General features: G+C 42.8%; 96 protein-coding genes, 3 tRNA genes, 2 rRNA genes and 5 pseudogenes (2 of these 106 running past the window's edge). 47 read left to right on the forward strand and 59 right to left on the reverse strand.

What is annotated here, in order from left to right; translation table 11 throughout:
* From B5D77_RS11105 to B5D77_RS11115, 3 genes are all read right to left on the reverse strand, one after another.
* Positions 1–649, reverse strand: a 23S ribosomal RNA gene (locus B5D77_RS11105); it reaches 2,231 nt to the left of the window's first position.
* 150 nt (positions 650–799) lie between these two features.
* A tRNA-Ile gene (locus B5D77_RS11110) sits at positions 800–873 on the reverse strand.
* A gap of 131 nt (positions 874–1,004) precedes the next feature.
* A 16S ribosomal RNA gene (locus B5D77_RS11115) occupies positions 1,005–2,496 on the reverse strand.
* Together the 16S and 23S rRNA genes with 1 tRNA gene alongside form the textbook arrangement of a ribosomal RNA operon.
* Positions 2,497–2,934: 438 nt before the next feature.
* On the opposite strand from B5D77_RS11115, the gene B5D77_RS11120 reads away from it, so the two are divergent.
* Positions 2,935–3,960, forward strand: a complete 1,026-nt coding sequence (locus B5D77_RS11120) for an ABC transporter permease (RefSeq protein ID WP_008204302.1) — start codon at positions 2,935–2,937, stop codon at positions 3,958–3,960.
* Positions 3,961–4,153: 193 nt separating this feature from the next.
* Here B5D77_RS11120 and B5D77_RS11125 read toward each other — a convergent pair whose 3' ends face one another.
* Entirely contained in the window at positions 4,154–5,119 is a 966-nt protein-coding gene (locus B5D77_RS11125) for an IS4 family transposase (protein WP_159036959.1), read from the reverse strand.
* Between the two features lie 100 nt (positions 5,120–5,219).
* Complete coding sequence (locus B5D77_RS11130; protein ID WP_157221776.1) at positions 5,220–5,558, reverse strand: hypothetical protein; 339 nt, start codon at positions 5,556–5,558, stop codon at positions 5,220–5,222.
* 703 nt (positions 5,559–6,261) lie between these two features.
* On the opposite strand from B5D77_RS11130, the gene B5D77_RS11135 reads away from it, so the two are divergent.
* Positions 6,262–7,278: an IS4 family transposase gene (locus tag B5D77_RS11135; protein WP_106908743.1), complete on the forward strand. Its 1,017-nt coding sequence runs from the start codon at positions 6,262–6,264 to the stop codon at positions 7,276–7,278.
* Positions 7,279–7,353: 75 nt separating this feature from the next.
* Here B5D77_RS11135 and B5D77_RS11140 read toward each other — a convergent pair whose 3' ends face one another.
* Entirely contained in the window at positions 7,354–8,271 is a 918-nt protein-coding gene (locus B5D77_RS11140) for a glycosyltransferase family 2 protein (protein ID WP_008206849.1), read from the reverse strand.
* Positions 8,272–8,531: 260 nt separating this feature from the next.
* Between B5D77_RS11140 and trpA the strand changes: the two genes are divergently transcribed.
* Positions 8,532–9,326 carry a tryptophan synthase subunit alpha gene (gene trpA, locus B5D77_RS11145; RefSeq protein WP_106908834.1) on the forward strand — a complete coding sequence of 265 codons (795 nt, stop codon included), beginning with the start codon at positions 8,532–8,534 and terminating at the stop codon, positions 9,324–9,326.
* A gap of 476 nt (positions 9,327–9,802) precedes the next feature.
* Here the strand turns inward: trpA and B5D77_RS11150 are convergent.
* A pseudogene (locus B5D77_RS11150) lies at positions 9,803–11,016 on the reverse strand (ISL3 family transposase).
* Between the two features lie 190 nt (positions 11,017–11,206).
* On the opposite strand from B5D77_RS11150, the gene B5D77_RS28065 reads away from it, so the two are divergent.
* On the forward strand, positions 11,207–11,389 hold the full coding sequence (locus B5D77_RS28065) for a hypothetical protein (RefSeq protein ID WP_306342943.1): 183 nt from the start codon (positions 11,207–11,209) through the stop codon (positions 11,387–11,389).
* 376 nt (positions 11,390–11,765) lie between these two features.
* On the opposite strand, the gene B5D77_RS11155 is transcribed toward B5D77_RS28065, so the two are convergent.
* A tRNA-Arg gene (locus B5D77_RS11155) sits at positions 11,766–11,838 on the reverse strand.
* A gap of 61 nt (positions 11,839–11,899) precedes the next feature.
* Here B5D77_RS11155 and surE point away from each other — a divergent pair.
* The 4 genes and pseudogenes from surE (at position 11,900) to B5D77_RS11175 (ending at position 14,224) form a co-directional block, all read left to right on the forward strand.
* Positions 11,900–12,712, forward strand: coding sequence for a 5'/3'-nucleotidase SurE (gene surE, locus B5D77_RS11160; protein ID WP_008206857.1), 813 nt, complete (start codon positions 11,900–11,902; stop codon positions 12,710–12,712).
* Positions 12,713–12,759: 47 nt separating this feature from the next.
* Complete coding sequence (locus tag B5D77_RS11165) at positions 12,760–13,344, forward strand: DUF3727 domain-containing protein (protein WP_106908835.1); 585 nt, start codon at positions 12,760–12,762, stop codon at positions 13,342–13,344.
* A 135-nt stretch (positions 13,345–13,479) separates the two neighbouring features.
* Positions 13,480–13,701 (forward strand): annotated as a pseudogene (locus B5D77_RS28070) (hypothetical protein).
* 76 nt (positions 13,702–13,777) lie between these two features.
* Positions 13,778–14,224, forward strand: a complete 447-nt coding sequence (locus tag B5D77_RS11175; protein ID WP_008206860.1) for a hypothetical protein — start codon at positions 13,778–13,780, stop codon at positions 14,222–14,224.
* A gap of 33 nt (positions 14,225–14,257) precedes the next feature.
* Here the strand turns inward: B5D77_RS11175 and B5D77_RS11180 are convergent, their stop codons facing one another.
* Both B5D77_RS11180 and B5D77_RS11185 read right to left on the reverse strand, forming a co-directional pair.
* Positions 14,258–14,569 (reverse strand): DUF4164 family protein, encoded by a 312-nt coding sequence (locus B5D77_RS11180; protein WP_002784899.1) that lies wholly within the window; start codon positions 14,567–14,569, stop codon positions 14,258–14,260.
* 62 nt (positions 14,570–14,631) lie between these two features.
* A complete protein-coding gene (locus tag B5D77_RS11185; protein ID WP_008206863.1) occupies positions 14,632–14,862 on the reverse strand; it encodes a helix-turn-helix domain-containing protein in 231 nt (76 codons plus the stop codon).
* Between the two features lie 378 nt (positions 14,863–15,240).
* On the opposite strand from B5D77_RS11185, the gene ldpA reads away from it, so the two are divergent.
* From ldpA to B5D77_RS11200, 3 genes are all read left to right on the forward strand, one after another.
* Positions 15,241–16,242, forward strand: coding sequence for a circadian clock protein LdpA (gene ldpA / locus B5D77_RS11190; protein ID WP_106908836.1), 1,002 nt, complete (start codon positions 15,241–15,243; stop codon positions 16,240–16,242).
* Positions 16,243–16,364: 122 nt separating this feature from the next.
* A complete protein-coding gene (locus B5D77_RS11195; RefSeq protein WP_008206867.1) occupies positions 16,365–18,110 on the forward strand; it encodes a R3H domain-containing nucleic acid-binding protein in 1,746 nt (581 codons plus the stop codon).
* Between the two features lie 11 nt (positions 18,111–18,121).
* Positions 18,122–19,549 carry a hypothetical protein gene (locus B5D77_RS11200; protein WP_172456673.1) on the forward strand — a complete coding sequence of 476 codons (1,428 nt, stop codon included), beginning with the start codon at positions 18,122–18,124 and terminating at the stop codon, positions 19,547–19,549.
* Positions 19,550–19,793: 244 nt separating this feature from the next.
* Here B5D77_RS11200 and B5D77_RS11205 read toward each other — a convergent pair whose 3' ends face one another.
* Genes B5D77_RS11205 through ndhL form a run of 3 tightly spaced genes read right to left on the reverse strand, consistent with a single transcriptional unit; the run spans position 19,794 to position 20,792 of the window.
* Positions 19,794–20,222, reverse strand: a complete 429-nt coding sequence (locus B5D77_RS11205) for a RimK/LysX family protein (protein ID WP_106908837.1) — start codon at positions 20,220–20,222, stop codon at positions 19,794–19,796.
* A gap of 4 nt (positions 20,223–20,226) precedes the next feature.
* The gene (locus tag B5D77_RS11210) at positions 20,227–20,532 is read right to left on the reverse strand and encodes a DUF3007 family protein (protein WP_002783731.1); all 306 of its coding nucleotides are present in this window, start codon (positions 20,530–20,532) and stop codon (positions 20,227–20,229) included.
* Positions 20,533–20,552: 20 nt separating this feature from the next.
* Complete coding sequence (gene ndhL / locus B5D77_RS11215; RefSeq protein WP_002732218.1) at positions 20,553–20,792, reverse strand: NAD(P)H-quinone oxidoreductase subunit L; 240 nt, start codon at positions 20,790–20,792, stop codon at positions 20,553–20,555.
* 367 nt (positions 20,793–21,159) lie between these two features.
* Between ndhL and B5D77_RS11220 the strand changes: the two genes are divergently transcribed.
* Positions 21,160–21,245 (forward strand) — tRNA-Leu (locus tag B5D77_RS11220).
* Positions 21,246–21,333: 88 nt separating this feature from the next.
* Here the strand turns inward: B5D77_RS11220 and B5D77_RS11225 are convergent.
* Positions 21,334–21,972 (reverse strand): HAD-IA family hydrolase, encoded by a 639-nt coding sequence (locus B5D77_RS11225; RefSeq protein WP_008206874.1) that lies wholly within the window; start codon positions 21,970–21,972, stop codon positions 21,334–21,336.
* On the reverse strand, positions 21,962–22,909 hold the full coding sequence (queG, locus tag B5D77_RS11230; RefSeq protein ID WP_008206875.1) for a tRNA epoxyqueuosine(34) reductase QueG: 948 nt from the start codon (positions 22,907–22,909) through the stop codon (positions 21,962–21,964). The genes B5D77_RS11225 and queG overlap by 11 nt, the downstream gene beginning before the upstream one ends.
* Before the next feature lie 133 nt (positions 22,910–23,042).
* On the opposite strand from queG, the gene B5D77_RS11235 reads away from it, so the two are divergent.
* The 4 genes from B5D77_RS11235 to tatA all read left to right on the forward strand — a co-directional run bounded on the left by B5D77_RS11235 (position 23,043) and on the right by tatA (position 26,725).
* Positions 23,043–23,528: an orange carotenoid protein N-terminal domain-containing protein gene (locus tag B5D77_RS11235; protein WP_008206876.1), complete on the forward strand. Its 486-nt coding sequence runs from the start codon at positions 23,043–23,045 to the stop codon at positions 23,526–23,528.
* Positions 23,529–23,832: 304 nt separating this feature from the next.
* Positions 23,833–24,531, forward strand: a complete 699-nt coding sequence (locus B5D77_RS11240) for a DUF3782 domain-containing protein (protein WP_106908838.1) — start codon at positions 23,833–23,835, stop codon at positions 24,529–24,531.
* 427 nt (positions 24,532–24,958) lie between these two features.
* Positions 24,959–26,389: a dihydrolipoyl dehydrogenase gene (lpdA, locus tag B5D77_RS11245; protein ID WP_008206878.1), complete on the forward strand. Its 1,431-nt coding sequence runs from the start codon at positions 24,959–24,961 to the stop codon at positions 26,387–26,389.
* 159 nt (positions 26,390–26,548) lie between these two features.
* Positions 26,549–26,725: a twin-arginine translocase TatA/TatE family subunit gene (tatA, locus tag B5D77_RS11250; protein WP_002763330.1), complete on the forward strand. Its 177-nt coding sequence runs from the start codon at positions 26,549–26,551 to the stop codon at positions 26,723–26,725.
* Between the two features lie 408 nt (positions 26,726–27,133).
* On the opposite strand, the gene B5D77_RS11255 is transcribed toward tatA, so the two are convergent.
* On the reverse strand, positions 27,134–28,537 hold the full coding sequence (locus tag B5D77_RS11255) for a TldD/PmbA family protein (RefSeq protein ID WP_106908839.1): 1,404 nt from the start codon (positions 28,535–28,537) through the stop codon (positions 27,134–27,136).
* 586 nt (positions 28,538–29,123) lie between these two features.
* Positions 29,124–32,369 carry a carbamoyl-phosphate synthase large subunit gene (carB, locus tag B5D77_RS11265; protein ID WP_008206888.1) on the reverse strand — a complete coding sequence of 1,082 codons (3,246 nt, stop codon included), beginning with the start codon at positions 32,367–32,369 and terminating at the stop codon, positions 29,124–29,126.
* A gap of 287 nt (positions 32,370–32,656) precedes the next feature.
* On the opposite strand from carB, the gene B5D77_RS11270 reads away from it, so the two are divergent.
* Positions 32,657–33,697: an adenosine deaminase gene (locus B5D77_RS11270; protein WP_106908840.1), complete on the forward strand. Its 1,041-nt coding sequence runs from the start codon at positions 32,657–32,659 to the stop codon at positions 33,695–33,697.
* Positions 33,698–33,768: 71 nt separating this feature from the next.
* On the opposite strand, the gene B5D77_RS11275 is transcribed toward B5D77_RS11270, so the two are convergent.
* Together B5D77_RS11275 and B5D77_RS11280 are read right to left on the reverse strand one after the other, a co-directional pair.
* The gene (locus B5D77_RS11275; RefSeq protein WP_008206891.1) at positions 33,769–34,176 is read right to left on the reverse strand and encodes an MAPEG family protein; all 408 of its coding nucleotides are present in this window, start codon (positions 34,174–34,176) and stop codon (positions 33,769–33,771) included.
* 8 nt (positions 34,177–34,184) lie between these two features.
* The gene (locus B5D77_RS11280; protein WP_002741066.1) at positions 34,185–34,691 is read right to left on the reverse strand and encodes a hypothetical protein; all 507 of its coding nucleotides are present in this window, start codon (positions 34,689–34,691) and stop codon (positions 34,185–34,187) included.
* 58 nt (positions 34,692–34,749) lie between these two features.
* Between B5D77_RS11280 and B5D77_RS27715 the strand changes: the two genes are divergently transcribed.
* The 5 genes and pseudogenes from B5D77_RS27715 (at position 34,750) to B5D77_RS11300 (ending at position 38,428) form a co-directional block, all read left to right on the forward strand.
* A complete protein-coding gene (locus B5D77_RS27715; RefSeq protein ID WP_255348766.1) occupies positions 34,750–34,875 on the forward strand; it encodes a hypothetical protein in 126 nt (41 codons plus the stop codon).
* Between the two features lie 28 nt (positions 34,876–34,903).
* Positions 34,904–36,145 (forward strand): GNAT family N-acetyltransferase, encoded by a 1,242-nt coding sequence (locus B5D77_RS11285; RefSeq protein ID WP_106908841.1) that lies wholly within the window; start codon positions 34,904–34,906, stop codon positions 36,143–36,145.
* A complete protein-coding gene (gene ruvX, locus B5D77_RS11290) occupies positions 36,145–36,582 on the forward strand; it encodes a Holliday junction resolvase RuvX (RefSeq protein ID WP_008206898.1) in 438 nt (145 codons plus the stop codon). Before B5D77_RS11285 ends, ruvX begins: the two co-directional genes overlap by 1 nt.
* A gap of 87 nt (positions 36,583–36,669) precedes the next feature.
* Positions 36,670–37,278 (forward strand): annotated as a pseudogene (locus tag B5D77_RS11295) (IS607 family transposase).
* Positions 37,256–38,428: an RNA-guided endonuclease TnpB family protein gene (locus B5D77_RS11300; protein WP_008206903.1), complete on the forward strand. Its 1,173-nt coding sequence runs from the start codon at positions 37,256–37,258 to the stop codon at positions 38,426–38,428. The pseudogene B5D77_RS11295 and the gene B5D77_RS11300 overlap by 23 nt, the downstream one beginning before the upstream one ends.
* An 85-nt stretch (positions 38,429–38,513) precedes the next feature.
* On the opposite strand, the gene B5D77_RS27720 is transcribed toward B5D77_RS11300, so the two are convergent.
* From B5D77_RS27720 to B5D77_RS11355, 10 genes are all read right to left on the reverse strand, one after another.
* Complete coding sequence (locus B5D77_RS27720; protein ID WP_106908842.1) at positions 38,514–39,365, reverse strand: YgcG family protein; 852 nt, start codon at positions 39,363–39,365, stop codon at positions 38,514–38,516.
* Complete coding sequence (locus B5D77_RS11310; protein WP_008206907.1) at positions 39,362–40,624, reverse strand: VWA domain-containing protein; 1,263 nt, start codon at positions 40,622–40,624, stop codon at positions 39,362–39,364. Before B5D77_RS11310 ends, B5D77_RS27720 begins: the two co-directional genes overlap by 4 nt.
* A gap of 311 nt (positions 40,625–40,935) precedes the next feature.
* Positions 40,936–41,751, reverse strand: a complete 816-nt coding sequence (locus B5D77_RS11315; protein ID WP_106908843.1) for a prohibitin family protein — start codon at positions 41,749–41,751, stop codon at positions 40,936–40,938.
* Positions 41,752–41,906: 155 nt separating this feature from the next.
* Positions 41,907–43,130: a methionine gamma-lyase family protein gene (locus B5D77_RS11320; protein ID WP_106908844.1), complete on the reverse strand. Its 1,224-nt coding sequence runs from the start codon at positions 43,128–43,130 to the stop codon at positions 41,907–41,909.
* 102 nt (positions 43,131–43,232) lie between these two features.
* On the reverse strand, positions 43,233–44,792 hold the full coding sequence (locus B5D77_RS11325; RefSeq protein WP_106908845.1) for an HlyD family secretion protein: 1,560 nt from the start codon (positions 44,790–44,792) through the stop codon (positions 43,233–43,235).
* 26 nt (positions 44,793–44,818) lie between these two features.
* A complete protein-coding gene (locus tag B5D77_RS11330) occupies positions 44,819–46,708 on the reverse strand; it encodes an ATP-binding cassette domain-containing protein (RefSeq protein WP_106908846.1) in 1,890 nt (629 codons plus the stop codon).
* A 43-nt stretch (positions 46,709–46,751) separates the two neighbouring features.
* On the reverse strand, positions 46,752–47,939 hold the full coding sequence (locus tag B5D77_RS11335; RefSeq protein ID WP_106908847.1) for a type III polyketide synthase: 1,188 nt from the start codon (positions 47,937–47,939) through the stop codon (positions 46,752–46,754).
* Between the two features lie 153 nt (positions 47,940–48,092).
* Entirely contained in the window at positions 48,093–49,706 is a 1,614-nt protein-coding gene (locus B5D77_RS11340) for a cytochrome b5-like heme/steroid binding domain-containing protein (protein WP_106908848.1), read from the reverse strand.
* 324 nt (positions 49,707–50,030) lie between these two features.
* Complete coding sequence (locus B5D77_RS11345) at positions 50,031–50,360, reverse strand: hypothetical protein (RefSeq protein WP_106908849.1); 330 nt, start codon at positions 50,358–50,360, stop codon at positions 50,031–50,033.
* 617 nt (positions 50,361–50,977) lie between these two features.
* The gene (locus B5D77_RS11355) at positions 50,978–51,697 is read right to left on the reverse strand and encodes a hypothetical protein (RefSeq protein WP_106908850.1); all 720 of its coding nucleotides are present in this window, start codon (positions 51,695–51,697) and stop codon (positions 50,978–50,980) included.
* 418 nt (positions 51,698–52,115) lie between these two features.
* On the opposite strand from B5D77_RS11355, the gene B5D77_RS11365 reads away from it, so the two are divergent.
* Positions 52,116–52,778 (forward strand): ABC transporter ATP-binding protein, encoded by a 663-nt coding sequence (locus B5D77_RS11365; RefSeq protein ID WP_103112132.1) that lies wholly within the window; start codon positions 52,116–52,118, stop codon positions 52,776–52,778.
* Between the two features lie 12 nt (positions 52,779–52,790).
* Here B5D77_RS11365 and B5D77_RS11370 read toward each other — a convergent pair whose 3' ends face one another.
* Positions 52,791–54,077, reverse strand: coding sequence for an ABC transporter permease (locus B5D77_RS11370; RefSeq protein ID WP_106908851.1), 1,287 nt, complete (start codon positions 54,075–54,077; stop codon positions 52,791–52,793).
* A 207-nt stretch (positions 54,078–54,284) separates the two neighbouring features.
* Positions 54,285–54,383 (reverse strand): annotated as a pseudogene (locus tag B5D77_RS11375) (aluminum resistance protein); the annotation flags it as partial.
* 119 nt (positions 54,384–54,502) lie between these two features.
* Here B5D77_RS11375 and B5D77_RS11380 point away from each other — a divergent pair.
* The 4 genes from B5D77_RS11380 (at position 54,503) to B5D77_RS11400 (ending at position 59,476) form a co-directional block, all read left to right on the forward strand.
* Positions 54,503–55,336 (forward strand): acyl-CoA desaturase, encoded by an 834-nt coding sequence (locus B5D77_RS11380; protein ID WP_002748596.1) that lies wholly within the window; start codon positions 54,503–54,505, stop codon positions 55,334–55,336.
* 484 nt (positions 55,337–55,820) lie between these two features.
* The gene (gene dxr, locus B5D77_RS11390; RefSeq protein WP_008206915.1) at positions 55,821–56,993 is read left to right on the forward strand and encodes a 1-deoxy-D-xylulose-5-phosphate reductoisomerase; all 1,173 of its coding nucleotides are present in this window, start codon (positions 55,821–55,823) and stop codon (positions 56,991–56,993) included.
* 500 nt (positions 56,994–57,493) lie between these two features.
* A complete protein-coding gene (gene proA, locus B5D77_RS11395) occupies positions 57,494–58,789 on the forward strand; it encodes a glutamate-5-semialdehyde dehydrogenase (protein WP_008206918.1) in 1,296 nt (431 codons plus the stop codon).
* 15 nt (positions 58,790–58,804) lie between these two features.
* The gene (locus B5D77_RS11400) at positions 58,805–59,476 is read left to right on the forward strand and encodes a riboflavin synthase (protein ID WP_008206920.1); all 672 of its coding nucleotides are present in this window, start codon (positions 58,805–58,807) and stop codon (positions 59,474–59,476) included.
* Positions 59,477–59,538: 62 nt separating this feature from the next.
* Here B5D77_RS11400 and B5D77_RS11405 read toward each other — a convergent pair whose 3' ends face one another.
* Complete coding sequence (locus tag B5D77_RS11405; protein ID WP_008206922.1) at positions 59,539–60,009, reverse strand: PIN domain-containing protein; 471 nt, start codon at positions 60,007–60,009, stop codon at positions 59,539–59,541.
* Positions 60,009–61,184: an ImmA/IrrE family metallo-endopeptidase gene (locus B5D77_RS11410; RefSeq protein ID WP_008206924.1), complete on the reverse strand. Its 1,176-nt coding sequence runs from the start codon at positions 61,182–61,184 to the stop codon at positions 60,009–60,011. Before B5D77_RS11410 ends, B5D77_RS11405 begins: the two co-directional genes overlap by 1 nt.
* Positions 61,185–61,427: 243 nt before the next feature.
* Here B5D77_RS11410 and ahcY point away from each other — a divergent pair, with 243 nt between their 5' ends.
* From ahcY to B5D77_RS11440, 6 genes are all read left to right on the forward strand, one after another.
* Positions 61,428–62,705, forward strand: coding sequence for an adenosylhomocysteinase (ahcY, locus tag B5D77_RS11415; protein ID WP_008206926.1), 1,278 nt, complete (start codon positions 61,428–61,430; stop codon positions 62,703–62,705).
* A gap of 201 nt (positions 62,706–62,906) precedes the next feature.
* Positions 62,907–63,512 carry a DedA family protein gene (locus B5D77_RS11420; protein WP_106908852.1) on the forward strand — a complete coding sequence of 202 codons (606 nt, stop codon included), beginning with the start codon at positions 62,907–62,909 and terminating at the stop codon, positions 63,510–63,512.
* A 132-nt stretch (positions 63,513–63,644) separates the two neighbouring features.
* The gene (locus B5D77_RS11425; protein WP_106909992.1) at positions 63,645–63,944 is read left to right on the forward strand and encodes a hypothetical protein; all 300 of its coding nucleotides are present in this window, start codon (positions 63,645–63,647) and stop codon (positions 63,942–63,944) included.
* On the forward strand, positions 63,941–64,366 hold the full coding sequence (locus B5D77_RS11430; protein WP_106908853.1) for a type II toxin-antitoxin system VapC family toxin: 426 nt from the start codon (positions 63,941–63,943) through the stop codon (positions 64,364–64,366). The genes B5D77_RS11425 and B5D77_RS11430 overlap by 4 nt, the downstream gene beginning before the upstream one ends.
* 128 nt (positions 64,367–64,494) lie before the next feature.
* Positions 64,495–64,692 carry a hypothetical protein gene (locus B5D77_RS11435; protein WP_002789758.1) on the forward strand — a complete coding sequence of 66 codons (198 nt, stop codon included), beginning with the start codon at positions 64,495–64,497 and terminating at the stop codon, positions 64,690–64,692.
* Positions 64,689–65,078, forward strand: coding sequence for a type II toxin-antitoxin system VapC family toxin (locus tag B5D77_RS11440; protein ID WP_039900670.1), 390 nt, complete (start codon positions 64,689–64,691; stop codon positions 65,076–65,078). The genes B5D77_RS11435 and B5D77_RS11440 overlap by 4 nt, the downstream gene beginning before the upstream one ends.
* Positions 65,079–65,242: 164 nt before the next feature.
* Here the strand turns inward: B5D77_RS11440 and B5D77_RS11445 are convergent, their stop codons facing one another.
* On the reverse strand, positions 65,243–65,461 hold the full coding sequence (locus tag B5D77_RS11445; RefSeq protein ID WP_106908854.1) for a hypothetical protein: 219 nt from the start codon (positions 65,459–65,461) through the stop codon (positions 65,243–65,245).
* A gap of 124 nt (positions 65,462–65,585) precedes the next feature.
* Between B5D77_RS11445 and B5D77_RS11450 the strand changes: the two genes are divergently transcribed.
* Positions 65,586–65,783 carry a hypothetical protein gene (locus B5D77_RS11450; RefSeq protein WP_106908855.1) on the forward strand — a complete coding sequence of 66 codons (198 nt, stop codon included), beginning with the start codon at positions 65,586–65,588 and terminating at the stop codon, positions 65,781–65,783.
* 106 nt (positions 65,784–65,889) lie between these two features.
* Here the strand turns inward: B5D77_RS11450 and B5D77_RS11455 are convergent, their stop codons facing one another.
* From B5D77_RS11455 to B5D77_RS11500, 10 genes are all read right to left on the reverse strand, one after another.
* A complete protein-coding gene (locus B5D77_RS11455; protein ID WP_002763363.1) occupies positions 65,890–66,837 on the reverse strand; it encodes a F0F1 ATP synthase subunit gamma in 948 nt (315 codons plus the stop codon).
* A 195-nt stretch (positions 66,838–67,032) separates the two neighbouring features.
* Positions 67,033–68,541 carry a F0F1 ATP synthase subunit alpha gene (gene atpA, locus B5D77_RS11460; protein WP_002750072.1) on the reverse strand — a complete coding sequence of 503 codons (1,509 nt, stop codon included), beginning with the start codon at positions 68,539–68,541 and terminating at the stop codon, positions 67,033–67,035.
* A 68-nt stretch (positions 68,542–68,609) separates the two neighbouring features.
* Positions 68,610–69,158, reverse strand: coding sequence for an ATP synthase F1 subunit delta (atpH, locus tag B5D77_RS11465; protein WP_008206934.1), 549 nt, complete (start codon positions 69,156–69,158; stop codon positions 68,610–68,612).
* Positions 69,159–69,701: a F0F1 ATP synthase subunit B gene (locus tag B5D77_RS11470; RefSeq protein ID WP_106908856.1), complete on the reverse strand. Its 543-nt coding sequence runs from the start codon at positions 69,699–69,701 to the stop codon at positions 69,159–69,161. It lies immediately after the preceding gene.
* Positions 69,702–69,827: 126 nt separating this feature from the next.
* Positions 69,828–70,259 carry a F0F1 ATP synthase subunit B' gene (locus B5D77_RS11475; RefSeq protein WP_002740070.1) on the reverse strand — a complete coding sequence of 144 codons (432 nt, stop codon included), beginning with the start codon at positions 70,257–70,259 and terminating at the stop codon, positions 69,828–69,830.
* 230 nt (positions 70,260–70,489) lie between these two features.
* Positions 70,490–70,735, reverse strand: a complete 246-nt coding sequence (atpE, locus tag B5D77_RS11480) for an ATP synthase F0 subunit C (RefSeq protein WP_002740068.1) — start codon at positions 70,733–70,735, stop codon at positions 70,490–70,492.
* Positions 70,736–70,965: 230 nt separating this feature from the next.
* The gene (atpB, locus tag B5D77_RS11485; protein ID WP_002739857.1) at positions 70,966–71,715 is read right to left on the reverse strand and encodes a F0F1 ATP synthase subunit A; all 750 of its coding nucleotides are present in this window, start codon (positions 71,713–71,715) and stop codon (positions 70,966–70,968) included.
* A 57-nt stretch (positions 71,716–71,772) separates the two neighbouring features.
* On the reverse strand, positions 71,773–72,135 hold the full coding sequence (locus B5D77_RS11490) for an ATP synthase subunit I (RefSeq protein ID WP_002739749.1): 363 nt from the start codon (positions 72,133–72,135) through the stop codon (positions 71,773–71,775).
* A gap of 973 nt (positions 72,136–73,108) precedes the next feature.
* Positions 73,109–73,549, reverse strand: coding sequence for a photosystem II protein PsbQ (gene psbQ, locus B5D77_RS11495; protein WP_008206935.1), 441 nt, complete (start codon positions 73,547–73,549; stop codon positions 73,109–73,111).
* A gap of 238 nt (positions 73,550–73,787) precedes the next feature.
* Positions 73,788–74,918, reverse strand: a complete 1,131-nt coding sequence (locus B5D77_RS11500; protein ID WP_106908857.1) for an FAD-dependent oxidoreductase — start codon at positions 74,916–74,918, stop codon at positions 73,788–73,790.
* A gap of 219 nt (positions 74,919–75,137) precedes the next feature.
* On the opposite strand from B5D77_RS11500, the gene phaA reads away from it, so the two are divergent.
* The 6 genes and pseudogenes from phaA (at position 75,138) to chlP (ending at position 81,287) form a co-directional block, all read left to right on the forward strand.
* Complete coding sequence (gene phaA / locus B5D77_RS11510) at positions 75,138–76,328, forward strand: acetyl-CoA acetyltransferase PhaA (RefSeq protein ID WP_106908858.1); 1,191 nt, start codon at positions 75,138–75,140, stop codon at positions 76,326–76,328.
* Between the two features lie 12 nt (positions 76,329–76,340).
* Positions 76,341–77,057 carry an acetoacetyl-CoA reductase PhaB gene (gene phaB / locus B5D77_RS11515; protein ID WP_008206945.1) on the forward strand — a complete coding sequence of 239 codons (717 nt, stop codon included), beginning with the start codon at positions 76,341–76,343 and terminating at the stop codon, positions 77,055–77,057.
* A 225-nt stretch (positions 77,058–77,282) separates the two neighbouring features.
* Positions 77,283–77,495 (forward strand): annotated as a pseudogene (locus tag B5D77_RS28075) (hypothetical protein).
* A 79-nt stretch (positions 77,496–77,574) separates the two neighbouring features.
* Positions 77,575–78,570, forward strand: coding sequence for a class III poly(R)-hydroxyalkanoic acid synthase subunit PhaE (phaE, locus tag B5D77_RS11525; RefSeq protein WP_008206949.1), 996 nt, complete (start codon positions 77,575–77,577; stop codon positions 78,568–78,570).
* A gap of 179 nt (positions 78,571–78,749) precedes the next feature.
* Positions 78,750–79,844 carry a class III poly(R)-hydroxyalkanoic acid synthase subunit PhaC gene (locus tag B5D77_RS11530; protein ID WP_008206950.1) on the forward strand — a complete coding sequence of 365 codons (1,095 nt, stop codon included), beginning with the start codon at positions 78,750–78,752 and terminating at the stop codon, positions 79,842–79,844.
* Between the two features lie 225 nt (positions 79,845–80,069).
* On the forward strand, positions 80,070–81,287 hold the full coding sequence (gene chlP / locus B5D77_RS11535) for a geranylgeranyl reductase (protein WP_008206952.1): 1,218 nt from the start codon (positions 80,070–80,072) through the stop codon (positions 81,285–81,287).
* 153 nt (positions 81,288–81,440) lie between these two features.
* Here the strand turns inward: chlP and B5D77_RS11540 are convergent, their stop codons facing one another.
* Positions 81,441–82,382 carry a hypothetical protein gene (locus B5D77_RS11540; protein WP_106908859.1) on the reverse strand — a complete coding sequence of 314 codons (942 nt, stop codon included), beginning with the start codon at positions 82,380–82,382 and terminating at the stop codon, positions 81,441–81,443.
* A gap of 90 nt (positions 82,383–82,472) precedes the next feature.
* Between B5D77_RS11540 and B5D77_RS11545 the strand changes: the two genes are divergently transcribed.
* Complete coding sequence (locus B5D77_RS11545; RefSeq protein WP_008206956.1) at positions 82,473–83,294, forward strand: nucleoside triphosphate hydrolase; 822 nt, start codon at positions 82,473–82,475, stop codon at positions 83,292–83,294.
* A 95-nt stretch (positions 83,295–83,389) separates the two neighbouring features.
* On the opposite strand, the gene B5D77_RS11550 is transcribed toward B5D77_RS11545, so the two are convergent.
* From B5D77_RS11550 to B5D77_RS25845, 3 genes are all read right to left on the reverse strand, one after another.
* Positions 83,390–83,590: a hypothetical protein gene (locus B5D77_RS11550; RefSeq protein WP_002735656.1), complete on the reverse strand. Its 201-nt coding sequence runs from the start codon at positions 83,588–83,590 to the stop codon at positions 83,390–83,392.
* Positions 83,591–83,933: 343 nt separating this feature from the next.
* The gene (locus tag B5D77_RS11555) at positions 83,934–84,143 is read right to left on the reverse strand and encodes a hypothetical protein (protein ID WP_039900674.1); all 210 of its coding nucleotides are present in this window, start codon (positions 84,141–84,143) and stop codon (positions 83,934–83,936) included.
* A 136-nt stretch (positions 84,144–84,279) separates the two neighbouring features.
* The gene (locus tag B5D77_RS25845) at positions 84,280–84,435 is read right to left on the reverse strand and encodes a hypothetical protein (RefSeq protein ID WP_157221777.1); all 156 of its coding nucleotides are present in this window, start codon (positions 84,433–84,435) and stop codon (positions 84,280–84,282) included.
* A 12-nt stretch (positions 84,436–84,447) separates the two neighbouring features.
* On the opposite strand from B5D77_RS25845, the gene B5D77_RS11560 reads away from it, so the two are divergent.
* Positions 84,448–85,350: a helix-turn-helix transcriptional regulator gene (locus B5D77_RS11560; protein WP_106908860.1), complete on the forward strand. Its 903-nt coding sequence runs from the start codon at positions 84,448–84,450 to the stop codon at positions 85,348–85,350.
* A 100-nt stretch (positions 85,351–85,450) separates the two neighbouring features.
* Here the strand turns inward: B5D77_RS11560 and B5D77_RS11565 are convergent, their stop codons facing one another.
* The gene (locus tag B5D77_RS11565) at positions 85,451–85,969 is read right to left on the reverse strand and encodes a hypothetical protein (protein WP_008206982.1); all 519 of its coding nucleotides are present in this window, start codon (positions 85,967–85,969) and stop codon (positions 85,451–85,453) included.
* Positions 85,970–86,253: 284 nt separating this feature from the next.
* On the opposite strand from B5D77_RS11565, the gene B5D77_RS11570 reads away from it, so the two are divergent.
* The 5 genes from B5D77_RS11570 to B5D77_RS11590 all read left to right on the forward strand — a co-directional run bounded on the left by B5D77_RS11570 (position 86,254) and on the right by B5D77_RS11590 (position 101,553).
* Positions 86,254–86,517: an acyl carrier protein gene (locus B5D77_RS11570; RefSeq protein ID WP_008206984.1), complete on the forward strand. Its 264-nt coding sequence runs from the start codon at positions 86,254–86,256 to the stop codon at positions 86,515–86,517.
* 62 nt (positions 86,518–86,579) lie between these two features.
* On the forward strand, positions 86,580–88,379 hold the full coding sequence (locus B5D77_RS11575) for an NAD(P)/FAD-dependent oxidoreductase (RefSeq protein ID WP_008206987.1): 1,800 nt from the start codon (positions 86,580–86,582) through the stop codon (positions 88,377–88,379).
* Between the two features lie 113 nt (positions 88,380–88,492).
* The gene (locus tag B5D77_RS11580; RefSeq protein ID WP_106908861.1) at positions 88,493–93,226 is read left to right on the forward strand and encodes a type I polyketide synthase; all 4,734 of its coding nucleotides are present in this window, start codon (positions 88,493–88,495) and stop codon (positions 93,224–93,226) included.
* 77 nt (positions 93,227–93,303) lie between these two features.
* A complete protein-coding gene (locus B5D77_RS11585; protein WP_106908862.1) occupies positions 93,304–98,403 on the forward strand; it encodes a type I polyketide synthase in 5,100 nt (1,699 codons plus the stop codon).
* Positions 98,404–98,619: 216 nt separating this feature from the next.
* On the forward strand, positions 98,620–101,553 hold the full coding sequence (locus B5D77_RS11590) for an amino acid adenylation domain-containing protein (RefSeq protein ID WP_106908863.1): 2,934 nt from the start codon (positions 98,620–98,622) through the stop codon (positions 101,551–101,553).
* A 67-nt stretch (positions 101,554–101,620) separates the two neighbouring features.
* Here B5D77_RS11590 and B5D77_RS25850 read toward each other — a convergent pair.
* The 10 genes from B5D77_RS25850 to B5D77_RS11650 all read right to left on the reverse strand — a co-directional run.
* Positions 101,621–102,759 (reverse strand): IS630-like element ISMae29 family transposase gene (locus tag B5D77_RS25850; protein ID WP_159036960.1). Its coding sequence is split into 2 segments (ribosomal slippage): positions 101,621–102,327 and positions 102,327–102,759, totalling 1,140 coding nucleotides; the frame shifts between segments, so codons are not numbered across the junction.
* A gap of 181 nt (positions 102,760–102,940) precedes the next feature.
* Complete coding sequence (locus tag B5D77_RS11605; protein ID WP_106908864.1) at positions 102,941–106,042, reverse strand: efflux RND transporter permease subunit; 3,102 nt, start codon at positions 106,040–106,042, stop codon at positions 102,941–102,943.
* A gap of 272 nt (positions 106,043–106,314) precedes the next feature.
* Positions 106,315–107,871, reverse strand: coding sequence for an efflux RND transporter periplasmic adaptor subunit (locus B5D77_RS11610; RefSeq protein ID WP_253860502.1), 1,557 nt, complete (start codon positions 107,869–107,871; stop codon positions 106,315–106,317).
* Positions 107,872–107,926: 55 nt separating this feature from the next.
* Positions 107,927–108,892 (reverse strand): hypothetical protein, encoded by a 966-nt coding sequence (locus B5D77_RS11615; RefSeq protein WP_008207005.1) that lies wholly within the window; start codon positions 108,890–108,892, stop codon positions 107,927–107,929.
* A 185-nt stretch (positions 108,893–109,077) separates the two neighbouring features.
* Complete coding sequence (locus B5D77_RS11620; protein WP_254053071.1) at positions 109,078–109,767, reverse strand: PEP-CTERM sorting domain-containing protein; 690 nt, start codon at positions 109,765–109,767, stop codon at positions 109,078–109,080.
* A gap of 125 nt (positions 109,768–109,892) precedes the next feature.
* Complete coding sequence (locus tag B5D77_RS11625) at positions 109,893–110,699, reverse strand: IS1 family transposase (protein WP_254052957.1); 807 nt, start codon at positions 110,697–110,699, stop codon at positions 109,893–109,895.
* Between the two features lie 445 nt (positions 110,700–111,144).
* Complete coding sequence (locus tag B5D77_RS11635) at positions 111,145–111,894, reverse strand: PEP-CTERM sorting domain-containing protein (protein ID WP_106908866.1); 750 nt, start codon at positions 111,892–111,894, stop codon at positions 111,145–111,147.
* A gap of 200 nt (positions 111,895–112,094) precedes the next feature.
* A complete protein-coding gene (locus B5D77_RS11640; RefSeq protein ID WP_106908867.1) occupies positions 112,095–113,372 on the reverse strand; it encodes an NAD(P)/FAD-dependent oxidoreductase in 1,278 nt (425 codons plus the stop codon).
* 65 nt (positions 113,373–113,437) lie between these two features.
* Entirely contained in the window at positions 113,438–114,610 is a 1,173-nt protein-coding gene (locus B5D77_RS11645; protein ID WP_008207011.1) for an MFS transporter, read from the reverse strand.
* Between the two features lie 35 nt (positions 114,611–114,645).
* Positions 114,646–115,343, reverse strand: partial view of a PfaD family polyunsaturated fatty acid/polyketide biosynthesis protein gene (locus B5D77_RS11650; protein WP_008207013.1) — the 3' portion only. The gene runs 877 nt beyond the window's last position; 698 of the gene's 1,575 nt are visible here — the last part of the coding sequence; its start codon lies beyond the right edge, outside the window; it ends in the stop codon at positions 114,646–114,648.

Below are 115,343 nucleotides of genomic sequence, written 5' to 3' on the forward strand. Positions count from 1 at the left end.
GGGGCTGTGGGGTCTTCCCCCTTCACCTGCCATAACCTGTAAGTCGCCGGCTCATTCTTCAACAGGCACACGGTCAGACGTTCAATCGTCCTCCCATTGCTTGTAGGCTAACGGTTTCATGTTCTATTTCACTCCCCTTCCGGGGTTCTTTTCACCTTTCCCTCGCGGTACTGTTTCTCTATCGGTCACACGGGAATATTTAGCCTTACCTCGTGGTCGAGGCAGATTCACACGGGATTTCACGTGCCCCATGCTACTCGGGATGCAGTTAAGCTGGTTCCTTTTTCGACTACAGGACTTTCACCTTCTCTGGTGCGGTTTTCAGCCGCTTCGTCTAAATTTCCCAGTCTTTTGTCACTGTCCCACGACCCCAAGTTCCGCAGAACTTGGTTTAGGCTGTTCCCTTTTCGCTCGCCGCTACTGGGGGAATCGCTGTTGCTTTCTTTTCCTCTGGCTACTAAGATGTTTCAGTTCACCAGGTTTGCTCGCTCCACCCTATGTATTCAGGTGGTCGTGTTTAGGGTTGCCCCATTCGGATATCTTCGGATCAATGCTTGCTTCCCGCTCCCCGAAGCGTTTCGTCGGTAACTACGTCCTTCTTCGCTTCCGTGTGCCTAGGTATCCACCGTTAGCCCTTATTAGCTTGACCTTGCGGTCTTCTTTTTTGGCTTTTTCACCTAGCTCTATGCAGTTTTCAAGGTTCCTCTGGACTCTTTACTCAGAGCCAGCATTCTCTCCTATATATAAATTAGGATAAGGTGCTGATTCCTCGCTTCTTTTTTTTTGCCACCTGTGTAGGTGGGCCATCCTGGACTCGAACCAGGGACCTCACCCTTATCAGGGGTGCGCTCTAACCACCTGAGCTAATAGCCCTTGTTCCTGATTCAGGTCTTTTATGAACCCAGAACCTAGTTTGAAAGCCTCATGCCTCGCTCCGACCTTTTGGGATTGATTCTTGGTAGCGACTACTTTTTTTCGTCCCATACCTGAATTAGGTCTCCCTTTAAGGAGGTGATCCAGCCACACCTTCCGGTACGGCTACCTTGTTACGACTTCACCCCAGTCACTAGCCCTGCCTTAGGCATCCCCCTCCTTGCGGTTGAGGTAATGACTTCGGGCGTGACCAGCTTCCATGGTGTGACGGGCGGTGTGTACAAGGCCCGGGAACGTATTCACCGCCGTATGCTGACCGGCGATTACTAGCGATTCCTCCTTCATGCAGGCGAGTTGCAGACTGCAATCTGAACTGAGGCCGGGTTTGCTGGGATTCGCTGGCTCTCGCGAGTATCGCTGCCCATTGTCACCGACCATTGTAGTCACGTGTGTAGCCCTGGACGTAAGGGCCATGAGGACTTGACGTCATCCCCACCTTCCTCCGGCTTGTCACCGGCAGTCTCCTTAGAGTGCCCAACTTAATGCTGGCAACTAAGAACGAGGGTTGCGCTCGTTGCGGGACTTAACCCAACATCTCACGACACGAGCTGACGACAGCCATGCAGCACCTGTGTTCGCGCTCCCGAAGGCACCCCCAGCTTTCACCAGGGTTCGCGACATGTCAAGTCTTGGTAAGGTTCTTCGCGTTGCATCGAATTAAACCACATGCTCCACCGCTTGTGCGGGCCCCCGTCAATTCCTTTGAGTTTCACACTTGCGTGCGTACTCCCCAGGCGGGATACTTAACGCGTTAGCTTCGGCACGGCTCGGGTCGATACAAGCCACGCCTAGTATCCATCGTTTACGGCTAGGACTACAGGGGTATCTAATCCCTTTCGCTCCCCTAGCTTTCGTCCCTGAGTGTCAGATACAGCCCAGTAGCACGCTTTCGCCACCGATGTTCTTCCCAATCTCTACGCATTTCACCGCTACACTGGGAATTCCTGCTACCCCTACTGCTCTCTAGTCTGCCAGTTTCCACCGCCTTTAGGTCGTTAAGCAACCTGATTTGACGGCAGACTTGGCTGACCACCTGCGGACGCTTTACGCCCAATAATTCCGGATAACGCTTGCCTCCCCCGTATTACCGCGGCTGCTGGCACGGAGTTAGCCGAGGCTGATTCCTCAAGTACCGTCAGAACTTCTTCCTTGAGAAAAGAGGTTTACAATCCAAAGACCTTCCTCCCTCACGCGGCGTTGCTGCGTCAGGCTTTCGCCCATTGCGGAATATTCCCCACTGCTGCCTCCCGTAGGAGTCTGGGCCGTGTCTCAGTCCCAGTGTGGCTGATCATCCTCTCAGACCAGCTACTGATCGTCGCCTTGGTAGGCCTTTACCCCACCAACTAGCTAATCAGACGCAAGCTCTTCTTCAGGCCAATTAGGTTTCACCTTGCGGCATATCGGGTATTAGCAGTCGTTTCCAACTGTTGTCCCCGTCCTGAAGTTAGATTCTTACGCGTTACTCACCCGTCCGCCACTAGAATCCGAAGATTCCCGTTCGACTTGCATGTGTTAGGCACGCCGCCAGCGTTCATCCTGAGCCAGGATCAAACTCTCCATGATGAATCGTTTGATTCTTTGACTTTTTTTGGTTTCCCCCTTGCGGGTTTCACCGTTTTGTTATAGAATTGCTTCTAAACGAGGCTGTTTTACTTGGCTTTCAAACTATTGTTTTGTCTAGGTTCCAGCGTCGTTTGTTTCGCTTCGCTTTCGCTTCGCTTCAACCGCGCATTTACCAATGTATCTAACTTCCCCAGGTTTGTCAACCCCTTTTGGCAAAATTTTTTGATCTTTTTTCTATCCCTTGCTACGTAAGCCTTTCAGCTTTTAAGCTTTTTGGGTAGTCCCTTGAACAGAACTGGCGGTGCGGATATTTTAGTTTATTTGTACTAAATATTTTTCCCTATTTAATTTTTAATTTTTTATTCACTACTTCTCGATCGCTGGGTCGATTTTGGGGTATGGTTCCTTGAGAATCTATTTTCTGATCGGAAAGCCCTCATGTCTCGCCGCGCTGCTTTACAATCCTATTTACTGGTGCGTTTACTCCTAGCTCCCTTGATGTTATGGACGATCGTGACGGTGGTTTTTCTGCTGATGCGTGTTGCTCCTGGTGATCCCACGGATGCGATTTTAGGCAACCGCGCCCCTGAAAGTGCCAAAAATGCCCTAAGAGAACAGTTAGGACTGAATAAACCCCTATTTTTCCAGTACCTAGACTATATTTTCAATCTAATGCGCCTCAATTTAGGAGACTCTTTAACCAGTAAGGGGGTGACGGTATGGGAGATTATCGCTAAACATTTTCCAGCGACGGTGGAACTAACTTTTTATGGAATGCTGATTGCAGTGATAGTGGGAGTCGGATTGGGAATTATCACCGCTTCCCGTCCGAATACACCCTTAGATGCGGGGGGACGTTTATTTGGACTGATAACCTATTCCTTGCCGATTTTTTGGGTGGGAATGCTCTTACAGCTAATTTTTGCGGTACAGTTGCGCTGGTTTCCCTTGGGGACTCGTTTTCCTTTGAGTGAAACTCCCCCCCAGACAATTACGGGTTTATACACCCTTGATAGTCTGATGACTCTACAACTAGATAAGTTGCCTATAGCTTTGTATTATCTAGTCTTACCTAGTTTTACTCTCGGCATTCTTTTGAGTGGAATTTTTGAACGAATGGTGCGAGTTAATCTGAAACAAACTTTGCAAGCGGACTATGTAGATGCGGCAAAAGCGAGAGGAATACCAGAAAAAACGATTATGATCGCCCATGCGCTAAAAAATGCCCTAATTCCCGTAATTACTGTCTTAGGATTAACTTTTGCGGCTCTTTTAGGTGGTGCAGTCTTGACAGAAGTTACTTTTTCTTGGCCGGGTTTGGGAAATCAGTTATATCGGGCGATTTCTCTGCGTGATTACCCAACAGTGCAGGGATTAATGGCTTTTTTTGCGACAATAGTGGTTTTTGCCAGTATTTTGATCGATTTAATCAATGCTTACATTGATCCTCGCATCCGTTATTAATCAGGGAGAGGGAATTATGAATTATCAATTATGAAGTGGGGAGAGGGGAGAGGGTAATTCGAGCATTTGTACTAATACGATTTTTCTTTCATTCGTAGCAGCCATAACTGGGTGCATCTTATATTTGTGATTTTCTCTCACATATTGGTGAGCAGCAGAAGTTGTTCAAAGAGGGCGAATGCAATCATTGGTGTCAACTTAAGGGAAGAGGTTCCCATATTTGTCGATGGAGAGCCTCTTTCTCTCGATGTCGCTGACGTTCAGCTTTAATCAGTCCAAAAAGTTGAGCGCGTTCGGCTAAATAGCTGATTACATCTGGGTTTTCGCCCCTCCAGAAAGCCTTCGCTACATAGTAAAGGCTTCTAAAAACCATCTCGACAGAAATTTTTTCTTGCGGCTGATGGAGAGCTACAGCCACATCTTGAACTATCTGAATGAGAACAGTATAGAAAATCAAGGTAGTGAGAATTTGGATTTGTACGCCGTTAGTGTGTCCAACCCATAAATAGGCCAGTCCTAAGAGTCGCTTGGTTAAGAGAAAAGCTTCTTCTATCTGCCATCTTCTTCTAGACAAATCACAAACTTCTTCAGCGGATAGTTGTTCAGAATCAAGCACGTTTGTCAAATAATCATACCAAGTATTTCCCCAAAGAACTGAGACTAATCTGACGGTCGAATGGCAAGGATTAGAGCGATACTGACCGAGGGTAATAATCTCATCTCGGTAAAGTTTTCCTGCGGACAAAACTTGCTTTATTTGGTAAGATGTTTTTCCCCTCATGCGGGTAAGAAAATATTTTCCTTCCTCAGTAAATTGGTCAAACCACGGAAAACTAAAAAAGCCTAGGTCAACGACTAGCAGGCCTGATGTAGGTAGCTCATTTATTAATTGTTCTGCCCATACTTTATCGTTACATTTCTCATTTTTCTGATACCATACTGTCACAGGTACTTGCGTAAATGCCTCAACAATCATCATTATTCTTCCAGCCAATTTCCCAGATTCCTTCTCGGAAGCTTTCAGCCTTTTCCTCAGCTGCTCTAGGGTTGAGCCATCGGCTATCCAAATAACACTGAATTTTTCTCTCACCTTTTGCCATTTTGAAGCTATGCTAATTTTACCTGACAGGGGGACAAGACCTCTCAAAGCATTGTCCACAAAGGTTTTGAGGCTCCTCAGTTACAAACAGATACATCGCTTTCAGCCAAAAAGCTAACGAGAGAATCAGGGATTTGGGCGAGCTTACTAGAAATCTTTATCAACAACGGGGGGTGAGCTGCATCGAACTTTTTCGCTCGAACACCCCAAAAAGCTTGTGCTGTAAGGAGTTCAGCCAGCTTGTCCCCCTGTCAGTAATTTTACCTGACATTTCTTTTCTTTTTTCTAAAATATTTCTCAGCAGCAATACAAAGATTTCCGTAGGTAAGCTCATCAATCTTTTGGATACAGCTTGCTTACTTACTTTTAGAGGTTCTACCCAGAGTAATCCTTCCTCTTTTAAGACTCTTACAGCTTCACTTAATCCCGCTATCTGACGATAGACTAAGCTTACCAATAAGGCGACCACCACGGGTAAGGTTAATAATCTATCTCTCATGATTTTTTCATGATTTCCTCGCATATATTTTAGCGGCGTAAATAATCTTGGCTCTAGATATTTTTTAAGTTCTTCTATTACTTGTGGGATTTCTGGGCTTGGGCATTGATGTGGTCGCCGCAAATCTGGATTCCCCTGTTTTCTCGGTCGTTGCTTAGAGCGCTTTTTCACTGACCCACCTCTGACTTCTCCGCCTTATTTTACCATTTTTTACTTCCTTCCTCTTGGATAATCAGCTACTTTTTATAATTAAGCTTCTTGCTTAAGTTGACACGAATGGAATGCAATTCGCCCCTACAATAATATTATTGCGCCAATGGTAGGGGCGCACCGTGGTCAGCCAGTTGATCGAAAATTGAGATGTACTGGGCATAACCATCTCTGTCATTAGACCTCTTGCAAAAGTCTTAAGTCGATCCTTGTACAGCAACATTTTTGAAGATTATCAACTACTAATAAATAATTAACTGAAAGTCCCTCCCATTATTGTTTCTATCGTTGGTTTTCGGATTTTTGCAAGAGGTCTATTACTTTTGAAAAATGGATCGGGATTGTTTTTTGTTTCTAGGTTATTTTTAGGTCATTACTGACTGATTAATAATGATTGAATGCAGAAGTGTTGAACGTGGAAAAAAGTGGTACAAAATTTGATATTATAGATAAGAAAACAAAGTAAATGTACACCAATAAATGTGAATAAGCCATGCTAACAATTTTCCCAAAACTAATGAAAGAGCTTCTCAAGCCACTCCCCAAAAATGACTATCCCGCATTAAGTACATTTACTTTTGTGTCCTGTTGGATAGGTTTTGCGCTGGATAAAAGTATCGTCAGCATGAGAGACTTAAGCGCACGCCTGAAAATGCAAGGAATTAATGTCAATACGTCAACGTTTTCTAAGGCGAGTAAAATCCGAGAGACAGAACCATTTGAGAAAATCATCAATAAATTAAATAAAAGTTTAGTAAACAAAAAAGGAAAAGAAGCAGCTCAAGCTTTATTTCCAATTGACTCGACAATAATCTCACTGACAAGTAAACTGTTATGGACAAAAGGATGGCATCAAGTAAAATTATTTTGTGGAATAAATAGTATCACCACAGAAGTGGGGGGAATTGTGATCAATTTTGGTCAAGGACATGACTCTAAAGAAGGGGAAAAAACTATAGAAGAAATTCCTGTAAATGGAGTTGGGGTAATGGACAGAGGCTTTTCTTCTAATGAAAGAATCAGAAAATTATTAGAGAAAAAAGACAAGCACTTTGTTTTAAGGGTAAAAAATGATATGAAGCTAGAAATGCTGGAAAATGGTCAGAGCAAGCTAGGAGCAGAAAAAAGAAAAGTAGAGGTAAGAATCGTTGAGTTTTGTGATCTAGAAAGTAAAAGTGAATTTCGGATAGCGACAGACTTACCGTTAGAAGGAGAAGGGGGGGTAAGTAATGAGGAAATTGCCGAAATGTATCGACAAAGATGGCAAATAGAACTTCTTTGGAAGTTCTTAAAAATGCACCTAAAGCTTGACCGCTTAATCACAAAAAACGAGAAAGGAATTCGGATACAAATTTATAGCTGTATCATCGCTTATTTAATTTTGCAGCTAATAGATATTGAAGAAGTATTTGGCAAAAGCTTATTAGATAAATTGCGCTATTTACAGAGTTTTATGTGTCAACATATCAGCTATGTACACTGGTTTAGGAAAATTGTCTATTCAATCTGAAAAATGGCGTTCTGGGGTTGTCATGTTCTTAAATGTAAAGTTTTGTTACGAGATTCAACATTTCTGGATTGAATGCTAATCGACTTTTCCTTTCAGGGAGACAAAATCAGACCTTTGGGAATTACTATTGTTACCATTTTGCTGGGGATGAAAAGTATTTCTTGCTTCGGTAGGAGTGGGTAAACCCTGTTTCATTTCCGCTACTTTTAAGAGGATCAAATACTCATAAAAAGCTTGCAGAGTACACCAAGCAAAACCAGCTTTACCATCGAGAATTCCCGCCAAGATAAAATACATATAAAACCAACGAAGTAGGGGACGGAAAGGCAATCTTAGAGATAAATCTTTTAAAGCTCTCCGTCTATCTACTTCGGTTTGACCAAAAAATAAATTTTTCCAACTAACATCACCGTTAGCCAACTGATGTAGAGTTTCTGCCGCTTCATCGCTAGAATAACGATTATGTTTTTCAATCCAACGACTTAAACCTTTACTACAGGTATAGTGGGGATAGGTTTCTTGTAAAAAAGAAGTTTTTCCCTGACATTCTTCCCTTTCCGTGTGACCATAATCGCTAAACCAGACTTGATCTTTTCTAAATAGACGCATTTGATAACGAGGATACTGGGTGCTGCGACGGATCCACGTCCCCATAAACATAACTCTTTCGGCCACATAAAAACCAGTAAATTCTTTCTGTTGAGTGGCGCGCAGACATTCTGCGTAGAGTGGAGGTGTCATCCGTTCATCTGCTTCGAGAATATAAACCCAATCGTATTTAGTCTCGATATTTTCTAGCATCCAAGTTCTTTGTTTACCGTGGCTCTCGAATTGATGCTGAATCACGCGGACTGGATAACGAGAAGCGATCTCAACAGTGCGATCGCTACTGTAGGAGTCAACCACAATCACATCATCGGATAGAAGTGCCGATTCTACGCAGGCGGCAATATCAATTTCTTCGTTATGGGTGAGAATGTAAATGGAAAACATAGATATATGGTGTTTGATTATACGAAACCCGATCAGGCGGTAGTCCTATTGTCTACCAGAAAAAGCGGAATGAAAACCAGTTTATAGAAGAGATTTTCTCAAAACTATCAGACTGCGCTTATTCTACCCTTGATCGCCCTTTTGTCAATATTCCTTAAGTATTACTTGAAAAATTCCTTACCTGAGCTTGCGGCGACCAGCAAGGAGCTATTCCCCGCCATGAGATAATAGACGGTGCTTTATGTCTCCAGTAATTTTCGATGACTGCTGTTTCCGAGTGTTTTCGTTCTCTCCGTTCCCAGGGGAATTGTGCCTTGATTCCCTTTATTACTGCCGGTGATCCCGATTTATCTACTACTGCCCAAGCTTTACGCATTTTAGACCGGGCAGGGGCCGATCTGATCGAATTGGGGGTTCCCTATTCCGATCCTCTTGCGGATGGTCCGGTTATTCAAGCGGCGGCCACCCGCGCTTTAAATCGGGGTGTCAAGTTGGAGGATGTGCTAGAAATCGTCAAAAATGCGCAGGGAGAGGTGAAAGCTCCCATTATTCTCTTTACTTACTATAATCCCATCTATCATCGCGGGATAGATGTCTTTTTAGACCAAATTAAAGCAGCAGGGGTGAGTGGTTTGGTGGTTCCCGATTTACCACTAGAGGAAGCGGAAAGTTTGCTACAACCGGCTGCCGCTAAGGGAATTGAAGTGATTTTATTGGTAGCACCTACCAGTCCCCCGGAACGAATACAAGCGATCGCCCTGCAATCTCAAGGTTTTATTTATCTGGTTAGTGTCACGGGAGTGACGGGAATGCGGAACCAAGTGGCCACCAGAGTGGAGGAATTGCTCGATTCTATCCGTTCTGTCACCGATAAACCCGTGGGGGTAGGATTTGGCATTTCCGACCCGACACAGGCGCTACAGGTGAAAAACTGGGGTGCTGATGCGGTAATTGTCGGCAGTGCCATGGTTAAACGTCTGGCCGATAATTCCCCTGGCGATGGTTTAAAATCCCTTGAAGAATTCTGCCGCAGTTTAAAACAGGCGATTCAGTGAGGGGTTAGAGGTTCTTCTAAGGGAATTCTGGCTGCGGGGCGATCAAGGTATCATACTAAATCCAGTTATTAAAGACTGATTATTTATTTCCCCTTTTGCCTTTTCCCTGCTGTTTTTTGCCTGTCCTGATATGTAGCCTATACTAGACCTCTTGCATAGATCCGAAAACAAACGATAGAAACAATAATGGGAGGGACTTTCAGTTAATTATTTATTAGTAGTTGATAATCTTCAAAAATGTTGCTGTACAAGGATCGACTTAAGACTTTTGCAAGAGGTCTACTCAACGGATTTAGTATAATCTCTCTCGGACTGCCTTTTCCGCTGGGTTTAACGCTTGGTGGTGACAGTAGCGATTGTTCCCCTAAAAGAGCATTGTATCTTCTTCTACGGGTGGCGCTCACGAATAAAATTGGTGCGTTACGACCGATTGTTGATTTTAGTTTTTTGGGTTCTTCGTTACTCTTTATGCTAAATCAAAAGACAAGATGCCAAGACAACATACTTCTAACCCAAAAATTCCGAAAGTTTCTCAAGCCATAGCCTCTCCGTTTTATTAGTTTAAGTTTATTGTTGATTCCCTCGACCACCCCATTCGTTGTCCTTCGCTCGAAATAACTAATTATTTCTCCAAACCAGTTTCGGATTGTTTGACAACTCTTGGTAAAAACACTGGAAGATTTTGCCAACTATTCCGTGATGGATAGCAGTCCTTCTGTCGGATTCTTTGAGGTTTCGTAAATCTTTCTAAATTCTTCTTTTAATTGCTGCATTTTTTCAAATTTGGGAAAGTTTCTTTGATAGCTTCTAGTTTAATTTTTTGGATTTCCGTTAAATCTTTTTCATTTTTTAACAAGCTATATTTACTTCGCTTTAAAACTTCTAGCTTCGCTTCTTTTTCCGCTTTCTGTTTTTTATTTTTCTGCGCTTCTACCGCTCTTTTTTCTGCTCTTCTCTGTTCGTCTAACTCTTGATTAATTTGTTTCATTACATGGAATCTATCAGCGACTACCTCGGCCGATGGCATCAATTCTTTCACCAGATTTTTATAGGGCAACCAAAGGTCTATGCTCACTTCTTCAATTTGCTCTAACACCTCTTTTCCCCACCCCGTAAGCGTTTCCCTCAACTCTTCTTGTGTTCGCTTCTCTAGAATAGCTATTAGTTTTCCCGTATCTAAATTTACTAAAACTGCACAGTAATTTTTTTGCCCTTTGACTAGAGCGATTTCATCAATTCCTAGTCTTTTTAATTCCGATAGGTCTGGCTCTGTAATTTGTTCGGCGATGTCCTCTAGCATTCTTTGAATCTCTTCTTCTGTTACGTCATTTCTTCGGCTAACATTTAAAATATCTCCTTCTTTTAATTGTTCGAGTATATTCTCGGCTAGTCTTTTCGTATAGGTTCGTTTCTTGGCGACAAAATCTAACTCTTCGCTAAAGGGTTTCTGACAGTTATTGCACTTAAATTGACGACGATTAACTTGTAGGTACACTGGTTGGCCTGAGAGCGGTAAATCTTTGACTAAATGTCGATGATTTTGGTGGAGCTTATCGCTCTCTAACCCACAACAAGGACAGGACGCTTTTTTATTTTTCGATTCGATTCGGAAAACTATACCGATATTTTCTAGGTGTCGATAGCCTTGAATACAGGTTCCTTCTAGGTTCAAAAATTTGTCAAGTATCATAAGTAAAATAATCTCGTTTTTGGCAATTATATTAAATCTTAACTCGATTGTCTATCTTTTGGTATTAACCTATTTGTGCCTTAAGTCTTTCCCTGTATGGATTTCAGCTACTTTTGAGCGTAGGTGCTCTCATCGAATTTTATTTTAAGTTAATTAGGGTTTGCTGAAAAAACTTTTCGGTGGTGGCAGGGTGTGGGGGGCAGGGTGTGGGGTGTGGGGTTTTATCGATTTTCAGGTGGTCAACTACCTAATTTTCAGGGAAAAAGTACCTGAATTTTCCCCCCGATCCCCGCAATGGCTGGCACTTTTTGAGGGGAAAAAAGTCCAAAAGTCTTATCCAACAAGGTTTTTAGATTTATTCAGCAGACCCTAATTATTTGCATAACAATTTCTGAAGAGCCCAAAAACCTTGCATTATCCTTCTTTTAGTACACACATTGGTACAAAAAAAGAGGACAACAAAGCCTGAAACGACCGGCTCCTGACTCCTTACTCCTAACCCCACCAACAAACTTTTTCAGCAAACCCTACTTATCAGTTATCAGCTTCTGAAAGCAAGGAACAGCAAAAAGAATCTGGCCATTCTCCTACCTAAAAAGAAGGTTAGAAACTAAGTAGATCAAAGCTTGTAGCTTAAGCAATGAAAGTTTTCCCCCACAGGGGAGTTGCAATGATACTAAATCCCCTTAAAATGTAGGGGCGAGCGGGGAGCAGCAGAACTGGGGGAATACCGACCCCTGATTTCTGAACGAGTACGGAGGGAGTCGAACCCCCGACACCCAGGACCGGAACCTGGTGCTCTATCCTCTGAGCTACGTACCCACAATCAAATAAAATACTATCATATTATACCACTAGCCGACGCAGTAGATCAGAAATTCCTATGACTAGCGATCGCCCCTTAAAACTACTGATTAGTAATGATGACGGCATTTCCGCCCTAGGAGTCCGCACCCTTGCCAACACCCTCGCTGCCGTCGGTCATCAAATCACCGTAGTTTGTCCCGACGGCGAGCGTTCTGCTACTGGTCATGGCTTAACCCTACACCATCCCATCCGGGCCGAACAGGTGGAAGGAATTTTTCATCCCGATGTGATTGCTTGGTCCTGCTCGGGAACTCCCGCCGATTCGGTGAAATTTGCCCTTAGTGCCGTCCTGAAAGAGCGTCCCGATTTAGTTTTAGCCGGCATTAACCATGGATCTAATCTCGGCACCGATATCCTCTATTCTGGCACGGTTTCCGCAGCCATGGAGGGCTTAATCGAAGGTATTCCCAGTATTGCTTTTAGTCTGGCTAGTTTTCAAGCCTGTGATTTCCAACCGGCCGCCGATTTTGCCCTCACTTTAGTCAGAAAAGTTGCCCTTAACCCTTTTCCTGTTCCCACTTTACTCAATGTCAATGTCCCTCCGGTCAGTAGTGCCGAAATCAAGGGGGTGAAAATCACTAGGCAAGGATTGCGACGCTACGAAGAAACCTTCGAGAAAAGACTGGATCCTAGGGGTAAAAGTTATTACTGGTTAATTGGGGAAGTGGTGGAAGATATCGAACAACCGGACTACAGCCATTTACCCCCAGAAGTGCCTACAGATGTGCGCGCTATCAGCGAGAATTTTATCACCATCACGCCCCTACAATACAATTTAACTGATGTGCAAGGCTTCCAACATTTGCACCGAAATTCTTGGTTTGATTGAGGATCATCTCATGATATTCTGATTCAATCAGTAGCGTTTGAGAGCCTATGTCCCCATCTCAATTTAATTTTCAAGAAAACGAACTCGAAGAAGCGGATATCATAACCCTCTGGGATGAGCAAGGTCGATCGCTGGACTGTTATATTGAGAATGCCTATGAAACCGATGATCTCACCTATATGCTTCTTATCCCCGTCGATACCCCGGTGATGATTCTTGCTTGGGATGAGGAATCGGAGGAAGAAGAATCCGATGCCTTCTTAATCGAAGATAGCGAGGAAATCGAGCGGGTTTTTGCCGATGCTAAAGCGGTTTTAGCAGAATTAGACCTATTGCTCAAGTCCACTGCTCACACCTTAACTGTTAGTGGTGAATTACCGCCCCTGGAAGAAGATAATGTTCTCAGTTTAGAAATTGATGGCGATGAACCCTCCTCGTCATCAGAGCCGGAAGAATTGCAATTTCTCGCCAGTTTCTTTTCGGAAGACCAAAAATACTCGATTTACACTCCCCTAGCTCCTTTGTTATTCTTAGCCGTCGGTGACGGGGAAGGGAAAGTGGAATTAGTTTCCCCCGATGATGACGGTATGGGACCTATTCTAGAGGAACTTTTGTTTGATGAACTCGAATAATTACACGATCTTACCAAATCCGCCTGGCAAAATTTTTGATCAATCTAGTCACAGTATATCTTTCGGGATTTTATAAGTAAAGAGAGGGGCAAGCGGAACCCATCAGCTAAATCTTCGCTGCCATCCCCATATTTTATGGATAAAGATACTCGATTCGCCATTTTACTCATTGGCATCCCCTTTCTAGGACTAGCTTACTGTGGCTTGATTTTTGCCGTGATGATTTATTGGGTCTAGGCCTGGGAACATCCCGTAACCATGGCCACTTTTTTTGTCCTTGCTCCTTCTTTGATTTCTGCCTCTATTTGGCTGTTAGCTTCCTATAAAGCCCGTCAAAAGCGGCGTTTGGGTTTATAGTTGAATGTAGAGGCCGATGGCATTCGTTCAAGAAGAATCAATAGGATAAAAAATGACCGCTTACATTTAAAAACGTATGATTAAATTTTTATCATCGACTGTCCTGATTGCCGCACAACTAACAGCGATCGCGCCTAGTGCTGTCTCCCAACCTTACACATTAACAGGATCGATCGAGGTTTGGGAAGGGTTGCGAGTGCTTACTTCTGTGCCTTCTGGTCAACGCTGGCAATACGGTAATCTTTGTGCAACTGATCGAGCTTTTAAAGATATCTATGATGGGCAGTCAGTCGTGATTAGAAATGCTAACGATACCATCGTGGCGATCGGTAAACTAGGAGAAGGGAGATTTAATCAAAGTCAAGATTCTTCGTTGTGGACTTGCACATTTAAATTTTCCGTACCTAATGTACCAGAATCACCTTTTTACACTATATCGGTCGGGGGAAGAAAACCGATCGCCTTAACCCTTGAAGACCTAAAAGCAAGGAACTGGATTTTAGAATTTACATTAAGTCTTTAGTGTCAACCGCGGCCTAAACGACAGCGATCGCTGTCAGGGATTGGGTAAAAAACCAAAAAGTTTAGCAGCCCCTCCTAAAATGGCGACAACTAGGGCGATAAAAATTCCCCGGTTGGTAAATTCCTGATAAGCAACCCGTGTCGTTAGTCCTTTAATTTCTGTAGTTAGTCGCTCATCTAAAGCTTTAATGTCCCCTCTGATCTCCGATTGTCCTATTTCTACTTTGGTTAACCGTTCATCGATTTTGTCGAATTTTTGATTGACATCTCTTTGTAGGGAGTCTATTTTCCCCTCGATCCTTGTCAGAACAGCTTCTAGGGAATAAGTAACGGTTTCGTTAGCCATTTTCTGTCTCCTATATTTTCTTTAATTGCGATCGCTGGTGAGATTGGGGATACCTAGATATGTCAGTTGTCTCGATATGGTGCGATCGCTCCAGCTAGTTGTGCAAGTGAGCAGTTAAGGGATTGACATAGCTTTAATGTTTGAGATGGGTTCATTCTCGGTTCCCTGTAGCCTGTTTCCCAATTGCTTACGGTTTGCACTGTCACACCTAACCGTTCCGCTAGTTTTCTTTGAGTTAACCCAGCGTTCTCCCGTAATTTCTGCATACGCTGTCCTAGTTCCCTATCCGTCACTATATCTCAAAAATCATCTAAAAATACTGTTGACATTATATAACTATCATTATACATCAAGAATATAAAGAAAGACGACCGCCCTTCGGTGACTTACTGGTAAAAAGACAATGAAGTTGTTGAGTAAATCGGTTTTACTTACCGTTTGTGGCTTAGTATGTCCAAAAAGAATCAATAATCAGTCTTTAGTCAGAATCAGAGCAGCACAGGGCTGACATTTAGCAGCAAAAATAAATTCAGAACGATTTTGCGCCGTTTCAGCGATCACTAAAATTGTTAAGAATTGTACAACCCTCTTGTTATAAGGCTTTTTATGTCATGAAACCTTAAAATGAGAATTGCTGGACATTTAGGGGCTGGGCGCGATAGGATGAAAAAGTGCTAGATAAAAACTCCCCTCCCTTACAGTCCTTAGTGGCGGGTCACTGGTTCAAGCTCATCTGTGGAGCTAGTTACCAAGATTTGCCCACGATTCGCAACCTCGCCCTGGCCTATACTATCGCCGGGGCCGATTGTATTGATGTGGCTGCCGATCGAGCCGTGATCCTTGCGGCCCGCGAAGGCATGGAAACCGCTGCCAAAATCGCCGGATTCCCCCCCAATCAACGACCTTGGTTAATGGTCAGTCTCAATGACGGGGAAGATCCCCACTTTCGCAAAGCTGTCTTTAACCCGCAAATCTGTCCGGTCGATTGTCCCCGTCCCTGCGAAAAAATCTGTCCCGCTTATGCTATTGATCGGGGGGGAGTGATTGAACAGCGCTGTTATGGTTGCGGTCGCTGCTTACCCGTTTGTCCAGAGCAGATAATCGAGACAAGATCCCGTGTCTGTCAACCCGCAGAAATTATCCCCTTAATTATCGAAATGGGAGTAGATGCGATCGAAATTCATACCCAAGTCGGACACGGAGAGGAATTTGCTCGACTCTGGCAAGCGATCGCACCTTTAACGAAAAACCTAAAAATCCTGGCCATAAGTTGCCAAGATCACGAATATATCATTAATTACCTCCACTATCTGCAAGAAACTATTTCACCCCTAAGCTGTCCTCTGATTTGGCAGACGGACGGCCGACCGATGAGCGGCGATATCGGCAAAGGAACCACCCACCCGGCCATTAATATGGCCAAAAAAGTTCTTTCCAGCAATCTAGCTGGATTTGTGCAGTTAGCTGGGGGAACCAATGACCACACCGTGACCAAATTAGAGCAACTGGGACTGAGAGAAAAAATCGCTGGTATTGCCTATGGAAGTTACGCCCGTTCATTGATTTTGCCAATTTTAGAGCATTTAGACCAGCCTAACCTTGAAAATGACCCCCAAGCTTACCAAGAAGCCCTTAAAGCCGCTTCTATGGGGGTTGCTCAATTAAAAGCCTAGCCTTGGTCAACAAACTATAATATTTTTTTAATTGACAACTAACCGGTAAATGTGTTAGACCCCAAGAAAATCTTGGAAATCAAAACAGCCAATTATCGCCAAAACCTTTTACTATTAATTTAATGCCAGAAACCCTACCCTCCTCTCGGATGCCAGTGACCGACGACTTAAACAAACTCTTGGCAATTCTACCTGCTCGAATTCGCGGCAAGATCGAGGAACACCCGCGGCAGCATCAACTGATCGAAGTAGTTATGGATTTGGGACGCATACCAGAAGCGCGTTTTCCCGATGGGGCGATCGATCTGGGGGACGAACCGATCTCAAAAGAAGAAATCCAGTATTCGATCGCCCGGGTGGGCAGTTTTAGCGGCGATAATCGCGCCGGGATTGAACGCACCCTGCACCGCATCAGTGCCATTCGCAATCGAGACGGGGAAATTATCGGTTTAACCTGTCGTATTGGTCGGGCTGTTTTCGGTACGATCACCCTAATTAACGACCTAGTGGAAACTGGTAAATCCCTGCTGCTGCTCGGTCGTCCGGGGGTGGGGAAAACCACGGCCTTGCGGGAAATAGCTCGAGTTTTAGCCGATGACCTCAATAAACGGGTAGTGATTATCGACACCTCCAACGAAATCGCTGGAGATGGAGATATTCCCCATCCGGCCATCGGTCGCGCTCGTCGGATGCAGGTGGCCCGTCCGGAATTGCAGCATCAAGTCATGATCGAAGCGGTGGAAAACCATATGCCGGAGGTAATCGTGATTGATGAGATCGGTACGGAATTAGAAGCTCTGGCCGCTCGCACGATCGCCGAACGCGGGGTGCAGTTAGTGGGAACCGCCCACGGCAATCAACTGGAAAATTTAATTAAAAACCCGACTTTATCGGATTTAGTCGGGGGAATTCAAGCAGTAACTCTCGGAGACGAAGAAGCGCGCCGCCGGGGTTCTCAGAAAACCGTTTTAGAACGCAAAGCACCCCCCACCTTTGACATTGCCATCGAAATGTTGGAACGTCAGCGCTGGGTCATTCACGAGGACGTATCCACCACTATCGACCAACTGCTGCGGGGACGGGAAGCAATTGCCCAAATCCGTTGGGTGGACGAGGAGGGAAAAGTACAGGTCGCTCAGGAAGAGCCAAAACCGGAAAAGTTGACCCCTTTGCGCGGCAATTATCTGCCAGAAATGGATAAACCCAAGGGATGGCGGGCCGATGGCCGGATGACTCCCGTGGCCCGTTTCCCTGCCGGACCGCTCAACCGGGAAAACGATTTCGATCGCCTCCTCGAACAATCCTGGCTACAGGAGGAACTAGAAACGGAAAAAGTCCGCATCCCCGGTCCCAATGGGGAAGATTGGCCAGTTTATGTCTATCCCTACGGAGTCAGTCGCGCCCCGATCGAACAGGTAGTACAGGCCCTAGATTTGCCGATCATGTTGACCAAAGATTTACAGGGGGCCGACGCGGTGCTAGCCCTGCGTTCCCACGTTAAAAATCAGTCAAAATTGCGTCAAATTGCCAAAGTAAGACAAATTCCCATCCACGGCATCAAATCCAATACCCTGCCCCAAATCTCTCGCGGTTTAAAGCGGATTTTGGGCATTGATGACCCGATGAATCAGGAGGGCGCGGATCTGCGTTTATTTGCCCGCAGCGGTAGCGATGACGAGATCGAAGCTCTGGAGGAGGCCCGGTTAGCGGTGGAACAAATCGTTATTCCTACTGGTCAACCGGTGGAGTTACTGCCGCGATCGGCGAAAGTGCGGAAAATGCAGCACGAATTGGTGGAACATTACCGTCTCCAATCCGATAGCTTCGGAGAGGAACCGAATCGCCGTATTCGCATCTATCCAGCTTAGGAGTCGGGAATTTGAAGCGACGAACGCTAATTATTATGGGTACGGGGGCGGCGATCGGTGGGGTGGCCTCCCTGATTATCCATCGTCCCCGATCGGCGGCGGAATTACGGGACAAAATGCCCCTGGCTGCAAGAATTAAGCTCTGTCTCGATCTGGCTAGGACGAAACTAACCACGACGATCGACTATCTCGATAGTTATGCCTATCTTGGCATTGTTTATCCCTATTTTACCCATCCAGAGCCATCGGGTTTGAATTTCTTCAATTGGCGACGGAGGCTCAATAGTCCCACGCCAGGCACTTGGAAGCTAGAAAACGCCGATTTTTGGGCGGCTGGGGCTTTTCCTGCTTTGTTATGGAAAATGGCTGATTTAGAATCAGACCCTATGTATGGCGGCTTTTGGGCAGCTGCTGCGAAAAAATGGGGCGATCCCTTAAAAGAAGCCAGTTTGAAGAACAAAGACGTCGGTCTTAATAATTTACTGGTGTTTGCTCCTTGGTTTGAGTCAGGGCAGGGCAAGGAAAAACAGCAAGCTTTAGAGATAACTTTACGAGGGGCCAGACAACTAGCCCAACCTTTTCAGGATGGCAAGGGGAGTTATCACAGCGATATCGGGACTTTTGGCTGGTTACGCAAGGCCGATCGCACCGATCAGCAAGAACATTGGCAGGTTTTTATCGACCATACGATCAATATAGAACAACTGCTCTGGGCAAGTCTCCACAATCCTGACCCCAAGGAAGCAAAGGATTGGCAAGAAAAGGCCCTTTCCCACATCCGCACCCTTAGCCGCACCTTTGGGGCTAACCGTCGCCCGGGTAAAACGGGAACTTGGCAAAGAGGGTATTTTGATCAAAATGTCAACTCTCCCACCTATAGAAATTTCTTATTTAATGAGGGGAAACAGGGCTGGCGCGATGATAGCACTTGGTCTCGGGGTCAAGCTTGGTTTATTTATAGTGCCACGACGGCCTATATTTACACCAGCGATGCGGAAATGTTAACCATTGCCAAGGATGCCATTAATTATTATCTGGACAATTTGCCCGATCGCTGGCCCGGTGGACAAAGACGCGCTGGAGATTTTATCCCCCCTTGGGATTTTGATTATGCCTTGCAAAAAAATGCCGCTACGGAAAGGGATTCTTCGGCAGCGGCCATCGCAGTGTCGGGGATGATTCGCTTATTAAAGGCTTTACCCAGCAATGATCCTAGTTATGGAACCTATCGAGAGGCGATCGATAATACTCTCTTGAATTTGACTTCTTTTGCCTATTTTCCCGACGAAACCGCCCCAGAGATGAGTCTATTGCGTCATGGTTGTTATCATCATCCCGCCGCAATTCAACCCGGCCAAATCTATGATACCGGTTTAATTTGGGGAGACCTCTTTTTTATAAATGCTTTGGCTGAATACCAAGATTTACCCGCTACTTAGGGTTGGCTGAATAAATCTAAAAACCTTGTTGGATTATATCTTTAGATTTTTTTGAAATCCAAAAGTGCCTGGCCTGGGAGTGATCAGGGGGAAAATTCAGGTACTTTTTCCCTGAAAATTAGGTAGTTGACCACCTGAAAATCGGTAAAACCCTACACCCACCCTGCCCCCCCGATGTCGGGGGGGTTGGGGGCCACACCCTGCCACCACCGAAAAACTTTTTGCCGCAAACCCTAAATATAACTTAACTCAGTAAAAAAGACTGATTCGGATGGACAAGAAAGCCTTTTTTCAAGGCCTCTCGTCCTAATAACATCCGAAAACCCATGACATCGCGATTAGTCAAGGTTAATTCGATCGCCCATTGATGACCGCCTAGTAATACACTTGTTCTAATTACTGGACGTAGTTGACTTTGACCCCCGGAATTTTTTACCCGTCGCCATTCGAGGATTTCTGCGGTGGTGGTGACAGTGTGGCGACTATCTTTTTGGTAGGGATGCACTTGAAAGCGCAGCAAACTGCGATCGCCATCGGGAAAACGATGTAGATGAAAAGCGTGTAGGGACGAGGAGCGAGCGCCTGTATCAATCTTGGCTTTAATTTTGGTAATGCCTAAATCAGGTAAATCTAGCCATTCTCGCCAACCAATGATGATTTTATCGGGTTTCATCTATCTATTTAGTTTTTTCCTCTTCGATTTCCCGCTGCATTTGGGCGATTTCTTCAGGAGTCATCGCTTCCAGGCGTTTTTTAAAGACGGCATCTTCGTAATCCTTGCGCTGTTTGCCGTAGGTCATATTATCGGTGGCGACTCGAAACAGATAGGTAAAAATCCAACCGATGACACCACCCACCAACACCGCTTGACTCCAAATTCCCGCCGAAGCACTATCTAAACCGGTTTTTTGCAGGACAATGTAGAGGATGCCGCCCATAGCAAACATCCCTATACCGATCCCGATGACATCTATGCGTCTCATGGGTTTTTTTGGTTGATAACTTAAGCTTTGAGGGTACGACGTTGGGGACGGAAGTTAAGGAAAGGACTTAACAACAACATACCGGGGAAGAAAAAGCTCATCAGAAAGTACATAAACCCTCTTTCCCAAGAAGATGCCACATACCAGCGCGTATTGAGGTAGTAGTAGATAACGGCGGGAATGACGAGCAAATACAAGACACTGAGAGATAGGTAGATCAGGGCGATGATAATGGTTTCTTGCGTCAGAATTGATTGCATAAGGATATATTTTTCTCAATAGCTGTCGGCGAACGGCAATTCACCTGCTAATTATTTTACCCTGTCTTTCCCCTTTTGTGGCGATCGAATTGGCAGGCTAAAATAATGGCTCTTCGTTACTTGTTATGGTTCGATAGGGGGGCATAAATCGACTAAATCCTTATCTGGCAAACGATTTAACTGATTAGCTCGCTCTAGATCAAAAACAATTGACAAAAATCGTCCAATGTCTTTCTCTATAAGGGTTCCATCTCTTATAACCCCCGTCCATTACATAACACAAACCGAAGAACCAAAATAATTTACTGAAAATACTCTTGCTAATTAAATCATTTATGATATGATAAAAAATTGTCGGTCAAATAACGGGGGCGTGGCGGAATGGTAGACGCTACGGACTTAAAATCCGTTGAGCCTTATAAGCTCGTGAGAGTTCGAGTCTCTCTGCCCCCATCCATCGAAAGTCTATATTTAAACTGAGTATTGGGTATTTTAGTACAAATGCCCAGACTTCCTCTCCCTGCCCCCAGAAAAAACTTTTTCAGCCAGCCCTATCTAAAATATCCAATAATTCTAGGGGATGATGAATAAGATGATCGGGGTTAAATTGAGTGAGAATTTGAGGGGAATTAAAGCCCCAAGCGACTGCCACCACTTGCACTTGACTTTTTTGGGCAGCAGTAATATCCCTAGTTTCATCGCCGACATAAATCATTTCATCGGGACAGAATTTATTTTGTCGGAGCAGGCGATTGAGAATTTTGTGTTTGCCGAATAAAGGCGTTCCCGAACAGATAAAATCAAATAAATTTAAGAGTTGATTATTACCTAAAAATATGGTGACATTTTCTTTGGTATTAGAAGTTATGATTCCTAATCTATAGCCTCTTGCTTTAAGAGTGGCGAGGCAGTGATGCCAGCCATGGAAGGGTTTCAGACATTCAATTTGTTTATTTAATTCTCGTTTAACTCGATGGAGTAAAAAAGGGATTTTAACGAGGGAAACTTGGGATTGTTTAACAATTTCTTGGGAACTAAGGTTTTTTAGTCTGGCCAAATCTTCCTCGTTGATGGGTTGATAACCAAAATTTTTAGCCAAACGATTGACAATCTCCACGAAGGTATCGTGGGTATCGGCGATAGTACCATCAAAATCGAACAGGACTACTTTAATTGTCATCTTGTGCGGGGTTAAGGGAATGAGCTAAATTAGCTTGGGCATTACGTCGCCACTGCTGGGGTTTAATCCGACGTAGGGCTGACGAGATGAAACGACGATCCCACTCCTCTATAGTTAGATTAGCTAATTCATCCAACCTTGGCGAGAGGTTTTCGGGACGAGGTTGAAAATCCTCCACGTCGGTAACTTGGGCAAAACGTTGATTCCAAGGACAGACATCTTGACAGATATCGCAGCCGGCTACCCAACCTTGTAAATTCTTGGCAATTTCTGTAGGCAAAGTGACAGCACGATTTTCGATAGTATGATAAGCAATACAGCGATTAGCATCCACCACATAGGGACTAACTATTGCTTGGGTGGGACAAGCGCTTAAACAACGGCTACAGGTGCCACAATGGGCGCTATGGGGTCGATCGGGTTCTAAAGGTAAATTAGTTAATATTTCGGACAAAAACACCCAACTGCCGTAATTGCGGGTAATTAAGTTGCCATTCTTGGCAATCCAGCCGATCCCTGCTCTTTGCGCCCAAACTTTATCCTGTACAGGTCCCGTATCCACATAGTAACGGGTTTGAATTTGCTCCCCCTGACTTTCTAACCATTGACTGAGGGCTTTTAATTTTTTACTTAATACTTTGTGATAATCCCTTCCCCAAGCATAACGAGAAATTTTGCCGTGGTTTTGTTCTTGACTCTGTTGCTGGGGGGTGTAGTAGTTAATGGCAAGACAAATTAGCGATCGCACTTCTGGCCAAAGAGTTTTGATATCCTGTCGTTTCGGGTTAGTCATCCAATCCATATCAGCGTGATAACCCCGCTCTAACCAGCTTTTTAGATGGGATACCGCCGAGTCTTGGCTGTCCACAGAGGCAATACCGACCCCATGGAAGCCCAACTCTAGCGCTTTTTCTTTGATTTGTGTTTCTGTCACCATAGAAATATCTTAAGTCAAGTATTTGTAACAATTATTTGCAATCCTAAATTTTTTGTTACATAATAGGCAGGTAAAGAGATAAGGCAGTAAGCAGGTCTCTAAATTAAATGAACAATCACCTCTGAGGCTTATTATGGTTTACACTGCATCTGCATTCAACACTTTGGCGCTCGATGTTCCTAGCACCACCGCTCAATACAAAAGTTTGAACACCGATGATAAACTAGCCGTTCTCTGGTTCGCCTATACGGAAATGGGTCGCTCTATTACCCCCGCCGCACCGGGAGCCGCTCGTTTACAATTTGCCGAGGGACTACTGAGCCAAATTAAAGCCATGTCCCACTCTGAACAATTAGAAACCATGCGCGATTTGGTTAAAAAAGTCAGCAATCCGATTACCCGCTCCTACGGTGTTCTCAGTGTTAACACCAAACTAGCTTTCTGGTATCAATTAGCGGAAATGATGAAGGAAGGAACTGTGGTTCCCGTCCCCGCTAACTACAAAATGACTCGCGAGGCAAATATCGTCCTCACCGCTCTGCAAAGACTGGACTTTAGCCAACAAATCACCGTTTTACGCAATGCTGTAGTGGACATGGGTGTAGATCCTCTTGCCTAGTTTTTCAACTCATCTTTATCTTTAATTTTGACCAAACAACTACCTTGATCCATAACTCCTAGCCGAGAGGTTAGGGGTTGTTTTTTATCGAGAGCAGTTATCTTCATGGTGAGGTAGGAAGTCTCCGATTTTAGGGAACGCCGGAACTGCGGAACAGTAGCTGGTCGATGCCCAATACCGTCATACTTGATCTTGAGGAGAACCGCTGTAACTATTGACTTGCTGAATTAACACCCGTCCCCAAAATGACTTGTACTTTGGTAGTACAATTATATTAAACTAAGAAAGATTAAAACAAATAACCATGTCTCAACCGATTACCATCGAAGATATCTATAAACTTTTCGAGAAAACTAACGAAAAGTTTGAACAATCACGCCAAGAATACGATCGCCGGGCTGCTGAAGCTAAGGCCGAAGCCGATCGCCGGGCTGCTGAAGCCAAGGCCGAAGCCGATCGCCGGGTCGCCGAAGCCAAGGCCGAAGCCGATCGCTGGGCCGCCGAAGCCGATCGCCGGGCTGCTGAAGCCGATCGCCGTTTAGCCAAGCTAGAGAAAACAGTGGCTAATACCAGTCGTGCTGTGGATAGTTTAACCACTCGCTGGGGAAGATTTGTCGAGGAATTAGTCGAACCTGCTGTTATTAGCCTATTTCGTGCCAAAGGTATCGATGTCAAAGAAACCTACAGTCGTGCCAGGGTAAAACGGCAAGGAATAGCCATGGAGATTGACATTTTAGCCGTCGATGAAACCGAGGTAGTTTTAGTAGAATGTAAGTCTCGTTTATCGAAAGATGATGTCAACGAGTTTTTAGAAAAATTAAGTCGATTTAAACAAGCATTTCCCCATTATAAAAACTATCAAGCTTATGGTGCAGTGGCGGGAATAGAAATAGATGAAGGAGTAGATCGTTATGCCTATAAACAAGGTTTATTTGTAATTAAACCATCGGGAGAAACGGTAGAAATCATTAATGATTCTGGTTTCGAGCCTAAATTATGGTAGGAGAAAGATGGTTCCTTCATCTAGCAAAGTATTGGCGGGAGGTCTAATTTTTACAACCTAGCACTAGACTAACTTATGGATAGGATGCACGATTAGTATTCATATTTTGATTCAGCAAAGCATAATTAATTTTTGAGGATTCAAAAACGGCAAAAATAAGGATTAAATTGCATAAAATCTGTGAATAGACCATTATTATTCATTCTCAATTCTCCCGACTACTGATGACCGACTCCTAACCCTAACAACAATTTTTGATTTTTACCAGAGGTCTAGTAACGACTTGTCCTAAAATTGCCAATACCCAGTTTCAATGCACAAGAGCCTGATGGCTAAAAACTGGCTCCAGTTTTTGACCGGGATAGCACCGCTTGATCGCAGTGGATCGTAAAATGGGATAATGCTAACTTTGAGAGTCAGAGAGACTATGAGTGAATTCGACTACGATTTAATTATTATCGGTGCTGGAGTTGGTGGCCACGGGGCAGCCCTACACGCAGTCAAATGTGGGCTAAAAACAGCTATTATTGAAGCCAAAGATATGGGAGGAACCTGTGTTAATCGCGGTTGTATTCCTTCTAAAGCTTTGCTGGCAGCCTCGGGACGAGTGCGCGAATTGGCCGATAGTGACCATCTGAAAAGTCTAGGTATTGCCATCGGTGGCGTTAATTTTGACCGTCCGACAATTGCTAATCATGCTAACAACCTTGTTAGTAAAATTAGAGGCGATCTCACTAATAGTCTTAAACGTCTCAAGGTTGATACTATCCACGGTTGGGGAAAAATCGCCGGCCCGCAAAAAGTCAGCGTCATCGGGGATAGTGGCGAAAAAATCTACACCGCTAAGGATATTATGCTCTGTCCGGGGTCGGTTCCCTTTGTCCCACCGGGGATCGAGATCGATCATAAAACGGTTTTTACCAGTGATGAGGCCGTTAGATTAGAAACTTTACCCAAGTGGATTGCAATTATCGGCAGTGGTTATATCGGTCTGGAATTTTCGGATATATACACCGCTTTGGGTTGTGAAGTGACGATGATCGAAGCTTTAGATAGTCTCATGCCTGGATTTGACCCAGAAATCTCGAAAATCGCGGAAAGAGTTCTGATTAAACCTAGAGACATCGAGACTTATGTGGGAGTTTTGGCAAAAAGTATTAAACCGGGGAATCCCGTGGCCATTGAACTGGTGGACGCAAAAAGCAAAGAAGCGATCGAAATTTTAGAAGTAGATGCTTGTTTAGTCGCTACAGGAAGAATCCCCGCAACCAAGAATCTCGGATTGGAATTTGTGGGGGTAGAACTGGATAAACGCGGTTTTATTGCCGTTAATGACAAAATGCAGGTAATTCAGGACGGTGAACCGATTCCCCATCTCTGGGCCGTGGGTGATGCTACGGGTAAAATGATGTTAGCTCACGCTGCTTCGGGTCAAGGGGTAATAGCCATTGAAAATATCTGTAATCGCCCAAAAACCATCGATTATCGCAGTATTCCCGCTGCTGCTTTTACCCACCCCGAGATTAGTTATGTGGGTTTAACGGAACCGCAAGCAGAAGTTTTGGCACAGCAAGAAGGGTATAAAGTCGCTGCTGTCAAGACCTATTTTAAGGGAAATTCTAAAGCTTTAGCGGAAGGAGAAACGGAAGGCATCGCTAAAGTCGTTTATCGTCAGGATACGGGGGAATTACTCGGTGTTCATATTATCGGTATCCACGCATCGGATTTAATTCAAGAAGCGGCCAATGCGATCGCTGAACGTAAATCCGTCCATGAACTCGCTTTCCGCATCCACACCCATCCGACTCTCTCAGAAGTCCTCGACGAAGCTTATAAACGCGCTGAAGTGGCAGCATAGAGTCAGTTATCAGTTATTAGTTATCAGTGATCAGTGATCAGCTTCTGAAGGCAAGAGGCAACAGGCACTCGTGCAAAAGACAGAATCTGGCAATTCTCCAAGTTTCCGACTCCTGAATTCTGACTCCTTTCTCTTTTTTTACTTTTTACTTTAAAGATTATGTTTGGATTAGGTTGGCCAGAAATAGTAATTATTGCTGTAGTTGTTCTCCTGATATTTGGACCGAAAAAAATACCCGAATTTGGGGCAGCTTTGGGGAAAACTTTACGGGGATTTAAAGAAGAAATCAATCAAGATGATCAAGAAATTGAAGACAGTGATGAGAAGATGAGATAGATTTCGGCGGGTGCATCTCATTTTTGTAAATCTACTAATTTGGGGTTTTTAAGGGGAAACTTTCTCCTAAAATTGGGCGTTACTTTCGGTTTTATCACTCAATCCAAGCTTTTGGGGGGTTCTACCCCCCAAACCCCCCGTTGGGGGCGTGGCGCCGCCCCCAAACCCCCCGCGCATTAGGTTAACTGTCAGATGCTTACACGCGATTGTTCATATTTTTGTACTAATTTAAGAGTCACTGATAATTGCTGATTGTCGGTATTTTTGCAAATGTGGGATACACCCGATTTCGGCTGTATGAAACTGCGCTATAGCAGTTATCAGTTATCAGTTATTAGTTATCAGTTATCAGTATTAAATAGTAGTTTCCCACTTTCTTTTCACTGATTACTGTTTACTGATCACTGATTACTGAATATCGGCTTCTCCCCCCACCACCACATCGCGGATACGGAGACTGGGGCCACCGCAGCCGACGGGTAAACCACTTTGACCCCCTTTTCCGCAGCCTCCCGACTCATCCCAGTAGAAATCATCCCCAATTGCCTCAATATTGGCTAGGGTTTTAAAGACATTACCGGAGAGAGTAACATCTTTAACGGGTTCAGCAATTTCTCCATCGCGAATCATCCAAGCTTCCCCGGCGCTAAAAGTGAACATTTCGCCGTTAGTCATGCCTCCCTGCCAATTTTGGGCATAAACTCCCGTTTTTATGCCCGAAAATAACTCTTTAACCGCAGTGGTTCCCCGTTCAATCCAAGTGTTGGTCATGCGGACAATGGGCGGATAATGATAATTGAGACAACGGGCGTTACCGGTCGGTTTTTCGCCTAATTTGCCCGCCGTTTCCCGCGAATGCAGTCTTCCCACCAAAACCCCATCTTTAATTAACTGAGTCGTCGTCGCCGGGGTTCCCTCATCGTCATAAAAATAACTGCCCCGATGACCTTCTGGATAGGCCCCGTCAAAGATTTGCAGGTTATCTGGTCCAAAACGTTTGCCCATACTCATCACTTCCAAAAGGTCAGGATTTTCGTATAACATATCTGCCTCGGAAAGGTGGCCAAAAGCCTCATGGACGAACAGACCGGTTAAAATGGGATCGATGACGACGGTGTAGGTATCGCCCTTGACAGGGGGCAAAACTAGGGCTTGTACGGCCCGTTTAGCCGACCCCTGCACCTGTTCTTCTAAATTGACCAGATCCTCGAAAGCTTTTCGGGATCCTGTGGTTTCCCGGCCCGTTTGTACGCTGTCCCCATCCCTAGCGGTGGCCGAAAAACGCATCTCTAAGTCTGACCATTTTTGTTCGATTAAAGTCCCGTCAGAAGTACCTAAAAGAATATGTTGACTACTATCGCTATAACGGACGGAAGTGGTGGCAATACTGGGATGGTGTTGACGCAATACATTATTATAGCGATCGCAGAGGGCTTTTTTATCGGCTAATGGTACTAAACGGGGATCTGTTCCTGTTAAAGGCAATTCACAGGAGATAATTACAGGTTCTACCGGAGCAATCAGGGTTTCTTCTTCCCCAATTAAACGGGCGGCAGCGATCGCATCTTCTAATCGTTCCTGTAAACTGGATAATTGATTAAAGCTGGCAAATCCCCAACCTCCTTTATAACAGGCGCGTACCTGACCACCGATAGCAATACCTTCGCTGAGGGTTTCCACTCGTTCGGAACGCAGTAGAATATTAGTCCCCCGCGCTTCTTCTAGACGAATTGTCAGGAAATCGACGCGGTTTTTATAACGGTTAATCAGTTCACTAATTAGGTTTTTATAGTCGGTGATAGTATCGGTCATAGGAATTATGAATTATGAATTATGAATTATGAATTGGGAAGTGGGGAGATGGGGTAGTGGGGAGATGGGGTGTCGGGTGTGATGGGGAAGTGGGGAGATGGGGTAGTGGGGTAGTGGGGAGATGGGGTGTCGGGTGTGATGGGGAAGTGGGGCATTTGGCTGAAATTTCCCTAAATCCCTATATCCCCTTTCTAACTGATAACTGATAACTGATAACTGATAACTGATAACTGATAACTGATAACTGATAACTGATAACTGATAACTGATAACTGATAACTGATAACTGATAACTGATAACTGATAACTGATAACTGATAACTGATAACTGATAACTGATAACTGATAACTGATAACTGATAACTGATAACTGATAACTGATAACTGATAACTGATAACTGATAACTGATAACTGATAACTGATAACTGATAACTGATAACTGATAACTGATAACTGATAACTGATAACTGATAACTGATAACTGATAACTGATAACTGATAACTGATAACTGATAACTGATAACTGATAACTGATAACTGATAACTGATAACTGATAACTGATAACTGATAACTGATAACTGAAATTAGGCGAGATAATCCTGTAAAGCTTTCACCTCTAAAGGTTGGGATTGCAGGGATTTTAAGGCCGCTACCGTCGCTTTTGCCCCGGCGATAGTGGTGATAATTGGTAACTTATAATCGAGGGCAGTACGGCGAATTTGTCGGCCATCGTTTTGGGATTCTTCACCACTGGGAGTATTGACAATAAACTGAATCCAGTCATTTTTGATCCAATCGATAACGTGGGGGCGGCCTTCGTGAATCTTTAGCACTAAATCGATATTTTCGCAACCGTTTTCTAACAAAACTTCACGAGTTCCCGAAGTGGCGACGACGCGAAAACCGAGGGATTGCAGATCCTTAACCACGGGAACCATGGGGGTTTTATCGCGATCGTTCATCGAGACAAAAACCGTCCCACTGGTGGCTAAAATCACGCCGGCGGCCATTTCCGCTTTAGCGAAAGCTTTGCCAAAATCGCTGTCAATCCCCATTACTTCCCCTGTAGAACGCATTTCTGGCCCTAGGAGAGTATCAGCACCGGGGAACTTCTGGAAGGGTAAAACCGCTTCTTTTACGGCAATATGACGGGGAATTGCTTCGCTGATGATACCCAATTCTGCTAGGGTTTTGCCCGACATGACGAGGGAGGCAACTTTTGCTAAAGGAACTCCCGTTGCTTTGGAAACGTAGGGAACAGTACGACTAGCGCGGGGATTCGCTTCTAAGATATAAACTGTCTCTCCCTGCACCGCATACTGGATATTCATCAAACCGATTACTTTTAAAGCTTTCGCTAGTTCCACCGTCCATTGTCGAATTGTGGTTAAAACCGAGGCGCTCAGGGACGTATGGGGGATAGAACAGGCAGAATCGCCCGAATGTACGCCCGCTTGTTCGATATGTTCCATTAATCCCCCGATAACTACCGTTCCCGTGGCATCTGACAGGGCATCCACATCCACTTCGATGGCATTTTCGAGGAATTTATCGATTAAAATCGGGTGATCCGGTTCTATCTGTACCGCATACTTCATATAGCGTTCCAATTCGCTATCGGAATAGACGATTTCCATTGCCCGACCGCCCAAAACGTAGGACGGACGTACTACTACAGGATAACCGATGCGTTTAGCCACTGCTTGGGATTCTTGGAAACTGCGGGCAATACCGTTGGGGGGTTGCCGTATATCTAATTGTCGGAGGATTTTTTCAAACCGTTCCCGGTCTTCGGCAGCATCGATCGAATCCGGTGAAGTTCCCCAAATTTTGGTATTTACGGGACAATTAGGCGATTCTAAATATTTTTGCAGGGGAACCGCCAGTTTTAAGGGAGTTTGCCCACCGAATTGAATAATTAAACCCTCTGGTTGTTCCGCTTCGATGATATTTAAGACATCTTCTTTGGTCAGGGGTTCAAAGTAAAGGCGATCGCTGGTATCGTAATCGGTGGAGACAGTTTCCGGGTTAGAGTTAACCATAATCGTCTCAAAACCGGCTTGACTGAGGGAAAAAGCGGCATGACAACAACAGTAGTCAAATTCTATCCCCTGGCCGATGCGATTGGGACCACCACCAAGGATCATCACTTTGCGTTTATCGGAGGGTAAAACTTCCGATTCCACCTGTTCGTAGGTGGAATAATAGTAGGGTGTTAGGGCTTCAAATTCCGCCGCGCAGGTGTCCACCATTTTATAAACGGGAACAATACCTAAACCCTTGCGATAACTTCTCACTTCGTCCTCGCTGCTGTTGGTGGCGAAGGCGATTTGGCGATCGCTAAAACCCTGTTGTTTAATGACGAATAGGTCCTCTTGGCGGAGACTTTTCAGGGGAGTTCGTTTGAGAAACTTCTCAGTTTCCATCAAATCGGCCAATTTATCGAGGAACCAGGGATCGATCCCGGTTAGTTCGTGGATTTCCTCCCCATTCATGCCCAATTTAAAAGCATGATAGATACTATAAACTCGTTCGGGGTTAGGTGTCCGCAAACTAGCCCGGACTTCCGAGAGGGGGGGGAGAGTTTCGACTTTATCGCAACCAAAGCCAAAACGGCCTGTTTCTAGGGAACGCAGGGCTTTTTGAAAGGATTCTTGGAAAGTTCGACCGATAGCCATGGCTTCCCCGACGGATTTCATCTGGGTAGTTAGAATCGGTTGGGAGCCGGGGAATTTCTCGAAGGCAAAGCGAGGAATTTTGGTGACGACGTAATCGATAGTCGGTTCAAAGGAAGCTGGGGTTTTTTTGGTGATATCGTTGGGAATTTCGTCTAAAGTGTAGCCTACGGCTAGTTTAGCGGCAAATTTAGCGATCGGGAATCCCGTGGCTTTCGATGCCAGGGCCGAAGAACGGGATACCCGGGGATTCATCTCGATCACGATTACGTCGCCGTTAGTGGGATTAACGGAGAATTGGATGTTCGATCCGCCGGTTTCTACGCCAATTTCCCGAATAATTGCCTTAGAATAGTCCCGGAGGCGTTGGTATTCTTTATCGGTTAGGGTTTGGGCGGGCGCAACCGTAATCGAGTCGCCGGTATGGACCCCCATGGGGTCAAAGTTTTCGATCGAACAGATGATCACCACGTTATCGGCTAGATCGCGCATTACCTCTAATTCGTATTCTTTCCAGCCAATTAGAGATTTTTCGACGAGAATTTGCGATGTGGGCGAACAATCTAGACCATACTGGGCCATCGGTTCAAATTCTTCTTGGTTATAGGCAATACCGCCCCCCGTTCCCCCCAAAGTGAAGGCCGGCCGGATAATGAGGGGATAGGAACCGATCTGATGGGCGATAGCTTTTGCCTCTTCTAAATTGTTGGCAATCCCCGAAGGACAGACGGGAACACCGATTTTTTCCATTGCTTTTTTGAATAGTTCCCTATCTTCGGCTTTTTCAATAGCGGGAAGTTTTGCCCCGATCAATTCGACGTTATATTTTTCTAAAACGCCGCTTTTGGCCAAAGCGACGGCGGTATTTAGGGCCGTTTGACCCCCCATAGTCGGTAGAATCGCATCAGGACGTTCTTTGGCGATAATTTTTTCGACAATTTCCGGCAGAATTGGTTCAATGTAGGTGCGATCGGCCATTTCTGGGTCGGTCATGATCGAGGCGGGGTTAGAATTGACTAAAATTACCTCATAACCTTCTTCTCGTAGGGCTTTACAGGCTTGAGTTCCGGAATAGTCGAATTCACAGGCTTGTCCGATGACAATCGGGCCAGCACCCAAGATTAGGATTTTCTGTAAGTCATCACGGCGTGGCATAGGCTTAGGTTTGCTTGAGGATAAACCCCAATCATTGTATATGTTGTCACTCTCTATTCCCTAAAGCTTTATTTAGGTTTAATGACCTTATTCTAGCCTTCAGCCTTGAATCAGTGATCGGTGATCAGATCTGAGCCTTGCACTAGCGACTGTTCACTATCTCCCCGCTCCCCAACACCCAACCGATCACTGGATAGGTACTAATAATATTTGGCAACAATTGTCAAACAATTGTAAAACTTCGTTATATTTAAGGAACATTTGAGAGACTAAGGAGCAGCGGAGTTGTGGCTTTATACGCAGATTTGCATCGGCATTTAGGGGGATCGGTAGTACCGAGAATTCTCTGGCGCTACTTTCACAGACATGAGCGGGATTTAGCGGCTAAATTCCCAGAATATCGCGCTTTTGAGGAATTTTACACCCGCGAACGCAATAGTTTAGATGAGTATTTGGAATTACATACCCTAGTCGAAAGTGTTCAAACCGCCCAAACTTTGCCCTATTTTATCTATCGTCTGATTCGCGGCGCTTACATCTTCGAGAATCTTGCCTATTTAGAATTGCGCTATACTCCCTACTATCGCACCGACGAACATTTGAACCAAACAGAGCGAATCGAGCAAATGCGATCGATTGTCGATATCGTCGGTCAAGCCTCGAAAATGAGCGAATATCCGATTATTACCAGTCAAATTCTCTGTATGCACTCGCGACTTCCCTACGAAGTCAACAAAGCGATCGTTGATCTGGCCCTAGGGATGAGAGAATACGTCTGTGCGATCGATATTGCTGGGGGTGATTCCCACTACCAAACTCGACTAGAGGAATTTGCCGGTTTATACAGTTATGCCAGGGAACAGGGTTTAAATACCACCGGCCATCTTTACGAAACAAAGGACGGTTGTTATCCCCAATTACTGCCCTATCTGCAAAGAATTGGTCACGGTATTCAAATTCCCCTACAATATCCGGAATTGCTGCCGGAAGTTGCCCGTCGTCATCAGTGTTTAGAAGTCTGTCCCACCACCTATTTAAAAACTGGCACCCTTGAAAGTTTATCGCAATTAAAGATAGTTTTTGATCGCTGTTTTGAAGCGGGGGTTGATATTGCTATCTGTACCGATAATGCTGGTTTACACAATGTCCGGCTGCCCTTCGAGTACGAAAATTTACTCACCCTAGACGTGATCGATTTTCGACAATTACAAGCTTGTCAAGATGCGGCTTTTCGCCATGCTTTTGCCTGGCCCTATAGTCAAAAACCCGCCTCACTTTTAACTGGTTTGTTATCAGTAGATAATCCCAAATTACCGGTTTATCACTGACAAAATTAACCTTAGTTCGGGTTAGGCAACTTTTAACCCGATTTCCTATCGGGGTTTTTGCCCCTCCCGAACTACTGAATCTTGATTAAACTCAACCCAAAGAGAGTATAGGTACACAGAGAACCAAGACCGAACATCAGGGAACGAGCGATCGGGACATTAGTGATATAAAAAAGGGAAAATAAAAGCCGGAGGATCACGAAAGCGATCGCACAGGTAGCGGCCAGGGATGAGGAGACTCCTGTAACGTAGGCCATGAGAGCGGCGGCACTATAGATCATAAAGGTTTCAAAACCATTTTGATGGGACCAAGTTGCTCGTTTAGCGTAGTCTGGGAGTTGGTCGAACATGGCCCGGGGGGCGGAGGTATCGTAACCCACCTTAGCCCTAGCGTAAGCGACCAGCAGAAAAGGTAGATAGACAGAGATAGCGGCAGCCACTATCGAATAGAGAAGAATGGCACTGACGGAGAGATTCATCGCTGAATTTAGTCAAAATAAAATAGGGTAACTAGCTTGCGTTGATCTTCCGCTTCCGCGCAGGTTTGCAAAAGGGTTTGACTGTCGTGGAAAGCAAAACAGATTAACTGTTGACAACGATTAATAATCTCCCGATTACAGAGGCTGCTGGCTTCCCCTAGGGATAGATGGTCATTTTCGGGACATTCCACCAGATGGATAACCTGCTGGAGTTGTTCTTGGGATTCCAGGGGCTGGCGATCGAGACTTTGGGGTAAGATCACGGTTAACAGATTAGGATCTGCCCGCATTGCCCCCTTAATGACGGCGGAATTGGTTCCCGTCGCCCCGGAGGTCATAATCCGATTGCCCGCCAGCACGAGGGCATAGGCCATCATTTCGATCAATTGCTGGTGTGTGATGGGAACGTGACGGGAACCCAATAAAGCGACGCGCTTAGAACCGGTCTGCTGAATGGCGGCTAGTTCTTGAGCTAGAGTGTCTAGGGTGTTAGTGGTATCTACAGATTGACTCAAAGACTTTTACTGCAAATTCGGACTGATTAACCGTCCGTTATTGTAGCATCGAATGGTCATGATCGGAAATTTGGCCCAAAAAACCCCAGCTACCGATCGAGGTGTTCTTTCTGTGGTGGTCCCCTATGATCCCTCAGAAATTGTTATTGGTGGGGAAGTGCCTCTAGATTCTACGGTAAGATAGGTGCATAGACAATACTTACCCCAGAGCCATGAACACTTCTCCTGTTCCCCAAGGGGACGATTTCAGCGATCGCCCAATCCGTCCCGTACAATATCGGGATTTGGAAGACATTGAAGCTTTAACCCTAGATGACTTCGATGAGGAGATCGATCGTCGCGCCCAAAATTTCCGCACGCGGGTGCAACAGGTGCGGCCTTGGTTTGGGTTGTTTAAAATTCTCAGTCTTTTTCCTAATCCTCTCCAACACCGTTTTCATGTCTATGTGGCTGAGTCCATGGCCAATCGGGGAGAAGAGGGGAAAATTCGCGGGGCCATCCAAGTCACCCCTTTTAATAGTAGTCGCAGCACTTGGCGGGTGGAACAGGTGCGGGTGCATCCGGCGGAGTCTTTAAGCGAACCCAAGGGCATCGGGGCGCAATTACTGCGTTATTGTCTAGAAACGGTTTGGGAAGCGCGCACCTGGGTGTTAGAGGTTAATATCAATCAAAAGGACAGTTTGGCGCTTTTCCGGCAACACGGTTTTCAGCCTTTGGCGGAATTAACCTATTGGTCTTTGCCGCCGCAATTATTACAGGAATTGAGCAAACAAGAGGCAGATTTACCGAATTTACTGCCGGTGAGCAATGCTGACGCTCAATTGCTCTATCAGTTAGATTGTGTGTCTATGCCGCCCCTACTGCGTCAGGTATTTGATCGCCATATCCAGGATTTTAAAATCAGTTTAGTTGATAGTTTGTTCGGTCGCTGTCAAAGTTGGTGCGGCGGTCCACAAATTAGTCGCGGTTACGTTTTTGAACCGCAACGAAAAGCGGCGATCGGTTATTTTGAATTAATCCTATCTAATCAGGATGAGCGACCCCATCAAGCGAAATTAATTGTCCATCCTGCCTACACTTGGCTCTATCCTAAGTTATTAATCCAGATGGCCCAGCTCGCTCGCAAGTATCCCCCTCGATCGCTAGAGTTGATATCTGCCGATTATCAGCACGAAAGACGGGAATATCTGGAACAATTGGGAGCGATCCGCAGTTCCCACACCCTGATGATGTCGCGCTCGGTATGGCACAAAATCCGCGAAACTAAGCCAGAAAATTCCGCCCTCGCAGAAATGCTGCAGGGTTTACAATCGGTGCCGCGAACTCCTATCCCTAGTCGGATGTCTTGGTTAAAATGGCCTAATAATCCCCCCCTGGACCCCCTCGACAGTCCGGGGGAACTTCCCCCAGTTAAACCGCCCTCGGAACCCCCCGATCAGGGGCATCCAGTGTAATGGAAAGGGTCGCCGCCTTGGGCTTGGATATCGGCAAAAAACGGGTAGGAGTGGCAGGATGTGACGGCACCGGTTTAATCGCCACCGGTTTAACCACGATTATCCGTTCTTCCTTTGTTGCCGACATAGCACAGTTTGAGGCAATTGTCAAGGAAAGAAATATTAAGATTTTGGTAGCGGGACTGCCCTATACCATGGCCGGGGAGTTAGGATTTCAGGCCCAACAGGTGCAAAAATACGCCCAGAAACTAGCGATCGCCTTAGATTTGCCCCTAGAATACATTGATGAGCGTTGCACGTCCCTAGAGGCGGAAGAATTCTTAAAAGCCAAAAAACAGTTTTCCTCTTGGGATAAGGGAGCGATTGATCGGCAAGCGGCGGCGATTATTTTACAACAATGGCTCGATCGCCGACGGCGAGTTAATACTGTTGTTTGAGGAGATAACGGCAAGGGTTAATCACAGAAACCAAAAACCTAACTAATACTATCCAAAATTACTCATGACTTATGCTATAATAGCTTTATGAGTAAGTTAACCAGATCAGAAGCTGCTAAATTAAAAGGTGCAAGCGTATCGACATTAAGGCGTTGGGAGTCTGAAGGGAAACTAATTCCAGAACGGACTGCTAATGGGCATCGTCGTTATACAGTCTCTCAGTTGCTTGGAGTAAAAGAGAATCTTTCCTATACTGTTGGCTATTGTTGTGTTTCTAGTCATGATCAAAAGAAAGATTTAGAACGTCAAAAAGAAGTTGTCGAATTGTTTTGCGCTTAAAACGGTTGGCAAGTTGAAATTATAGACGACTTAGGTTCAGGACTTAACTACAACAAAAAAGGATTAAAGCGATTAATTTGATTGATTGTTGATAGTAAAGTAGAGAGATTGGTCTTAACTCATAAGGATAGATTACTTAGATTTGGTAGTGAACTAATCTTTAGTCTGTGTGAGCAATTCGGAACTGAAGTTGTCATTATCAATCGAACTGAAGACAGTACATTTGAGGAGGATTTAGCGCCAGATGTCTTAGAAATCATTACGGTATTTTCCGCTAGATTGTATGGCTCTAGAAGCCATAAAAATAGAAAAATCGTAGAGGAGTTAAGAGACGTTGCTACTAGGATTCAAGACTGAGTTAAAACTAAATAATCAACAACGCTCATTATTAGCCCAACACGCAGGAACCGCACGTCATGCTTGGAATTGGGGTTTGGCTTTAACCAAGCAAATTTTAGACCATAATCAAGCTAACCCTGATGAAAAAATCAAGTTTCCTACGGCTATTGACCTTCATAAATGGTTGGTAGCATTGGTAAAATCAGAGCATGATTGGTATTATCAAGTGTCTAAATGCGCTCCCCAATGGGCGTTAAGAGCTTTATCCGATGCTTGGAAAAGATGCTTCAAGAAGATAGCTAAACCACCAAATTTCAAGAAGAAAGGTAAACAGGATAGTTTCACTTTAGATGGGAGCATTAAAATTGCCCATCAAAAGATAAAAGTTCCTGTGATTGGTTGGTTAAAAACTTACGAGCGGCTACCTGATGGATACCAGCCAAAATCTGTTACTATTAGTAAAAAAGCTAATAGGTGGTTTATTAGTTTTAAGATGGAAGTTGAACAGCAAACAACCAATAAAACTCATGATGTAGTTGGTTGTGATCTGGGAATTAAATCTTTGGCTACTTTATCGACAGGTGAAACGTTTGAAGGCTCTAAAAGTTATCGTAAATACGAAAAACAATTAGCCAGACTTCAATACTTGAACCGACATAAGGTAAAAGGTTCAAATAATTGGAACAAAGCCCAACGGCAAATAGCTAAACTTCATTTTAAAATAGCTAATATCCGTAAAGATACGTTACATAAACTCACCACTTATTTAGCCAAGAACCACGGCCAGATAGTAATTGAGGATTTAAATGTGTCTGGGATGATGGCTAATCACAAATTAGCTAAAGCCGTTCAGGATATGGGTTTTTACGAGTTCCGAAGACAACTTGATTATAAAACTCAGTTGTATGGTTCGGAATTAATCATAGCCGATAGGTGGTTTCCTAGCAGTAAAACCTGTTCCAATTGTGGGTACAAAAAAGAGTCTCTATCTTTAACTGAAAGAGTTTTTGAGTGTGAGCAATGCCATGTAGTTTGCGGTCGAGACTTGAACGCTAGTCTAAATCTAGCTTCTTTGGCGGTGAGTTCCACCGTGTCAGCTTGTAGAGTAGATAGTGCCGACACTACTACAGTGAAGCAGGAAGTTAACGTCAAATTTGCTCATGAGTAGATTTGAGTAAGTTTAACAGAACGGAACTGGTAGCCAAAGCCTCTATTGACACTCCCCGAAGCGCTCATGGGAGGGAGTGTCAACTCTACCAATCACCGCCGCCGCCACCCCCACCGCTACTGCCACCGCCGAAATCACCACCATCATAACCGCCACCACCATAACCACCACCATCATAACCGCAATAGTCGCTATTGCCGTTGCTGCCGCCACCGCGGCCACCTCGACCATTGCCACCAACGGCACAACGAAAACAAACAAGACATAGAATCAACATCGAGGGAAAAAACACCCCCACGATCAGGATAGCCAAAACAAGATAACGAGTGGACATTGCGATTTGAGGATTAAATTCAGTTTGAGGCTTAAATTCAGTTTGAGGCCTAAATTCAGTTTGTCGCAACCCATAAGCACCACGGAGAAACCCGCTCACAACTGTTACACCTGCTCGAATACCCTCTTCGTAGTTTCCCGTTTTGAAGCTGGGAATCATGTAGGTGTAGATAATATCCTTAACCTGAGCATCGGGTAAAAATCGTTGGACTCCATAACCGGTCTCGATTTCTATCCGTCTATCCTTGGGGGAAACGAGGATTAAAACCCCGTTATCTTGCGATTTTTTGCCGATTTTCCAACGATTAAATAGGGCTGTGGCGTAGGCTTTGGGGGTAGGATAGGGTAAGGTATCGGGGACGGTGACAACAGCAATTTCTGCGCCGGTTTCTACCTCTAATTTGGCTATGTCACCGGAAATTTGCGTAACAGCCGCCCGACTTAAAAGATTAGCTCGATCGCTCACCCATAATCCCCCTTGCGGATTTAGTGTCGGTATTTGTTCGATGGGAATAGCGTTGACTAAGGGGGGTAAAATAACAGGGGGAAGAGCGAACATTGTCACCAGAAAAATTCCTAGGGGCAAGGGGCGAATTTTAATCATTTTCCTGTCTCTCCATCGGTTTGTAGTCTTGTTTTAGCAATAATGCGGGTTTTCTTTAAATCTCCTTCGCTCAATTCTTCTCCCACCTGTAAACGGGTGGCATTAGTTTGGAGGACAGTGGCGGCGTTTTTTTCTCCCAATTGTAAGGCAGTTTTGGCCGCGGTTTGTAGCATGGTGGCGGCGGCTGCTCGATCGCCCTGTTTTAATTTTTCTTCGGCGATTTGGGTTTGACGATATTTGGCTAAAGTCAGAATCGATTTCTGAACTTGATCGTTTAATTGGGATTGATAGAGAGCTTGGGAGGTGATATCAAGGCTAACAGTCGCACTTTCTAGCCCTTTTTGACCGGAAGCGGGATCATCGTAGCGAATCTTCACCTTAGCTATGGTGTGAGTACCGGGGGGAATTTGGTCAATATAGAGATTGAGGAGGAGAATTTTTTCTTCATCTATCATTAAATCCCCCAAACGGGTGATGTAAAAATTGCCCTCTTTTTGTAGGCTCATTTCTATGGTTTCTGGGGCAACTTGGGCGATGGGTTTTAAGTCGGCTAAATGAGTCCGAGCATCTAATTCTAATTGCAGGAAAGCGTTAGTTAACCGCACAGATTGCAGCCGGTTAAATAGACGGGTAAATTCAATTAAAGCCTGTTCAGGTCTTTCGATATAGGATAAACTTCCGCCGGCGATATCGGCAATTTTTTCTAGGACATCTTGATTCCAGTGATCGCCAAAACCGAAGGTATTTAAGGTGATACCGTACTCAGCCGCTACTCCTGCCAATTTTAAACAGCGTTGATTATTTCCGTGTTCATTTTCACCATCGGTAAGCAGAAAAATATGAGACACATAACCTTTGCTGCCGGTAGAAATTTCTTGAATGCCTAATTTTATCCCTTCATCGATCGCCGTACCTCCTCCCGCTTGTAATTGTTGAATTTTTGAGCGAATTAAAGTCAGATCATCCTGTGGCGATTGGGAGGGAAGAATAACTTTGGCGCGATGATCGAAAGCTATCATCGAGAGACGATCATTAACACCGAGGGATTCTATTAAACTTAAAGCCGCTTTTTTGACCGTTTCTAGGGGTTTTCCCTGCATAGAACCGCTATGATCGAGAACTAAACCAAGATTAATCGGTAAATTCGTGTTGATCTGTTCACTGGTTGCGGCGATCGATAGCATCAGTTGACGTTGACTGCTGCTTTGATTAGCATCGATATTACTGTCACTCAAGGCTGATTTTAGAATTACCCGCATAAGAGCTTGTGGTCGTTGATATTTATATTGTAATGAGTATAGTTAGATTTGTGGTTATTTTCCCGTCCGGCATCGAGTTAAAAAAGTTCGAGAAGTGGCTGCATCTCATTTTTGTCAATCTACGATACTCACCTGTGGTTGTTCATATATTGGGAATAATTTAAAAATCACTGATAATTCCCGATTGTCGATATTTTTACTAAGTTAAGATGCAGCCCCAGCAGTTCTTGTGGGAAATTTTACCTTAGCCAGTCGGCCCTATTCTTTCGTGGAAGTCGTGGTAAAATCTCTTTAATGCGAACTAAAGTTATTTACTTTTTTTGAGATGATAATAAATTGGAATCGATATTGATCAGGGGAAGGGAGCCTGAACCAGCCATGACGATAGGAAAACGTCCATCCCACTTTTCGATTGCTCGTTGTTGTAAAATTTCTGCTGTTAGGTTTTGGCGCAATAGTTTTTGAGCTTCTGCCTGTCCCTTCGCGCGGTTGATTTCCGCTTTAGCTTCCTGTTCTGCTTGTTGTGCGCGAAAAGCAGCTTCTTGTGCCTTTTGTTCTGCTACTTGTTTGGCTTCAATCGCCGCGTTAAACTCTTCGGAAAAACCAAAATTAACGAGAGATACATCATTGATAATTATCCCATAACGTCTTAATCTTTCGGCGAGGGAAGTGTCAATTTCACGCTTGAGTTCTCCTCGCTCTTGCAAGATATTCTGTACGGGACGTTGTGCTGTTGCCGCTTTGACAATTTCCGATACTGCTGGATTTATAATACCAGAGACAATCACATTTATATCCCCAACTTGTTGATAAATCTGATTAACTTTGTCGGGGTTGATGTGCCAGTTAACGATAATAGTTGTTTCCACATCTTGCAAATCTTTAGAAGCTCCTTTTGCCTTTACTTCCGTTGTTTGCACTCGAACGTTGAGGGTCTTGATCTTGGTGACAATCGGTATAACAGGATGAATTCCTTCATCGAGGATTTGTTTTTGCACTTTGCCAAAGTACATGACAACGCCGCGTTCGCCAGTATCAATAACGGCAAAAGGGCGCAGTATGGTAGTAAAAGCTAATATTAAAATTCCCCCCGCTATGAATGGGAACATATTGCGATTGTAATTCATGACAACTCCTTAGATATTTGATCGGTTTTATCGTACCACTGTTATTATAATCCTGTTTAAAAAGTATGGGAAAGTGGGGAGAAACAATCCATAACTGAGTTTTTAAAGTTCGATTGGGATTAACTAGAGGAGAGAAGGAAAGTGAGAGGACCGGTTTAAGATAAAGCGGCGATCGCTTGTTCTAGGGCTAGGGAAATATGAGTCCAATGGGTTCCCCCCTGACAAAAAACGATATAGGGTTCCCGGAGGGGTCCATCGGCGGAGAATTCCGAGGTGCTACCATCGATAAACGTGCCACCAGCCATCACTACTTGGCTCTCATAGCCCGGCATTTGGGCAGGAATGGGGTCTAAGTAGGAACCGATGGGAGAATAGGCTTGAATGGCTTTACAGAAGGCGATCAGCTTATCGGGAGAACCGAGTTTAATTGCTTGAATAATATCGCGTCGAGGCACAAAAGGAGCAGGATTGACCGGATAACCCAACTTATCACCCACATAGGCGATTAAATGACTGCCTTTCATCGCTTCTCCCACCATTTGCGGCGCTAGAAACAATCCCTGATAGAGAAGACGATTTTGGTCAAAAGTTGCCCCTCCCTCCCCACCGATCCCCGGTGCTGTCAGACGATAGCAGGCCATTTCTACTAATTCCGCTTTACCTGCTATGTATCCCCCGGCCGTAACGATTGTACCTCCGGGGTTTTTAATTAGAGAACCGGCCATTAGATCTGCCCCCACATCGGTGGGTTCTTGGGTGCTGATAAATTCTCCATAGCAGTTATCGACAAAACAGACCGTATTCGGGTTTTGTTGTTTAACTATACGGACAATTCTCTCGATTTCGTCAATAGACAAACTCGATCGCCAGGAATAACCGCAGGATCTTTGAATATGTACTAAACGGGTTTGGGGTTTAACTGCTGTTGCCAAGGCCAACCAATCGATCGCACCAGTAGAATCTAGCTCTAATTGCCGATAACTAACGCCAAAATCCTTTAAAGAACCTTGACCACTGCCCCTAATCCCAATTACTTCCTCTAGAGTATCGTAGGGCGCACCGGCTACCGCTAACATCTCATCCCCCGGTCGGAGAACCCCATACAAGGCACAGGCGATCGCATGGGTTCCTGAAACAAATTGTACCCGCACCGCTGCCTTTTCGGCCCCCAGGGCTTGGGCGAACACTTGATCTAAAGTATCCCGTCCCAAGTCATCATGACCATAACCGCTAACACTAGCAAAATGATGCACCCCGACGCGGTTTGCACGGAAAGCAGCGAGGACTTGACGGAGATTTTCCTTGACCTGTGCGTCAATTTCCGAAAAGATGGGGAGTAGGGCCTTTTCTGCCCTGTGGAGTAGAGAGGGGATATCCATCAAACAATAGACTGTGATCTGTATTGCATTTACCACGCCTACTGATCATACAACGCCAGTCCTTGCGCTTAAAACAGTTGCCAAGGTTGACAATAGGGATGATTAGAGCGGCCCACCTGAGGGGGGTGAGGCTCCCTGTGGTGGGGCACCGGGGGGAGGGCCACCAGCAGCCGGTTCATTACCCCCACCACCAAAGAGACTTTGCCAAGAAAAACCTTGGCGTGGTCGGGTGTCCGAGGGTGGATTAATTAAGATATGTTCGGAGCCATCGAGTCCGCTTTTAACTTCGGTACGATTGCCGATAGTAACGCCAGTGGTAATGGGGACAAATCGGGGTGGTTGGTTAGGTGCACCGACAAAAACACCGGTTTGCTCGTTCTGACGGGTAACGGCAATAGTGGGTACGGTTAAAGCGTTTTTCAGTTGGCCGACTTGGAAATCGGTAGAAACATTCATTCCCGCTTTTAATTCCCTGGCCGCCTTTTCTTCTAGGGTCACTTTCACTTCAAAACTGGTGACATTTTGTTCTACCGTTGCTTGGGTGGCAATCAGAGAGACTCGTCCATGAAATACTTTATCTGGATAAGCATCGGCTGTAATCGTCACCTTTTGCCCAACCCGTATCTTATCAATGTTTTTTTCTGCTACATTGCTGACCACTTCATTTTGTGAAACCAGGGATAAAATCGAGGAAGAAGTGGCCGAAGATACGGAACTGCCGGTCGTAGTAGGAGCGACAAAGGCCCCCGGTTCAGCGTAGACAAAAGTAACCACACCGTCGAAGGGTGCTTTAATGATGGTATCCTCAATCTGAGTTTTGACATTTTGTAGAGAACCCTGAGCAGTGGTCACCTCCGCCCGTGCTTGATCGATTTCCTCCTGTCTTGTTCCTGCTTGGAGAAGGTCTAAGACCTGTTGTTGATTTCTCACTTCCGCCTTTGCTTGAGCAATTTCTTCCGAGCGAGTTCCTTCTTTAAGGAGAGATAGCTTTTCTTGGGATTCAATCACGGCAGCCTGGGTGCTATCCCTGGTTGCCAGTTTTTCGTTTAAAGTCTGTTGAGATATGGCTCCTTCGTTGAAAAGTAGCTGATTGCGACGATATTCATCATCAGATTTTTTGAAAATGGCTTTTAACCCTTCTAAACGAGCTTTTTCTTGGGCAATTTCCTGATAACGATTACCAGCCATCAGTTTTTGTAGGTTTGCTTCTATTTCTTCCAGTTTTGCTTGGGCCTGAGCGATTTCTTGGGGACGATTACCAGCGATTAGTTTGCGGAGATTAGCTTGGGCTGCCGCTAGTTTGCCCTGGGATTCTAATAATTGACCCTGCCAATCAGAATCGTCCATTTTAGCAATTATCTGTCCTTTTTTGACAGTATAACCCTCATCTACTAGCAGTTCCTTCAAAATTCCTGCTGTTTTAGGACTGACATTAACCACTTTTTCCGGTTCCACAGTGCCATTAGCGGAAACGACGACGGTTAGATCCGTCCGTTCCACGGCTACAGGCAGCGGACGGGAACTAGCCCGGTGGGGGAGCTGCCCAAACTGACGATAGGCGAGAGCAATACCACCAATGGCTAAAAATAAAGTTAGTAATCCCAATGCCCAGCTAATTGCGGGCTGTTTGTTAAGTTTTTGGAAGGAGGAACTATCTGACATAGTGAGTAAGAAACTGGTGGGTTAATTTAGAGAGAACCTGATTGTTGAACAGTCTGTTCCGATTCCACAGCACCATAATCGAGCTTAATAATATGATCGGCCAGATGAAAATAGCGCTCATCATGGCTAATAACAATAACTATTTTTCCTCTTTCTTTCAGTTGTAGCAGTATCTGTTTATAGAATAGTTCCCTAAAACGGGGTTCTTGGTCGGCGGCCCATTCATCAAACAGGTAGATAGGACGATCTTCTAAATAGGCTGTTAATAAAGCCAGTCGTTTCCTTTGTCCTTGAGATAGTTCTGTGGTGGATAAAACTCCATTTTTTACCGTAACTTTATGGGCTAATTGCAGTTGCATCAGATAATTTTCTACCTCTTGATCGAGATTGGGGCGATCACAACCAAGAAAACTATCGAATAAGTAAAAATCATAGAAAATTGCCGAGAAATGTTGACGATACCACTCCACATTATCTTGAGTAATACGTTTACCATTGAGATAAATTGCTCCCGATAGGGGTGGGTATAGTCCTGTAATTAGTTTAGCTAAAGTTGACTTGCCGCTGCCATTGCCGCCAATAATAAAGATCAGTTCCCCTGGTTGCCAAGAAAAGCTAATTGGTCCGAGCAGAAACCCTTTTTCATCTGCCCTTGGCGGTGGTGGTGGGTTGCCTTTTTGAGAATAGGGGGGATGGGATGGAAAGGGAATTAGTTTCCTCTCGGAGGAGGGGGATTCTGGTGCCAGTGGCGGTAAACCATTGGCAGAACCTTGAGAAAGGCCTTCGGGGGGGAAAGGTGGATGACCTTCGGGGAAACCTTCGGGGGGGAAAGGTGGATGACCTTCGGGGAAACCTTCGGGGGGGAAAGGTGGATGACCTTCGGGGAAACCTTCGGGGGGGAAAGGTGGTAATTCTGGGTGATAGAGATAGGTGACAGCTTGAAATTGTAGTTGACAGGAGGGACTGATGGATAAAACTAGGGTATCTGCTTCCGAGAGACTGGAGAGAGATAATTTCATCCTTTCAATTTTTCGCAGGGCAATATTTCCCCGGACTAATTCAGGAATGCGATTGAGCATATTCTGCATTGGCAAGGCGATGAAAGTACCAATTAAAACATAGGCGGCCAACATGGTTAAAGGAATGTCTAAAAACAAAGGTAGAATGAACAGAATAAATCCCAAACTGAGAAACTGAGATAGTTGTCCAAACCCGTTAGCGATCGCAAATCTTTTCATCGCTTTGGTATTTAGTTGCCGAAGCCGTACAGCACTACTCTGAAATTCCTTCTCCATAAAAGCCTGCCTTTTGGACTGATTGAGCTTGAGTTCTTTGATGCCGCTCATCAAGGCTTGAAAATCCTTAAATAGGGTGTCTTCTTCTTCCCTCGACTTAAAAAATAAACGTTCGGCTTTATTCAGGATCGTTTGCACAAACCAGATGGCACTAACAGTAGAAGCTATCGTTAAGACGAAAAGGGCATTAGATAGCCAAGCAAAGTAAACGAAACAGCCTACAACTGTAGCAAAATCTACACAGATATTCGGCACGGATGCCACTGCATGAGTTAGGGTATGAACATCATCGGTAAAACTAACCAAAAGACGATTTTCCTTCAGTCTCTCTAGATGTTCTAAAGGAGAGGACAAAATATTTTTACTCAATTTCACTCGCAGTTCATAGATAGCATTCTGTGAGAGAAAAATCAGCACAAATTGTGAGATAATGCTGGTCACTATAATAAATATCGCCAAGATGCTAAAGTATTGTAGAGCATTGACCGCATGACCCTCATGGACTTCTCGATTAATCAAAGAAATTAAAAGGGCGTTGCCAACACCGCTAACTAAACCTGCTACGATAGCAATAGTGATATGTTTCCAGGATATGGCCAGCAAAAATCTCAAAAATTCCATTAAGTTTGTCCTCCTGTCCGGTGATAGATTTTCAAGGGTGGGGTTAAATCTTCTCTAGGAGAATTCCTTCAATACCGACTCCTGGGGCAAAAGAGAAGGCCAAACCTGTCAAAGATGCGGCGTTTTGACGAGTAACTCCGCTCTTATTTTGTTTAAGAGCTTGCGTCTCACATCCTTGTTCTAATCTTAAGATCATGCGTTCCATTACAAATAAAACCGCACAACTAAGTAGGTTGCCGTATTGACGGAGAACTCCCCAACTATCGGCCACTTGTTCATCATTTAAATCTAGGGAAAGTTGCACTTTTTCAATAATTTTTGTCCCTCCGGGGTGAACCATCCATAAATCAATATCTTCCTTGGTTATCTGATGACTATTCAGAAAATTAGTAATAATTCGACCGACACCAGACTCAATATAATCAGGTAATTGACGGGACAGCAGACAGGTAATACCATTGTCTCTAATGCCTAAGGTAATGCCGTCTTCGGTATTTTCAGCCAGATAACTAAAATTATCCCGAATGACAAATTTTCCTCGACCTTGTATTTGTTCTGGTTCGTAGGCTCCGATTACTACTGCTGCACAACCATCACCAAAAATACTATGAATGATAATGTCATTTAAATCATCTTGAAAAACGGCATTAATAGAACTTAATTCTAAACAAATTACTAAAGCTTTGTGTTCGGGGTTGGCTTTTACATGATCACAGGCTACTCGTAAACCATTCATTGCGGCTGCACAACCCATAAAATTAACTGGCACTCTAGCAATGTTGCGTCGAAGTCCTAAACTTTTAATTAATTGAGCATCTATACCCGGAGCCACAAAACCTGTACTGGTGACGAATACGATTAGACCAATAGAATCTTCGATCTTTTCTGTACTCAAAGGATTATGCTTTTTCTGTTGCTCCGATGCGGCTAAAAGCACTCTTCTCGTCACATCTTCTGCTAGGGGAAGCCCATATTTTTCGTACATTTGCATTCGTTGTTCAATAGTTCCCTTTTCTCGACTAAAGTTAACAGTTTCTTCCGTTAATAAATTAATCGCTAGATGCCTAGTGTCAATACGGGTATGTTCGTAGATTTTTTCGATACGATGTTGATTCTTCTCTAGACCTTTGAGGTTAGCTAAAAATTTAGCGGCATCCGTTTGTTGGACAAGATTGCCAGGAGTGCCAGTGGCCAGACTTTCAATAACAGGTAAAAACTGAGGAGATTGCATGGCAAATATCAGAACCAGTTTAGGTATTATAGGGAGGGTTTCTGTCAACCAATTGCCTGGAAAGCTAGGGAAAAGTCTGGGTCTTGATTATATCCGTAATATGCCCAATAATTTTCCCGAAACTTGCCGCCCGAATTTCTAGTTTTTGTCGGATCAAATCGAACCAATACCAGCCCAACCTTTGACAATATAGTCTAGGGTTGTTCCTAAGGCTTGCGGGTGAAAATGTTCTTTCAATAAGCCCAAGTCTTTCTCTTTGGCTAATCGGGATGGCACGGCTAGATAGTGTTTAATTAGCGCTGGTAGGCGATCAAAAAAGAAGTTTTGAGGTGCCGCCCATTCAACTCCGAATTTTTCCGATTCTTCCCGGACAATATCTTCACTGATGATATTGGCAAAACCACTTTTTTGTTGGGGAAGAACGTGATGCACCCGGTGGGGAGCCAGGCCTGCCGAGAGAAAACAGTCAATATATTTATTACCTACCATGGTCAAATCGTAGGAATTTTTAATCTGCATAACCGCCCAATCTTGGGTTTCCCATTGAGGTGGTGCCATAGGGTCTCTTGGCGGTTCTTCGGCTTCAAAATCATGACTAGCCACAATCATAAAAGTGCTAATCCAGAGGGTAAGGAAAAACTGCGCTAACCAAGCCCAAAACTGACCGTACAGACAAAAGATAACCAGTTCGATTAATAGTAATAAGTGAATACCAAAGCTACCTAAAAAATGTGGAAATCCCAGCTGCCAACTGCCATACATATCCTTAACACCTGCTTTAAAAGCGAGGATACATAATTCGATAATGCGAACAAACATTCCCGTAACCACATGGCCTATTTTATGGAATGTATGAACTGGAACCCGATAAAAACGAGGCAATTCTAACATGAAGGTGAAAACATTCTTTTTGATATCAACATCGGTTTGGGTAAAGGGATGATGCAGTAAAGTATGACCGTCTGTTACTACTAAAGCGAGGGGAACGTAGTTAATATCAAAAATATTGGCAAATACCTTGTTTAATCCCACTTGTGGCCGATGAATTAGGTAGTGACCTACCCCTGCTAGGGCAATTCTTAGCATAGTGATGAGAGGCACAAATAGGTAAATCGGCATATACTGTCTGGCCTCTAAGTACAGCCCTTGCACCACAAAATAGAGAAGAAAAAGACAGATACTGATAACATTAAACAGAAAATCCATGCGTTCCACTTTCTGTTTAAATTCTGGAGAGTAAACTCTGGCTTTAATCTTATTTAGCAATTGTTCTGGGTTGCGGAAATCATAGCGAGGGGTATCCCGCCAACCGTTGAAATGCTCTTTAAATAAGAAGGCAGGAGCGTTGTATTTAGGATGAATATGCTCTGGTCTTCCCTGTTGTCCAAGGGAATATTTTTGCAGGACTTTTTTGACTCTTTCAGGATTGGGATGAAAGATATTGACAATCGTGGTTATATCTCTGTTCTTGGTACGTCCAATAAAAAATTGTCCCCCCGGATGCTTGGCAATAAATTCCGTGAGATCATAGGCTTCTCCTTCATAAATCCAGACATTCGGCAAGGGTGTACCGTCGGGGGGATGGGGCGGTGGTTCGTTATCTCCCTGTAAGGGGGGTGGCATGAAGGGACTGACTCCACCTTGATTATGGGGCGCTCCCCGGCCGGCATCTGTGGGCGGCAAGGAGGGCATCATTCCCGACTGATTAGGAAATGGTGTTGGTGCTGGAACGTTTTGAGGAGTATTGATTTCTGGTTCTGAGTTCATAGTAAATTTTTATCCTCGTTTGACTATATTTTCTCTGGCAGAATCCTGACCTAAGCTGGCGGGGAAAATCAAGATAACGCTCTCTTAAGTCTCTGGGGTTGTGTAGATAGGGATTGACCGAGTAGGATGGAATCTAAAAATGTTTTTTTGAGAGGTGCTCAAGGTAAATTCCCAGGGCTTATAGAGGGAAATAACTATGTGATCAGGGAAAAATTAGGAATTGCCAAAATTGTTGTATCTCAAAAAAACGGTATACAAGTTCTTCGGCAACTATTACATTTCTGCTCTTTGGTAAGCAGACAAGCAACCGAAGAACCAGACCAACTAGGGCTGACTCCGTTCAAATACTCGTAAGATTAAATAACCCAAAGCGGCAATTTCTGGCGGTGAGTTTTGTAACATCCCCCCTAAAGCTTGAGCCTGTTCATCATTACCGAGTAATTGTTTTAAGAGTTCTTGATCTTGTTCTGTTAGACGCGGTAGATTAGCCGGGGCTGCTCCAGTCGGTGCAAAGGGCTGCGGTGTCCCCGGAGGATTGTTCTGGGGTCCACCCGGTGGAAACCCTTGATGCGCCGGGTGAGGATGACCTTGAGGCACACTAGGAGGAGGGCTTTGCGGGGCAGCGGGGGGGTGAGGATGTCTTGGTGTTAACATTGATTGATTTCTCCTTATATTTACTGTTTAGTTCTTTTATTCTATTCTCACTATTTTAAAGTGATTCCAGATCTTGTTTATTTCTTAATAATTGCCTCTCTTGAGCTAAAGAGTTTTAATCAAGTACCTAGTTGAGATAACTCTCGGAAAGTGGACAAAATTGGATACATTCATCTTTAAATGTGGACATAGTTGGAACTTACCGATAAAAATAGCAGTTGATAGTCAACCAGCACTGAAAAAATTTACTTTATATTTGTTAACATAGTGCCATTTTTGACATTCCATTGCTTAACCTAATTTTTAGGGCAAAATTATCCCGCATCACCCGTGGTAAAAACGATGATTTTCTGGCAGACGATTACAAAAATTTATCTTTTAGGCGGGGAGCATCCCAATTTGGCACGTTAGCCATTCTCAGGGGAACTGAAACCCTTTCTATTGCCTTACTATTGGTAATAATTTTACGAAAATGGTATGCTCCCTTTAGGCGAAGTAAGACTGCTATTCTGCTATTGGGATCATCTCATTTATGCAAGTGAGTAATTATACTTATCCCTAAAACTGCTTTCTAGCAAGGCTTTCAAAATAGCTTGACATAAAACCTGATTTAGGGGTTACAAAGGTGAGATGCTCCCACTGCTATTTTTAGCTTGACTGACATCTTCCTCGCTCCCCGATATCAGTAAAACATATTTGCCTGCTCTGATTTCAGCCTCGTATTGCAGTGCTTTATGCTTGGGAATGCCCAATCCCTCTGTTAGTCCCCCAGTTGCTGAGATTGCGGCCGGATCAAGGCCATCAGTAATCATTTTTTCCACATAACTTACCAGTGTTCTCGCAATCGGTCCGGCAATCAAAACAGGTCCAGGACCTGGAATAAATAGTATTCCAGCTGCTTCTGCTCCTACTAAGGCCAAGCCAACTGCTGAAGATGGTAATCTTCCGGGCAAGAAATGAGGACAGGGGGGTTGAACCCCTTCCGGATGAAGGGGTTCAACTCTTTCTGAGACAGGAGGTTGAACTCCTTCCAGATGAGGGGGTTGAATGCCCATTGGGTGGTAAGGAAGCTGCATCCCCTCTGGGTGAGGGGGTTGAATTCCTGCCGGGTGAGGTGGGTGGAAGTCTGCACCCTCTATGTTTGGGGGTATAATGGTTTTTAGCAATGAAAGTTTTTTGATATCGAAGCCTTTTTTTTGTAACTCCAATACAACTATGTTTGCTTCTTCATTGGAGGGGAATATACCGATGATCGAGTGAATATTTGTCATGAATTTCCTGTTTTTAGTACATAATTGGATTATATCCAAGATTCCGCAGTTCAGATTCCACTTCATAAATATCCCTCTTTGGGAGTATCTTATTTATGCAAGTGACTAATTATACTTATCCCTAAAACTGTTTTCTAGCAAGGCTTTCAAAATAGCTTGACATAAAACCTGATTTAGGGGTTACAAAGGTGAGATGCTCCCCCCTCTTTTGTCAAACCTTGATTTATCTTTGGCTGAAACGGCCTAATTTCCTGGAAATTTCCTAAACTGACAAAAGAGGGATAATTTTCGCAAAGCAATATCGTACAAGCCTTGCTCAACAAATTCTCAATAAGGAGGATTCATTATCAATATCAATAAACAGATTAATTCAAGTGAACTAAATTAGACAAAGCCCTTGCACAGAAAGGCTTTCAGGTTTAATGATTTTTTTTTGTTTGTTAACCTGCGGAATGTGGGTATTAAATCACCCCTGGTAAAAACGATGATTTTCTTGCAGACAATTACAAAAATTTACTCTCTAGGGGAAGTGAAAATACCTGTTCTTCGGGGCATAGATCTGGAAATTCGGTCAGGGGAATACGTATCCATTATGGGAGCTTCGGGTTCCGGGAAATCAACCCTGATGAATATTATCGGCTGCCTCGATCGCCCGACGGGGGGACAATATATTTTAGAAGGCAGAAACTTAAAGAACTTGGACGATAACCAACTGGCTTATATTCGCAATCAGAGGATTGGCTTTGTCTTCCAACAATTTAATTTATTGTCCCGCTCCACTGCCCTAGAAAATGTCATGTTGCCGATGGTCTATGCCAATGTTCCCAAGCCAAAGCGTCGTCAAAGAGCGATGCAAGCTTTAGCTAGAGTTGGATTGGCTAATTATCTCCACAATCGGCCTAGCCAACTTTCCGGGGGACAACAACAGCGAGTCGCCATCGCCCGGGCCCTAGTTAATCAACCGGCTCTGGTGTTGGCCGATGAGCCGACGGGGGCCTTAGATACACAAACTTCCCAAGAACTGATGGATTTACTAACCGAACTCAATCAACAGGGGATCACGATTGTGATTGTCACCCACGATCCTGATGTAGCCGCCCAAACCAGACGGGTGATCCGCCTTCAAGATGGCTTAATCGTTTTTTAGGATGTACTAGCCTCAATCCCGTCGTAAAGCGGTAATCGGGTCTAAATGAGCGGCAGAACGGGCGGGAATTACTCCTGCTGACAAACCAACGATAAAAGATAAACCAAATCCACTGATTATCGACCAACCTGACAAGACAAAGGGAAATCGGAAAATCTGGGCGCTACAGAACGCTACTAAAATGCCCAATAACACACCGATGCCGCCGCCAGTCAGGGAAATCATCACCGATTCCGCTAAAAACTGCTGGAGGATGGCCGAACGGGTGGCCCCCACAGCTTTGCGAATCCCGATTTCCCTGGTGCGTTCCACCACGGAAACTAACATGATATTAGCGATGCCAATACCACCGACTACTAGGGAAATGCCAGCGATCGCCACCAGCATCACTGTAAACAAACCCACTACCGTGGTCAAGGTTTTGACCACATCTGTTTGGTTTCTAATGCTAAAATCATCGGCTTGAGCAGCGGCGAGATTGTGACGCTGACGCAAAAGATTAGTAATTTGATACTCGGCATTTTTCATCTGATCTTGCTGGTCAACTTTGACATAAATGCCGTTAACAGCCTTACCACTTAAAGAATTATTGCCCACCAGACGAGAAGACATATTGCTCAGAGGAATAAAGACCTGATCGTCGCGATCAATCGAACCTTCGGCACCTTTTGGCTCAAATACGCCAATAATTTCGTAACTATTTTTTCTTTCAATCCAAAGCTTTTTACCGATCGCATTGGTATCATCGCCAAAGAGTTCTGTTAACAGAGTCGAGCCTAAAATCGCCACTGGTGTCGCCTGTGCCATTTCTTCCTCGGTAAAAAATCGACCTTGGCTGAGTTCTGTATTTCTCGCTTTCATGTAGTTAAGATCGATGCCCACCACATTAGTGGCATGATTGACCTCGCCCGCCACCACGGGTGCTGGACGCTGCAGATAGGCGGAGACCACCTGTACACCAGGAACTTGATTTTGAATAACTTTGGCATCTTCCCAGATTAAGGTGCTACTGGAACCGCGGCCGAGACTAATCCCCCCGGTTCTGGCTTCTCCGGGTAAAATTTGTAAAACATTAGTACCTAGAGATTGAATTTTTTGTTCGGTGGCTTTTTGTACTCCTTGGCCTACGGAGGTGAGAGCAATCACGGAGGCAATGCCAATAATCACCCCTAACATGGTTAACAAAGTCCGCAGTTTATTACTCCAGAGGGCTTCGATCGCTATCGAGACAATTTCGCTGATCGCCACGGGGTGAGGATGATTAGTCTGAACTATTTGTTTAGGTAAGTAAACAGTCATTGATTTCGATGTAATCTGGCTAAATATATAGTTGTGATCGAATAAAACAGATATTTTGGACTTATTTGTCTTTTTTTGTCTATAAATTACCTTATTTACTGTTTCTAGAAGAGATTAGGCTGTATTGACTGGGGCTTTCCCGTCCGATAGCATTGCCGATAAAAACCCTCACCTAGGGAAATCAATCGCTTCGCCATACTTTCCCAATAGGATTTTAGCGAGATTTTCCTTGACCTGTGCGTCAATTTCCGAAAAGATGGGGAGTAAGGCCTTTGCTGCCCCGTCGAGTAGAGGGGGGATATCCATCAAACAATAGACTGTGATATTTGTTACTATTTATTAAGCGTCAAAGTTTCCCCTGTGTCAAATCGAGACAGATAAGACGATGATGCTCTGTCTCCTGTTGTTTCCCTTTGGGTTATTCAATGACTGTTGCGACTTCCGAAAAACTTCCCATCGACTGGGTGACTCTCATCTACATGGCTTTTATCCACTTAGTGGCTCTTTTAGCCTTCTTGCCTGGCAATTTTAGCTGGGGTGCTGTGGGAGTGACATTAATTCTCTATTGGATTACTGGGGGTTTAGGAATTACCCTCGGTTTCCATCGTTTGGTTTCCCATCGGAGTTTTAAGACTCCCAAATGGTTAGAATACTTTCTGGTTTTGTGCGGAACCCTCGCTTGTCAGGGGGGTGCGATCGCATGGATAGGTTTACATCGTATTCATCATAAATATTCTGATACTGCTCCCGATCCCCACGATTCCAATAAAGGTTTCTGGTGGAGTCACATGGGTTGGATGTTACACGAAATTCCTGCCGACGAAGAAATTGCTCGTTTTACCCAAGATATCGCCGACGATCCTTTCTATAAATTCTGTCAAAATTATTTTGTTCCTATCCAAATTGTTTTAGGCTTAATTCTCTATGCTATGGGTGGTTGGCCGTTTGTAATTTGGGGAATTTTTGTTCGCTTGGTCTTAGTTTTCCACTCCACTTGGTTTGTCAACAGCGCCACTCACAAATTTGGTTATGTTAGCCATGAATCCCACGATAATTCTAAAAATTGTTGGTGGGTTGCCCTCTTAACTTTCGGTGAAGGTTGGCACAATAATCACCATGCCTATCAGTATTCTGCCCGTCATGGCCTACAATGGTGGGAAGTTGACCTGACTTGGATGACCATTCGTCTGCTGCAAATTCTGGGATTAGCTACTAATATTAAGTTGCCTCCCACCACGGCAACGGCGACAGAAAGTTAGTTTTATTTAGTGGTTAAATAGATGATAAATCTAGCCGAACTTAAGTTTAAGTTCGGTTATTTTCTCCGACTTAACCCAAATCTGACGGCTTTTCCCACGGCACAACTGAGGAATATAGGTAATGCGAATCCTCCCCCAAAAAACGAAATCATTGATAGGATAAACTTGATTATTTCCCCCTCTGCCGAACATTGACTGGGGAAAGCGCAACCCATCGGGCCAAGAGCGAAGGATAACCAACCAAAAACGTAAACACACAGGGGAAATAAGAGGCAAAAAACCAGACCCCCCGCTAGACAGCCTAATCCATTAGCCTTTCTATTCGATTCTCTCACCATCTCTATCGCTGACCCTTTCTAAGTCGCAGCATAAAAAAGTTAAAATAGCAACTTTTTTAACAAATATTTAATATTTACGCCGATGTGCCGGAGAGACCCCAGAGAACGTATATTAAAAGCTAATAGCCAAATTATAGTAAGTTTCTATGAAAAAAATCTCGATTTTAGGCTCTACAGGCTCGATCGGAACTCAAACTCTCGATATTGTCACCGATCATCCCGATAAGTTTCAAGTGGTGGGATTAGCCACGGGTAATAATATTCAACTACTATCGGAGCAAATTCGGCAATTTCGCCCGCAAATCGTGGCGATTAATAACGAAAGTCAACTAGAAGACCTAAAAAGCCTAATTTCCGACCTTGACTATACCCCGATTATCCTAGCAGGAAAGGAAGGAGTAATCGAAGTGGCCCGTTATGGCGATTCCGAAAGCGTCGTCACGGGAATTGTCGGTTGTGCGGGATTGCTGCCGACAATTGCCGCTATTACTGCTGGTAAAGATATTGCCCTCGCTAATAAGGAAACCCTGATTGCTGGCGGCCCGGTGGTGCTGCCTTTAGTGGAAAAACACCGAGTTAAATTATTACCTGCTGACTCGGAACATTCAGCTATTTTTCAATGTTTACAGGGAGTTCCCACCGGGGGATTAAAAAAGATTATTCTCACCGCTTCTGGGGGTGCTTTTCGGGATTTACCCGTGGAAAAATTGTCACAAGTAACCGTAGCTGATGCCCTGAAACATCCTAACTGGTCGATGGGCAGAAAAATCACCATCGATTCGGCTACTTTAATGAATAAAGGTCTAGAAGTTATCGAAGCTCATTATTTATTTGGTGTCGATTATAATGCGATCGATATTGTCATTCATCCCCAAAGTATTATTCACTCTTTAATTGAGTTACAGGATACCTCGGTTTTAGCCCAATTAGGCTGGCCCGATATGCGTTTACCCCTGTTATATGCCTTGTCTTGGCCTGAAAGAATTTATACCGATTGGGAACCTTTAAATTTAGTTAAAGCCGGCAGTTTAACCTTCAAAGAACCCGATCATCAAAAATATCCCTGTATGGGATTAGCTTATGCGGCCGGCCGCGCAGGTGGGGCAATGCCAGCAGTATTAAACGCGGCCAATGAACAAGCGGTAGCATTATTTTTAGAAGAAAAGATTAGCTTCTTAGATATTCCCCGGGTGATTGAAAAAGTGTGCGATCGCTTTGCAATTCATAACAGTTCTACCCCTAGCCTAGATGACATTTTAGCCGCCGATGATTGGGCGCGTCAAGAAGTATCTAACTGTCTGATTGCCAATCCGGTCTAGATAGTCTATATCCTGTAGGGATGTTAACTATAATGTCTCTACAGATATAGGATAGAAAAATCACTAATTTCGGCTATTTTTTCTAGTTAACTAGATTTATGATGATCATGACAAGAGTTGATAACCTTCAATAAACCTCGAAAATAAAGATTAAATTGCCTAAAATCAGGGTTTTCTTATTCTTTGTGTGATAAGTTTAACTTATATAGGATCGATCTTTGTGTCCTTTGTGTCCTTTGTGTCCTTTGTGTCTTTGTGGTTCGTTCTAGTCGCTCGCTGGCAGGACTGTATCTTAGAGTACATTTTACCCACCAAACTCAAGAGAGCCAAATCTGTAAATAGACCATTTAATTGACTATTATTCATTCTTAATTCTCCTGACTACTGACTCCTAACCCTAACAACAATTTTTGATTTTTACAATGAGGTCTAATGACCCTGAAGCTTTCTCAAAAATAAGATAAAATAAACAAGATAGCGGTTATTACTTTTAATTTTCTATGGTTACAACTTCTCTATCCCTCCCCGAAATCGCCAGAGAAACCCGTCAAGCGAGTCGTCAACTGGCTATCCTGACTAACGAAGAAAGGAATGAAGCTTTAGAGGCTATTGCTGAGGCTTTGACTGCCAATGCTGATAAAATACTAGAAGCTAATATCGCCGATGTTCAAACAGCTAAGGCGATGGAATTATCCCCAGCTTTATGTGCGCGATTAGAGTTAAGTTCTGGCAAATTAAAAGCCGCTATTGCCGGGGTGCGAGATGTGGCTAAATTAGCAGATCCTTTAGCTACGATGCAAATTAATCGGGAATTAGATCAAGGTTTAATTCTGCGGAGAATAACCTGTCCTTTAGGGGTTTTAGGGGTTATTTTTGAAGCTCGTCCCGATGCTTTAATTCAAATTACCAGTTTAGCGATAAAATCTGGTGATGGCGTTATTTTAAAAGGGGGGAAAGAGGCGCTCCGTTCTTGTCAAGCTTTAGTAAAAATTATTCATCAGGCCTTGAGTGAAACTAAAGTTAATCCAGCGGCGGTAAGATTATTAACAACACGAGAGGAAATTCAGGAACTATTAAAACTTGATCAATACATCGATTTAATAATTCCTAGAGGTTCTAACGAATTTGTGCGTTATATCCAAAATAATACCCGTATTCCCGTCCTCGGTCATGCCGATGGTATCTGTCATCTCTACATCGATAAAGAAGCCGATTTAAGCAAAGCAATTAGGATTACCGTTGATGGTAAAACCCAATATCCTGCCGCTTGTAATACCATTGAAACTTTATTGGTTCATCAAGACATCGCTAGACAATTTTTACCCGCAGTGGCCCGAGCATTAGAGGAAAAAAAGGTTAAATTATTGGGAGATGAAGCAACTCGTCAGATTATTAACGTACCATCGGCCACAGAAGAAGACTGGCAAACCGAATATAGTGATTTAATTCTGTCAATTAAAATTGTTGATAGTCTAGAATCGGCAATCGAACATATTAATTATTACGGTTCTCGACACACGGAAGCCATTGTCAGCGAAAATTTTAACACGGCCAAAACCTTTAGCGATCGAGTCGATGCCGCCGGAGTTTTTCATAATTGTTCCACCCGATTTGCCGATGGTTTCCGTTACGGTTTTGGGGCCGAAGTGGGTATCAGTACCCAAAAAATGCCCCCCCGTGGTCCGGTGGGATTAGAGGGATTAGTGACCTACAAATATCAATTAGTGGGAGATGGTCATATTGTCGCCGATTATTCTGGGGAAAATGCCCAATCTTTCACTCATAAGGATTTATAGTCGAGAAAAAAGCCGATGTTTACAGGATTAATTCAAGCCTTGGGAAAAATTCGGGTCGTGGATACTGATAGACTATATTTGTCTGTATCTTCTGATACAATTCTCCAAGATTTAATGATTGGTGATAGTGTGGCTGTGGATGGAGTTTGTTTGACAGTTGAGGAAATTCTCCCAGAGGGTTTTGTGGCCACCGCTTCCCCAGAAACCCTACAGCGCACTACTTTGGGACGAAGGATTAAAACAGAAACCAACGTTAACCTAGAAACCTCTTTGCGGGTGGGTAGTAAAATCGGCGGTCATTTTGTCACCGGTCATGTGGACGGAATTGGCTGTTTAGTCGAATCGATAATCGTGGCTAATTCGTGGGAAATGACCTTTGCTGCCCCTAGTTCCCTAGAAGAGCAGTGGAATAACTACATAGCTCGTTATATCGTCGGTAAGGGCAGTATAGCTGTTAATGGCATTAGTTTAACCGTGGCCGATTGTGATGCCTCCGGCAGCTGGTTTAAAGTGGCTGTCATCCCCCACACCTACGCCGAAACCAATCTTTCCCATTTAAAATTAGGCGATTGGGTGAATCTAGAAGGGGATATTTTAGGCAAATATGTGGAAAAATTGCTAGGAATGCGCTCTTATCACCCTCCTAGCGAGATTAGCCTAGAATTTCTGGCTGAACATGGTTATTAGTTTTCCAGAAAAAGCCTTTTCAACATATAAATTTATTGGCAATTTATCCATTAATTTTAGTTTTAAAATTGCCAACCTTCCCGCTCCATTAAACCCTGAACATTGGTACAATCGATAGAAAAGTGTTGACAGACTGTGGGGATTTTGGGAGCATTAGGCTTCAAGGCTTCTTCGGTAATTACGCAACCGTCTTTTATCTTGGCACAGGCAATAATAAATGGGTCAGCCACTGGCTTTCCTTGTAATCTTGCTTTTTCACTCACTAAATCCTTAAAGTTTCTTATAGAAAAAATTTCAGGAATAAATAAAGTTTCCTGAGCAGTGGGTGGTAAAAATATTTGTTTATTGAAGTCTATCCAATCTAAAACAAATTGTTTATTATTGCCATATTCTACTTCTTTAAGCACTTCGCGTACTGATTGTAGTTTACCTTCTGACACAAGCAAATCGATTTTTTGCCAAACGGTAGGAAAACTTTTGGGAAAATAGTTTCCTAAGACCTTAAAACTACTTGTGTCAAAAATGTAAACCATCAAAACAGTCCTTTGTCTAATAAATATTGTTCAAGTTTTTCCACCGTAGCAACTTTTTTAATGTTTAGATAATCAGCAACACGCTCGATATCGTATTGGCCTTGATAGTATTTATTGAATACCAGTTTTAGGTAATTTTCTCCCAAATATGTCGCCTGATTAGCATAGGGATTACCGCCAGATTTTTCATTTTTGTCCTGACTTTTTCCCACCTGCTCACTGTACCACTCGCTTACTTTAAGACTATATTCTTTCTGAGAAATAAAGTTATTATCTAATAGTTTTCGTAAAACTACTTCTCGACTAACCTTATAATCACTGGAAATTTTCGAGATAATTTTATCGTTAACTATTGTTTCTCTGATTATCTCAGAAAAGACATGATTAGGAAGCAAAAACTCTGCAGCAAATTTATTACAAAATATCTCGATATATTTATTTTCTCCTTGCAAACTATTAATATATCTATCGTCAGACTTAGTAATTCCATTAGTCTGCAAAAGAATATGTGCTAATTCATGAAAAATGGTAAATATTTGTCTAGATTTTTCCGTGCTATTATTAAGATATATGATCGGAAATTCAATATCTATCAAGCAAAATCCCGAAATTTCTCGCTGCTTAAAAGAACGCTTAAAAATAAAAATACCGGCTTCTTCCACGGCACTCCGCCATTTTTTTAAGGCAGTTTCCTGATCATTCCAGGTCAGTTGTTCTTCTAGAGTAACGTTTAAATAATTTCTGATCTGTTCGGCTAATATCCTTAAATCATCACTAGAGCTAACCGCAATATCCTGAAAGATTTTCTTGGTACTAGGATTAATACCATTATTAATTTCCTGTAGCGACAATTGCATCGCTTTTGCTTGTCTTAAAGCATAGATAGTATCGGCGGCCAGGTTTTCGATTTCAAAGTCTGGCAAAGTTCTAAATTCTTGTTTTTCCTCCGCTTCTAGGGGAGGTTCTGGGAAAAAGAATAAAGCGAGAGGACGTTTATATATTTCTGCTAACTTTTCCAATTGACTATAGGTAGGAAAGTCCTCTCCTGACTCCCATTTCTCGATAAGAGAAACATCTTTTTTAAACTTGACCGCCACAGACTCAAGAGAATATCTCGCCCTTTCTCTTGCCCATTGGATTATCTTGGGATTAACGCCTGTCAGTTTCTCGCCCATCAGTTTATCTTATCATCACGAGATAGAGATTTCTAGCTTAATTTAGATCATAAAGTAGTTTTATTGTACTATATGATTATCTAAAATAGAGACAATGTACCGATTTCTGGATAGGTCAGCGAGGGATTGATAACTTTTTCCTATATAAAAAACCAGTGGAAAGCTTGACATTAGCCAAAATACCCAGACAATGTTAAGTTAAATTAACCAATAGCCTAGGCTTGTATTTAAGGAAAACCCCTTATGGTAGCAACACCAGTTCAACAGAAATACGACATCAAAGATATTAGTTTAGCCCCCATCGGCAAACAGCGCATCGAATGGGCCGGTCGGGAAATGCCCGTTTTGCGTCAATTAGCCGAACGTTACGCCATCGAAAAACCCTTTGCTGGACTGCGTTTAGTCGCTTGCTGTCACGTTACCACCGAAACCGCTAATTTGGCCATCGCACTAAAAGCCGGTGGCGCTGATGCGTTACTAATTGCTAGTAATCCCCTTTCCACCCAAGATGATGTGGCCGCTTGTTTAGTCGCTGATTACGGCATCCCCGTTTATGCAATCAAAGGGGAAGATAACGACACCTATCACCGTCACGTTCAAATCGCCCTCGATCACAAACCCCAGATTATCATCGATGATGGTTGTGATGTGGTAGCCACCCTAGTTAAAGAAAGAAGTCACCAATTACCCGACATTATCGGTACTACCGAAGAAACTACCACCGGTATCGTCCGTTTGCAAGCCATGCTCAAAGCCGGGGTCTTATCCTTCCCCGCAATGAACGTTAACGACGCAGAAACCAAGCATTTCTTTGATAATCGCTACGGTACAGGTCAATCTACCCTTGATGGTATCATTCGCGCCACCAATATCCTCCTTGCCGGTAAAACCGTGGTTGTGGCTGGTTATGGTTGGTGTGGTAAAGGTGTGGCTATGCGGGCCAAAGGTTTAGGCTCTAATGTAATTGTCACCGAAATCAACGCCGTGCGTGCCATTGAAGCGGCGATGGACGGTTTCCGGGTTATGCCCATGGATGAAGCCGCTAAAGAAGGCGATATCTTTATCACCGTCACTGGTAACAAGCACGTTATCCGGGCTGAACATTTTGACCTGATGAAAGATGGGGCGATTGTTTCCAACTCCGGTCACTTTGATATTGAAATCGACCTGCAAGCTTTAGGCGCAAAAGCCGATAATGTTAAGGAAGTTCGCAACTTTACCCAACAATATAGCCTAAAAAGCGGTAAATCCATCGTTGTTATCGGTGAAGGTCGCCTAGTTAACCTGGCAGCCGCCGAAGGTCATCCTAGCGCCGTTATGGATATGAGTTTCGCTAATCAGGCGATCGGTGTAGAATACTTGGTTAAAAATAAAGGTAAATTAGCCCCCGGCATCTACTCAATTCCCTACGAATTAGACCAAGAAATCGCCCGCTTGAAACTACAAGCCATGGGGATTGAAATCGATACTCTCACCGAAGCCCAATTAGAATATATCAACTCCTGGACTTCCGGAACCTAATATCAGTTATCAGTTATCAGTTGTCAGTTATCAGTTATCAGTTATCAGTTATCAGGAGTTAGGAGTCAGGAGTCAGGAGTCAGGAGTTAGGAGTTAGGAGTCAGTACCCGCCACTTCATAATTCATAATTCATAATTCATAATTCCTACTTCCCACTCCCTTTTTTTAACTTTAAAACTGTTTTCTAAATCATAAAAAAATATGACTGAATGGATTACAAATACAATGACTTCTATGGGCTATTTAGGCATAGCTCTATTAATGTTTTTAGAGAATCTTTTTCCTCCCATTCCCTCAGAATTAATTATGCCCCTAGCGGGTTTTACCGTCCATGAGGGACAAATGCAATTTATTCCGGCAGTGGTAGCGGGGATTGTCGGAACCGTAGTCGGAGCGCTACCTTGGTATTATCTCGGTCGGGTTGTAGATGAGGAAAAAATTGAAAAACTAGCCGATAAATACGGCAAATGGATTACCGTTTCCGCTAAAGATATTCAAAAAGCTAATCAATGGTTTAACCGTCACGGTAGTAAAGCGGTTTTACTCTGTCGTTTGGTCCCTGGAGTGCGAACTTTGATTTCCCTTCCCGCCGGGATGAATCACATGGCGATGATTCCCTTTTTAGTTTACTCCACCATCGGCACGACCCTCTGGGTCGTTTTTTTAACGGCAGCAGGTTACTTTTTAGGGAAGAATTACCCACTTGTGGAAGAATATCTGGCTCCCGTGTCAAAAATCGCCCTACTTGTCCTGGTTATCTGGTTTATCCTCTGGATTGTCCGCAAACGTAACCGCCGGTATGAGTAAGTTTTGATGATAGGTGGTGCGTTACGACGGATTGTCACCTTCCAGTCACAGCAGCAATTTTTGCCGTCTAACGCACCCTACGTTTTACTGCTTATAAAGGGGCAAAAGGATAAGAATATACGAGGTTTTAATATGCCAACAATTAAACTACGTTCTCAGATTGGTAGAGATGGAATCTTACATTTACATATACCGTCCGATTTTAAAGAAACTGAAGTAAATGTTACAGTAACCGTTGAAGCGGTTCAAGAAGTCAGTGAAGATTTAGCAAGTAGAAAAGAGGAAAGAAAACCTCGCTATAATGCCTGGGGCAACCCAGTAGTAGAGCAATCTATTACCCAAGCTATTTCAGGAATGCGCCGCCTTCAAAAAACTGTAGCTTTACCTAAAAGTGAAATTCGTGCCATGCGAGAAGAAGGGAGGCGGTTTTGATTGAGTTCGTTTTAGATTGTTCGGTAGCAATTAGCTGGTGTTTGGTCGATGAAGATAACGATTATGCTAACGCAGTATTAGACATAATGCCAAACGCCGAAGCATTTGTTCCCGAAATTTGGTCTTTAGAGATTGTCAATAATCTCCTAGTCGCAGAAATAAGAAATCGGATGACGGTCGAGCAAACTCAAGCATCGATTAATTGGTTACAGTCTTTACTTATTACTATTGATTCTTTAACTTCAGTCCAAGCTTTTGGCAGGACTTTAACACTAGCAAGAGAACAAAAATTAGCTTCTTATGATGCTGCTTACTTAGAACTTGCTTTGCGCTTAGATTTACCATTGGCTACCAATGATAAGCAATTAATAGATGCAGCATTACGCTGTCAGGTAGAATTACTTAATCCCGCTCTAAATTGAACAAAGTTAGTTTTATCACCCGAATATTCCTTGACTTGGTGGCTCTACCGTACTTGTGATGATAATATATAATGATGGTCTATGACAGAGAGAAACATTAAATACTGTTTGGTATTAGGAGAAAAGCTGTGCCACTGATTAAAATACCAAGGAATTATCTGATTGCTGAAGATGAAAATTTTATTACAGCAGACGTGCCAGATTCACTGCTTCAGCTTTGGCAAAAAGATTATCAAAAGGTGGTTAAAGCCAAAGGTATTCTTAAGGATAAAAAAGCGGCAATGCTATCTCATGTAGAGTCTCTTCGTCGGGAGTGGGATGGATGAAATACGTCTATGATACCAATATTTTTATTTATTATTTAGCCGATGACGATATAGTTACTTCTTTTTTCTCCCAAGCTTTTTTGAGTTTGCATCAGATTTTTATCTCACCAATTGTCAGAATTGAGTTACTCAGTTTTCCTACTTTGTCTAAGGAAGAAGAGCAGATAATTGAAGATTTACTCTCACAGTTTGAATTAATTCCCATATTGAGAGAAATTGAAGATCTGACTATTCAACTGAAACGACAGTATAAAATCAAGATTCCCGATGCCATTATTGCCGCAACAACATTGAGCCAAAATGGATGTTTGGTCACTAGAAATGTTGATGATTTTAAGGGTATTTCTGGTTTAAATATTAAAAACCCGTTTATTGATGAGGGGTAAATAATAGTAGAAGAGCGAGAATTAAAAGTTGACTTATCTGCTATCAGTGTCATCCAAGATTTGTAGCGGCCAGTGCCTTCGTAGAAAAAGAAGAGTCTGCATGACTGAGAATGATAGGAATTGTCAGTAATGCGTCATCCTCAGAAAAGGTAAACTCAACTTTACTAGGCATGAGCAGATGCCCCTTGGTCATCCTGAATCATCTGCATCAGAATGTTTGCTGCTGCCGTTGCGTCGTAGAGGGACAAAATTGGATACTCTGGTGCGGAGAAGATGACTTGTAGTTCAGCGTCTGGGATTTGTGTGGCTAGGACTTTAAAGAGTGATAATTTGTCTGACTGGCTCAGATTGTTGACCAGAGGAATTAACTCAGCGAGTGACATGGTTTAAACTTCTAGAGGTGCGAGAATGAACTCTTAATAAAATCTTAATTGGGGGTATTACCTGGAAAAGTTCGTCTAGAATTCCGTTGGACTGATCCAAAGGCAACCCAATACAGGAGGTCAAATGGCTATTTTCCAATATCAGATTCTTGTAGGAAAGAATGAACCTAATGCTGTGGTCTGGTTTCTGAATGGCAACCAAGTAGGAGGGGATTTGCCACAAATTCTTAATGGTTTGGGCTCTCAAGGTTGGGAAGTCGTTGGTATTGGGGATCTAGGTTTTGATAGTCGCTCTGAGATTGTGCTTAAGAAAACAATCTAATCATCCTTAGGTGTTCTTCGTCCCTACTTTTTCAGCAAGCCCTATATAAAAAAAGGAGTGAAAAAAATCACTCCTACTGATAATCAAAAGAAAAACAGGCTTAAACCTAGAGAGCGTTGGCTCCCGCTACTACTTCTAGCAATTCTTGGGTAATAGCTGCTTGACGCGCTTTGTTGTAGGTACGGCTTAAAGTCCCGATTAACTCGCTGGCGTTTTCGCTGGCGTTGCTCATCGCCGTCATCCGGGCTGCTAATTCACTCGCTGCCGATTCCTGGAGAGCGCGCAGTAATTGGTTATTTAAGTACAAAGGTAGGAGAGAATCGAGGATTTGGACGGGATTCTGCTCAAAAATCATGTCTTGGGGAAAAACCTGCGCCGGTTGGCTGGCCATTTTTTCCCGTTGTACCTTAAATTTTCCTTCTTTAGTCACCAAACGGAAAATCTCGTCATCCTGTACCGCTAAACCTTGGGTAGTTAAAGGTAACAGGGTTTGAATCACCGGAGTGGCACTGATCAGGGAGATAAAACGAGTATAAATTAACTCGACCCGATCGACTGTTTCCGATAAAAATAAGGAAAGCAATTCATCCCCAATCGTGCCAGCTTCATCGGCAGTGGGAATCTGTTCGAGGTTAATAAATTTAGCGGCAATGGGAGCATTCCGGCGCTCAAAATATTGTGCCGCTTTTCGGCCGGCAACCACTAATTGATACTTAATCCCTTGCTCTTTTAATTCATTCATCCGTTGTTCGGCACGACGGATGACGTTAGTATTATAACCGCCACAAAGACCTCGATCGCCTGTCACTACCAACAGAGCCACGGTTTTTACTTCCCGTTGGGCCAGCAGGGGTAAATTAACATCACTAAAGGCTAAACGACCTTGCAGATTATAAAGGACCTGAGCGAGGGCATCGGCAAAAGGACGGGTACAGAGAACTTGTTCTTGGGCGCGGCGCACTTTTGCGGCCGCCACCAGACGCATGGCCTCGGTAATTTTTTTGGTATTTTTGACCGATTGAATTTGGTCGCGAATCGCTTTGAGATTAGGCATAATTCAGTTATCAGTTATCAGTTATCAGTTATCAGTTATCAGTCATCAGTTATCAGATTGGAGTTTTAAGTGAGCAGTATGTGTTAAGTGAGCAGTACTAAATAGCAGTTTCTGGCCATCTTTTCACTGTTTACTGATCACTGTTTACTGGTCACTGATAACTGAAAAGGCTGACAGCTTAAAGCTCACAGAAGTTTACTTGAAAGCCTGTTTGTACTCATTGATGCCATCTTTGAGCAGGCCTTCTGCTTCGTCGTTGAGTTGTTTTTCAGTGCTGACGATCTCAACGTAGCGAGGTTTGCTGGTTTTCAGGTATTCCCGTAAACCGGTGCAGAAATCGATAACTTTATCGGTGGCGATATCGTCGAGATAACCGTTTAAACCGGCATAAACCACCGCCACCTGTTCCCAAACGGAGAGGGGGAAGTTTTGGGGTTGTTTGAGGATTTGACGCAGACGTTGACCGCGAGCCAGTTGTGCTTGGGTGGCCGCATCAAGGTCAGAAGCGAATTGAGCAAAAGCTTCTAATTCGTCAAACTGGGCTAATTCCAGTTTTAATTTACCGGCAACTTTCTTCATCGCTTTCGTTTGGGCTGCCGAACCCACGCGGGATACGGAAATACCAGCGTTAATAGCGGGACGGAAACCAGCGTTAAAGAGGTCGGTGGAGAGGAATATCTGACCGTCAGTAATCGAAATTACATTGGTGGGAATGTAGGCAGAAACGTCACCGGCTTGGGTTTCGATAATCGGCAGGGCGGTCATGCTACCACCACCGAGGGCATCGCTGAGTTTAGCGGCGCGCTCTAGTAAACGGGAGTGGAGATAGAAAACGTCGCCGGGGTAAGCTTCCCGACCGGGAGGACGACGCATGAGCAGGGATAGCTGACGATAAGCTTGAGCCTGCTTGGTGAGGTCATCGTAGATAACTAGGGTCGCTTTGCCTTTATACATGAAGTATTCGGCGATCGAAGCTCCGGTGTAGGGGGCGATATACTGGAGGGTGGCGGGGTCGTTAGCGTTAGCGGCCACCACCACGGTGTAATCCATAGCGCCTCTTTGGGTGAGGGTGTCGATTACTTGGGCGACGGTGGAGGCTTTTTGACCGATGGCGACATAGACACAGATCACGTCTTCGCTTTTCTGGTTAATGATCGTGTCAATGGCGATCGCTGTTTTACCAGTTTTTCTGTCACCGATAATTAACTCCCGTTGACCACGACCGACGGGAATCATGGCATCGATAGCGGTAATGCCGGTTTGCATCGGTTCACAGACGGATTTGCGAGCGACAATACCGGGAGCGGGGGATTCCACCAGACGGGTTTCGCTGGCGAGGATGTCCCCTTTGCCGTCGATGGGACGACCGAGGGCATCAACCACGCGGCCGACTAAGGCTTCACCCACGGGAACCTGAGCGATTTTACCGGTAGCTTTCACCGTACCGCCTTCTTTAATCCCGAAACCGTCACCCATTAACACTGCACCGACGTTATCTTCTTCGAGGTTAAGGGCGATGCCGACGGTTCCATCTTCAAATTCTAATAGTTCTCCCGACATGGCCTGTTGTAGGCCGTAGATGCGGGCAGTACCGTCACCCACTTGCAGGACGGTTCCCACGTTGGAGACCTGTACTTCTTGGTTATAGGATTCGATCTGTTGACGAATAATCGTGCTAATTTCGTCGGGTCTGATAGCTACCATAGTTTAATCTCGGAAAAAGTAAAAAATTAGAAGGTGAAAAAACGGCAAAAAAGGGAGATTAGATGACCTTAGCGCAGGGAGAGGCTGAGGCGTTGTAGTTGACCGCGAATGCTGGCATCAAAGACCTGAGAACCGACTTTGATCACCACACCACCGATGAGGCTGGTATCAACTTTGGTTTTCAGTTCGACCACGTTCGCCCCGGTCAGAGTTTTCACTTTGTCGATGACGATTTGTTTTTGGCTATCGTTCAATTCGGTGGCCGAGGAAACTTCCGCTAAAACGGTGTTAGTCAGCGCTCTGGCCAGGGTGAGATATTGTTGACAAACGGGTTCTAAAAATTGAATCCGACGTTTATCGACCAATAACATCATGAAGTTAGTTAAATAGGGATTGGCACTGCTCCCCATTACTTGGGAAAGAACGGCTTTTTTAGCTTCTTCTTTGATCACGGGATTGCCGATAAAAGCTCTTAGATCGGGGGCATTTTCCAACAATTCTAAGAGGGATTTTATTTCGCCGCCGATCGCTTCTAATTGTCCGCTGCTTTGGGCGACGGAAAGTAATGCCTGGGCGTAGGGTTCGGCAATTTCTGAACTGATTAAACTTCCCTGCATCTATTTACCTCCTAGGTTCGCCAAACTGCGATCAATTAGGGTTTGTTGTACCGATTCTTCCAGGCCGGTGCTTAACTGGGATTCCACGTTAGCTAAGGCTAAAGCGGTAATTCTTTGGCGTAATTCTACTAAAACGCGATCCTGTTCTGCCGAGAGATCTTTAGCGGCACTTTCGCGCATTCTTTGAATATCGAGTTCGGCTTGGGCGGCGATGTCGGCGGTGACAGTTTTAGCTCTAGATCGAGCATTATTGATAATTTTTTCCGCTTCTTGTTTTGCTAGGGCGAGTTTTTTCTGTTCTTCGGCGAGGGCGTTAGCGGCAATATTTTTCCGGTCTTCAGCTTCGGCTAAAGCTTCAGCAATCTTCGACTGACGTTCTCCGAGGATTTGTCCGAGAACTTTGCGGCCGTAGAAGATGACTAAACCGAGCAGAATCGAGAGGTTAAATAGGTTAGTTCCTAGGATATCGGTGTTGATGCCGAATCCTTCTGCTGCCGCTTCCTTCGCCTCCGTGGCTAATAATAAAATTGTGTCGATGATCATGATTATTGAGGGCGGGGAGTAGGTTGTTCAGTTATCAGTTATCAGAGGTAAGTTATCAGTCTTCTAACTCCTGACGACTGAGTGCTATCTTTTTACTGATCACTGTTATTAACCAAGGGCTGGGGTTTAGCGAACGAGTTCGGGGCCGAGGAGTTTTTCGAGAATTTGACGGGAAAGAGAGGCCACTTGTCCTTCTAGAGAACGAAAGGCTTCTTCTTTCTGTTGGGCAATTTCGGCGGCGACGGCTTCCTTACGGGCGATCGCTTCTTTTTGGGCTGCGGCAACTCGTTCGCTGGCTAGTTTTTGGGCCTCAGCTTGCGCTTGGGCGATAATCTCTTGGGATTGTTTACGAGCCGAAGTTAATTGCAATTCGTACTCTTGTACAAGTGCTTCGGTTTTGGCTAGTTGTTCTTTGGCTCCGCCTTCCGTTTGCCGAATATACTCCGCCCGTTCATCTAAAACTTTACTGAGGGGTTTATAAAAAACGGCGTTCAGGATCACTGCCAAAAGAATAAACTGTAGTGCCATCACTGGCAGGGTGGCATCGAAATCAAACATTGATTTATTCCTGATAAATAGAGGCTATAGACAGGTTCAAAAAAGGAATATGATCCCCCTGCTTTAACAATATACAGTCAGGGGGAATCAGTAAAATTCCCTTAATTAGCTATCAGCCTTCCGTCCCAAAAACCAGACTTTTTAGTTAGCTGCTGCGGCGTTTTTTGAGAGTTTTGAAAACTCTGCTGCCAAGCTGGGGACTGGGGGCTGATAGCCCACTGCTTTTTTAATTAGGCGAAGGGGTTAGCGAACAGTAAAACGAGAGCGATAACCAAGCCGTAGATGGTTAAGGATTCCATGAATGCCAAGCTGAGGAGAAGGGTACCACGAATTCTTCCTTCAGCTTCGGGTTGACGGGCGATACCGGAAACAGCTTCTCCAGAAGCGGTACCTTGACCAACACCGGGGCCGATAGCGGCTAAACCAACGGCGAGGGCGGCGGCGATAACGGAAGCGGCAGCTACTGTGGGGTTCATGGTGATTTTTTCCTCTATTTACTAATCAATTTCAATCTGTTGTTTACAGAGCGCGTTCTCAGCCGCAAAAAATGGCTGGTTTTCTGCTCAAAACTCCCGAAAGAGTTTTTGGGAAAGAACGATCCTGGAATTCAGTTGCTCATCCTGAATTCGACCAATAATTTCTTAGTTATTATCCTATTATTTGGACACTTTTCCCTAAGAAATTTTTCTGTTTTCGTCCCTCGCTTTTAAGCGTGTTCTTCTTCGTGTTCCGATTCCAGGGCCTCATGGATATAGGCCCCGGCAAGGGTGGCGAAGACCAGGGCCTGAATAGCGCTGGTAAATAAACCGAGAGCCATCAGGGGTAGGGGTACGACTAGGGGGACAAGGAAGACTAATACGGCTACTACCAACTCATCCGCGAGGATGTTTCCGAAAAGACGGAAGCTGAGGGAGAGGGGTTTGGTAAAGTCTTCTAAAATTTTGATCGGTAATAGCACGGGAATCGGTTCTAGGTAGTGAGCGAAGTAACCGAGTCCTTTTTTACTGATGCCCGCGTAGAAGTAAGCGAGGGAAGTCAGTAGGGCTAACGCCACCGTGGTATTGATGTCGTTAGTGGGGGCGGCTAATTCCCCTTCGGGCAGTTCGATTAACTTCCAAGGAATCAAGGCCCCTAACCAGTTAGAAACGAAAATAAATAAAAATAGGGTGCCGATGAAGGGCAACCAGGGTCGATATTCCTTTTCTCCTAGCTGGTTTTTGGCTAAATCGCGCAGAAATTCGAGAACGTACTCCATCAGGTTTTGAATACCGCTAGGGACTTTCTGGATTTTGCGGGTAGCGGCGATCGAGGCGATGATTAAGATAGCGAAGACGATCCAGGAGACCGCGATCACTTGCCCGTGAATTTTTAGTCCGCCGATGTGCCAGTACCAGTGTTGTCCCACTTCCAGGGAAGCGAGGCTATAAAAATTAAGCACACTTAAACTGTCTAACATTTCTACCTTAGGGAGATTCGGGTTCGCAAATCAGGGTTATTTTAACGGTCAAAGGGGTTAGGAATCGGCTTTCTGCTCCAGCTTGAAGATGGTTTGCAGGGTATAGACGATGATCGCCCCTTTATAGGTCAAAAAACCCAAAAAAACTGGCACTATGTGCAGTTCTTGCCAACGACTGGCGATGATGATTAATCCGGCGAATAGGGCTAATCCTTTTTTGCCCACGCGATTTTTCGTTACCCCCAATTTTTCCACTTCCCCGGCCAGGAGTTTTAGGTAAACAACTCCCACCATTGCCCCTAATAGGTAATTAAGGGCGGTATTGAGGGAATAAAACAGCCACACGGGTATAAAGATCAGACCGCTTAAGATGAGGGTGGTGATCAATAGGGTGTTTTGTAGTTGATAGTATTCCCGCATCGGATCTGACGGCGGGTTGGTTTCTGGGGTTGGGGGAGATTCGATCGATGGGTCAGACAAGGTACACCTAAATCAGCGATAGACTAATCTCAATATCTGGATTGCTTTCCGAGCTATGACGCTCAGGTGAGCCACAAGACATATTATCACGGCAGTGGCAACAATTATTAAGCAATTGTAAATGGTCTTGATTCCCCCCGCTCCCAGCCGTCAGCCGTCAGCTTTTTTCTCCCTCCTCCCCTGCTCCCTTCTCCCCACTGCCCCGACTCCAGCGCGCCCAAGTTCAGCGCTCCCTCTTGCCTGTTCCCTAAAACCAGAGACTTCCTACCTCACCATTAAGATAACTGCTATAACTGTGTTTTTGAGTAGATTTTTTTCTTGTCCCTACTCCTCAGTAAACCCGAACCTGAAGAAAAATTTACCCGTACCCCCTACCCCAAAAGAAAAATTTTTCTCTGGAAAGTTTTTCCGCATCAGGGTTTGATTATTTGAGTGCAAGCTTGCTCAGTTTAACTAATATAATCCTTTGCCCTTGCAGGAGGTAAAAATTTGCTGCTGCTATAAATAAAAGCCTAGAAGTGAGAGAGTAGATAGGCCATCGAGGTGCGGTGGCTGAGTAACTCTTAAAAATATTCCCTTTCTTGCCCAGATTACTTGGTCATAGGTAAGGAAAAAGCTATGAGTGTTGTAGTAGCCAACAATCCCTTAAATACCCTTGAGCAGATTTCTACAACCAGTGGATAACCAAACGAGAGTAAATAGCTGGAATAGTCATCCTGGCAATGGTTAATAAAAAGCAGTTACTTGGGAAAAGGGTAAGGGTTACTATTTTTTTCTCTCTTGATTTTTAAACTCAATACCTATAAATAAAAAAAGTTTTTGTGTGCTTCTCTCTAACAACAATCTCTAGGCAAAAAGCTGGAGATTTTTTTAAAGCTGATAACTAATAACCGATTCTGTCTCCTGATACAAACTAACTGGGAACAATATTTAAGAAAGCATCGAAGTCTTTTAATGCTTCTTGGAATTGAGTAGCAGCGAGACTAGCATCTTTCTCCTTGGCTGCCGCATCGATACGTTCAAAGTGAACGAAAAGATTTTTCGCTAACTGCTTGGCCTTTTCTTGGTCTTTGGGCAGTAAATTACGGGATAATCCTACCATTTCCCGACGCAATTGCCCCAAAGGACCGTGGATATAGGTGCGAGTATCTACCCAATTTTTGTCAGCGATGAGGTCTTGCAAAACGCTCATTTTTTCGCGAAATCCTTCTATGGGTTGGATGTAAACCTGTAACTGTTCGATTTTTTGCGGACTATAGACGGTGGGGATAGTTGCTTGCGGACCACTGCAGCTAACCAGCAGCGTAGTAACTAGGACTAAAACTAGGGAAATAATCGAGCGAAGACGTGGCATTGGTTTATATGTACTATTTAACAAACTATTGACGTTCTCTCCCGATAACTGGTCAAGCTATCGGGACGATTTTTACTTTATCAGGTTGTGGGATTCCCAAATCAGATTTTACTCCCAACGACCTTGACAGTAACTCGGTGCTATTGGACGATAATCAGCAATTTTGCCTCTGATCCCCCCTTAATCCCCCCTTGATAAGGGGGTGTCTGATAATTTTTAACACCTACCTACTTATTGATTACAGCTTAAACTGTTTCATAAAAGCTCGATCGATCCGATCTTTCCATAACCATAATAACGGTGATTGCCACGAAAAACCGCCCCAAGATGCGATCGCTTGTTGGTCTCCTGTCCCGATTAAACTGAGATAATTTTTCTGGGGAAAATAGGGTTTTAATGGCTGATTTTGCAGAATTCTGACTAAATTATCGAACAGAGGTTTACCTTGTCGGACGGCAAAAACTCCCGCTTTCGGACGGGGATAATCTGGAATCGTGGCAATATCTCCCACGGCAAAAATATGGGGATGGGAAAGGGATTGCAGATAATTATTCACTAAAATAAACCCTTTTTCATCTGTCAGTAATCCTGACGCTTTAATCCAACTAGGGGCCGAGGCAGTCGTTACCCAAATTGTATAATCCGTGGGCAAAACTAACCCCGATGAACAGATAATCCGATCTGCTTGCACTGCCGTCACATCCGTTGATAAATATAATCTAATTCCCCTTTGTTTAAAAATATTCTCCAAACGTTGGCCGACCCAATTATTATGGTTCGGTAGTAGTTTTTTTCCTCGATGAATTAGAGACAAATTCAAATTACTGCTAGAGTTGAGAATTTTGGCCAAACGGGACTGCATATTTAAAGCTAATTCGACCCCGCCCGCGCCACCACCAACAATGACGATATTTAAAGGATTATTGGGGTTACTAACCGCTTTTTTCAGGATTTCTTGCCATCCTTCCCGAAAAATCGGCACCGGTTTGGCGGGAATAGCGTACTCTTTAGCACCGATAACATTATCCACTGCTGGGATGCTGCCGATATCGATCGAGAGATAATCAAAGGGAATTGGTGAAGAATTATGACAAATTACTTGACATTTTTCCGTATCTATGGAATCAGCCTTAGCTAAACAGAATTGCGCTTGAGAATACCTAGCTAGAGAAGGTAAATCGATATGAGTTTCGGCAAAATCATAAAAACCGGCGATGTAGCCGGGTAACATTCCCGAATAGGGGGTATGGGTGACATCGCTAATTAAAGTTAATTGAACGTTTTTTAGGGGTGATTGCCCCCAAAGACGAAGGGCGATCGCATGACTATGACCCCCACCGATAAAAACTAGGCGCTTGACTAAATCCATAAAAAAAGGGGATTGCTGCCGGAAAAGTTAAATTCTAATGAATATATCTTCTGACACAGAAATTCTGTTGCAAGATCGAGGGTGGATAGACAAAAACTCAAGGTATCGAGGCCAGGAACTTTTAACCAATGACAGTAAATTGGGATTTTGATCTTTTCGGACTCGATATTCTTAAGCAAATTCTATCTATTATCTTCGCTTCCCAATAGAGAGAAGTCTATGCAAGAAGTTTATATCGTGGCCGCTGTCCGGACTCCAATTGGTCGTTTTGGTGGGGGATTAATGGGATTATCCCCGGCCGATTTAGGGGCAACAGTGATGAAATCTGCCCTAGAAATCGCTAATTTGCCCCCAGAAGCCCTAGATTTGTACATTTTCGGCAATGTTTTGGGATCCGGTCATGGTCAACTCATCCCTCGACAAGCGGCGATTAAAGCGGGAATTCCCGTAAGCGTGGACGGATATCGGGTGGATATGGTTTGTTCTTCGGGAATGATTGCCGTTAGTAACGCTGCCACCTCAATTCGCGCCGGCGAAGCGGATCTCGTCCTCGCCGGTGGCATCGAATCCATGTCCCAAACTGGCTTTTTTCTCTCCCATCGGGCCCGGTGGGGTTATAAATTCCTTATGGGTGCGCCGGAACAATTAACCGACCTATTACTGCACGATGGCCTAACCGATGCTACCACGACTGAGGGCATGGGTTCCCAAGTCGATCGCCTCTGTCTCGATCGCGGGGTTTCTCGGCAAGCATTGGACGAAATTGCCGCCTTATCCCACCAAAGAGCAGCCACAGCCACAGAAAAAGGCTGGTTTAACGGCGAAATCGTGCCAATTGAGCTTAAATCTAAGAAAGGTTCCACAATTATCGCTCAAGATGAGGGTATTCGTTCCGATAGTACCCCAGAAGGTTTAGGAAAACTGCGGCCAGCTTTTAACCCGTCGGGAGTTTTAACCGCAGGCAATAGTAGTCAGATTTCCGATGGGGCTGCCGCTATCCTTTTAGCCAGTCAAAAAGCCGTGGATCAGTACGGTTTAAAACCAATTGCCAAAATCCTCGGCGGCGCTGTGGGTGCTGGCAAAACCGATCGCTTCCCAGAATTCCCCGTCCTAGCGGTGAAAAAATTGCTATCATCTCTAGATAAAACGATCGAAGATTTCGATTTAGTGGAAAATAACGAAGCTTTTGCCTTAAATAATCTGCTTTTTGAGATGGATTTGGGGTTAGCGAGGGAAAAACAAAACGTTCACGGTGGTGCGATCGCCTTGGGTCATCCCATCGGCGCTTCCGGAGCGCGGATTCTGGTGACGTTAATTAATGCGTTGAAAGTACAGGATAAAACCCTCGGTATGGGGGCCATCTGTCATGGGACCGGTGGCGGAACAGCGATCGCAATTGAAAGAGTTTAGGAGGAAAAAGCTATGGTATCTCTGGGACTAGAGGAGAAAGTTATCGTCGTTACCGGCGGAAATCGAGGCATTGGGGCGGCTATTGTCTCTCTTTTGATAGAATTGGGGGCCAAGGTGGCCTACACGGATTTAGCCACCGATAATCCCCAGGGTTTAGGCATTGTCGCCGACGTGACTAAGTTGGAATCCATGGAAGCGGCAGCTCAACAAATTGAAGCGGAATTGGGACCGGTTTACGGCATCGTCGCTAACGCGGGGATTACCAGAGATAACTTTTTCGCTAAATTAACGCCGCTAGATTGGGATTTAGTGATTAATGTCAACCTAAAAGGGGTTAATCACACGATTAAGCCGTTTATTGAGGGAATGTACGAACGACAAGCGGGATCGATCGTTTGTATTAGTTCTATTTCCGGTGATCGCGGTAATGCCGGCCAAACTAATTACGCAGCCACAAAAGCGGCAGTTATCGGTTTAGTCAAATCCTTAGCGCGAGAAGCTGCTCGTTACAATATTCGCGCCAACGCGATTGCGCCGGGGTTTATTAACACGGAAATGACTTTAGCGATTCCCGATAAAGTTCGCGATAAAATCACCGCCGAAATTCCCTGTCGTCGCTTCGGTGAACCCGCAGATATCGCCTGGGCAACTGCTTATTTACTCTCTCCTGTTGCCAGCAGTTATGTCTCTGGAGAAGTCCTCAGAGTTAATGGGGCCCATCACACTTAATCAGTTATCAGTTATCAGTTATCAGTTATCAGTGGGTAAGTTATCAGTTATCTAATTCAAAGATGGAAAATGTGTTTGTTATCGAAAAAATCGGGTCTAAAACCTGGCATTTTAAGGCGAAAAGTTTTTGGAGCGGGGCATAAATCACCATTATAAAAACGGACTCCTGCCCCTTGCCTCCGTTATTTAGTGCCCGTTTAGCTAGTAAATAGGAGAGAAAAAATTATCAATCAGGAGTCTGAAGAAACGGTTAATGACGAGATGAGAACTGAATAGGACTTTTCTGGTGGTATTCGTGGCAAATATTATCAAGCTTATCGACAGGCTAGTAATGTGAGAATTCTCGATCCCGATGTGGCGGAAATTTTTCAAGATTCAGCCTCAGTCAATGAAGCGTTAAGATTACTAGCAAAAATTGCCAAGTCTGGAAAAATATGACTTATCAGTTATTAGTTATCGGGTGTAGGGTGGGTTAGTAAACTAGCGAAATTAGAGTTAAAGGAAAAGGGCAAAAATAATGGATAAACCGACACAAGCTTGGAGTGAGATGGCCGCCGATTACGTCAATCTTTGGACAGAAACCGGGGCAAAAATGTGGTCAAGTTGGTTTGATATGATGGGGGCGATACCGACTCCTATGGGCAATATTAAACCAGAATTACAAGAGGCAACCCAGCGCTATTTTGATAATCGGGATTTGTTGATCAAATTCCTAAAATTATCGGTGGAAGCTTGGGAAAGTATTTTCCCGAAAATGCAAACAGGAGAAAACTGGCAAACAATTTTAGATAATTATACCCAACAGATGCGCGGTCAACTGAATAGTTTTACTGCCACCACTTCCCAGGGTAGTCAAGATGTCAGTCAACTATGGACAATTTACCTGCAACAATTACAAAGTCTCAATCATTTATGGTTCGATCCTTTCGTGCTGTCAAATGACACAATAACCAAAGCTTGGTTAGGTAATACTTCTTCTTTGATCGAACTCAATAATATCTATTGGCAGAAGTTTTATGATGAAACTTTTGGTCAATGGTTACAGATGCCTTTATTAGGATTGCCGCGAGAATTTAACCGCAAATTACTCGATAGTTTTGAAACTTGGCGCGTTCTTTATCAGGCTAGTATTAACTATCAAATTGTGCTGGCTGATATTCAAGTTAAATCCTTTGAAGCTTTAACTAAAAAATTAGTTTTCCTAGCAGAAAAAGGTCAACCTGTCAAGAATTGGCGAGAATTTCAAGATGTGTGGAGTGTAGTCGCTGATGATATTTTTGAAAAGGCTTTTTGTCAACCAGAAAACCTAAAAGTAAGGGGAAAATTTATTAATTCCCTCAATGATTATCGCATCAAACAGCAGGATTTAATGGAAATTTACCTGCGTTCGATGAATCTGCCTACCCGCAGCGAAGTCGATGAAATTCATCGGACTATCTATGAATTACGCAAAGAGGTAAAAAGTCTCAAAAAAGCTTTAGGAGAAAAAAAAGCAGTAGAAAGTAACAATTAGTTAATTGTGCTTGACAATCAGTTATCAGTTATCAGTTATCAGTTATCAGTTATCAGTTATCGGATTGCAGTTTTAAGTATATAGTGTTAGGTGAAAACTTCGGAACTTTCTTTTCACTGATTACTGTTTACTGTTCACTGCTCACTGAAAAATCCCCACTTTTCTAGGAGAATTAAATTATGTGGCCATTTTTGACGCAAGTGAAACTGGAAGACTTTACGCAAGATTATCTAGAATTAACTCAGAAAAATCTCAAAGGTTTAGACAATCTCAAACGAGTTAAAGAAGAAGATATTCAGTGTGGAGTCTCGGAAAAAGAAGCAGTTTATCGGGAAGATAAAATCATTCTCTACCACTTTAAACCCGTGGTTGAAAAACCCTTCGAGATTCCCTTGCTGATGGTTTATGCTTTGGTCAATCGTCCCTACATGGTAGATTTACAGGAAGGGCGTTCTTTAGTGGCCAATCTGCTGAAATTAGGCTTAGATATCTACTTAATTGATTGGGGATATCCCACCAGAAGCGATCGCTGGTTAACCCTTGATGATTATATCAATGGTTATGTCAATAATTGCGTCGATTTTATTCGTCAAAGTCACCATCTCGACAAAATTAATCTGCTAGGAATCTGTCAGGGGGGAACCTTTAGTTTATGCTATAGTTCCCTCTATCCCGATAAGATAAAAAATCTGGTGACAATGGTGACACCGGTGGACTTTTATCAAACCGAGACCCTCTTAAATATGCGCGGGGGGTGTTCCTTGGGGTCCGAAGCATTAGACATCGATTTAATGGTAGATGCTATGGGCAATATCCCGGGAGATTTTCTTAACTTAGAGTTTCTGGAATTGAAACCTTTGCAGTTAGGTTATCAGAAATACCTCGATTTTCCTGACATCATGGAAGACGAATCAAAATTAGTTAATTTTCTGCGTATGGAAAAATGGATTTTTGATAGTCCCGACCAAGCGGGAGAATCCTACCGACAGTTTCTCAAGGATTTCTATCAGCAAAATAAACTGATTAAAGGGGAAGTGATGTTAGGAGATAAACGGGTAGATTTACACAATCTGACCATGCCAATTCTCAATCTTTATGCGGATAAAGATCACCTTGTCCCTCCCGCTTCTTCCCTCGCTTTAGGGAATTATATCGGTACTTCTGACTATACCGCTTGTGCTTTCCCCGTCGGACATATCGGAATGTATGTCAGTGGCAAAGTGCAACGGGATTTACCCCCCGCTATTAGCGATTGGTTGAAAGCAAGAGCTTAACAATCCTAGAAAATATCCCCTTTTCCCAGTTTGGGAGAGGGGTGTAACACAATACAACACATCGATAAAAAAACATCTACGGGCAGTAAAATAAACTTTTGTAACAGAGGATGTTAAGCACTGTTGCAAGATCGGGCAGAATCGGAGAATCTCGTTCCTTTTGGCTAAACCCCTGTGGTACACTGCAAAGCGTACTCGCTCGTAAGTATGTAGGAGAAAACCTGAGTGTTAAGAGTCGCTGTTGTGGGTTCAGGGCCGGCCGGTTCTTCGGCGGCAGAAACATTAGCTAAAGCAGGCATTGAAACCTATTTATTTGAACGCAAATTAGATAATGCTAAACCCTGTGGTGGAGCGATTCCTCTCTGTATGGTGAGCGAATTTGACCTACCTCCTGAAATTATCGATCGCCGGGTGAGAAAAATGAAAATGATCTCCCCCTCTAACGTCGAAGTCGATATTAATCTCGATAATCAAGACGAATATATCGGAATGTGTCGTCGGGAAGTCCTCGACGGTTTTATGAGAGAGCGCGCCCATAAATTAGGAGCGCATTTAATCAACGGAACCGTTTACGGTCTCGACATTCCCACCAATAGCACCGATCCCTATACCCTACACTACGCTGATCACTCCAACGGCAATTCCCAAGGGGAAATGAAATCTCTGAAGGTGGATGTGGTTATCGGTGCCGACGGTGCTAATTCTCGCATTGCTAAAGCTATTGATGCTGGGGATTACAACTATGCGATCGCTTTCCAAGAACGCATCCGTCTTCCCCAAGATAAAATGGCCTACTACGAAGACCTGGCCGAAATGTATGTAGGAAAAGACGTATCCCCCGACTTCTACGCTTGGGTATTCCCCAAATACGATCACGTCGCCGTCGGTACTGGCACAATGAAGGTCAATAAAGCCATGATTAAAGACCTACAAGCTGGTATTCGCGCTCGCGCGGCCCGTCGTCTGGAAGGAGGCGAAATCATCCGGGTGGAGGCTCACCCCATCCCCGAACATCCCCGTCCTCGTCGTGTAGTTGGTCGCGTGGCCCTCGTAGGTGATGCTGCGGGAACAGTTACCAAGTCTTCGGGAGAAGGCATCTATTTCGCCGCTAAATCGGCGCGGATGTGTGCGGAAACCATTGTCGAAGTCACCAACGGCGGCCAACGTATCCCCACAGAGGACGAGTTAAAACTCTACCTCAAGCGTTGGGATAAGAAATACGGTATGACCTATCTGGTATTAGATATTCTGCAACGGGTTTTCTACCGTACCGATGCCACCCGGGAAGCTTTTGTGGAAATGTGTTCCGATAAGGACGTACAGAAGATGACTTTTGACAGTTATCTCTATAAAACCGTTGTTCCCGCTAATCCTCTCGTACAAATGAAGATTACTGCTAAAACCATCGGTTCTCTCCTGCGCGGTAACGCTTTAGCTCCTTAAAATCAATTGATAACTAGAAAACCCAATCTCCGGCGGTGGTTGGGTTTTCTTTTGGGTTGTCCCTTCCTGTCTTCTCTAATTCAAACAAAAATATCGCCTCACCAGCAATCTCTAAGTACCGCCTCACCTCAAATCTAGAGAAATAACGCTCTTTTAATACCATAATTCGGGTATCAGGTCATAATAACCAGCTTGGGGCGGTGGGTAAATACCCGCTTCGATTTTTTCGATAATAGTCGGCCAAGCTTGTCTAAAAGCGGCAGAGCGCTCGTTGGGGTGCAGAGTCCAACCCTTGGCATTGGTGAGAGTGGCGCGATAGTAGTTGCTTTGTTCTAGGGAGCGAGAAACCATAATTTCCCAAGAGTCGAGTTTTCCTTTCCCAGTCACAATATTGCCCCAAGCTTTTAAACCATCGGGTAAATGATCGAGAAAGGTATTTTTATAAGAGCGCCAGAGGGGGGTGATCGGTAAAAGGCGATCGTAGCGACGACAATTAAGTAAATAGGCACGGCTGCCAAAAAATTTAAATTGATAGAATCCGTCGGGATTTTTCGTGCAAGGATGCTGAGAATAAATCGTACCATCGGGCCGGGGTGGGCCGGACAAAGGACGCACAAACATCATTTCTGGATGGGTTTCCATCAACTCAATCCCCTCGCGGATCCAACTGTAATCCTGTTCTTGATAGAGCATCATGTCACTGTCATAATGGACCATATAATCGCTGCGACATGACTCGATTTTGAAGATCGAGCCGAAAATCGGATAACCTTTGTAGTTATGGGTGGAACGGAGGGGACTGCCGAAATGCTTTTGATAGATACGCTGACGATAGCTGGGATCGTAGTTAAAATCCACTAGGCGATCGATTATGCCTTCTTTAACTAATTTTTCAGCACAGGCTCTTAATTCCTCCATTGTACCCAGTCCGGGGCGATTAACCTTTTCCCCGCTTAAGGAGGCCGTGTCAATAGCGAGTACCTTTTCCTGGAAGGGAAACTGACTCATTTTGACTAGATGGGGAATAGTGTTCATCATAAACCAGACATCGGTTCGCGCCGTAAAAAACCAGAGCGAACAACTTGGCAATCCCATTTTGTATAAACCTCACTTTTGTTTGGGTCTTAAATGGGATACATTATAGGGTAATCTTCTAGACAAGTTGACACAATTCCTGATTAACCTATGACTATAGCCCTCGATCGCTTACCCCAATCTTGGCAGGATTTAACCAATCGTTTAACTTATAAGTATTTTCAGATACGCATTGATACACCCAAAGACCCCTATAAAATTCTCTTTCGTCCCCAACCCTATCAGGTTTTATTTATCCTTAGCCATATGCGATCGGGTTCGTCTTTATTAACCCATATCCTCAATTCTAATCCCGAAATTATCGGGTTTGGCGAAACTCATCTGGTTTATGAGAGTGAACAGGATTTTAAAACTTTAATGTTTAAACTCTACTGGCGTTTGCAAGATTTAAACATGAATCATAAATATATTTTAGATAAAGTTCTTCACGATCAGAAATTTTTAGACCATAGTTTTTTGCAATCTGATGCGGTTAAAACCATATTTTTACTACGAGAACCGCAGCGCACTTTAGCCAGTATTCTAGATATTAAACCCCATCAAAATGAGCAGCACGCCCTGGGTTATTATACCGGTCGTTTAGCCACCCTAGAAAGTTATGCTCGATTAATTAACAGCAAAGAAAAGAGTTTATTTATCACCCACGACCAAGTATTAAACCAAAGTCAATTGGTCTTTAATAGTTTACAGAGTCATCTCGATACTAAAACAGGATTTTCTGAAGAATATCGAGTTTTAAAAACCACTGGTACTCGCGGTATAGGCGATTCTTCCGAGAATATCAAAGCGGGTAAAATTATTAAACAAGCCAGAAAATTAGATATAGAAATTTCCGACGATGTTTTAACCCAAGCTCAAAAGGCCTACGATCAATGCTACGAAACCCTCAGCAATTATTGTCATTGTATCTAAGCTGAATTGGGGATTGGCAATAGCGTTGATTCTTTCCTCCGCGTCCAAAAAAAAAACCCTAACTCAACTCTAAGTTGAGCCTTTAGCCAGTCCGATTAGCCTTCAATATTAGCAATTGTAAAGCCCATCTGACACTCGTAGAGATTGGGCTGTTGGCTTCCTCCTTTGCCCAAGGAGTGACCACAGCCTAGTTTACCCTCTCGCCACCGGGGTTGCCCCTGCTGGTTGGCTAAAAGACAGCCCTGACAGACAGAACCCGTATCGAGAATGTGTTCGTCGGTTAAAATCACTAACATGACGTTCACCCCCATTAATCTCTGATTTGTCTCTATTGTAAAAGGTTTTTTCTGAGATGTAGTGGCGCGCTATACATTCCGCTACTTTTTGGCTTTTTTTCGCTTGGACTCTTCTTATGGAGAAGATTAGACCTGGAAAATGTATAGTGATTAAAGCCGACCTACGACCCCCAACCTCCCCATGTTTCTACTGCTCGACTTCTGGCGAGCTAAAAGAAGGGCTCTCCCAGCTTTGGTGGGTAAAATGTATTATAAGATACATTTCTCAAGAGCGAGGGGGTGGAACGAACCACAAAGACACAAAGGACACAAAGATCGATCGATCCTATGTCAATTAAACTTATCACACAGAACCTAGAAGAGCCAAAGAAGACCTCTTAACCAGCAGTCTCCCAATTTGACCAAAATCTAACCAGCAATTATTCGCGTCAATGATGTGGCCAACAACTTGTCTTGACTGCTCATCAGCCTCCTTGGCAGCAACAAGCTCATTCCCGATGACATGGGCAGAGATTTTGTCGACATTTTCTCCCTCAGAGAAGAGTTCGCGCATAACATTCGCCAACTAACTCAAATTTTTGCTCAAATTGGGAGTCACTCTGTTACCTCACCTTGAAAGGGCTGGTATTTTGACTTACGCCCCTTCCTCTTTTGAGACGTTGTGACACTTAGGGTGCGGAATGTGGGTTTTAAAAATTTGCGGAAAGACGCATCTCCGCTTGTAGATCAAAATCAAGCTCAATAATTTCCTTGTCAAGAATTAAGAAGATGAGGAAATCAGTTTTGTCGGTGATGGAGTGAAAACCATCTTTTGTGGTCAAAAAATTATCTATTTTAGAAATCATAGGAACGTTCTCATGCTTTTAACTCCAAACTTTAACCCTCTTAACTCCCTTAACTTCTCTGATTCTACCACTAACTTTCTTAATTCCGGCCCTCGGCAAGAAATAGGTGAATCCACATCTATTATTCAATATTTAATCAATCAAATCCCTGAATCTGTATTGTGGATCGATTCTCAAGGACGGATTAAGCATTACAATGATGCTGCTTGTGCTTTATTGGGATATTCCAGAGAACAATTATCTAATTTGACTATAGAAGAAGCTGCTCAAGATTTTTTAAACTCAGATTGGTCTAGATACTGGAAATTAATTCAACGTCGAGGTTTTGGACGTTTGATCAGACAACATCCTTATTATGAGGATCATCAATCCCTCGATATTACGGTTAACTTTCTCAAATATGGAGATCAGGATTATATAAGCATAGTAGCTCGTTCTTTAAATTTTCTAGAATCTGAAAAAGATGGCTACGCTTGCAGAATTCATCCTTCTGTTAACTCAAAACAAGCTCCTCAATCGTTGATACAGCGTTCTTCTAACCCTCAACCGAATTTCTTTGATTCTTTGGCTTCTTTCTACCCTGATAGTTCTCAATTAAAAACTGTTTTTGAGTTTATTGAGGCAAATTATAGTCAACCTATTACCCTCAATGATGTGGCTGGATCGGCTGGTTATTCTCCTGCTTATTTAACCAATTTAGTTAAGCGTCGCACCGGTAAAACGATTATTCATTGGATTGTGGAACGAAGAATGCTAGAAGCCCAATCCTTGTTACTGAAAACCCATGAGTCAATTACCAAAATTGCCGCCACCGTTGGGTTTACTGACCCCTATTATTTTTCCCGTCGCTTTAGTCAGTTACATAAAGTATCTCCTAAACGTTGGCGAGAAAAATATCAAACTCAAGTAGCTTAAATGATGGCTGAGTTTTAGGTTTTAGCTTCTAAGTATTTAAACTTTACACCTTACATAATCATGATTGAGGTGGGCATTGCCCACCTTATTAGTACTTAAATTATCCCTGTTTGATGGCAGGAAAAGAAGGAGATTGACGAGAGAGTGAAAGGGTAATACCTAGTTGGGATAAATCAACCATTTTATCTTTTAGAATAAACCCTAAGCCATATTTTTCTACCACAGGAAGCGGTAATTTGGCGGCATGACTATAAACCACTCTAACGGTATCTTTGCTTCCTTTATTGGGTAAATTATTAGGTTTTTGTTGAACAGATTTACCTAAAAACTGGAGAGAACTACAGGTTTTATTTGCTTGTTGGGCAATTTGGAGAAATTCAGAAATTGCTTGCTCTAATTCCTGTGTCAAGGCATTAATCTTCTCACCAACTTCCAACAGTTGATACTCCTGTTTAGATAACAGTTTTTCTAGCTTATCTTGCAGTTCTGTTTCAAGGCGTACAACGGCTGAAGTTAGGGATTCTTGCAGCATTTGCGGAGATTTATGGGTGGTTTTAATCGGTTGAGCAGTGGAAGAAATCTCTGTAACAGATGGGTTAAGAACATGAGTATCTATCATAATTTTTACCTAGTAACTAGCAACTTGATTTTGTTACCTTTTATTGTACGAAAAAGGAGTTTAAATTTAATGGATAATATTTTGTATTGTCTGTTAGCTTTTTCAATGATTTTTGTATGGTAAAAATGTACTAAATTTGAATATAAAAAATAGGAATAAAAAAAATCCAGTTTTGACGAAAAATAAAACATGGCTGATCAATGGGTAGAGGAATAAACTAGGAATATAAGTTAAGCAATCTTAGTTTGCTATAACACTTTTTTCACGTTAAAGGAACTTAACCCATGATGACGACTGTTCAATCTCCTTGTACCGTTGAAGACATTCAAAACTGGCTCGTTGATCAGTTTGCTCAACAACTCGATGTTGACCTTGATGACATTGATATTGAAGAACCTTTTGATAATTATGAACTCGACTCACGAAAAGCGTTAGTTTTATTAGGACGCTTAGAAAAATGGCTCGGAAAGGAATTAAATCCTGTGGTCATTTTTAACTATCCCACCATTGCTGAATTAGCAACCCGATTAGGGGAATTATATCTTTAACTTTTTCTTGTATTCTTTCTCATTCACTCTATTCCTCATCACATTTTAGGAGAATTTGACCAATGGTTGCTACTAACACTAATGAGTATGATGTTGTGATTATGGGAGCAGGTTTTGCGGGAGTCTGTCAAGCAAGACACTTACTTCTAAATGTTCCCAACATTAAAATTGCACTGATCGATCCTCGTCCCGAAGAAAGAACCGATAAAGACCTCAAAATTGGCGAATCAATGGTGGAAATTGCCACCTTATTTGTTTGCAAAGAATTGGGACTATATGAGTATATGATCGAAAATCATCCCCCTAAATATGCTCTTAATTTTCATTGGGCAAAAGATGCAGATAAAACTGACACCATTGATGATTATTATCACATTTGGGCGAATCGACAATTTCCCCTTGGCACGTTTCAAATGAATCGGGCAAAGTTTGAACGGGATTTGCTCAAAATGAATAAGAAAATGGGAGCAAGTTTCTATCAAGGCCGTGTGGTTGATGTGGACATTACTCCTACTGATGAGATGCACACCGTCAAAGTTAAAATGATTGACGGAAATTATCACGAACTGAGAGCAAAACACCTTGTTGATGCAGCAGGACGTAAGTTTATTATTGGCCATAAAACTGATAACGTTATTGTAGGTGCAGATAATTTATTTGGAGTTGATACGGGATCGGCTTGGGTACGGGTTAAAAATATAGATCGCACCATTTTTCATGATGGTTATGACCCTTATGGAGCAACTTGTAGCCATTATTATGCTACCAATCATTGGTTTGGTCATGGTCATTGGTTATGGATGATTCCCACAGAAAAAGACTCCCAAGAAATCTCTATTGGAATTGCTCAACATCGCAGTGTTATTGCCAACGGTCAAATTAACACTCAAGAGAAGTTTTATGCTTTCCTAAAAGCCAATCACAATCTACTTTATCGCTTAGTTACCTCTGGCGAAAATGTCGATTTTCATTATCTTCCTAGAGTTTCCCATACTAGCAAAACGATGTTTTCTCAAGATAATTGGTATGTAGTTGGAGATGCTGCTTGTATTTTTGATCCCTTTTACTCTTTGGGAACAAGTATGATCGCTTTTGCGATTGAAAGTATCACGGAAATTATTCGTTCTCAACTTGCAGGAGAAGCGGATACAGAAGAAAAACGGGCTGCTTACAATGACTTTAACCTTACCTATACTCGATTGAATAATCATCTCATTGAACACCATGATAAACAATTAGGTCATGCTAGTATCATGAGTTGGCGTATTTATGCCGAATATATGTGGTGGTTTGGGATTCAAATTCCCCTTTATGTCGGCAAATGGCATTTAGATACTGGCTTTATTTCCCGTTATGTGCCAAAAGTTCAAGCGGATATAAAAGGATATTGGCATCATCTCTATGAACAATTTAACCAATTAGTTGAGCAGAATAAAAATATTGGTTTTATGGATGCTCATCGTACTGATCAATTAATCTGGGGTTATCATACCCTCAAACACTTCGATGACTTTATCGAAAACACTAAATTTGAACCAAGACGGTGCAATGTTTTCGCTGGAATTAAAGCGACCAGTTTTTATACAGCAGTTTGGTATGCAAAGTTCCTCTGGAAAGGATTTGGTTTTTCAGCTTTTCTCAATCCCAAAAATCTGTCCTATCTGTTTGGACATCTTAATGGCGCAGTTCAATCTGCCATTACGGAAATGGTCTATAAATATTTGACTCGTAAGCTTTCTGATAATAGCCAAATTGAACAAATGCGTCAAGAATTTACCCACTATCGTTATCGTCCTCAACTGAATTCTTGGCTAAAAGAAGAAGTGAAAAGATCGCCCGAAAAAATACCTATTATTGTCTAAATTTGGGTTAATCACTTAGGCATAGGTAAAAGATAACATCAAAAATCACAAGATAGCATCTTTTCCCTTTAACCCTACGCAATTACTGTCTATTAATTACGGATATCTCAACTATGAAACCTATTGCAATTATTGGTATTGGCTGTCGTTTTCCTAAAGCGAATAATCCTCATGAATTCTGGCAATTATTATCAAAGGGAATTGACGGAATCACCGAAATTCCTAAGGAGCGCTGGAATATTAATGAATATTATGATGAGAATCCCGAAACACAGGGGAAAATGAATTCTCGTCATGGGGGATTTTTATCGCAAGTTGATGGTTTTGATCCTAATTTTTTCGGGATTTCTCCTAGAGAAGCCTTATTAATGGACCCTCAGCAACGCTTACTCTTAGAAGTAGCTTGGGAAGCCATTGAAGATGCCGGAATAGCACGGGAACAATTGGCAGGATCGAAAACAGGTGTATTTGTGGGAATTGCCACAAACGATTATAGTCGCATTCATGCAGGATATAGCCACCAACCCCAGGGCTATGATTTAACAGGAAACTGCACAAATATCGCAGCCGGTCGTCTTTCCTATCTTTTTAACTTAAAAGGTCCTAGTTTAGCGGTAGATACGGCTTGTTCTTCCTCTTTGGTCGCAGTGCATCTCGCTTGTCAAAGTTTATGGAATGATGAGTCTTCAATGGCGATCGCAGCAGGAGTTAACCTGATTTTATCCCCTATTGGTAATATTGCGTTAAGCAAATTGAAAGCCTTGTCTCCTGATGGACGTTGCAAAACCTTTGATGAAAGCGCCAATGGATATGTGCGAAGTGAGGGAGTCGGTTGTATTATTCTCAAACCGTTGGCTCAAGCGATCGCAGATAAGGATTCCATTTATGCGTTAATTAGAGGAACTGCTATTAATCATGATGGACGCAGCAAGGGGTTAACGGTTCCTTATGGACCGGCACAAGAAAGCTTGATTCGATCAGCCTTGAAAAATGCCGAAATTGAGCCAAAAGAGCTTAATTATGTGGAATTGCACGGGACTGGAACATCTTTAGGCGATCCCATCGAAGCGATAGCCTTGGGATCTGTGTTAGAAGAAGGACGAGACAAGGATAATCCTTGTTTGGTGGGATCGGTAAAAAGTAATATAGGACATCTCGAAGCAGCGGCAGGAATTGCCAGTGTGATTAAGATGGCACTTTCCCTAAAAAACAAGCAAATTCCGCCCAGTCTGCATTTTAACAAGCCGAATCCTTATATTCCCTTTGATAAGTTACCCCTTAAGCTTCAATCATCTTTAATTACCTGGCCACAACAGGAAGCATCCGCCAAGGTGGGAATTAGTTCTTTTGGATTTTCGGGAACAAACGCTCATCTTATCTTGGAAGAAGCTAATTTATCTCACCCAGAACCAATTGCCTTAACTTTCCCTCATTTACTTCCTTTATCTGCCCATAGTCACGAAGCGGTCAGAGATTTAGCTCAAAATTATGAAGATTTCCTGAAAGATCAAGCTTTAACTCCTGAATTTGTCCAGAATCTTTGCTATAGTGCTGGTTTAAGACGGACTCATCATGCTCATCGTCAGGCGGTTGTGGTTCATTCTCCTGAAGAATTATTGAAGGGTTTAAAAGAGTTAGAAATGATTGATTTATCGACTCAATCTAAGCCTTCAAAACGTAAAACAAACATTGCTTTTGTCTTTTCTGGCCAAGGACCTCAATGGTGGGCAATGGGACGAGAATTATTAGCAACAGAACCCGTTTTTCGCTCTGTTATTGAACAATGTGATACTTTGATTCAAAAGTATGCTAACTGGTCATTATTAGCGGAATTTAATGCGTCTGAAGCTCTCTCTCGTTTACAAGAAACAGAAGTTTCTCAACCTGCTTTATTCGCTTTACAAGTTGGATTAGCTAAATTATGGCAATCTTGGGGGATTAATCCTAAATCTGTAGTTGGTCACAGCTTGGGAGAAGTTGCAGCGGCCCATTTTGCGGGAATTCTAACTCTTGATGAAGCTATTCATTTGATTTGTCAGCGCGGACAGTTGATGCAGCAAGCAACAGGAAATGGAAAAATGCTTGCGATTGAATTACCTGTTAATCAGGTAGAAAACTTAATAGCTGCTTGGGAAAGTAAATTAGAAATTGCTGCCATTAATAGTCCCTATTCAACGGTTGTATCTGGGGAGTCTCAATCGATCAATCAATTAATTGCTGAATTGTCCCAAAACCATCCTGATATTTTCTCCAAAGAACTCCCTGTTAATTATGCTTTTCATAGTCAACAAATGACTGACTTTGCGGATAAGTTAGTTAAAAAATTAGGATATCTTAAGCCTCAAAAAAGCACCATACCAATTTTCTCAACCGTAACAGGTGATCAACAAGAGGGGACATTATTTAATGCCGCTTATTGGGGACAAAATATGCGTCAGACGGTACGTTTTAACCCTGCTATTGAAGCAATGATTAAATCTCGTCATACTATCTTTGTTGAAATCAGCCCCCATCCTGTTTTATTGGGATATATTAAGAGTAGCTTGCGAGAACAAGATACTGAGGGATTTGTTTTACCCTCTCTAAGACGAGAACATTCTGAACGGGGAACGCTATTAAATTCTTTAGGAAAGCTCTACACTTGGGGACACTCGATTAATTGGGAAAAATTATATCCCGAAAATTGTCAGTTTGTTAAGTTACCGCTTTATCCTTGGCAACATGAATCTTATTGGGTCAGTGATGATAAACCTCGATTTAAGTCTGTTTCTTCTGCTTCTAGTTTACTTAATCTATTAGTTGAAGGCAAAACTGAACAACTAACAGAACAGTTAAATAAAAGTGATCAATTATCACCAGAAGTCAAGCAATTTTTACCCCAATTATTAAAGTTATTGGTGGGAGAAGATGCAACAATAGCAGGCAAGATGCCTATCCTACAGGATGTGAGTAAAAACTGTTATCAAGTGCAATGGCAACTCAGTCCTTTAAACTTAAAAAATAAGCATTGTCAAGGAGAACGGTGGTTAATTTTTAATGATAATCAAGGAGTCGGTAAAGCCTTAGCAACAACGCTAAATGATGCTTATATTTTGGTGTCTTCTGGTCAAACTTATCAGAAGTTTGTGTCAGGTCATTATCAAATTAATCCTAATAATGTTAAGGATTTTCAACGGTTGTTACAAGATATAACTGAACCGATCACCAAAGTGGTCTATTTATGGGGGTTAGACAGCGATATTAACTCCCAAACCTCTCAAACTCGTTCTTATGCCAGTTTATTGTATCTAACACAAGCTTTAGCTCAATTTAAAACTAAAGAACCCCCTAAACTTTGGGTCATAACACAACAAGCACAATCGGTGAATGATGCTGTTAAACCGCTTAAAATAGCGCAAACTTCCTTATGGGGAATGGGTCAAGTTATTGCCCTTGAATATCCCAATTTATGGGGAGGATTGATTGATTTAGAAGAAAAACAACCATCGTCTCAAGCAATTATTGCTGAAATAACAGAAAATCTAGGAGAAGATCGCATCGCTTTTCGGGATCATCAACGATATGTTGCCCGTTTAGTACCTAATAAAGCAATAAAAAGCTCAAACATCAATTTTAAGAAGACAGAAGCCAGTTATCTCATTACTGGGGGCTTAGGCTCTTTAGGATTAAGTTTAGCAGATTGGTTAATTGAAAAAGGTGCCAATCATTTAATCTTAACCAGTCGGCGAGCCTTAGCTGACCATTCAAGGGATAAACAGGTAAAAATCAAAGCTTTAGAGGATAAAGGGGCTACTATTCAAGTAATTGCCGCTGATGTTAGTGATTATCAACAAACCCGTCAACTTTTTCACCAAATTCAAGAAAATTGTCCTCCCTTACAGGGTATTATTCATGCGGCAGGGGTTTTAAGCGATCGCACCATTGACAAGATGGATTTCGATTGTTTTGAGAGCGTATTTAATCCTAAAGCAGCAGGGGCGTGGAATTTACACCAACTTTCTCAAGATTTATCCTTAGATTTCTTTGTTTGTTTCTCTTCCATGTCTGCTTTAATCGGATCACGAGGTCAAATTCACTATGCCGCTGCCAACCATTTCTTAGATGGTTTAATGCACTACCGTCGGGAGTCTGGACTCACAGGGTTAAGCATTAACTGGGGACCTTGGGCTAAAGGGGGAATGGCCACGCAAGGCTATGAAGAAGGCTTAAAACGCCTGGGAATCAATCCATTACAACCCAATTTAGCCTTAGACACCTTAGATTATCTGATTAACCATGATGTTACTCAAACCATGGTAGCAGAGATTGATTGGTCTAAGTTTAAAACGATTGTTGCAGCAAAAGGACGGGTGGCTTTCTTAGAAGCGTTATTCAAGCAAGATCAGGATAATTTTGGGCAAACGGTCGAGAATTTCCCTCGAACTCTCCAAGAAACCCCTCCCCACCGACGAGTCACCCTCTTAACCACTCGTTTACAGCAAGAAGTGGCGCAAATCTTAGGAATTCGTCGATCCAGCTTGCCCGACACTGATCAAGGGTTTTTTGAGATGGGAATGGACTCTTTAATCTCGGTAGAACTCAAAAATCGTCTAGAATCCCTCTTTTCTGTCACTTTACCTTCTACTTTTGCTTTTGAGTATCCGACTATTGGTGATGTAGCACGGTATTTTGTGCAAGAAGTTTTTGCTTGGGAATTAAATTCTGAGAATTCTGAGGTTTCTTCGGAAATAGGGTCAACTGATGCTGTAGAACTTAACCAAGTGCTTGCTGAATTGGAGTTGCTGTCACAAGCAGAAACAGAAGCCCTAATGGAGCGAGAATTGGCGGAATTAGAAGCATTACTTTAACAGTGAACAGTGAACGGTTATCAGTTATCTGAATAACTAACACCTCACACCTAACATCTAAGGAGTATTTTAACATCATGGAGTCTCATCACCAGAAAACAGAATTAACGCCGTTACAAAAAGCAATTATTGCGCTTAAAGAAGCTCGTAACAAGATTGAAGCCTTAGAACGGCAAAAAAATGAACCGATCGCTATTATTGGCATGGGGTGTCGTTTTCCAGGGGGTGCAAATAGTCCAGAGGCGTTTTGGGAGCTATTATCAAGGGGAAAAGAAGTAATTGTCCCTGTTCCTAGCCAAAGATGGGATGCGGAGGCTTATTATGACGAAAATCCCGATCTTCCTAACAAAACTTATGCTCGTTATGGCGGGTTTATTGACGCAGTGGATCAATTTGATCCGCAATTTTTCGGGATGACTCCCCGGGAGGCGATCGCACTAGACCCTCAACAACGATTATTATTAGAGGTAAGTTGGGAAGCGTTAGAAAATGCTGGAATTGCACCTCAGAAGCTGACAGGGACGCAAACAGGCGTATTTGTGGGCATTGGCTTGGATGATTACGCAAAACGGCAAATTAAGCAACAAATTCCCATTGATGCCTATACGGGATCAGGAAATGCGTTTTGTTTCGCTTCAGGTCGCTTATCCTATTTTTTAGGGCTACAAGGACCCAGTTTAGCCATTGATACCGCCTGTTCTAGCTCTTTAGTCACGGTACATCTGGCTTGTCAAAGCTTACGCAATAGAGAGTCAAATTTAGCTTTAGCAGGGGGAGTTAGTTTAATGTTATCCCCGGAGGTGACGTTATATCTTTCTAAAACCCGCGCTTTGTCCCCTGATGGTCGTTGTAAAACCTTTGATAAAGATGCAAATGGCTATGTGAGAGGGGAAGGCTGTGGAATAGTGGTCTTAAAACGCTTTTCTGATGCTATAAGCGATGGAGATAACATTTTAGGGGTAATTAGAGGCTCGGCGGTCAATCAAGATGGCCCCAGTAGTGGTTTAACGGTTCCCAATGGAGCGGCCCAAATGGCAGTTATTCGTCAAGCATTGGAGAATGCAAAAGTAAAACCCGAACAAATTAGCTATTTAGAAGCACACGGGACAGGAACAGCGTTAGGCGACCCTATTGAAGTGCGGGGGATTAACAATGTACTATGCAAAGATCGTTCCACTGATAACCCCTTAATGGTAGGTTCAGTAAAAACGAATATCGGCCACCTAGAAATTGCAGCAGGGATGGCCAGCCTATTAAAAGTCATTTTATCGCTAAAAAATCAAGAAATCCCCCCCCATCTTCATTTTAAAGAACTTAATCCTGATTTAGCGGCTGCCGCAACCGCTCTCAAAATTCCTACCTCTTCTCTGCCTTGGCAGCGAACAGAAGAACCTAGAAGGGCTGGAATTAGTGCATTTGGATTAAGTGGCACAAATGCCCACATTATCATCGAAGAACCGCCTCAATTAAGCTTTAATCCCTCTGAAGTGGATCGTCCTGCTCATTTACTCACTCTATCAGCGAAAAGCGACGATGCTTTAGATGATTTAGCGCAAAAATGGGTCAACTATTTAGAGAAAAATCCTCAATTAAACCTAGCAGACTTAGCTTTTAGTGCCAACACGGGACGAGGACAATTTAACCATCGTCTGGCAATTTTGGCAAAATCAACCCTTGAAGCCAAGGACTCTTTAACAGCATTTACGCAAAAACAACCTTGTTTGAATGTTTTCAGCCAAGCAGTTGCAAAAAGTCGTCAAAATAAGATTGCTTTCTTGTTTACAGGACAAGGTTCTCAGTATGCAGACATGGGACGACAACTGTATGAAACTCAACCCACCTTTCGTCATGCCTTAGAGGAATGCGATCGCTTATTGCAACCTTACCTAGAAAAGTCCTTATTAGAGGTTTTATACAGTGATTCTAGCTTATTAGACCAAACTGCTTATACTCAACCCGCCCTATTCGCCATTGAATACGCATTATATAAATTATGGCAGTCTTGGGGCATTAAACCTGATGGGGTTTTAGGTCATAGTGTGGGGGAATATGTGTCCGCTTGTGTTGCAGGGGTTTATTCTCTCGAAGAGGGAATCAAGTTAATTGCCGAAAGAGGACGCTTAATGCAGTCTTTACCCCAAAAAGGCGCAATGGCAGCCATATTTGCCCCTATTGAAACAGTAAAATCTGTTATTTCTCCTTATGGGGATCAAGTTGAGATTGCAACTATCAATAGTTCGGAAAATATTGTTATTTCGGGTGATAAGGAAGCGATTAATCAGATTAAAGCAGATTTAGAATCACAAAGCATTGAAGTGCGTCTGCTTAAGGTATCTCATGCTTTTCATTCCGGGATGATGCAACCGATATTAGGGGAATTTAAAGTGATCGCTGGTAAAATTACCTATAAAACACCCCAATTAGATTGGATTTCCACCGTCACAGGTGAAGAAATCAGCCAAGCAGTAACAGAGGACTATTGGTGTCAACAAGTGCGTCAATGCGTCCAATTTGCCCCGGCAATAGAAACCTTAGCCAGCCAAGGTTATAATCTATTTATTGAAATCGGCTCTCATCCGATTTTAACGAGATTGGGTCAAAAAACCCTAGCAAACCCTGATTATCTGTGGTTATCTTCCCTACAACGAGGACAGGATGATTGGCAAATTTTATTACAAAGTGTGGCGAAATTAGCCGTTTCTGGGGTTAATATTGATTGGAATGGCTTTGATAAAGATTATGCTCGTCTTCGTCTTCCTTTACCTACTTATGCTTTCCAAAAACAACCCTACTGGTTAACCGTAGAGGCGCCTGGTTTACGCCCAACCCAAGGGACAGAAACCGTAGAAGGGCAAGACTTACACCAAAGTCAAGAAACAGAAACTTTAGGGGTGCCTGGCTTGCGCCCAACCCAAAAACAAAACGAAATCAAGGCTGAAAGCTTAGAAAGTCAATTAATTGCCTTAATAAGTAAAATTACGGGTTTAAATCCTCAGCAATTGAGTTTGAATGTTTCCTTGGAAGCAGATTTAGGGTTAGATTCTATTATGATGACCCAATTAATGAATGGGTTACTATCATTAATTCCTGAAGAAAATCGTAGTCAATTTAGTGAAACCTTTTCCCTACGCCATTTAATGCAAGTCTCTAATCTTCAGGAATTATTAACGATTCTTGCCGATTGGCAACAATTAGAAGAAGACAATCAAGCAGAAAGCCTAGAAAGTCAATTAATTGCCTTAATAAGTAAAATTACGGGTTTAAATCCTCAGCAATTGAGTTTGAATGTTTCCTTGGAAGCAGATTTAGGGTTAGATTCTATTATGATGACCCAACTAATGAACGGTTTACTGTCATTAATTCCTGAAGAACAACGTAGTCAATTTAGTGAAACCTTTTCCCTACGCCATTTAATGCAAGTCTCCAATCTTCAGGAATTATTAACCCTTCTTCAATCTCATACTTCATCCCCGAAACCTCAAATATCGAACCCTAAACCACAAACCAAAAACCTCAAAACACAATCCTCGAATCTGGTTCCTATTCTCCATAGTCAAATTCCCTTGTTAATGAGTTATTGGAGTCTCAATTCTAATAGTTTATTTACTAAGGTTAAAATCGCAGGAGAATTTGACTTAAATATTGCTCAACAAGCATGGAAACTGTTAATTAATCGACATCCCATGTTACGGGCGCAATTTCAGATTCCAGAAGATGCCGCCTGCTTTGCAGAGTATCAATTAGAAGTGCTAGAAAATCCGATTCCTCCTGAAATTCTTGTTAAAGATTTCACCACTTTAACTCCTGAGGAACAAGGGGAAAAAATTGAAGAAGAAATCTATCATTGGTTAAACTATAACTGGTCCTTAACGCAATGGCCGTTGCATGGATTTTCTGTTCTTAAATTATCTGATCAAATTCATCAATTATTTTTAGGGAATGAACACTTAATTTCAGATGGTTTAAGTAACCATGTCATGATGCGAGAATTCTTGGAAATTTACCGCGCTCTAGTTGCTAAAGAAACGCCAAATCTTCCCCCTACATTGACTGTAGAAGATTATCGAAAACAGGTTCAATTAATGAACGATTGGCAAGATATTGAGGAAGATCGAGCTTTAGCAGAATACAATAATGCTGTGTCTGGAATGTCCTATCGTTGGCAACCTAAACAGCAAAAAAATGCTCAAAATCATCCTCTCTTTTACAACCAAAAGTATGTACTTTCAGCAGAAACTACCTCTCAATTAATCGACAAAACCCGTCAATGGCGAGTCCCGATGAATGCACTATTATTAGGTGCATTTATAAAAACTATGTCACAACTAGATTCAAAAGCTGAAAACATCGTAATTTCGATTCCCACCAGTGGACGAATTTACCCCGAAGTAGATGCAACAGGTGTGGTTAGTAGTTTTGCTCAAAATCTGGCATTAACTTTTGCTAAACCTCAATCTGATCAAGATTGGCCGACCTTTTTAAGCCAAATTCAGCAAATTGTACAACAACATATTGGCACTGGTTTAGATCGGGCGCAAACTCGTCAAATGGGAACAATTTTTCGAGATAATATTACCCTAGAAAATGGTAAAATCCCCCCCCATAGTCTTTATTTGATACAGGAGGCTTTAAAGTCTAATTTATACCTTCCTTATACGGGACAAACTCACCTGCAAACTCGGTATGATACTCTATCAATTACTGACTATCAAGCAGGAGGAATGAACGCCACTGGAACAATTGATATTTTGCAAGAAATCTTTAATAATCGTCTTCATTTATTTGCAAGTTACGATTACCATCACTTTGACTTATTGCTAATAGATCAATTAATGACAGCCTATGTCAGCCAAATTGAAGAACTAGCCAATTTACCCGTCCAGGATCAAGTTATTATTTATCATCCTTCATCTATTGCTCTTAATACAGAGATTGAAGAAATGCTACGACAAATAACTTCCGAAATTTGTCATTGGACAATTGAAGAAGACGAAATAAGTGATGATTTGGAGGCAGATTTAGGACTAGATTCTTTAGAACGCATTCGCCTTGTTACCAAGCTAGAAGGGATTTATGGCAAACAATATCGCCAAGACCTTTTAAATTGTCGTACCTTGCAAGAAATGGCGGTTATTTTAGCCCCATCTCAACCTTCAATACTCAACAGCTATGCGTAAAATATAGCCCTACAAATCAAGTTTAGGACGAACAAAAATATGTCATTCTTACCTAGGTAAGAATCCACAAATATTTATGATATCTTGAACGTTTTTGTACGGCTATAACTCAACCAGCGAAGGTTCGTAATCAGTCCTTAATGGCTACCTTTTAAAAGACCAATGGGCGCAAGCCTTGCGCCCCTACCACCTAACATCTAATAGAGGATTATTCTTATGGCCTTTTCCCCCGAAATTCCCTACTATAAAATTATTAAACAAGCACAATTAACCCCTGATGCGATCGCTGTTTTAGATGAGACTTGTCCCCTAACTTATCAACAATTAGACCATCTTTCTAATCAAGTTGCTGCTTATTTACAGACTCAAGGTGTTAACCCCAATACCAGAGTAGGAATTATGACGGAACGAAATCCGCGCATGATCATTGGTATTTTAGGAATTCTTAAAGCAGGGGGCTGTTATGTACCCTTAGATCCCGATTATCCCGTCGAAAGATTGCGTTATATTCTTGATCATGCCACTATCGAGATTTTACTTACCGAACATCAGGTAAGTGAACAGTTAATTTCTTGTGTGACAGAACCTTTACCCTTGCAAACCGTCCTCTTTTTAGATGAAGGAGAAAGATTAAACAAAATTAATGATTTAACTCAGATTACCACTTCTATCTGGCAAAAACACAGTAAAGAATCCATAAATCTTTGTAATCGTCCTGAGGATTTAATGGTAATTCTTTATACCTCTGGCTCAACAGGACGGCCAAAAGGGGTAATGTTAAACCATCGCGGTTATATGAATCGTCTAGAATGGATGCAAAAGACATTTTCCCTGAAAACAGGCGACCGCGTGGCACAACGCACCTCTTTTTGCTTCGATATTTCCGTATGGGAAATTTTCTGGACGTTAATGGAAGGTGCAACAATATGTCCCGTCAAACGAGAAGTAGTCTTAAATCCTTGGCAATTTGCTGCATGGATTAAAAAGACTAAAATTAATGTAATGCACTTTGTTCCCTCCCTCTTTGGGGAATTTATCAGTGCGATTGAAAACGAATCTTGGACATTTCCTGATTTACGCTGGTTAATCTTTAGTGGGGAAGCCTTACCCATGTCTTTTATCCAAAAATGGCTTGATTGTTATGGATTAAAGACAGGTTTAGCCAATCTTTATGGACCGACAGAAGCCTCAATTGATGTGACTTACCATATTATTACAGAACGTCCTGACGAACGCACCAGCAGCCAAATTCCCATCGGAAAAGCGATCGATAATGTCTATCTCAAAGTGTTGGATGATCAGATGCAACCTGTTAAACAAGGGGAAATGGGAGAACTTTGGCTTGGTGGCGTACAATTAGCGTTAGGATACCTCAAAGATACTGAAAAAACCGCTAAAGCGTTCTGTTCTAATCCTTTTTCTGATGTCTCTGGCGACTATATTTATCGGACAGGCGATCTAGTCAAGGAATTACCCGATGGTACGCTGGAATATCATGGACGTATCGATAATATGGTCAAAATTCGGGGTTTTCGCATTGAACTAGGGGAAATTGAGAGCATCTTAACCACTCATCCCAACGTACGGGAGTCCGCCGTTTTAGCTATTGATTACGGCGAAGGACAAAAACGATTAATTGCTTGTTTATCGGGGGATAAAATCAAAAACCGAGTTCTCAAAGCACATTTAGAGCAGAAACTCCCCCATTACATGATTCCTCAACGATTCGCTTGGTTTCCACAACTTGCTAAGAATCATAACGGAAAGTTAGACCGTAAAGCATTAGCCGCCGAATTACTTCCTGCTCCCGCTGCTCCCGCTGCTCCCCCTACTCCTTCTCTTATACCCCTTGGACCGGCACAAAGTTGGTTAGTCAACTATTTTGAACCTCCCTATCAATGGTTGGGTTATACTCGTTTTCTCTATCATCAGTCTTTGAATCTTGATATTTTCAATCAAGCTGCTAATCTTTTGGTGCAACGTCATGAAGCTTTTCGGACGGTTTGCCTACAAAATCAAGGTAAATGGCAGCAATACCTGATCAATGATCCTCAACCTATCCTAGCAAATTATTGGGATGGAAGCCACTTAACAGAAGCAGAACGTAATGCTAAAATCAAAGCTCAAATGTCAGATTTAGCTAAAACAATCCAGATTGACCGTTGGCCACTCACTGCCACTCTTGTGGTTAAAGTTAGTCCCTATTGCTACGATATTACGATGATCGCTCACCACATCATTGCCGATATGTTAAGTGCAACCATCTTGTTTAAGGAACTTTGGAGTGCCTATCATCAATTATTGGTAGGAAGTGAGCCGACTTTTTCTAACCCTAATCCTCAGTCTTACTTAGATTTTGTACAAGTCTTGAGGGATGAGGAGAAAAAAGGAACAATGAACGAACACTTGAATTATTGGAAGGAACAATTTCCCGATGCAGAGGGTCGCTTTGAAGTCCCCGTCGATCATGTCAAAGGCCCAAATATTGAAGCTTCTGCCGAAAGTGAGCGATTTGTCCTAAGTAAAGCGCAAACTAAACAGTTATTAAGCCAAGGCAAGGCTTATTATCAGTCTAACTTTTATCCTATTCTCCTTGCTCCTTTATACCGTTTATTAGGTGATTGGAGTCAACGCCAACAGGTGGTTATCAGTCATCGTAGTCATGGGCGAGATTTAGGCGAAGGTCAGCCTTTTATGGAAAGTATGGGCAATTATGCTGTAAATTTTCCCATAGGCATTAATTTATCCACTTCTACGACTTGGGAAAAAACTATCAGTACCATCAATGAGCAGTTTGAAAGCTTACCAATGAATGGCGTAACTTATGATTGGATGGGTGAGTCTTTACCTGAATATCTCTATCCTGATAGTAATTTAACCTCAGTACGGGCTAATTATCTGGGAAATCGTTCTGTTCCTCTCTCTGACTTGTTTGAGTTTGTTTATGGCGAGCGCGATTGTCGTTTATCGCCACCGGATCAAAAACGTACCACATTGATTGAATTCTTTTTCCTAATCATAGATGGTCAGTTAGAGATAAGAATTGAATATTCTCGTAATTTCCATCTTCCTACGACCATTCAAAAAATCGGACAAGATTATCTCATTCTTCTTGAGGAATTAGAGCCTATTGACGTTGCTGATTCGTAACCGTTCAGGGGGGGGTGTCAAGCAGCCAGTGGCATTGACTCAGTGGCAGAACTCTCCTAGTAGTCTGTCAAGTTTGAATTGAGGGATAGAGTTTTTTTAATTTAATACGAGCATCAGCAGTAGTAAATCTCCAGTCAACTAAATTTGACTTTTCATTTCGATTTTCTTCCCATGCCTTAATTTCTTGTTTTAAACTATCCATGTCTGGGATACGACGATCAAGACATTGACGATTCAAAACGCTCAACTCAATTTCTGCCATATTTAACCAGCTGCCATGTTTGGGAGTGTAATGAAATTCGAGTTTATCTAAAATTCTCTTGGCCTCTTCCGGTTCAAAGGCTTTATATAATGAGGCTTTTACATGAGTATTTAAGTTGTCTTGAATTACTCTAATTTTCTGGGCATCCGGATAACGCTCATCAACCAAATATTTCATTTGGTGTGCATAATCGCTCGCCGTCCTTTGTTGTGTAACTTCTACATGTCGCCAACCTTGTAATGGTTCAAAAAACATAAACATATTGGCTACACCATTACGCTCATATTGATAGTCATACCTTTCTGGTTCTCTCGGTTCGGCTGGTATTTTCTCTTTTGTTTCTTTGACTAATTGTTTACAACTCTCATCAAAACACAGCCAGGGATTTTGCTGGTCATACTCACTATGATAAATATCCAAGACATCTTCCATGGCACAGACAAACTCCGCTGATTCTTTTGGGGGAATGACCCATGATTGATTCAGCCATGGTTTCAATTCATTTTTTTTAAGGTTTTTCTGATGGTTTCTCGTGATATTTTTTCCACATATTCAAGTTCGACCATTTTATCTGCCAGCATTTGAAGTGTCCATTTTGCTCGTCCCGTTGGTGTTTCACTACAAGCGATGGCAATCAGATCTGCTTCCTTTTCCCCATCGATAATTTTGGCACGGCGATGTTCTTGCTTTTTTCGAGTTAATGATGATTCAATTCCTGACTCGACAAATCTTTGTCGTACTCTCTCAATGGTGGCTTGAGCAACATTTAAGGCTTCACTAATTTTCGAGTCAGTCCAACCACCTTCCTGTTGATTGACGTCTGCTAAAAGCAGTATTCTGGCATGGTTCATTTTGTAAGCTGCTATTTTTCCTTTCTTGGTTAGCTGCTCGAGTTCAGTTCTTTCGGAGTCTGTTAGATCTACAATATATTTTTTCTTCGGCATTTTTTTGTCTGAAGTTGGATAACTTCTTCCAGATTAGCTCTTTTTTTATCCCTCAAAACAAAATTGATGCTCTACTACAATCTTTACTGGCAAACGGTTGTAAGCAATGTATTAGTAAAAATTATCAATTGAATGTTAAGAAGTGCGGAAGGTGGGCAAAATGACGGCGATAATCATACCGCTACCAAGGTTTAGCACTCTGTGTAAGGTTTTTACGACCGAAGAGTAGATATACGGAAGGAACAAAATATAACGCCATTAAAGTTGCGCCACCTAACCCACCGACAATACTAATCGCAAGAGGTGGCCAAAAACCACTGGGATCAAATAATAAAGGGATAAACCCGATAATCGTGGTTAAGGTGGTCGCTACCACATGACGAGTAGCTCGCATAACCACATTTCGAGTTGCTCGACGTGAACCAAGGCTGGCTTGAGTATCATGACGCAAAGCGTCAAGAATTACGATCGAATCATTAACACAGATTCCTAACAGTCCAATGATCCCTAAAATCGCTGTAAACCCAAAAGGATAATTAAACAAGGCCAATGATCCTAAGCCTAGTCCTAAGGATAAAATCGCCACAAGAATAATAATACTAGCCATACGGAAAGAATTAAAAGTGAGGACTAAACTGGCCACCATAACGATCGCTAAAACCCCAAGAGTTGCAATCAAATTACTTAAAGCATCCTGACGTTCTCCTTGTTCTCCGCCAAAATCCCATGAATAACCATAGGGTAACTGAAAATTACTCATTTCTAATCGTTTTTCAAACTCAGAGAGTACCTGTTCCGGTAATACACCAGCTGGAATAAAACCCTGTATGGTATTCATCCGTTGGCCATTACGACGCGCAATGGTAACAATATCGGGGACAATTTCCACATTTCCCACCGCTGATAAGGGAACAATGGTTTGAGAAGATTGTGCAGAATTTCCTGAAGATAAGAGGTTTAATGAGCTAATTTCTGCTAGATTGCCCCGTTGACTATCGGAAGTGCGGACTTTAACCTGGAGTTCCTCCGTTCCTTCTAAAATCGAGCCTCCGACTGTTCCCTCTAAACTGGTGTCTAATTGACGAGCAACGGCTGTTTTATCTAACCCTGCTAAACGTAACTTTTCTTCATTAAGATTGACAGCTAATTTGGGCAAACTTTCGCTTAAAGTGGCGCGAGTATGGATAATATCAGGGGTTTTAGCTAATTCGGCCCGAACTTGATCCCCTAAAACCTGTAATTGCACTAAATCTGACCCATATAAGCGTAATTCAATCGGTGCATCAAACGGCGGACCCTGTTCTAATTGTCGGACAATAATTTGCGCTTGGGGAAAGGCTTGATCTAATTCTTGCTGTAAGGTGCGAATTAACGCACCCGACTTGACGTTTTTCTGAAGTTGAACAATTCCTTGAGCATAATTAGGAGATTGTTCTCGATTTTGTAAGACATTGTAGTAAAAAGACGGCGCACTTTTCCCAATAAACCATTGAACGTCTTGAATTTCAGGATGCTGTAAGATTAACTTTCGAGCTTGCATCACTTGAGACTGAGTTTCGGGTAAAGACACACTGATGGGTAATTCAAAGGTTAAATGAAATTGTTCGCGATCGGTGGGGGGGAAAAACTGTTGTTGTAGGGCAGGAAAGCCAATAAAACCCCATAAGGGAAGAATAAGAATAAGGGCGATCGCTAATAAGGGACGTTGAAAAGTGCGATCTAAACTCCACTTATAAAGGGAGGTTAAACGAGAATGGGTAAATCCGCTTTGCCACCAATATCCATTTGTGGGGGTTGGTTGCCAATGATGTAATCTTCCCGCTAAGGCGGGAATCACGGTGACAGATAGAATAAACGAGCTAATTAGGGCTAAAATTACGGTTACTCCAATCGTTCCGGTAAATTCTCCAGTTCCTCCTGAAGCGGTAGCAATGGGCAAAAAAGCGATAACACTGGTAAAGGTAGAAGCGAGTAAGGGAATAAAAATATGATGTACGGTAGTAGCAACGGCTTTGAGCGGTGATATACCTTCTTCTTCTTTTAAAGCCATTTGCACCTCATCAACCACAATAATCGCATTATCAATTAATAATCCCAAAGCGATAATTAACCCTGTTACCGAAATTTGATGTAGGGGAATGCCTAACACCTTCATACTGCCAAAAACCATCAAAACTGATAAAGGAAGGGATGTTCCCACGATTAAAGATGATTTCCAGCCCATGATCACAAAGGTGATCCCAAAAACTAAGACAGCACCCATGATCAGGTTTGATAAAACCGAGTCCAGTTGTTGCTGCACATAACGACTTTGATTAAAGATAATGTGTAGGCCAATTCCTTGAGGAAGGTTTTTTTCAAATCTTTCTAACTTAGCCTTGGCGACTGTCATCCAAGAATCTAAGCGTCTATCAGATTCCACAAAAGCAGCAATTGCGATCGCCAGTTTTCCCTTAATCATCGCGACTTCTCTGGGGGGATCTTCAATTCCTTTACTAATTCGGGCAATATCACCTAATCGCACTACTTGACTAGAAGCACCTGATTTAATTGATAAACGATTTAAACGGTCTAAAGAATCTAATTCTCCTTCAATTTCCAGCAATAAGTTACTTTGTTCGCTTCGTAATTGGCCGGCAGCAACTTTGGCATCACTTTCTAATATTTGTTGAGAAAGGGACTGTATAGTTAACCCTAAATGGGTTAATTGTTGGGGATCAACTTCAACTCGAATTTCTTCCGTAGGATTGCCAAATAATTCAACTTTTTCTGTTCCTTCAATTGACCGTAAATCATCTTCTAATTCTTGCGCCAAACGGCTCAAAATACCATAATTCGGAGGGATTGATAATTGCCAAGTTAAAGCAACAATTAAGGCGTTGGCTTTCGGTTTTGATTCTTCAAATTCAGGGAGAGAAGTTCCCGATGGTAATTGAGAAACAGCATCATTAACTTTATCACGAATTTGTGACCAAACGGGATCAACATCGGTAATTTGGTCATTTAATTCAATGGTAATGCTGGAGAAGCCAAGCTGAGAGGTAGAATCAATATTTTGAATTTCTTCGACTTCTAGTAAAGCTTGTTCTAATTTATCTGTAACAAGGGTTTCTACCCGTTCAGGAGTTGCGCCAGGAAATTGGGTGTTAATGACCGCAAAACGAGGGGTTAATTCGGGATCTTCCATACGAGGTAAACTGAAAAAGGAAGATAGCCCCCAAACTACGATCGCCAGAATGGTTAAAATTAATAATCGGACGTTTTTATAAAAGATAGAAGACATAGGAGAATGATCAATTAAGAATTGAGAATTATGAAGTTTGGGGGAGAAAGTAATAAGTAGGGAGGCACAATTATTTGTAGGATGGGTTAGCGGTAGCTTAACATAATCGGGGGTTGGGTTGAAGCATGAAACCCAACCTACGTTCATCTTATATTTAATTCCACCCACCCACTTAAGTAATAAGTAATAAGTAATAGGTGTTCAGCTTTTCATTGATAACTGCTCACTGTTTACTGTTCACTGTTCACTGTTAACTGATAACTGCTCACCGTTTACTGTTTACTAATTTTTACCCTTTGCCCCGAAATAATGCGATTTGTGCCATTAGTAATCACTTTTTCGGTTCCGTCTAATGTTCCTCGCACGAGAACTCGCTCCCCATCGGTGTATAAAACCTCCACATCCCGACGTTCTACGACAAATCCTTGGGATGCATTCCCATCTCCTAAGACATAAATTGACCATAATCCTCGAATTCCCTTAACAAGAGCGGTACTAGGTAGCCAATAACCCGAAGTATTAATGTTTTGTTGCCATTGCCAGGTTACAATTTGTCCAGTGGTTAGTAGGGGCGAGGTAATCTCGCCTGTACTTCCTGCTCCTTTAACTTGAAAAACCACCGTTACGGTACGACTGGCAGCATCTAGTTCAGGTAAAATTGCCTTAACGGTCGCTGAATAAGATTTTTGGTCAATTTGTAGGGTTTGTGATTGTCCCATCTTGATCTCAGAAGTCAGGGACGTAGGAACACCAATATGGGCTTTAACCCCGTCTAATTGTACCAAACGCACCACCCCTTGACCCGCTTGTACCGCCGTTCCTTGATCGAGATAACGTTTTTGAATTTTGCCCGAAAAAGGGGCTTTAAGAACGGTCTTTTCTAAATCAAGTTCAATACTAGCTAAACGACTATCTAGCTGTTTAATAGCTGCTTTTTGGGCTTCAATCACTTCCCTGCGAGTCCCTGCTAACAACTCATCCAGTTGACTTTGAGCCTGTTTAACCCTTGCTCGCTGTTGAGTTAAGATTTCAGGGCGTGTTCCTGCTAATAGCTCATCTAATTGGCTCTGGGCCTCATTAACCCTTGCCTGTTGACTATCCATATCTGTGACCACTTCGTCAAACTGTTCACGAGAAATAGCCCCTTGCGTATAAAGATTCTGTCGTCGCTCCTGTTTACTACGAGCCAAAGCTAATTGTGCTTGCAGGGTTTTCAAACGCGCTTGAGCTGCCGCAATGGTTTCAGCACGATGTCCCACTTCCATCTCTTGTAGCTGAGCTTTTGCTTGAGCCAAATTTGCTTGGGCTGCGGCAATGGTTTCAGCACGAGAACCCGCCTCCATTTCCTTTAATTGTGCTAAAGCCTGTTGTTTTTGGGCTAATAAGTCTTGTTTTTGGGCGATTAATTGACGGTCATCTAAACGAGCAAGGGGCGTTCCTTGATTCACCCATTGTCCTTCTGTCACCAGCAGTTGAGTCATTGTTCCTCCTCGTTCAAACCCTAAATCACTGGTATTTTGAGCGACAATTTCCCCAGTGTAAGTTCGAGACTGTTGATAAGCATTGACCTGTACTAGCTGGTCGATTTCAACGGGGAGAAGATGTTCATTTTCGGCAACAGAAGGGGCGATTGGTTGAGTTGGTTGACTCATTGACCCAATCCCATAACCGACTCCTAACAATAAAAGTCCCCCAAGATACCATCGCCTAACCCCTTGGAAACGGCGTTGTGAGTGTTTTTGAGGTTCAGAAGAGGTGACGGTGATTTTTAGGGGATCTTCCGACGTCGGGGGTGACAGAGGATGGCTATCTGGCATAAGTCTATTCATGAGAGCATTTAACGTGAAGACCGGGATGGGTCTCAGCTTATCTACAACTGCTGTCTTATTCTTTCCGAATTTTATTTTTTAAACGACACCCCACGGCAATAATGCCTAAACTCATTAAGCCAAGGATAACAGACGGTTCGGGAGTCGAAACAATTCTCAGTTGCAGGGGAAATTGAATCGAAATGACAGGATTCAAATTACCCAACGAAGGATCAAAAAAAACACGATCTGGAAAAACGGCGGCATCTTCACTGACTAATTGTACCTTATTAGAACTCACATCCGCTAAGAAAGCATCGGCTAATCCGTCAAATTCTCCGAGCAGGCCGGCTACCTTAGAAACAGTAAAGGGATCACTAATAATGGCTTCTGTGTCATCACTAGAAGCAGTGGTTGCACCATATTCTAAGAATGAGTAAATATCACTATAACCAAAGCTAATAATTTTAGTGGTATCTAGCAATAAAAAGCTTTCTACTTCATTAAGATTAGCGGCATAAATGCGTTCTTCTAGAGAAGATGTAGGAGAGGAAAAATAGTTCTGTCCATTAATATCATTTCCTAAATTCCAACTCTTGGTAAAATCCCCGTTTTTAGGACCAAAACTAAACCCAATACGATCGACATTAATACTGTTATTGGTGAGGAAAGTCGCAAAGTTAGAAAATCCTGTAATATTATTTAACAAGGTGGCGGATCGGGTTGCACCTGGCACATTTTCGGGACTAAAATCAATCCCCGCAGCATAATAGGGGGCTGGATTTCCTGGTGAATTTAAAGCGGTTTCAGTGTGACCTGCGCCATAGCCCACAAATCCTTGAGGAGTCGGGTCTGTTCGCTTTCCAAATAACCGCAAACAGTTATTAGAAGCAATGGGCCGAGTTGTAATAAATTGGATGGAACCAAAATCAAATAAATCACCTGTTTCACAACTAGCAGCACGAGTGGGAAGGGGAGCTAATAAAGTGGCTGTTCCAGTGGTAGTTAGCCCAAGTAATAAAGCAAAATGACGCATAGACATGAGTTTTTTCCTAATTCAAAATAGGGGCATATTGAAAAACCATTAAGGGTTTTTACTGATCAGGGTATTTCTAAATTGGCAAGGATTAGCGATTTAGATAGATTAATTTTAGATTTGATGATTAAGTTTTTTTAATTTCAATCTATCTAGACATCATCTATATCTAGTTTAAAGTGGGAAAGTCCTCAGCAAAATGGAGAATCTTTGGCACAATTTGTAGATTTTTTGTTTTTGTCGAGGAGTCTAGTTAAATGATTTAGTAAAAAATTAGTAGTTTTATTTAATACATAAAAATTTAGAAAACCTGCAACTAAGACAACCATTAATAATCCTAATATACTGCTTGGTTCAGGGACACTTTGAGTCGATAAAGGCACAAATGAACGATCTGCTCTACCGATAGCAATTTGTAGCCCTTCCACCGATTGAGTCGCTCCAGCTTTTCCTAAAAAATCACTAAATTCTTTAGTGAAAAGAAAAGGAACAGGTTCCAGTGACCAAGTATTATTATTGAGGTCAACATTAGGTAATCCAGGTTCGATCGGACTGAGAACTTTAAGACCTGTATTGAGTGTATCGGTTATAAAAACCAAAAAGGGTAAGGGAATATCTGGATTAGTGTTTGTTTGGAAGGATGCGGAAAAATTTCCTATTTCTAAAACTGAGGGAAGACTCAACTTATTTTGATCAACGTTAAAAAATATACTTCCCGTAAATTCAGTCGTTCCACTAATCACTTCATAATTGCCTGTTTCTTTATCGTAACTAAATACCCAGTCAGTTCCTCGTATATTGGGGTCAGAACTAGGAGGAAGAATATCAAAAGCATGATCGTATCCTGGTGCAGGAGTATTAGTATCCTCAACAGATGCCAAAGATAAACCAATACTTTCTAAGATGGCTAATCCATCGGGATCAAAGCTAAGACTTTCTTTTCCACCTGTTTCGATATAAATAACAGGTTCAGCTTTGGTGGTGATTCTGTAGTAGTGATGGCGGCTTAATCCTTTGCCAGTTGTGCATTGTAGTCATGGATAAAATACCAAACAGCCCCAACGTGATTCTCCATTTTTTTAGAGAAAGATAGACTCTCTCTCACCAACCGAGAAATCCTTTGTCGAAAGGTATTATTTAATCTTTCAATATGATTAGTTTGACCAGTTTCTTTCCCGACTGGTCGATGACGTTTACTGGGAATTACTGTCTTATATGACTCCCAAAAGTCTGTGTAAGCAACTGCACATTGTCGGTAAACACCTGGTAAACTAGCCCAAAGTTTTTTGGCTGATTGACGACTCCTATCTCCTAAATAGCAACCAATAATTTCTCTTGTATTTCTATCAATTGCCAGCCAAATATAGACCTTTATCGTCTTAGAAAAAACAAAAGACCACATTTCATCACATTCTATAACCAATTTACCTTTTGGTTTGTCCGAAACCTTTATTTGACGGGGGACAGCCGCCAGTTTATTGTTGACATAATTTTGTAACCATGACCAACTTACCCCTGTTACTCTAGCAATTCCTCGTAAGGAAATTCGTTCGAGCAAGAGTTTATCAATTAATTGTTTGGTTTCGTCAGAGACGGTTTTATTAGTGGGATTGATCACAAACTGACGACCACATTCTTTACATTGACGTTTGGGTTTTCCATTATGAATAGAACCATTCTTGATCGTATGGTGAGAACCACAATTAGGACAGGGGAACGGAGGTGAACTAGGGGGGGGACTTTGTTCGGTGCTAGACTGATATTTCAGTAAGCCAGACAGGAGCCAGAAAAAGATATTTATCAGAAAAGTCATGATCAAGCTAGAGGTTTAAAGACTGATTCGAGCCAATTATTTTTATTAATAAATATTTTACACAATTCATACCAGGTAAGCAAGAGAGCTACGCCACTACTACCGAATCATTACCCAGCTTTAACGGAGAGAAGAGGATTAAATACTATTACAGAGGTTAATCCTAATAGGGTTGCTAGATGTTTTGTGTTCATTGTTTAAGTCTCCTGTGTCAATTTTTTAGAGTTTGTAGTCAAGAATGTTTTCTCTAACCTAAAGGATGTTTCAGAAAAGATCAGAATTTTTCAACTTCCTATCTAGACATCATCTATATCTAGTTTAAAATGGTAAATTCCTCAGCAAAATGGAGAATCTTTGGCACAATTTGTAGATTCTTTGTTTGTTACTGAGGATTAGATTAAGCAAAAATTACCTCAACTGATTTTAAGTCAATAAAATTAACTACTTATTTTTTTTGATTTTGTCTAATTCCGCCAATAATACCGCCTCCTGCTAACAGAATTAGAGCTAAAATTGATGAGGGTTCAGGAGTTGAAGCAGAGACTAACATCAAAGAACGATCGGCTCTACCATCAATGAATTTTAATCCCGCTACTGACTGAGTAGCCCCTGCATTTACTAACAAGTCACTGAATTCTTGAGAAAAGAATAATTCAATTCCTTCAAGCACGAAAGTCAGAGTATTAAGATCAATATTAGGAATACCTGATGATGCAACATCAAAGACTTGCAAACCTGTATTGGCTGTATCAGTCACAAAAAAATTAAAATCTTCGTCAAAAGAATTGGAAAAATTGCCAATCGTGAATTGTGTTCCTAGTCTATTCAACTTGGTGGTATCTACCTCAAAGGTAAACGTTCCTAAAAACTCTTCTGTTCCGCCCAAGGGAACATAAAGAACAGGGTCATCATCATAGAGGAAAGTATAAGTCGTTCCTCGAACATTGGGGTCAGAATTGGGAGGCAATAAAACGGAACCAATGGAAAAGCCGGGGGCAGGCGTTGCGGTACTTTCAACATCGCTCAGTGTTAATCCAATATTTTCTAAAATAGCTAAAGTATTAGTATTTAGTTCTAGGCTTTCTTTTCCCTCAACTTCTAAATAAACTTGAGGTTCGGCATGAACAGAAAGAACAGGATTAAGAGCGATTACAGAGGTTAATCCTAATAGAGTTACTAGATGTTTTGAGAGCATTGTTTAAGTCTCCTGTGTCAATTTTTTAGAGTTTGTAGTCAAGAATGTGTTCTCTAACCTAAAGGAGGTTTCAAAAAAGATTAGAATTTTTAAAATTCTTTTAAGAAACTTATGGTTAACTGTAGTTGAATTTACTCAAAAGAGTCAACCAAAATACTTGAGTATAGTTGCTGATTATTGATTCTGTATTTTGCCAAACATTATCCTTTTCTCAAACGTTCCACTAATTCAACCGCACAACCGATGCCACTTTCATGAAATCCGTAGGAATCAATGCCTCGTTTTTTGATGTGAAAATAAGTCCCTGAGAAGTAAATGGGGCCAGTTTCATTGAGTTGATAAATTTGTTTTTGGGCTTCTAGAGTATTCATGTCATAAGCTGGATGTCGATACTTAAGAATGCGGATAATTTTGTCTTCATCAATGGCGATGGGGGGGGTATCTAAGGAAACAAAATAATCTTTCTTGGCGGTAAAATTATGTACTTTATTGGCATAATAAGTGACATAAGTATAAAGCTTTCCTTCTTTAGTTACTTGCCCATAATTCCAGGATTGCCATTTACTGCGATCGGGGTTCATAATAACGGGATCAGTGTGAACAGTGACGGCGGTTTCATTGTATTTAAAACAGCCTAATATTTGTTTTTCTAACGGGGTTGGTTCAGCCAGTATTTCTAATGCTTGATCGGCATGAGTAGCGATGACAACTTTATCATAAACCTCTTCATCGGTGGTGGTTTTAACCGTTACTTTTCCGTCTTCCCTTTTTTGAATAAAAACCACTTCTTGTTCAGTGCGAATGGGTTTCTTTAAAGCATCTTTGACCCTTTCAACATAACGACTGCTTCCTCCTTTAACGGTTTGCCATTCGACCGTTTTTCCCCCTAATCCTCCTTGGTCATGAGTCATAAAAAAGCTGATGAAAGTTGAAGCGGGAAACTCCATTAATAAATCAGTAGGAATTGACCAAACGGCTGACCCCATTAGCATGACAAAGTTATCTCGAAAGGCTTGGCTATAGTTATTTTTATCTAGATATTCTTGCATAGAAATTCTCGTTTTTCCTTCCCAAAAATCAGCCCGTGCTTCTGAGAAAAAACGTTTAGCTTCTTGATAACAAGCGACTAATTCAGAGGATTGCTGACGAGCAAATTCTTCCATCGGCAGTTCTAAATCTAGGGAATTAAACTGCATTCCAGTATCCAAATTATAAAAATTAAATCCGCCTAAATGATCTTGAGTCTCTGCTCCTAAATCAGCAAAAAATTTCATCAAGTTGGGATAATTAGGTTTATTACAAACTACAAAAGCCGTATCAAAAGAAATCCGTTGACCATCTTCATCTAAATCTAAGGTGTGAGCATGACCGCCGACACGACTACTTTTTTCATAGACATCAACCTCATATTGATCTTGAAGATAATAGGCGATGGGAGAGCCAGAAATACCCGAACCAATGATTGCTAATTTTTCCATAATTTTGTCCTTGAATAAATTGTGAAGGTGGTTAATTAGTGGGGGTTAAAATTGAAGAAACTTTCCTAACTATTCTCCGAAGAATGTTGATAGTCAAGATGGGACTTTTTGGACTGACTTAAACTCAGCAAAAATAAGACAAAAATGACTAACATTAATGAGAAGATATACCGAGTTCCCATCATGGTCATGACAATAGCTGATAGAATAGGACCGGCGGTACAACCTGCACTATAAATTGAGGTAAAGACAGCACTCCCGGAGGATAATTCATTAAGGGTAACGGTAGAACCAATCAGGGCTAACGATAAGGGAAAAATGGGACTCATTCCTACCCCAGAGACAAAAGCTAAAAAGGGGGTAATCATGGGATTTTGGATTAAAGATAAGCCAAAAACTGAAACAATGACAATAATTACACTACCGACTAAAACCTTAATCTTACCCATCTTATCGGCTAAATGAGTAATAGGAATGGTTGAAATTAATCCGCCTAAAATAAACAAGCCAAAGATTAACCCCATGCGCTCAATACCATAGTTTTGTTCGAGTAAAAAAAGTGGATAAAGAGAAACTAAGGTGGCAACACTGAAGCCATAAGCAAAAGCTCCTTGTAGGGGAAGTTTGAGCTTTTGAATAATGCTAAAGTTGGGCTTTTGAAACTTAACCGTTTTCTCTGGTAATCCAAAAAAGACAACAACAATTCCACTTAAAATTAAGCCACTTCCTAATAAAAAAGTGATCTTAGGAGAAAGATTATAGGCGACTGCTCCCATAATCGGACCGATACCAAAACCTAAGCTAAAAGCTAAAGCATCTAAACCATTAACCATGGCTCGATTTTGATCATTACAAAAATAGTTAATAGCGGTTTGTCCAGAAATCAGATATAAACAACAGGCCAAACCCATAACGCCACGAATGATAAACCAAAGAGATAATTGAGTAGTAAAGGCAAATAGAGGTGCAGTTATTCCCATTAAAAGGAATCCTAACATCATGGTTTTTCTTAATCCAATTTGGCGAAGAATACTAGCCACAATTGGTGTTCCGGCGGCAATGACAAAAAAGTAAAGAGTAGAATTTGCCCCAATAACAATATTGTCGTAACCCTCTTCTTTCATAAGGGTAGAAACAAAGGGATTAAATAACCCTAGGGAAATTCCCGATAAAAAGGCCACTAAATAAAGGGCGGGAAGTCCAACAGAAAAGGGAGAATTGGCATTTTTAGTCATCATGGTAAAATTCCAGCACAAGGTTCATAAGGGGGTTGTTAAAGAGGCGTGGGACGATAAAAATGATAGGGAGACGGAAGATTAACCCCCTGTAACTTCAGACTTTGCAGACGATAGAGATAAGCGGCACCGCGCATGATGTGAGTTGCTACATCCACCACTTGACGATTTTCGGAAAATTCTAAATAAGTTCCTCGAACCCAATCGTTAAATGAACCCATCGCCGGACCACACCAAATTTGATAATCCATTGTTCGTTGCGGCTGTCCACTGGTTGACCAACGAGAAGAAAGCCCTAAATACCAGCGAAAAATTAAAGCCATTTTCCGTTTAGGATTATTATTCGCTCGTTCAATTTGTTCGGGATCTCGCTCTTGAAAATAAGCAACGGTTTCTTGCCAAACTGCCTCTAATGGTTTTTGGAAAATTTGCTTTTCTATGGTTTGACGAACCTCGGTCGGAATGGCATCAATTCCCTCATAAGTTTGATACAAATCATATAATTTTTGCGCGCGCATGGGGAATAAACTTCCCCGTTTTAAGAGTTGAACTTTCACCCCCATTTCAAACATATCAGCACAAGGGGCCATTACCACATCGGCCATTGCTGCTTGGGCTAATAATTGTTTGGTATGTTCAGATGTTCCCGCTTCAATACAAGCATGATTCACCGAACCGGTGATAATGTAACTTGCTCCCATCATAAAGGCCGCTAAGGCTGATTCTGGAGTACTAA

Origin of the sequence: Microcystis sp. MC19, assembly GCF_003019735.1 — a bacterium.
Lineage (GTDB): Bacteria > Cyanobacteriota > Cyanobacteriia > Cyanobacteriales > Microcystaceae > Microcystis.

Bases quoted from the DNA above. Each gene is read 5' to 3' on its own strand.
- B5D77_RS11120 (WP_008204302.1), top strand. From the start codon at position 2,935: ATGTCTCGCCGCGCTGCTTTACAATCCTATTTACTGGTGCGTTTACTC.
- B5D77_RS11130 (WP_157221776.1), bottom strand. From the start codon at position 5,558: ATGAGAGATAGATTATTAACCTTACCCGTGGTGGTCGCCTTATTGGTA.
- B5D77_RS11135 (WP_106908743.1), top strand. From the start codon at position 6,262: ATGCTAACAATTTTCCCAAAACTAATGAAAGAGCTTCTCAAGCCACTC.
- B5D77_RS11140 (WP_008206849.1), bottom strand. From the start codon at position 8,271: ATGTTTTCCATTTACATTCTCACCCATAACGAAGAAATTGATATTGCC.
- trpA (WP_106908834.1), top strand. From the start codon at position 8,532: ATGACTGCTGTTTCCGAGTGTTTTCGTTCTCTCCGTTCCCAGGGGAAT.
- surE (WP_008206857.1), top strand. From the start codon at position 11,900: ATGACTAGCGATCGCCCCTTAAAACTACTGATTAGTAATGATGACGGC.
- B5D77_RS11165 (WP_106908835.1), top strand. From the start codon at position 12,760: ATGTCCCCATCTCAATTTAATTTTCAAGAAAACGAACTCGAAGAAGCG.
- B5D77_RS11175 (WP_008206860.1), top strand. From the start codon at position 13,778: ATGATTAAATTTTTATCATCGACTGTCCTGATTGCCGCACAACTAACA.
- B5D77_RS11180 (WP_002784899.1), bottom strand. From the start codon at position 14,569: ATGGCTAACGAAACCGTTACTTATTCCCTAGAAGCTGTTCTGACAAGG.
- B5D77_RS11195 (WP_008206867.1), top strand. From the start codon at position 16,365: ATGCCAGAAACCCTACCCTCCTCTCGGATGCCAGTGACCGACGACTTA.
- B5D77_RS11205 (WP_106908837.1), bottom strand. From the start codon at position 20,222: ATGAAACCCGATAAAATCATCATTGGTTGGCGAGAATGGCTAGATTTA.
- B5D77_RS11210 (WP_002783731.1), bottom strand. From the start codon at position 20,532: ATGAGACGCATAGATGTCATCGGGATCGGTATAGGGATGTTTGCTATG.
- ndhL (WP_002732218.1), bottom strand. From the start codon at position 20,792: ATGCAATCAATTCTGACGCAAGAAACCATTATCATCGCCCTGATCTAC.
- B5D77_RS11225 (WP_008206874.1), bottom strand. From the start codon at position 21,972: ATGACAATTAAAGTAGTCCTGTTCGATTTTGATGGTACTATCGCCGAT.
- queG (WP_008206875.1), bottom strand. From the start codon at position 22,909: ATGGTGACAGAAACACAAATCAAAGAAAAAGCGCTAGAGTTGGGCTTC.
- B5D77_RS11235 (WP_008206876.1), top strand. From the start codon at position 23,043: ATGGTTTACACTGCATCTGCATTCAACACTTTGGCGCTCGATGTTCCT.
- B5D77_RS11240 (WP_106908838.1), top strand. From the start codon at position 23,833: ATGTCTCAACCGATTACCATCGAAGATATCTATAAACTTTTCGAGAAA.
- lpdA (WP_008206878.1), top strand. From the start codon at position 24,959: ATGAGTGAATTCGACTACGATTTAATTATTATCGGTGCTGGAGTTGGT.
- tatA (WP_002763330.1), top strand. From the start codon at position 26,549: ATGTTTGGATTAGGTTGGCCAGAAATAGTAATTATTGCTGTAGTTGTT.
- B5D77_RS11255 (WP_106908839.1), bottom strand. From the start codon at position 28,537: ATGACCGATACTATCACCGACTATAAAAACCTAATTAGTGAACTGATT.
- carB (WP_008206888.1), bottom strand. From the start codon at position 32,369: ATGCCACGCCGTGATGACTTACAGAAAATCCTAATCTTGGGTGCTGGC.
- B5D77_RS11275 (WP_008206891.1), bottom strand. From the start codon at position 34,176: ATGAATCTCTCCGTCAGTGCCATTCTTCTCTATTCGATAGTGGCTGCC.
- B5D77_RS27715 (WP_255348766.1), top strand. From the start codon at position 34,750: ATGATCGGAAATTTGGCCCAAAAAACCCCAGCTACCGATCGAGGTGTT.
- B5D77_RS11285 (WP_106908841.1), top strand. From the start codon at position 34,904: ATGAACACTTCTCCTGTTCCCCAAGGGGACGATTTCAGCGATCGCCCA.
- ruvX (WP_008206898.1), top strand. From the start codon at position 36,145: ATGGAAAGGGTCGCCGCCTTGGGCTTGGATATCGGCAAAAAACGGGTA.
- B5D77_RS27720 (WP_106908842.1), bottom strand. From the start codon at position 39,365: ATGATTAAAATTCGCCCCTTGCCCCTAGGAATTTTTCTGGTGACAATG.
- B5D77_RS11310 (WP_008206907.1), bottom strand. From the start codon at position 40,624: ATGCGGGTAATTCTAAAATCAGCCTTGAGTGACAGTAATATCGATGCT.
- B5D77_RS11315 (WP_106908843.1), bottom strand. From the start codon at position 41,751: ATGAATTACAATCGCAATATGTTCCCATTCATAGCGGGGGGAATTTTA.
- B5D77_RS11320 (WP_106908844.1), bottom strand. From the start codon at position 43,130: ATGGATATCCCCTCTCTACTCCACAGGGCAGAAAAGGCCCTACTCCCC.
- B5D77_RS11325 (WP_106908845.1), bottom strand. From the start codon at position 44,792: ATGTCAGATAGTTCCTCCTTCCAAAAACTTAACAAACAGCCCGCAATT.
- B5D77_RS11330 (WP_106908846.1), bottom strand. From the start codon at position 46,708: ATGGAATTTTTGAGATTTTTGCTGGCCATATCCTGGAAACATATCACT.
- B5D77_RS11335 (WP_106908847.1), bottom strand. From the start codon at position 47,939: ATGCAATCTCCTCAGTTTTTACCTGTTATTGAAAGTCTGGCCACTGGC.
- B5D77_RS11340 (WP_106908848.1), bottom strand. From the start codon at position 49,706: ATGAACTCAGAACCAGAAATCAATACTCCTCAAAACGTTCCAGCACCA.
- B5D77_RS11345 (WP_106908849.1), bottom strand. From the start codon at position 50,360: ATGTTAACACCAAGACATCCTCACCCCCCCGCTGCCCCGCAAAGCCCT.
- B5D77_RS11355 (WP_106908850.1), bottom strand. From the start codon at position 51,697: ATGAAGTGGAATCTGAACTGCGGAATCTTGGATATAATCCAATTATGT.
- B5D77_RS11365 (WP_103112132.1), top strand. From the start codon at position 52,116: ATGATTTTCTTGCAGACAATTACAAAAATTTACTCTCTAGGGGAAGTG.
- B5D77_RS11370 (WP_106908851.1), bottom strand. From the start codon at position 54,077: ATGACTGTTTACTTACCTAAACAAATAGTTCAGACTAATCATCCTCAC.
- B5D77_RS11380 (WP_002748596.1), top strand. From the start codon at position 54,503: ATGACTGTTGCGACTTCCGAAAAACTTCCCATCGACTGGGTGACTCTC.
- dxr (WP_008206915.1), top strand. From the start codon at position 55,821: ATGAAAAAAATCTCGATTTTAGGCTCTACAGGCTCGATCGGAACTCAA.
- proA (WP_008206918.1), top strand. From the start codon at position 57,494: ATGGTTACAACTTCTCTATCCCTCCCCGAAATCGCCAGAGAAACCCGT.
- B5D77_RS11400 (WP_008206920.1), top strand. From the start codon at position 58,805: ATGTTTACAGGATTAATTCAAGCCTTGGGAAAAATTCGGGTCGTGGAT.
- B5D77_RS11405 (WP_008206922.1), bottom strand. From the start codon at position 60,009: ATGGTTTACATTTTTGACACAAGTAGTTTTAAGGTCTTAGGAAACTAT.
- B5D77_RS11410 (WP_008206924.1), bottom strand. From the start codon at position 61,184: ATGGGCGAGAAACTGACAGGCGTTAATCCCAAGATAATCCAATGGGCA.
- ahcY (WP_008206926.1), top strand. From the start codon at position 61,428: ATGGTAGCAACACCAGTTCAACAGAAATACGACATCAAAGATATTAGT.
- B5D77_RS11420 (WP_106908852.1), top strand. From the start codon at position 62,907: ATGACTGAATGGATTACAAATACAATGACTTCTATGGGCTATTTAGGC.
- B5D77_RS11425 (WP_106909992.1), top strand. From the start codon at position 63,645: ATGCCAACAATTAAACTACGTTCTCAGATTGGTAGAGATGGAATCTTA.
- B5D77_RS11440 (WP_039900670.1), top strand. From the start codon at position 64,689: ATGAAATACGTCTATGATACCAATATTTTTATTTATTATTTAGCCGAT.
- B5D77_RS11445 (WP_106908854.1), bottom strand. From the start codon at position 65,461: ATGTCACTCGCTGAGTTAATTCCTCTGGTCAACAATCTGAGCCAGTCA.
- B5D77_RS11450 (WP_106908855.1), top strand. From the start codon at position 65,586: ATGGCTATTTTCCAATATCAGATTCTTGTAGGAAAGAATGAACCTAAT.
- B5D77_RS11455 (WP_002763363.1), bottom strand. From the start codon at position 66,837: ATGCCTAATCTCAAAGCGATTCGCGACCAAATTCAATCGGTCAAAAAT.
- atpA (WP_002750072.1), bottom strand. From the start codon at position 68,541: ATGGTAGCTATCAGACCCGACGAAATTAGCACGATTATTCGTCAACAG.
- atpH (WP_008206934.1), bottom strand. From the start codon at position 69,158: ATGCAGGGAAGTTTAATCAGTTCAGAAATTGCCGAACCCTACGCCCAG.
- B5D77_RS11470 (WP_106908856.1), bottom strand. From the start codon at position 69,701: ATGATCATCGACACAATTTTATTATTAGCCACGGAGGCGAAGGAAGCG.
- B5D77_RS11475 (WP_002740070.1), bottom strand. From the start codon at position 70,259: ATGTTTGATTTCGATGCCACCCTGCCAGTGATGGCACTACAGTTTATT.
- atpE (WP_002740068.1), bottom strand. From the start codon at position 70,735: ATGAACCCCACAGTAGCTGCCGCTTCCGTTATCGCCGCCGCCCTCGCC.
- atpB (WP_002739857.1), bottom strand. From the start codon at position 71,715: ATGTTAGACAGTTTAAGTGTGCTTAATTTTTATAGCCTCGCTTCCCTG.
- B5D77_RS11490 (WP_002739749.1), bottom strand. From the start codon at position 72,135: ATGCGGGAATACTATCAACTACAAAACACCCTATTGATCACCACCCTC.
- psbQ (WP_008206935.1), bottom strand. From the start codon at position 73,549: ATGCCACGTCTTCGCTCGATTATTTCCCTAGTTTTAGTCCTAGTTACT.
- B5D77_RS11500 (WP_106908857.1), bottom strand. From the start codon at position 74,918: ATGGATTTAGTCAAGCGCCTAGTTTTTATCGGTGGGGGTCATAGTCAT.
- phaA (WP_106908858.1), top strand. From the start codon at position 75,138: ATGCAAGAAGTTTATATCGTGGCCGCTGTCCGGACTCCAATTGGTCGT.
- phaB (WP_008206945.1), top strand. From the start codon at position 76,341: ATGGTATCTCTGGGACTAGAGGAGAAAGTTATCGTCGTTACCGGCGGA.
- phaE (WP_008206949.1), top strand. From the start codon at position 77,575: ATGGATAAACCGACACAAGCTTGGAGTGAGATGGCCGCCGATTACGTC.
- B5D77_RS11530 (WP_008206950.1), top strand. From the start codon at position 78,750: ATGTGGCCATTTTTGACGCAAGTGAAACTGGAAGACTTTACGCAAGAT.
- B5D77_RS11540 (WP_106908859.1), bottom strand. From the start codon at position 82,382: ATGGGATTGCCAAGTTGTTCGCTCTGGTTTTTTACGGCGCGAACCGAT.
- B5D77_RS11545 (WP_008206956.1), top strand. From the start codon at position 82,473: ATGACTATAGCCCTCGATCGCTTACCCCAATCTTGGCAGGATTTAACC.
- B5D77_RS11550 (WP_002735656.1), bottom strand. From the start codon at position 83,590: ATGTTAGTGATTTTAACCGACGAACACATTCTCGATACGGGTTCTGTC.
- B5D77_RS11555 (WP_039900674.1), bottom strand. From the start codon at position 84,143: ATGCGCGAACTCTTCTCTGAGGGAGAAAATGTCGACAAAATCTCTGCC.
- B5D77_RS25845 (WP_157221777.1), bottom strand. From the start codon at position 84,435: ATGATTTCTAAAATAGATAATTTTTTGACCACAAAAGATGGTTTTCAC.
- B5D77_RS11560 (WP_106908860.1), top strand. From the start codon at position 84,448: ATGCTTTTAACTCCAAACTTTAACCCTCTTAACTCCCTTAACTTCTCT.
- B5D77_RS11565 (WP_008206982.1), bottom strand. From the start codon at position 85,969: ATGATAGATACTCATGTTCTTAACCCATCTGTTACAGAGATTTCTTCC.
- B5D77_RS11570 (WP_008206984.1), top strand. From the start codon at position 86,254: ATGATGACGACTGTTCAATCTCCTTGTACCGTTGAAGACATTCAAAAC.
- B5D77_RS11575 (WP_008206987.1), top strand. From the start codon at position 86,580: ATGGTTGCTACTAACACTAATGAGTATGATGTTGTGATTATGGGAGCA.
- B5D77_RS11580 (WP_106908861.1), top strand. From the start codon at position 88,493: ATGAAACCTATTGCAATTATTGGTATTGGCTGTCGTTTTCCTAAAGCG.
- B5D77_RS11585 (WP_106908862.1), top strand. From the start codon at position 93,304: ATGGAGTCTCATCACCAGAAAACAGAATTAACGCCGTTACAAAAAGCA.
- B5D77_RS11590 (WP_106908863.1), top strand. From the start codon at position 98,620: ATGGCCTTTTCCCCCGAAATTCCCTACTATAAAATTATTAAACAAGCA.
- B5D77_RS11605 (WP_106908864.1), bottom strand. From the start codon at position 106,042: ATGTCTTCTATCTTTTATAAAAACGTCCGATTATTAATTTTAACCATT.
- B5D77_RS11610 (WP_253860502.1), bottom strand. From the start codon at position 107,871: ATGAATAGACTTATGCCAGATAGCCATCCTCTGTCACCCCCGACGTCG.
- B5D77_RS11615 (WP_008207005.1), bottom strand. From the start codon at position 108,892: ATGTCTATGCGTCATTTTGCTTTATTACTTGGGCTAACTACCACTGGA.
- B5D77_RS11625 (WP_254052957.1), bottom strand. From the start codon at position 110,699: ATGACTTTTCTGATAAATATCTTTTTCTGGCTCCTGTCTGGCTTACTG.
- B5D77_RS11635 (WP_106908866.1), bottom strand. From the start codon at position 111,894: ATGCTCTCAAAACATCTAGTAACTCTATTAGGATTAACCTCTGTAATC.
- B5D77_RS11640 (WP_106908867.1), bottom strand. From the start codon at position 113,372: ATGGAAAAATTAGCAATCATTGGTTCGGGTATTTCTGGCTCTCCCATC.
- B5D77_RS11645 (WP_008207011.1), bottom strand. From the start codon at position 114,610: ATGATGACTAAAAATGCCAATTCTCCCTTTTCTGTTGGACTTCCCGCC.